112 protein-coding genes and 3 tRNA genes (2 of these 115 running past the window's edge) are annotated in these 115,343 nt (G+C 58.5%); 91 read left to right on the top strand and 24 right to left on the bottom strand.

All coding sequences use genetic code 11. From position 1 onward, the window contains the following. On the top strand, window positions 1–326 hold the end of the coding sequence (locus P0D52_RS07365; protein ID WP_394692024.1) for an anhydro-N-acetylmuramic acid kinase. It extends 781 nt beyond the left edge of the window; the window shows 326 of its 1,107 coding nt (coding positions 782–1,107); its start codon lies beyond the left edge, outside the window; its stop codon occupies window positions 324–326. Here P0D52_RS07365 and P0D52_RS07360 read toward each other — a convergent pair. Next, window positions 323–1,000 (bottom strand): alpha/beta hydrolase, encoded by a 678-nt coding sequence (locus P0D52_RS07360; RefSeq protein ID WP_394692023.1) that lies wholly within the window; start codon window positions 998–1,000, stop codon window positions 323–325. The two genes, P0D52_RS07365 and P0D52_RS07360, sit on opposite strands and share 4 nt — an antisense overlap. A gap of 212 nt (window positions 1,001–1,212) precedes the next feature. Between P0D52_RS07360 and P0D52_RS07355 the strand changes: the two genes are divergently transcribed. The 13 genes from P0D52_RS07355 (at window position 1,213) to P0D52_RS07295 (ending at window position 10,789) form a co-directional block, all read left to right on the top strand. Next, window positions 1,213–1,677, top strand: coding sequence for an Rrf2 family transcriptional regulator (locus P0D52_RS07355; RefSeq protein ID WP_394692022.1), 465 nt, complete (start codon window positions 1,213–1,215; stop codon window positions 1,675–1,677). A 20-nt stretch (window positions 1,678–1,697) separates the two neighbouring features. After that, window positions 1,698–2,840, top strand: coding sequence for a cysteine desulfurase family protein (locus P0D52_RS07350; protein WP_394692021.1), 1,143 nt, complete (start codon window positions 1,698–1,700; stop codon window positions 2,838–2,840). 13 nt (window positions 2,841–2,853) lie between these two features. Continuing rightward, a complete protein-coding gene (gene sufB, locus P0D52_RS07345; protein WP_394692020.1) occupies window positions 2,854–4,356 on the top strand; it encodes a Fe-S cluster assembly protein SufB in 1,503 nt (500 codons plus the stop codon). Beyond that, on the top strand, window positions 4,353–4,577 hold the full coding sequence (locus P0D52_RS07340) for a hypothetical protein (protein WP_394692019.1): 225 nt from the start codon (window positions 4,353–4,355) through the stop codon (window positions 4,575–4,577). Before sufB ends, P0D52_RS07340 begins: the two co-directional genes overlap by 4 nt. A gap of 169 nt (window positions 4,578–4,746) precedes the next feature. After that, window positions 4,747–5,427 (top strand): hypothetical protein, encoded by a 681-nt coding sequence (locus P0D52_RS07335; RefSeq protein WP_394692018.1) that lies wholly within the window; start codon window positions 4,747–4,749, stop codon window positions 5,425–5,427. Further along, window positions 5,424–5,879, top strand: coding sequence for a RidA family protein (locus P0D52_RS07330; RefSeq protein ID WP_394692017.1), 456 nt, complete (start codon window positions 5,424–5,426; stop codon window positions 5,877–5,879). Before P0D52_RS07335 ends, P0D52_RS07330 begins: the two co-directional genes overlap by 4 nt. After that, window positions 5,876–6,145, top strand: coding sequence for a cytoplasmic protein (locus P0D52_RS07325; protein WP_394692016.1), 270 nt, complete (start codon window positions 5,876–5,878; stop codon window positions 6,143–6,145). The genes P0D52_RS07330 and P0D52_RS07325 overlap by 4 nt, the downstream gene beginning before the upstream one ends. A 41-nt stretch (window positions 6,146–6,186) precedes the next feature. After that, entirely contained in the window at window positions 6,187–6,936 is a 750-nt protein-coding gene (gene sufC / locus P0D52_RS07320) for a Fe-S cluster assembly ATPase SufC (protein WP_394692015.1), read from the top strand. Beyond that, a complete protein-coding gene (locus P0D52_RS07315; RefSeq protein ID WP_394692014.1) occupies window positions 6,936–8,045 on the top strand; it encodes a SufB/SufD family protein in 1,110 nt (369 codons plus the stop codon). The genes sufC and P0D52_RS07315 overlap by 1 nt, the downstream gene beginning before the upstream one ends. Then, a complete protein-coding gene (locus tag P0D52_RS07310) occupies window positions 8,042–9,280 on the top strand; it encodes a cysteine desulfurase (protein WP_394692013.1) in 1,239 nt (412 codons plus the stop codon). The genes P0D52_RS07315 and P0D52_RS07310 overlap by 4 nt, the downstream gene beginning before the upstream one ends. Next, on the top strand, window positions 9,281–9,706 hold the full coding sequence (locus tag P0D52_RS07305) for an SUF system Fe-S cluster assembly protein (protein ID WP_394692012.1): 426 nt from the start codon (window positions 9,281–9,283) through the stop codon (window positions 9,704–9,706). 11 nt (window positions 9,707–9,717) lie between these two features. Beyond that, entirely contained in the window at window positions 9,718–10,071 is a 354-nt protein-coding gene (locus tag P0D52_RS07300; protein ID WP_394692011.1) for a HesB/IscA family protein, read from the top strand. 112 nt (window positions 10,072–10,183) lie between these two features. After that, window positions 10,184–10,789 (top strand): glutathione S-transferase N-terminal domain-containing protein, encoded by a 606-nt coding sequence (locus P0D52_RS07295; RefSeq protein WP_394692010.1) that lies wholly within the window; start codon window positions 10,184–10,186, stop codon window positions 10,787–10,789. Here the strand turns inward: P0D52_RS07295 and P0D52_RS07290 are convergent. The 10 genes from P0D52_RS07290 to P0D52_RS07245 all read right to left on the bottom strand — a co-directional run bounded on the left by P0D52_RS07290 (window position 10,759) and on the right by P0D52_RS07245 (window position 24,989). Next, the gene (locus P0D52_RS07290; RefSeq protein WP_394692009.1) at window positions 10,759–11,487 is read right to left on the bottom strand and encodes a TMEM175 family protein; all 729 of its coding nucleotides are present in this window, start codon (window positions 11,485–11,487) and stop codon (window positions 10,759–10,761) included. The genes P0D52_RS07295 and P0D52_RS07290 overlap by 31 nt on opposite strands. A gap of 56 nt (window positions 11,488–11,543) precedes the next feature. After that, window positions 11,544–12,593, bottom strand: coding sequence for a GGDEF domain-containing protein (locus tag P0D52_RS07285; protein ID WP_394694751.1), 1,050 nt, complete (start codon window positions 12,591–12,593; stop codon window positions 11,544–11,546). Between the two features lie 109 nt (window positions 12,594–12,702). Next, window positions 12,703–14,166, bottom strand: a complete 1,464-nt coding sequence (locus P0D52_RS07280) for a DEAD/DEAH box helicase (RefSeq protein ID WP_394694750.1) — start codon at window positions 14,164–14,166, stop codon at window positions 12,703–12,705. Window positions 14,167–14,285: 119 nt separating this feature from the next. Beyond that, window positions 14,286–15,554, bottom strand: a complete 1,269-nt coding sequence (locus tag P0D52_RS07275) for an amidohydrolase family protein (RefSeq protein ID WP_394694749.1) — start codon at window positions 15,552–15,554, stop codon at window positions 14,286–14,288. Further along, the gene (locus tag P0D52_RS07270; protein ID WP_394694748.1) at window positions 15,554–16,975 is read right to left on the bottom strand and encodes an amidohydrolase; all 1,422 of its coding nucleotides are present in this window, start codon (window positions 16,973–16,975) and stop codon (window positions 15,554–15,556) included. The genes P0D52_RS07275 and P0D52_RS07270 overlap by 1 nt, the downstream gene beginning before the upstream one ends. A gap of 69 nt (window positions 16,976–17,044) precedes the next feature. Further along, window positions 17,045–19,144: a DNA topoisomerase IV subunit B gene (gene parE / locus P0D52_RS07265; RefSeq protein WP_394694747.1), complete on the bottom strand. Its 2,100-nt coding sequence runs from the start codon at window positions 19,142–19,144 to the stop codon at window positions 17,045–17,047. 38 nt (window positions 19,145–19,182) lie between these two features. Continuing rightward, window positions 19,183–19,791, bottom strand: a complete 609-nt coding sequence (locus P0D52_RS07260; RefSeq protein ID WP_394694746.1) for a hypothetical protein — start codon at window positions 19,789–19,791, stop codon at window positions 19,183–19,185. Between the two features lie 39 nt (window positions 19,792–19,830). After that, window positions 19,831–23,034: an autotransporter domain-containing protein gene (locus P0D52_RS07255; RefSeq protein WP_394694745.1), complete on the bottom strand. Its 3,204-nt coding sequence runs from the start codon at window positions 23,032–23,034 to the stop codon at window positions 19,831–19,833. Window positions 23,035–23,193: 159 nt separating this feature from the next. Then, window positions 23,194–24,597, bottom strand: coding sequence for a type I glutamate--ammonia ligase (gene glnA / locus P0D52_RS07250; protein ID WP_394694744.1), 1,404 nt, complete (start codon window positions 24,595–24,597; stop codon window positions 23,194–23,196). A 53-nt stretch (window positions 24,598–24,650) separates the two neighbouring features. After that, the gene (locus tag P0D52_RS07245) at window positions 24,651–24,989 is read right to left on the bottom strand and encodes a P-II family nitrogen regulator (protein ID WP_187167262.1); all 339 of its coding nucleotides are present in this window, start codon (window positions 24,987–24,989) and stop codon (window positions 24,651–24,653) included. Window positions 24,990–25,115: 126 nt separating this feature from the next. Here P0D52_RS07245 and P0D52_RS07240 point away from each other — a divergent pair, with 126 nt between their 5' ends. From P0D52_RS07240 to P0D52_RS07230, 3 genes are all read left to right on the top strand, one after another. After that, window positions 25,116–26,618, top strand: a complete 1,503-nt coding sequence (locus P0D52_RS07240) for an NAD(P)H-hydrate dehydratase (protein ID WP_394694743.1) — start codon at window positions 25,116–25,118, stop codon at window positions 26,616–26,618. A gap of 29 nt (window positions 26,619–26,647) precedes the next feature. Next, window positions 26,648–28,927 (top strand): NADP-dependent malic enzyme, encoded by a 2,280-nt coding sequence (locus P0D52_RS07235; RefSeq protein WP_394694742.1) that lies wholly within the window; start codon window positions 26,648–26,650, stop codon window positions 28,925–28,927. 232 nt (window positions 28,928–29,159) lie between these two features. Beyond that, window positions 29,160–30,569, top strand: a complete 1,410-nt coding sequence (locus tag P0D52_RS07230) for an MATE family efflux transporter (protein ID WP_394694741.1) — start codon at window positions 29,160–29,162, stop codon at window positions 30,567–30,569. On the opposite strand, the gene P0D52_RS07225 is transcribed toward P0D52_RS07230, so the two are convergent. After that, window positions 30,550–31,155, bottom strand: coding sequence for a methyltransferase domain-containing protein (locus tag P0D52_RS07225; RefSeq protein WP_394694740.1), 606 nt, complete (start codon window positions 31,153–31,155; stop codon window positions 30,550–30,552). The two genes, P0D52_RS07230 and P0D52_RS07225, sit on opposite strands and share 20 nt — an antisense overlap. A gap of 124 nt (window positions 31,156–31,279) precedes the next feature. Here P0D52_RS07225 and P0D52_RS07220 point away from each other — a divergent pair, with 124 nt between their 5' ends. From P0D52_RS07220 to P0D52_RS07210, 3 genes are all read left to right on the top strand, one after another. Then, on the top strand, window positions 31,280–31,465 hold the full coding sequence (locus P0D52_RS07220; RefSeq protein WP_394694739.1) for a hypothetical protein: 186 nt from the start codon (window positions 31,280–31,282) through the stop codon (window positions 31,463–31,465). A gap of 47 nt (window positions 31,466–31,512) precedes the next feature. Next, a complete protein-coding gene (ppk2, locus tag P0D52_RS07215; protein ID WP_394694738.1) occupies window positions 31,513–32,268 on the top strand; it encodes a polyphosphate kinase 2 in 756 nt (251 codons plus the stop codon). 59 nt (window positions 32,269–32,327) lie between these two features. Continuing rightward, window positions 32,328–32,412 (top strand) — tRNA-Leu (locus tag P0D52_RS07210). Window positions 32,413–32,621: 209 nt separating this feature from the next. Here P0D52_RS07210 and P0D52_RS07205 read toward each other — a convergent pair. After that, window positions 32,622–32,975: a DUF2200 domain-containing protein gene (locus P0D52_RS07205; RefSeq protein WP_394694737.1), complete on the bottom strand. Its 354-nt coding sequence runs from the start codon at window positions 32,973–32,975 to the stop codon at window positions 32,622–32,624. Window positions 32,976–33,054: 79 nt separating this feature from the next. Here P0D52_RS07205 and P0D52_RS07200 point away from each other — a divergent pair, with 79 nt between their 5' ends. From P0D52_RS07200 to P0D52_RS07165, 8 genes are all read left to right on the top strand, one after another. Next, complete coding sequence (locus P0D52_RS07200; protein ID WP_394694736.1) at window positions 33,055–33,633, top strand: demethoxyubiquinone hydroxylase family protein; 579 nt, start codon at window positions 33,055–33,057, stop codon at window positions 33,631–33,633. A gap of 108 nt (window positions 33,634–33,741) precedes the next feature. Further along, window positions 33,742–35,283 carry a trigger factor gene (gene tig, locus P0D52_RS07195; protein ID WP_394694735.1) on the top strand — a complete coding sequence of 514 codons (1,542 nt, stop codon included), beginning with the start codon at window positions 33,742–33,744 and terminating at the stop codon, window positions 35,281–35,283. 137 nt (window positions 35,284–35,420) lie between these two features. Beyond that, window positions 35,421–36,050, top strand: a complete 630-nt coding sequence (locus tag P0D52_RS07190; RefSeq protein WP_394694734.1) for an ATP-dependent Clp protease proteolytic subunit — start codon at window positions 35,421–35,423, stop codon at window positions 36,048–36,050. A 159-nt stretch (window positions 36,051–36,209) separates the two neighbouring features. Then, window positions 36,210–37,496, top strand: coding sequence for an ATP-dependent Clp protease ATP-binding subunit ClpX (gene clpX / locus P0D52_RS07185; protein ID WP_394694733.1), 1,287 nt, complete (start codon window positions 36,210–36,212; stop codon window positions 37,494–37,496). 160 nt (window positions 37,497–37,656) lie between these two features. Further along, on the top strand, window positions 37,657–40,065 hold the full coding sequence (gene lon, locus P0D52_RS07180; RefSeq protein WP_394694732.1) for an endopeptidase La: 2,409 nt from the start codon (window positions 37,657–37,659) through the stop codon (window positions 40,063–40,065). 132 nt (window positions 40,066–40,197) lie between these two features. Then, entirely contained in the window at window positions 40,198–41,358 is a 1,161-nt protein-coding gene (locus P0D52_RS07175) for a prephenate dehydratase domain-containing protein (protein ID WP_394694731.1), read from the top strand. A gap of 22 nt (window positions 41,359–41,380) precedes the next feature. Continuing rightward, a tRNA-Val gene (locus tag P0D52_RS07170) sits at window positions 41,381–41,456 on the top strand. A gap of 319 nt (window positions 41,457–41,775) precedes the next feature. Next, a tRNA-Asp gene (locus P0D52_RS07165) sits at window positions 41,776–41,852 on the top strand. 63 nt (window positions 41,853–41,915) lie between these two features. On the opposite strand, the gene P0D52_RS07160 is transcribed toward P0D52_RS07165, so the two are convergent. Then, window positions 41,916–42,332, bottom strand: a complete 417-nt coding sequence (locus P0D52_RS07160; protein WP_394694730.1) for a hypothetical protein — start codon at window positions 42,330–42,332, stop codon at window positions 41,916–41,918. Here P0D52_RS07160 and P0D52_RS07155 point away from each other — a divergent pair. Continuing rightward, window positions 42,325–43,502, top strand: a protein-coding gene (locus P0D52_RS07155; protein ID WP_394692869.1) for an IS3 family transposase whose coding sequence is annotated in 2 segments (ribosomal slippage) — window positions 42,325–42,577 and window positions 42,577–43,502 — 1,179 coding nt in all. Because the reading frame shifts where the segments join, the coding sequence is not laid out codon by codon here. The two genes, P0D52_RS07160 and P0D52_RS07155, sit on opposite strands and share 8 nt — an antisense overlap. 345 nt (window positions 43,503–43,847) lie before the next feature. Then, the gene (locus P0D52_RS07150; protein WP_394694729.1) at window positions 43,848–44,264 is read left to right on the top strand and encodes a hypothetical protein; all 417 of its coding nucleotides are present in this window, start codon (window positions 43,848–43,850) and stop codon (window positions 44,262–44,264) included. A 67-nt stretch (window positions 44,265–44,331) separates the two neighbouring features. Here the strand turns inward: P0D52_RS07150 and P0D52_RS07145 are convergent, their stop codons facing one another. The 3 genes from P0D52_RS07145 to P0D52_RS07135 form a co-directional block, all read right to left on the bottom strand. After that, window positions 44,332–44,994 carry a hypothetical protein gene (locus P0D52_RS07145; protein WP_394694728.1) on the bottom strand — a complete coding sequence of 221 codons (663 nt, stop codon included), beginning with the start codon at window positions 44,992–44,994 and terminating at the stop codon, window positions 44,332–44,334. Window positions 44,995–45,132: 138 nt separating this feature from the next. After that, entirely contained in the window at window positions 45,133–45,903 is a 771-nt protein-coding gene (locus P0D52_RS07140; RefSeq protein WP_394694727.1) for a DUF6624 domain-containing protein, read from the bottom strand. Between the two features lie 33 nt (window positions 45,904–45,936). Beyond that, window positions 45,937–47,079: an alpha/beta hydrolase gene (locus P0D52_RS07135; protein WP_394694726.1), complete on the bottom strand. Its 1,143-nt coding sequence runs from the start codon at window positions 47,077–47,079 to the stop codon at window positions 45,937–45,939. A 201-nt stretch (window positions 47,080–47,280) separates the two neighbouring features. Between P0D52_RS07135 and P0D52_RS07130 the strand changes: the two genes are divergently transcribed. The 7 genes from P0D52_RS07130 (at window position 47,281) to P0D52_RS07100 (ending at window position 52,325) form a co-directional block, all read left to right on the top strand. Next, window positions 47,281–47,931, top strand: a complete 651-nt coding sequence (locus tag P0D52_RS07130; protein WP_394694725.1) for a DUF6624 domain-containing protein — start codon at window positions 47,281–47,283, stop codon at window positions 47,929–47,931. Between the two features lie 61 nt (window positions 47,932–47,992). Next, a complete protein-coding gene (locus tag P0D52_RS07125; protein WP_394694724.1) occupies window positions 47,993–48,424 on the top strand; it encodes a hypothetical protein in 432 nt (143 codons plus the stop codon). Between the two features lie 788 nt (window positions 48,425–49,212). After that, a complete protein-coding gene (locus P0D52_RS07120) occupies window positions 49,213–49,758 on the top strand; it encodes a recombinase family protein (RefSeq protein WP_394694774.1) in 546 nt (181 codons plus the stop codon). 193 nt (window positions 49,759–49,951) lie between these two features. Next, window positions 49,952–50,182, top strand: a complete 231-nt coding sequence (locus tag P0D52_RS07115) for a hypothetical protein (protein WP_394694723.1) — start codon at window positions 49,952–49,954, stop codon at window positions 50,180–50,182. A gap of 7 nt (window positions 50,183–50,189) precedes the next feature. Next, a complete protein-coding gene (locus tag P0D52_RS07110; RefSeq protein WP_394694722.1) occupies window positions 50,190–50,627 on the top strand; it encodes a hypothetical protein in 438 nt (145 codons plus the stop codon). Between the two features lie 226 nt (window positions 50,628–50,853). After that, on the top strand, window positions 50,854–51,810 hold the full coding sequence (locus P0D52_RS07105) for a DUF6624 domain-containing protein (protein ID WP_394694721.1): 957 nt from the start codon (window positions 50,854–50,856) through the stop codon (window positions 51,808–51,810). A gap of 44 nt (window positions 51,811–51,854) precedes the next feature. Next, window positions 51,855–52,325, top strand: coding sequence for a hypothetical protein (locus P0D52_RS07100; protein ID WP_394694720.1), 471 nt, complete (start codon window positions 51,855–51,857; stop codon window positions 52,323–52,325). Here the strand turns inward: P0D52_RS07100 and P0D52_RS07095 are convergent. After that, window positions 52,288–52,902, bottom strand: a complete 615-nt coding sequence (locus tag P0D52_RS07095; protein ID WP_394694773.1) for a recombinase family protein — start codon at window positions 52,900–52,902, stop codon at window positions 52,288–52,290. The genes P0D52_RS07100 and P0D52_RS07095 overlap by 38 nt on opposite strands. A gap of 89 nt (window positions 52,903–52,991) precedes the next feature. Beyond that, window positions 52,992–54,179, bottom strand: a complete 1,188-nt coding sequence (locus tag P0D52_RS07090; protein ID WP_394694719.1) for a DUF3644 domain-containing protein — start codon at window positions 54,177–54,179, stop codon at window positions 52,992–52,994. 315 nt (window positions 54,180–54,494) lie between these two features. On the opposite strand from P0D52_RS07090, the gene P0D52_RS07085 reads away from it, so the two are divergent. The 9 genes from P0D52_RS07085 to P0D52_RS07045 all read left to right on the top strand — a co-directional run bounded on the left by P0D52_RS07085 (window position 54,495) and on the right by P0D52_RS07045 (window position 64,309). Then, window positions 54,495–55,844, top strand: coding sequence for a hypothetical protein (locus P0D52_RS07085; RefSeq protein WP_394694718.1), 1,350 nt, complete (start codon window positions 54,495–54,497; stop codon window positions 55,842–55,844). Window positions 55,845–55,896: 52 nt separating this feature from the next. After that, entirely contained in the window at window positions 55,897–56,631 is a 735-nt protein-coding gene (locus P0D52_RS07080) for an endonuclease (protein WP_394694717.1), read from the top strand. A gap of 72 nt (window positions 56,632–56,703) precedes the next feature. Then, window positions 56,704–57,627 (top strand): hypothetical protein, encoded by a 924-nt coding sequence (locus tag P0D52_RS07075; RefSeq protein WP_394694716.1) that lies wholly within the window; start codon window positions 56,704–56,706, stop codon window positions 57,625–57,627. Between the two features lie 225 nt (window positions 57,628–57,852). After that, window positions 57,853–58,524 carry a hypothetical protein gene (locus P0D52_RS07070; protein ID WP_394694715.1) on the top strand — a complete coding sequence of 224 codons (672 nt, stop codon included), beginning with the start codon at window positions 57,853–57,855 and terminating at the stop codon, window positions 58,522–58,524. 28 nt (window positions 58,525–58,552) lie between these two features. Beyond that, window positions 58,553–59,062, top strand: a complete 510-nt coding sequence (locus tag P0D52_RS07065) for a hypothetical protein (protein ID WP_394694714.1) — start codon at window positions 58,553–58,555, stop codon at window positions 59,060–59,062. 317 nt (window positions 59,063–59,379) lie between these two features. After that, a complete protein-coding gene (locus tag P0D52_RS07060) occupies window positions 59,380–60,525 on the top strand; it encodes a N(5)-(carboxyethyl)ornithine synthase (protein ID WP_394694713.1) in 1,146 nt (381 codons plus the stop codon). 58 nt (window positions 60,526–60,583) lie between these two features. Beyond that, entirely contained in the window at window positions 60,584–61,801 is a 1,218-nt protein-coding gene (locus P0D52_RS07055) for a hypothetical protein (RefSeq protein WP_394694712.1), read from the top strand. Window positions 61,802–61,923: 122 nt separating this feature from the next. Continuing rightward, the gene (locus P0D52_RS07050) at window positions 61,924–63,429 is read left to right on the top strand and encodes a SulP family inorganic anion transporter (protein WP_394694711.1); all 1,506 of its coding nucleotides are present in this window, start codon (window positions 61,924–61,926) and stop codon (window positions 63,427–63,429) included. Between the two features lie 10 nt (window positions 63,430–63,439). Further along, on the top strand, window positions 63,440–64,309 hold the full coding sequence (locus P0D52_RS07045; RefSeq protein WP_394694710.1) for a universal stress protein: 870 nt from the start codon (window positions 63,440–63,442) through the stop codon (window positions 64,307–64,309). A 34-nt stretch (window positions 64,310–64,343) separates the two neighbouring features. Here P0D52_RS07045 and P0D52_RS07040 read toward each other — a convergent pair whose 3' ends face one another. Continuing rightward, window positions 64,344–65,237: a hypothetical protein gene (locus P0D52_RS07040; RefSeq protein ID WP_394694709.1), complete on the bottom strand. Its 894-nt coding sequence runs from the start codon at window positions 65,235–65,237 to the stop codon at window positions 64,344–64,346. Between the two features lie 132 nt (window positions 65,238–65,369). On the opposite strand from P0D52_RS07040, the gene yghU reads away from it, so the two are divergent. From yghU to P0D52_RS06925, 23 genes are all read left to right on the top strand, one after another. After that, the gene (yghU, locus tag P0D52_RS07035) at window positions 65,370–66,242 is read left to right on the top strand and encodes a glutathione-dependent disulfide-bond oxidoreductase (protein ID WP_394694708.1); all 873 of its coding nucleotides are present in this window, start codon (window positions 65,370–65,372) and stop codon (window positions 66,240–66,242) included. Between the two features lie 264 nt (window positions 66,243–66,506). Then, window positions 66,507–66,872 (top strand): NADH-quinone oxidoreductase subunit A, encoded by a 366-nt coding sequence (locus P0D52_RS07030; protein ID WP_394694707.1) that lies wholly within the window; start codon window positions 66,507–66,509, stop codon window positions 66,870–66,872. A 3-nt stretch (window positions 66,873–66,875) separates the two neighbouring features. After that, the gene (locus tag P0D52_RS07025) at window positions 66,876–67,442 is read left to right on the top strand and encodes a NuoB/complex I 20 kDa subunit family protein (RefSeq protein ID WP_394694706.1); all 567 of its coding nucleotides are present in this window, start codon (window positions 66,876–66,878) and stop codon (window positions 67,440–67,442) included. Further along, a complete protein-coding gene (locus P0D52_RS07020) occupies window positions 67,439–68,050 on the top strand; it encodes an NADH-quinone oxidoreductase subunit C (protein WP_394694705.1) in 612 nt (203 codons plus the stop codon). Before P0D52_RS07025 ends, P0D52_RS07020 begins: the two co-directional genes overlap by 4 nt. 26 nt (window positions 68,051–68,076) lie before the next feature. Continuing rightward, entirely contained in the window at window positions 68,077–69,267 is a 1,191-nt protein-coding gene (locus tag P0D52_RS07015; protein ID WP_394694772.1) for an NADH-quinone oxidoreductase subunit D, read from the top strand. Further along, window positions 69,267–69,713: a hypothetical protein gene (locus P0D52_RS07010; RefSeq protein WP_394694704.1), complete on the top strand. Its 447-nt coding sequence runs from the start codon at window positions 69,267–69,269 to the stop codon at window positions 69,711–69,713. Before P0D52_RS07015 ends, P0D52_RS07010 begins: the two co-directional genes overlap by 1 nt. Beyond that, entirely contained in the window at window positions 69,710–70,486 is a 777-nt protein-coding gene (nuoE, locus tag P0D52_RS07005; protein WP_394694703.1) for an NADH-quinone oxidoreductase subunit NuoE, read from the top strand. Before P0D52_RS07010 ends, nuoE begins: the two co-directional genes overlap by 4 nt. Next, a complete protein-coding gene (gene nuoF, locus P0D52_RS07000; protein WP_394694702.1) occupies window positions 70,483–71,793 on the top strand; it encodes an NADH-quinone oxidoreductase subunit NuoF in 1,311 nt (436 codons plus the stop codon). Before nuoE ends, nuoF begins: the two co-directional genes overlap by 4 nt. Before the next feature lie 8 nt (window positions 71,794–71,801). Beyond that, window positions 71,802–72,515 (top strand): hypothetical protein, encoded by a 714-nt coding sequence (locus P0D52_RS06995; protein ID WP_394694701.1) that lies wholly within the window; start codon window positions 71,802–71,804, stop codon window positions 72,513–72,515. Between the two features lie 56 nt (window positions 72,516–72,571). Next, entirely contained in the window at window positions 72,572–72,985 is a 414-nt protein-coding gene (locus P0D52_RS06990) for a hypothetical protein (protein ID WP_394694700.1), read from the top strand. Then, a complete protein-coding gene (gene nuoG, locus P0D52_RS06985) occupies window positions 72,982–75,072 on the top strand; it encodes an NADH-quinone oxidoreductase subunit NuoG (protein WP_394694699.1) in 2,091 nt (696 codons plus the stop codon). The genes P0D52_RS06990 and nuoG overlap by 4 nt, the downstream gene beginning before the upstream one ends. Before the next feature lie 14 nt (window positions 75,073–75,086). Continuing rightward, window positions 75,087–76,142: an NADH-quinone oxidoreductase subunit NuoH gene (gene nuoH, locus P0D52_RS06980; protein WP_394694771.1), complete on the top strand. Its 1,056-nt coding sequence runs from the start codon at window positions 75,087–75,089 to the stop codon at window positions 76,140–76,142. Further along, a complete protein-coding gene (gene nuoI / locus P0D52_RS06975; RefSeq protein WP_394694698.1) occupies window positions 76,139–76,627 on the top strand; it encodes an NADH-quinone oxidoreductase subunit NuoI in 489 nt (162 codons plus the stop codon). The genes nuoH and nuoI overlap by 4 nt, the downstream gene beginning before the upstream one ends. 28 nt (window positions 76,628–76,655) lie before the next feature. Beyond that, window positions 76,656–77,267 (top strand): NADH-quinone oxidoreductase subunit J, encoded by a 612-nt coding sequence (locus P0D52_RS06970; protein ID WP_394694697.1) that lies wholly within the window; start codon window positions 76,656–76,658, stop codon window positions 77,265–77,267. After that, window positions 77,264–77,575 (top strand): NADH-quinone oxidoreductase subunit NuoK, encoded by a 312-nt coding sequence (gene nuoK / locus P0D52_RS06965; RefSeq protein ID WP_187167295.1) that lies wholly within the window; start codon window positions 77,264–77,266, stop codon window positions 77,573–77,575. The genes P0D52_RS06970 and nuoK overlap by 4 nt, the downstream gene beginning before the upstream one ends. Before the next feature lie 4 nt (window positions 77,576–77,579). Further along, window positions 77,580–79,748: an NADH-quinone oxidoreductase subunit L gene (gene nuoL, locus P0D52_RS06960; RefSeq protein ID WP_394694696.1), complete on the top strand. Its 2,169-nt coding sequence runs from the start codon at window positions 77,580–77,582 to the stop codon at window positions 79,746–79,748. Continuing rightward, entirely contained in the window at window positions 79,749–81,242 is a 1,494-nt protein-coding gene (locus P0D52_RS06955) for an NADH-quinone oxidoreductase subunit M (RefSeq protein ID WP_394694695.1), read from the top strand. Between the two features lie 11 nt (window positions 81,243–81,253). Continuing rightward, entirely contained in the window at window positions 81,254–82,705 is a 1,452-nt protein-coding gene (gene nuoN / locus P0D52_RS06950; RefSeq protein WP_394694694.1) for an NADH-quinone oxidoreductase subunit NuoN, read from the top strand. Further along, window positions 82,706–83,449, top strand: a complete 744-nt coding sequence (locus tag P0D52_RS06945) for a biotin--[acetyl-CoA-carboxylase] ligase (protein ID WP_394694693.1) — start codon at window positions 82,706–82,708, stop codon at window positions 83,447–83,449. Between the two features lie 10 nt (window positions 83,450–83,459). Beyond that, window positions 83,460–84,239, top strand: coding sequence for a type III pantothenate kinase (locus P0D52_RS06940; protein ID WP_394694692.1), 780 nt, complete (start codon window positions 83,460–83,462; stop codon window positions 84,237–84,239). Beyond that, entirely contained in the window at window positions 84,239–85,909 is a 1,671-nt protein-coding gene (locus P0D52_RS06935) for a ribonuclease J (RefSeq protein ID WP_394694691.1), read from the top strand. Before P0D52_RS06940 ends, P0D52_RS06935 begins: the two co-directional genes overlap by 1 nt. Window positions 85,910–85,920: 11 nt before the next feature. Then, window positions 85,921–86,337 (top strand): methylmalonyl-CoA epimerase, encoded by a 417-nt coding sequence (gene mce / locus P0D52_RS06930; RefSeq protein WP_394694690.1) that lies wholly within the window; start codon window positions 85,921–85,923, stop codon window positions 86,335–86,337. Then, window positions 86,334–86,699, top strand: coding sequence for a DUF1467 family protein (locus P0D52_RS06925; protein ID WP_394694689.1), 366 nt, complete (start codon window positions 86,334–86,336; stop codon window positions 86,697–86,699). The genes mce and P0D52_RS06925 overlap by 4 nt, the downstream gene beginning before the upstream one ends. Here the strand turns inward: P0D52_RS06925 and P0D52_RS06920 are convergent. Beyond that, a complete protein-coding gene (locus tag P0D52_RS06920) occupies window positions 86,696–87,490 on the bottom strand; it encodes an enhanced serine sensitivity protein SseB C-terminal domain-containing protein (RefSeq protein ID WP_394694688.1) in 795 nt (264 codons plus the stop codon). The two genes, P0D52_RS06925 and P0D52_RS06920, sit on opposite strands and share 4 nt — an antisense overlap. 142 nt (window positions 87,491–87,632) lie before the next feature. On the opposite strand from P0D52_RS06920, the gene proS reads away from it, so the two are divergent. The 20 genes from proS (at window position 87,633) to P0D52_RS06820 (ending at window position 109,097) form a co-directional block, all read left to right on the top strand. Next, complete coding sequence (gene proS / locus P0D52_RS06915) at window positions 87,633–88,970, top strand: proline--tRNA ligase (protein ID WP_394694687.1); 1,338 nt, start codon at window positions 87,633–87,635, stop codon at window positions 88,968–88,970. After that, on the top strand, window positions 88,963–90,270 hold the full coding sequence (locus P0D52_RS06910) for a lipoprotein-releasing ABC transporter permease subunit (RefSeq protein ID WP_394694686.1): 1,308 nt from the start codon (window positions 88,963–88,965) through the stop codon (window positions 90,268–90,270). The genes proS and P0D52_RS06910 overlap by 8 nt, the downstream gene beginning before the upstream one ends. Next, complete coding sequence (locus P0D52_RS06905) at window positions 90,263–90,955, top strand: ABC transporter ATP-binding protein (protein ID WP_394694685.1); 693 nt, start codon at window positions 90,263–90,265, stop codon at window positions 90,953–90,955. Before P0D52_RS06910 ends, P0D52_RS06905 begins: the two co-directional genes overlap by 8 nt. A 236-nt stretch (window positions 90,956–91,191) precedes the next feature. Next, on the top strand, window positions 91,192–93,381 hold the full coding sequence (dnaE, locus tag P0D52_RS06900; RefSeq protein WP_394694684.1) for a DNA polymerase III subunit alpha: 2,190 nt from the start codon (window positions 91,192–91,194) through the stop codon (window positions 93,379–93,381). Next, complete coding sequence (locus P0D52_RS06895) at window positions 93,287–94,501, top strand: OB-fold nucleic acid binding domain-containing protein (RefSeq protein ID WP_394694683.1); 1,215 nt, start codon at window positions 93,287–93,289, stop codon at window positions 94,499–94,501. Before dnaE ends, P0D52_RS06895 begins: the two co-directional genes overlap by 95 nt. A gap of 179 nt (window positions 94,502–94,680) precedes the next feature. Further along, entirely contained in the window at window positions 94,681–95,553 is an 873-nt protein-coding gene (gene rpsB, locus P0D52_RS06890; RefSeq protein ID WP_394694682.1) for a 30S ribosomal protein S2, read from the top strand. Between the two features lie 40 nt (window positions 95,554–95,593). Then, complete coding sequence (gene tsf / locus P0D52_RS06885) at window positions 95,594–96,472, top strand: translation elongation factor Ts (RefSeq protein WP_394694681.1); 879 nt, start codon at window positions 95,594–95,596, stop codon at window positions 96,470–96,472. Window positions 96,473–96,531: 59 nt separating this feature from the next. Beyond that, window positions 96,532–97,308, top strand: coding sequence for a UMP kinase (gene pyrH / locus P0D52_RS06880; RefSeq protein WP_394694680.1), 777 nt, complete (start codon window positions 96,532–96,534; stop codon window positions 97,306–97,308). Window positions 97,309–97,312: 4 nt separating this feature from the next. Further along, on the top strand, window positions 97,313–97,873 hold the full coding sequence (gene frr / locus P0D52_RS06875; RefSeq protein WP_394694679.1) for a ribosome recycling factor: 561 nt from the start codon (window positions 97,313–97,315) through the stop codon (window positions 97,871–97,873). A gap of 24 nt (window positions 97,874–97,897) precedes the next feature. Next, a complete protein-coding gene (locus tag P0D52_RS06870) occupies window positions 97,898–98,626 on the top strand; it encodes an isoprenyl transferase (RefSeq protein ID WP_394694678.1) in 729 nt (242 codons plus the stop codon). Further along, window positions 98,616–99,434, top strand: coding sequence for a phosphatidate cytidylyltransferase (locus tag P0D52_RS06865; RefSeq protein WP_394694677.1), 819 nt, complete (start codon window positions 98,616–98,618; stop codon window positions 99,432–99,434). Before P0D52_RS06870 ends, P0D52_RS06865 begins: the two co-directional genes overlap by 11 nt. After that, the gene (gene dxr / locus P0D52_RS06860; RefSeq protein ID WP_394694676.1) at window positions 99,431–100,609 is read left to right on the top strand and encodes a 1-deoxy-D-xylulose-5-phosphate reductoisomerase; all 1,179 of its coding nucleotides are present in this window, start codon (window positions 99,431–99,433) and stop codon (window positions 100,607–100,609) included. The genes P0D52_RS06865 and dxr overlap by 4 nt, the downstream gene beginning before the upstream one ends. Before the next feature lie 18 nt (window positions 100,610–100,627). Next, on the top strand, window positions 100,628–101,803 hold the full coding sequence (locus tag P0D52_RS06855; protein WP_394694675.1) for a M50 family metallopeptidase: 1,176 nt from the start codon (window positions 100,628–100,630) through the stop codon (window positions 101,801–101,803). A gap of 25 nt (window positions 101,804–101,828) precedes the next feature. Continuing rightward, window positions 101,829–104,201 (top strand): outer membrane protein assembly factor BamA, encoded by a 2,373-nt coding sequence (gene bamA / locus P0D52_RS06850; protein WP_394694674.1) that lies wholly within the window; start codon window positions 101,829–101,831, stop codon window positions 104,199–104,201. A gap of 1 nt (window position 104,202) precedes the next feature. Then, complete coding sequence (locus tag P0D52_RS06845; RefSeq protein ID WP_394694673.1) at window positions 104,203–104,802, top strand: OmpH family outer membrane protein; 600 nt, start codon at window positions 104,203–104,205, stop codon at window positions 104,800–104,802. Between the two features lie 17 nt (window positions 104,803–104,819). Beyond that, window positions 104,820–105,827 (top strand): UDP-3-O-(3-hydroxymyristoyl)glucosamine N-acyltransferase, encoded by a 1,008-nt coding sequence (locus P0D52_RS06840; RefSeq protein ID WP_394694672.1) that lies wholly within the window; start codon window positions 104,820–104,822, stop codon window positions 105,825–105,827. A gap of 2 nt (window positions 105,828–105,829) precedes the next feature. After that, window positions 105,830–106,285: a 3-hydroxyacyl-ACP dehydratase FabZ gene (gene fabZ, locus P0D52_RS06835; protein WP_394694671.1), complete on the top strand. Its 456-nt coding sequence runs from the start codon at window positions 105,830–105,832 to the stop codon at window positions 106,283–106,285. Continuing rightward, window positions 106,282–107,073 carry an acyl-ACP--UDP-N-acetylglucosamine O-acyltransferase gene (gene lpxA / locus P0D52_RS06830; RefSeq protein WP_394694670.1) on the top strand — a complete coding sequence of 264 codons (792 nt, stop codon included), beginning with the start codon at window positions 106,282–106,284 and terminating at the stop codon, window positions 107,071–107,073. Before fabZ ends, lpxA begins: the two co-directional genes overlap by 4 nt. After that, a complete protein-coding gene (locus P0D52_RS06825) occupies window positions 107,066–107,929 on the top strand; it encodes an LpxI family protein (RefSeq protein ID WP_394694669.1) in 864 nt (287 codons plus the stop codon). Before lpxA ends, P0D52_RS06825 begins: the two co-directional genes overlap by 8 nt. Beyond that, window positions 107,922–109,097, top strand: coding sequence for a lipid-A-disaccharide synthase (locus P0D52_RS06820; RefSeq protein WP_394694668.1), 1,176 nt, complete (start codon window positions 107,922–107,924; stop codon window positions 109,095–109,097). Before P0D52_RS06825 ends, P0D52_RS06820 begins: the two co-directional genes overlap by 8 nt. Here P0D52_RS06820 and gltA read toward each other — a convergent pair. Both gltA and gltX read right to left on the bottom strand, forming a co-directional pair. Then, on the bottom strand, window positions 109,094–110,398 hold the full coding sequence (gene gltA, locus P0D52_RS06815) for a citrate synthase (protein WP_394694770.1): 1,305 nt from the start codon (window positions 110,396–110,398) through the stop codon (window positions 109,094–109,096). The genes P0D52_RS06820 and gltA overlap by 4 nt on opposite strands. Before the next feature lie 29 nt (window positions 110,399–110,427). Next, complete coding sequence (gltX, locus tag P0D52_RS06810) at window positions 110,428–111,861, bottom strand: glutamate--tRNA ligase (RefSeq protein ID WP_394694667.1); 1,434 nt, start codon at window positions 111,859–111,861, stop codon at window positions 110,428–110,430. Window positions 111,862–111,921: 60 nt separating this feature from the next. On the opposite strand from gltX, the gene P0D52_RS06805 reads away from it, so the two are divergent. Next, window positions 111,922–114,033, top strand: coding sequence for a ComEC/Rec2 family competence protein (locus P0D52_RS06805; RefSeq protein WP_394694666.1), 2,112 nt, complete (start codon window positions 111,922–111,924; stop codon window positions 114,031–114,033). Here P0D52_RS06805 and lexA read toward each other — a convergent pair. After that, entirely contained in the window at window positions 114,014–114,691 is a 678-nt protein-coding gene (gene lexA / locus P0D52_RS06800) for a transcriptional repressor LexA (protein WP_394694665.1), read from the bottom strand. The two genes, P0D52_RS06805 and lexA, sit on opposite strands and share 20 nt — an antisense overlap. Window positions 114,692–114,826: 135 nt before the next feature. On the opposite strand from lexA, the gene P0D52_RS06795 reads away from it, so the two are divergent. Next, a protein-coding gene (locus P0D52_RS06795) for an IS1595 family transposase (protein ID WP_394694664.1) crosses the window boundary here: on the top strand, window positions 114,827–115,343 show its 5' portion. The gene runs 350 nt beyond the window's last position; only the first 517 of its 867 coding nucleotides appear in the window; its start codon is at window positions 114,827–114,829; its stop codon lies beyond the right edge, outside the window.

The raw sequence follows: 115,343 nt of genomic DNA, 5'->3' as shown, positions 1-115,343 counted from the left end.
GCCTGTCGCCCGAAGACGGAGCCGCCACGCTGACGGCATTCACGGCGCAGACAGTGGCCGACGCGATTTCCCGCATGGGAGCGCCACAACGTATTCTGGCGTCCGGAGGGGGCCGCAAGAATCCGGTCATGGTGGCCGCGATTGCCGAGCGGTTGGGCCATGCGGTCGAGCCGGGCGAAGCGGTCAACTGGAATGGCGATCTGATGGAAGCGCAGGCCTTCGCTTGGCTGGCTGTCCGCTCGCTGAAGAAATTGCCACTCAGCCTGCCCTCGACGACGGGTGTCCCGCAGCCGATGACAGGCGGCCGTCTGGCAGAAGCGCCCTAGCGGCGCGGACGGACGGCTTTGCGTTCTTCAAAAACGATCGGCAGTCGGCGGTCGAGATAGGCTTCGATCCGCTGTTCCAGCTCTTCAAGATGGTTGGCGAACATGTGGCCGGCGCCCGGCACTTCCTCGCGTTCGATCACAATGCCCTTCTGGACCCGGACCTTGCTCATCATGCGTTCCATATCGTCATAGGGCACGATCTTGTCGTCCGAGCCGTGAATGATGATGCCGGAGGCGGGGCAGGGGGCCAGGAAGTTGAAATCATACATGTTGGTGGGCGGTGCCACCGAGATGAAACCGCCGACTTCCGGGCGGCGCATCAAGAGCTGCATGCCGACCCAGGCGCCGAAGGAATGACCGGCCACCCAGGAAAACGGTGCATTGCTGTTATAGGCCTGCACCCAGTCGAGCACGGTGGCGGCATCGGACAATTCGCCCAGACCCTGATCATAGCTGCCCTGGCTGCGTCCAACGCCCCGGAAATTGAACCGCAGCGTCGCAAAGCCGCGCTTGCGGAAGATGTCATACATCATCACCGAGGTATGGTTTTCCATATTGCCACCGCCCAGCGGGTGGGCATGGCAAATCAGGGCGATGGGCGCATTGCTTTCCTCACCCGGTGCATAGCGGCCTTCCAGGCGCCCTTCCGGGCCGGGGATGATGACGTCAGGCATGGCGATATCGCCTTTCTTTTTCAATTCCCATGTTGCCAATGCGGTTTATCAACTGCAATCGGCAAATAACTTCATGTTTGCGGGCGAAGAAAAGTTGACTAAAACACTCGGAGATCTACGTCCCACTGCGTTATGGTCCAGCCGCCCTGGCTAAGATGGCGCGTGATAACACAAGCCACCTTGTAAATGCGAGGGTTTTGGGGAGTGAAGACATGAAGTTAAGCACTAAAGGCCGTTATGCGGTCATGGCAATGGCAGATCTGGCCCGCAAATCCGTGCGGGGACCGGTGACGCTGGCCGACATCGCCTCGCGCCAATCCATCTCGCTATCCTACCTCGAACAATTGTTTGCCCGGCTGCGCAAAGCGGAGCTGGTCGAATCGGTTCGCGGACCCGGCGGTGGGTATTCCTTGTCCCGGCCTGCCGAAGAGATCCGCGTTTTCGATATCATGTCGGCCGTGGATGAAAGCGTGGACATCACGCGCTGCGAAGGTGAGGCCAAGGGCTGTATGGATGACGGCCGCCGCTGTATCACCCATGATCTGTGGGATGAGTTGAGTCGTCACATCTACCTGTTTCTCGGCTCCATTACGTTGGAAGACGTGATTGCCGGGCGGGTGATGGGCTCCGCTCGTGGCGCGAATGATCATGCGGCAGAGGCAATCGCCGCCGAATAAGCGAGGACAGAACGCGGAAAATGGCAGTCTATCTCGATCATAATGCGACAACGCCGGTGCGCCCCGAGGCGCGTCAGGCTCTGCTCGACGCTATGGATCGGGGAGGGAATGCATCCGCTGTCCACACCGCCGGACGCGGCGCGCGCGCCATTCTCGAGCACGCGCGCCTGTCGATTGCGAAATCGGTCTGCGCCCAGCCCAATGATATCATCTTCACCGCCGGCGGCACCGAAGCCGACAATCTGGCGATTGAAGGCGCGGTTCGCGGCGGTGGGGTGACCCGCATCATTCACACGGTGAGTGAGCACGAGGCCGTGGCCCGGTATTCGGAATCGACCGGCTTGCCGGTAGAGCTCATGCCGATCCGGCGCGATGGCATTGCCGACCTGGACTGGTTGAAGGCGCGCCTGGCAGAGCTGGGCGATAAGGAAACCGTTCTGGTCTGCCTGCATGCCGCGAATAACGAGACCGGTGTGATCCAGCCCTATGCCGAAGCCGGACAGATGATCCGCGAAGCGGGCGGCCTCTTTCACATTGATGCCGTTCAGGCGCTGGGCAAAATCCCGTTCGATTTTGCGGCTTCCGGTGCCCATTACGCCGCGGTGTCTGCCCACAAGGTCGGCGGACCGCAGGGGGTGGGGGCTTTAATCCTTGCCTGCGATGCCCCATTTGATGTTCCCAAGCGCGGTGGCGGTCAGGAAAAGGGCCGCCGTTCCGGCACGGAAAACGTGCCGGGGGCCTATGCCTTCGCCAAGGCGCTGGAAGCCTGTCTGGCCGATGCGGACAAATGGAAGCAGATCGAAATCTGGCGCGACCAGCTTGAATCAGAATTGCAGGAAATGGATCCAAATATCTGTTTTCTTGGCAAAAGCGCGCCACGTACGCCGAACACTTCGGCCATCTGTCTGCCGGGCTGGGAAGGCGGTATGCAGGTGATTGCGCTGGATCTGTCCGGCATCTGCGTCAGTTCCGGTTCGGCCTGTTCGTCGGGCAAGACGGGCGTGTCGAGAACCTGGGCCTCGATGATGTGCGAGAAGACGGCTGGCTGCACGATCCGGGTCAGCCTGGGCTGGAATTCGACCGAAGCTGATGTGGAGGCCTTTTTGAAGGTCTGGTCAGCGGAATTTGCGCGGGTCAAACCGCGTCTCAAGGAAATCGCTTAAGCGAAAGAAAATCATGGTAGCGGTCAAGGAAACCATCGCAGACGTCAAACGTCTGGAAGCGGACAAGTACAAGTACGGCTTCACCACAGAGGTGGAGCAGGAACGTGCGCCGAAAGGCCTGTCCGAAGAGACGATCCGCTATATCTCGGCCAAGAAGGACGAGCCGCAATGGATGCTCGACTGGCGGCTGGAGGCCTATAAGCGCTGGCTGGAAATGCGCGAGCCGGACTGGGCCAAGGTCAATTATCCGAAGATCGATTATCAGGACATCTATTACTACGCCGAGCCATCATCCGGCGCGAAATACGAATCCATCGACGATGTGCCGCCGGAGATTCTCGCGGACTTTGAACGTCTCGGTATTCCACTGCGCGAGCAGGAAGTCCTGCTCGGCGTTGCCGGCGCTGCTGAAACCGCCGCTGAAGCGCGTGAGAAGCCGCGCGTGGCCGTCGATGCCGTGTTTGACAGCGTCTCGGTGGCAACGACCTTCAAGGCCGAGCTCGCCAAGGCGGGCGTCATCTTCATGTCGATCTCCGAAGCCATTCGCGAGCATCCGGAACTGGTGAAGAAATACCTCGCCTCGGTCGTGCCGACATCGGACAATTATTTTGCGACGCTCAATTGCGCGGTCTTCTCCGACGGGACGTTTGTCTATGTGCCCAAGGGCGTACGCTGCCCGATGGAGCTCTCCACCTATTTCCGCATGAATGCGGAAGGCACCGGCCAGTTCGAACGCACGCTGATCATCGCGGAAGAGGGCTCTTACGTCTCCTATCTGGAAGGCTGCACTGCGCCGATGCGCGATGAAAACCAGCTGCACGCCGCCGTGGTCGAACTCGTCGCGATGGATGATGCTGAGATCAAATACTCAACCGTCCAGAACTGGTGGCCGGGCGATGAAAACGGCAAGGGCGGAGTCTATAACTTTGTCACCAAGCGCGCCGATTGCCGGGGGAAGAATTCCAAGGTGTCCTGGACACAGGTCGAGACCGGCTCCGCCATCACCTGGAAATACCCGTCCTGCATTCTGCGCGGGGACAATTCGGTCGGTGAGTTCTACTCGGTCGCTGTTACCAATGGCGCGCAGCAGGCTGATACTGGCACGAAGATGATCCATCTGGGCAAGAACACACGCTCACGCATCATCTCGAAAGGGATTTCGGCGGGGCGCTCGGACAATACCTATCGCGGCCTCGTTTCCATCCATGCGAAGGCCGAAGGCGCGCGCAATTTCACCCAGTGTGACAGTCTGCTGATCGGTGATCAGTGCGGCGCGCACACCGTGCCCTATATCGAATGCAAGACGCCCAAGGCGACGCTGGAGCATGAGGCGACCACCTCCAAGCTCGCCGAGGACCAGCTCTTCTATGCGCGCCAGCGCGGTCTGGACGAGGAAACCGCCACGGCGCTTCTGGTGAACGGCTTTGTACGAGAAGTGCTGCAGGAACTCCCGATGGAATTTGCCGTCGAAGCCCAGCAACTCCTGAAAGTCTCACTCGAAGGGAGTGTGGGGTGATCAAGGTGCTCACCAATTATTTTCTTGTAACGGCGGCTTCGTTGCTGGCTGCTGGTCTGGGCGTCTATTTGGCGGTTGGCAGAGAACAGTTTTGGACAGGAATGGTATGGTCGCTTCTATTTTTCCCCTTGCTTTGCTTGCTGATGTTTTCCGGTGATTTTTGGCGCGCCGTAAGAAATTCAAAGAATGTGCAGGACGACAAGAATCGGAGCGTGAGGTGATCGATTCCCTGAACATAAACAACCCGGGTCCTTCGGGCTCGCCTGCCCTCGACACCGATCGGGGGACCCGAGGGTCCATCATTCATGATCGATGGATGCCCGGCTTCCCCGATCAAGGTCGAGGACAGGCAAGCCCGGGCACCCCGGTTATTAGAGTGGGAGGCCCGTCATGATCGAACTCGTACTCGCCGCTGCGCTGATGGCGCAGGATAGTGTCATCGTCGCCACTCAACGCATTTCTCGCGATGAATTGGAAGCATTGCGGCCTGATTTCACGAACGGTTTGCCGCTTTGCGATCAGCTGGAAGCCGATCAGACTCACCAGGATTGCGCGCTGCTGACCGAGGGCTATGGGTTCATCCTCACCTTCGAATTCTCGCCGCTGGATGACCGCCGCGAGATGATTGATGCCACGGTCCGGCATGCCGATGGCCCGCTGGCGCAGACGATGAGCTATGCCACGGAAAGCTTTTTCTATCCCAGCCTGAACGATCTCAATGGCGACGGAATGGAAGAATTGCTTGTGCCGCTCGAAACCGGCAACATCAACACGACTTACAGCCTCGCCGTCGGAACCGAATACGGCTTCGAATGGACGTCGTATGAACTGAATGGCTACGGCATCGACCCGGTCGGCGATGGGGTGTTCATGGCTGCGGCCCGCGACAGCGCGATCTCGCGCTATATCGAATTCTACCGCCTCGACGGGCTCGAACTGGATAATATCGCGACCGTCTTTCTGACCTATGAGACCGTCGAGGATGTCGACGAAGGTCCGGATTGTTCCCTGGTCGATGGCGGTGAAGCCGAGGGCGAGGCCTATTATTGCGGCCTGGCATTGAACCCATGAAACAGCTGATCCTGTCCTCCCTCCTGGCCGTATCGGCCATGGCCTGTGCCCACGCACAGGACGGCATCGAGACCTACCGCGTTGAAGGTCTGCCGGATTGGGCGCCGTTCAGCTCGGCCGTGCGGGCAGGGGATACGCTGCATGTCTCTGGTCATCTCGGCCGCCTGCCGGGCACAACCACGATCATCGAGGGCGGAGCCGGGCCGGAAACTACGCAGACCATGGCCAATATCGAAACCTCGCTGGCGCTGGCCGGAGCGGACCTCTCCGATCTGGTCTCCTGCACGGTCTATCTGACCGATATGGCGGATTATCCGGCCATGAATGAAGCCTATGCGGCGGCCCTGAACGGCCACCAACCGGCCCGCGTGACGGCCGGCGTGAATGAATTGGCACTGGGGGCTCGGGTGGAAATCGCCTGTATCGCCTATCTGCCGGAGGCCGGCGAATGACTGAATCCAGCACAGACGTCGAACTCGCGCACAAACGCAGCATTTATCACCGCGCCGAAATTGAGCGCAGTCAACACTGTGGCTGCTTTTCTTGCCTGGCTGTATTCGAGCCCTCGGAGATAGCGGAATGGACAGACGAAGAAACAACAGCGCTATGTCCAAAATGCGGAATCGACGCGGTCATTGGAGACGCTTCGGGCTTTCCAGCCGTCGATAAAGTATTCCTGACAGGAATGAACAAGCGGTGGTTCGGCGGTAGTAAATGAAAAAATTCAGTCACGCCAATCGAATAGTTGGGTAATCAGTAATGCTTGAAATCAAGAACCTCCACGCCTCTGTGGGCGATGACAAACCGATCCTGAAAGGTCTGGACCTGTCCGTGCCGGCAGGAGAGGTACACGCCATTATGGGCCCGAACGGCTCGGGCAAGTCGACCCTGTCCTATGTGCTGACGGGCCGCGATGGCTATGAGGTCACGGACGGTACGATCATTTATGATGGCGAGGATGTCGCCGAGCTGGCGCCGGAAGAGCGCGCCGCCAGAGGCCTCTTCCTGTCCTTCCAGTATCCGGTGGAAATCCCCGGCGTGCCGACGCTGACCTTCATGAAGGAATCGCTGAATGCCCAGCGGCGCGCGCGTGGCGAAGATGAAATGTCCGCACCCGATTTCATGAAGCATGTCCGGGAAAAGGCAAAGCTTCTGAATATTTCCGGCGATATGTTAAAGCGTCCTGTGAATGTGGGGTTTTCCGGTGGTGAGAAAAAACGCCTCGAAATCCTGCAGGCGGCGGTTCTCGAGCCGCGTTTCCTGATTCTCGATGAAACCGACAGCGGGCTCGATATCGACGCGCTGAAAGTCGTTTCCGATGGCGTCAATGCGCTGCGCTCTCCGGAGCGCGGCATGCTGGTCATTACCCACTATCAGCGCCTGCTCGATCATATTGCGCCCGACAAGGTGCATGTGATGAGCGCGGGCAGGATCGTGGCCTCCGGTGGTCCGGAACTGGCAAAAGAACTCGAAGCCGAAGGCTATGACAAATATGTGAGGGCTGCCTGATGGCCGTACTGGAACCGACCAACACGCTCGATCAGGTCCTGGCCCCGTTCAAGGGCGCAACCGGCTGGCGCGGCGAATTTGCCGAGCGCCTGAAAAAGGACGGTTTGCCGACAAAGCGCGATGAAGACTGGAAATGGTCGGATGTCGCGCGCGCGACCAAGGGCATTACCGGCTATGGCAAGGTCCAGTTCCGCTCTTCGGTCAATCCGGAATGGACGGAAGTGCGCCGCTCGGCCAGCCAGGATTTCTTCGCCAGCCTGCTGGCGTTTGCCGGTACGATGAATGTGACCTATTTCGAGCCCCGGAATCTCACCGTGCTCGATCTTGATTTCCGCGCCACACGCGGGGTGTCGCAGGCCGCCGCCACGATTATCGGCGCGGCGGGCAATAACATCCGCGTGCATGAGCACTATTCTTCCGAAGAACAGGCGTTCAGCTCTATCGGCGTGGATTATGTGGTCGGGCCGGGCGCGCGCGTGGAGCGCGTCATCCTGATCGATGAAGCGCCTAAATCCGTCCTGCTTCTCTCCAGTGGCGTGACGCTGCACGAGACCGGGGAATTCATCCAGACCGTCATCACCCAGGGCGGCAAGCTGGTTCGTCACGAAACCCAGCTGCATTCTGCTGGCAAGGGAGCAAAGGCGACGCTGAACGGCGCATATCTGGTCGGAAAGGGCGCTCATGCCGACCTGACGACCCGCGTGAAGATGCATGGTCCGGGCGGAGAATTGTCGCAGCTCACCAAGGGCATTGCCTATGGCGGGGGCCATGGCGTCTTCCAGGGCAAGATCCATGTTGATCAGGCCGCCCAGAAGACGGACGCGAAAATGACCCACAAGGGCATGATCATCGACGAGAAATCCGAGATCGATGCCAAGCCGGAGCTGGAAATCTACGCCGATGATGTCGAGTGCGCGCATGGCAATGCCATTGGCACGCTGGATGAAATGGCGCTCTTCTACATGCAGCAGCGCGGACTGCCGGAAGCCGATGCGCGCCGCTTGCTGGTGGAAAGCTTCCTCGATGAAGCGCTGGCAGAGATTTCCCATGAGAAAACGGCCGGAACGATCCGCGGCCTGATGTCGAAACGCTTGAAGGACTTGGTATGACGGCTCACACGCCCATAAAGGCACTCGATATCGCGGCCATCCGGTCGGAATTTCCGATCCTGAAGCGCGAGATCAATGGCAAGCCGCTGGTCTATCTGGACAATGCCGCCTCGGCGCAAAAACCCGAGGCCGTGATCGAGGCTGTGGCGGATGTCTATCGCCATTCCTACGCCAATGTGCATCGCGGCCTGCATACGCTCGCCAATGAGGCCACAGAGGCGTTCGAGGGCGCGCGCGGCAAGATTGCCGCCTTCCTCGGTGCAGACCGGGCAGAACAGATTGTGCTGACCCGTGGGGCCACCGAAGCGATCAATCTGGTCGCCTATGCGTTCGGGCAGACGCTGAGCGAGGGTGACGAGATCGTCCTCAGCCAGATGGAGCACCACTCCAACATCATTCCCTGGCAGCTGGCGGCAGAGCGCTGCGGCGCGGTCGTGAAATGGTGTCCGGTCACCGAGACCGGTGAGCTTGATTATGACGCGCTGGCAGGGCTGATGAGCGCGAAGACGAAGCTCGTCGCCATAGTCCACATGTCCAACGTGCTCGGCACGGCGAATAATGCCGAGCGAATCGTGCAGCTCGCGCACGACAATGGCGCGGCTGTCCTGCTCGATGGTTCCCAGTCCGCCGTGCATATGCCGGTGAATGTCACCGAGCTGGGCTGTGATTTCTTTGTCTTTACCGGGCACAAGCTGTATGGCCCGTCCGGTACGGGCGCACTTTATGCCGCTGGCGACTGGCTGGACCGTCTGCCACCCTGGCAGGGCGGTGGTGAAATGATCGCCGACGTCTATGAGGACCGCTCGACCTGGGCGGATGTACCCCACAAATTCGAGGCCGGAACACCGGCCATCGCCGATGTGATCGGCCTGGGCGCGGCGATCGACTGGGTCAGCCGTTTTGATCGCATCGCTGTGATGGAGCATGAGCGCGCCTTGCTCGACCGCGCCACACGCGGCGTCGCCGATATGGACGGCGTGAAACTCATCGGCACAGCGCAGGACAAGGGCGCCATCCTGTCATTCGCCATGGAGGGCGCGCACGCCCATGATCTGGCGCAATTGCTCGACAAGTATGGCGTTGCCGTTCGCGCCGGGCATCATTGCGCCCAGCCACTGATGCGCCGTTTCGGCGTGGACTCCACCGTGCGCGCCAGTTTCGCCATCTACAACACATCCGACGAAGTCGATGTCTTCCTCGAGGCATTGAAAAAAGCGAAAAGCTTCCTCATCTAGATGACTGATATGACCGACAATGCCCGCGATATGATTGACCTGTCTGCCAAGCCGGACGCCGAACCGGTGACGGAAGCGCCGTCCGCGCCGTCCGCACCGTCCAGCATTCCGGCTGAAGAATTGGAGCAGATTACGTCCGATGTTGTCGCGGCCATGAAAACCGTCTTCGACCCGGAAATCCCGGTCGACATTTACGAGCTGGGCCTGATCTACAAGGTGGATCTGGATGATGACCGCACCATGCACATCACCATGACGCTGACCGCACCGGGCTGCCCGGTGGCCGGTGAAATGCCGATGTGGGTGCATGATGCTGCGGCCCAGGTCGAGGGCGTCAACAAGGTCAAGGTCGACCTCGTCTTCGAACCGCCCTGGACACCCGATCGTATGACCGATGAAGCGCGTCTCGCGCTGAACATGCTGTAGGCAGGATATCCATGACCCAGAAACAGGCTCTCACCATTTCCGAAACTGCCGCCGAGCGCGTCAAGGAGATCATGGCCTCACGCGGGGCAGGGTATCTGCGCGTCGGCGTCAAGAAGGGCGGCTGTGCCGGCATGGAATATGTGATGGATTACATCACCGAACCGGAGCCTCTGGACGAAATTGTCGAGGACAAGGGCGTCACGATAGTGATCGATGCCACCTCGCTCCTGTTTCTCCTCGGATCGGAAATCCATTGGGATGTCACGCCGATTTCCTCGAAATTCGTCTTCCGCAATCCGAACGAGACCGATGCCTGCGGCTGCGGGGAAAGTGTCACCCTCGTACCCGCTCAACAGGCCTCCTGAGCGGCCCCTGCTTGAAAGCTGCGAAAAGACATTCGCCGAAAGGGCCGTTTCGAATTAAGTAGAAGCCTGCGCGCAGGTTGTCTGGGCCTTGCGCCAATTCGAGGGCTGTCCATTGAAACTTCTGATGACCGAAACCTCGCCCTATGCGAGAAAGTGCCGGATGCTGATCCGCGAACAGGGCCTGACGGCGCGGATCGAGGAAGTGGAAGCCTTGCCGCTGGATGATCCGGATGATTTGCTGTCCATCAATCCGCTCGGCAAGGTTCCGGCGTTGATCCGCGATGGCGCGACGGCCCTGATCGACAGCCCCCTGATCTGCGAATACATCGACAGCCTCAATGAAGACCGCTGGATCCCGAAATCCGGGACGTCACGTTGGCGGGTCTTGCGCTTTCAGGCAATTGCTGACGGCATTCTCGACCTCGCCGTCGGACGCCGCGTGGAAATGACCCGCCCGGAAGACAAAAGGTTCGAGTTCTGGATCGAGCGTCAGGAAAACGGTATTCGCCGCTCGCTCGACCTGCTGGAATCCGAGGCCGACAAGTTTGCGGGTGCCTTCGATCTGGGCGGTATGGCGATCGCGGTTGCGCTGGGTTATCTCGATTTCCGCTATCCGGAGAGCGAATGGCGGACCGGCCGTGATCGCTTGAGCGCATTCCATGAAAAATGGGCCGAGCGCCCGTCCTATCAGTCGACAGAGCCGCCGGCTTCGGCCTGAGCCGTATCCGCGCGCTTGCGGGCGCGCTGCGTCAGTATGGCCACCACCGGGCCGATCAGGAAATACACGCTGCCGCCCATCGGCGAGAACCGATCCGGCAGGAGCAGGGCGGTCATGGCCGCGAGACCCGAAATGGCCATAGCGGCCAGACCCTGATCGACCTCCAGCCGTGTCATGATGCGTTCGGCTGGACTGAGCTCCAGGTCATCCGCTCGCTTCAGCGCATGCGCGTAGAGCAGGGCAAAAACGCCAAAGACGGCGGCATATCCCATGGCATAGATCACGATAAACCATTGGACCTGATCGAGTGACAATACCGCGGCGATCTCGGGCGCGGACGAATAGAATCCGGTGAAGAAATTCACCAGGAAGAGTGCCAGGAACTTCAGCGGGTAGGCGAAGATCATGATCAGAAACAGCACGACGGCATTCAGGAGCACTGTCGGTCCATCGTCCAGCCCATAGCGCCGATGAAAGGCGTGGTGCTTGGACCAGATCAACAGGACGAGTGCAAAACACATCGCCACCGCGATCGCCTCCCGCCACAGGCTGACCAGGTTGTCGAAAGTGGTCGGAACCGATGACGCGACAATCAGGGTCAGCGACAAGGCGAAGACAATGTCGGAGAAATTCTCGACCCGCGTCACATCGCGGCCGCGCCAGACAAAATGTTTTTCGGAGGACGTGTGTTGGGTCAAAGAAAAAGCCCCGGCTGGTTACCGGGGCTCAGACTAATGTGTAATGCCATAGGCCGCTAGGCGGCAGATTTCACACTATTGGACGTTTCCGTCGTGACGCGGTTACGGCCCGCCTTCTTTGACTTGTAGAGATTGGCGTCGGCGCGCTCGATCAGCTCCTCGATGGCCTCGCCATGCCGGTAGGTCGCAACGCCGAGCGAAATCGTTATATTTCCCAGGTCTTCACTGGTCGATTTGCGCAGCAGGCGCTTGCCTTCGACCGTCATGCGGATTTTCTCCGCGACGGCATTGGCTTCCATCAGGCTGGACTTCGGCATCACGACCGCAAATTCCTCACCGCCATAACGCGCCACGGTGTGCGTATCGCCGGCATTGCGGGTCATGCAGCCCGCCACGAAGCGGATAATCTGGTCACCCGTCTGATGGCCCCAAGTGTCGTTGAAGCGCTTGAAGTGATCAATGTCGCACAGGATGAGGCACATGGATTCATTATTTGAATCGGCAGACCGGCGGCCCTTGCGCAGCATTTCATCAAACCGTTTTCGGTTGGCGATGCCGGTGAGGGCATCCGTCATGGATTCTTCGCGGACCCGCTCGAGATTGGAGCGCAGCTTGACCACTTCGCTCGACGTCTCATGCAGGCGGCGCTCAAGCTCGCGCGAGCGTTCCTGCATCCGGTTGGTCGCGGCGACCAGGGATTGAACTACGCTACGAACCTGCGATGGATCGGCATTCTCGTCGAAGGCACCTTCAGCGCCGGCCAGCGTTTCGCCATATTCGGCGGTGTGCTGTTCGGCCGCTTTCAGGGTTTCGCGAACCTGGGCGAGTTCTTTGCCCATCGCGCCGGAGCTGGCCATGACCGCTTCCTGGATCTTCGCGATGGCAAAGTGTTCATCATACATGCGGTCGCAGAATGCCTGATTGAACGATTCACCCTTTTCGAGGCGCACCGTCATGGCATCACAGAGTTCCGGGATGGAGTCGGATGCGAAACTGGAGAACACCGCATAGTTTTCCGGTGTCGGCGCGACGTCATAACGCTCCATCATTTCGAGCGTTTCTTTCGCGAGTGTGCGACCTTCTGGTCCTTGCAATCGTCCGTTCACGGCCAACCCCTTGATATCCGGCTTCACGGTGAACCGCGACAAAAGCGCGATTCGAGTTGCGATGAAGATGGATCAGAAAGGGAAAGAACCGGTAAACAGCACGGTTAATTTAGCCCTCGATATTGAAAAAGGCGGGCACGTCATTGCCAAAGCCCTTGAACCGCTCGCCGTCCTGATGCCCGTTGCGCCCGGACCGCTCGCGCCGGGGCGCAGGCTTTTCCGATTTCGATGCGGGCTTGCCGGACTTCGGAGCCGGCTTCTGGGCTGAAGGGTTCTTGTCGTCTTTGGCGAGCGGCTCTGATTTCGCAGGCGCGTTTGCTTCAACACTGACGGATGGGTCCTTCTTGGGCCTGCGGCCCCGCCGGGAACGACTGGCGGGCTTATCCTCGGTCTCGTCAGTTTCAGACTCGGCTGGAGCGGCTTTGGCAGGCGATGACTTGCCTGATTTGCCAAAATCCGCGGCGTCAATTTTGCGGCCCAGCATTTTCTCGACGGCGGCCAGGTTTTTCTCGTCAGATGGCCCCACGATCGTCACCGCTTCGCCTTCAAGGCCCGCGCGGCCGGTCCGGCCAATACGGTGGACATAATCCTCGGCATTGTGCGGCACATCGAAGTTGAAAACGTGGCTGACGGCCGGAATATCGAGACCCCGGGCGGCCACATCGCTGGCCACCAGGAAGCGGAGCTTGTCGGTCTTGAAATCATCCAGCGTCTTGGTGCGGGTCGATTGGTCCAGATCGCCGTGAATCGGGGCCGCCGAGAAGCCGTGCTTGGTCAAAGAGCGGGCGACAATGTCGACATCGCGCTTTCGGTTGCAGAAAATGATGCCGTTCTTGACGCCCGGGCGATCAATCGCCTTGCGGAGCATGTCGCGCTTGGCAGCGGGCGTCTTGTCCTTCACCCGCGCCTGAAGCTGGGTAATCGTCGTGGCGGTCGAGGCCTGACGCGAGACTTCCACGCGCTCCGGCTCATGCATGAAGCGGTCGACCAGCGATTTGATTTCCGGCGGCATGGTGGCCGAGAAAAACAGGGTCTGGCGTTTGGCCGGCAGGGTTTTCAGAATGCGCTCGATATCCGGAATGAAACCCATGTCCAGCATACGGTCAGCTTCATCGATTACCAGGATCTGCACGCCATTCAGCAGGACTTTGCCGCGCTCGAACTGGTCGAGCAGGCGGCCGGGTGTCGCGATAACGACATCGGCGCCCTTGTTCAGGATTTCTTCCTGCGGACCAAAGGCCACGCCGCCAATCAGCAGGACTTTCGTCAGCTTGGTATTCTTGGCGTAATTATCGAAATTATCGGCGATCTGCGCGGCCAGTTCGCGCGTCGGAGATAGAATCAGCGAGCGCGGCATGCGCGCTTTGGCACGGCCTTTTGACAGGCGCTCGATCAGGGGAAGCGTGAAGGATGCCGTTTTGCCGGTACCGGTCTGGGCAATGCCGAGAACGTCCTTACCGGCCAATGCGTGTGGAATGGCGCCCGCCTGAATGGGGGTTGGCTCTTTATAGCCAACAGCATCTAGGGCATCGAGTAGTTTCTGGCCGAGGCCAAGGTCCGAAAAGGATGTCATGAATTGGGTATCTAGCCGTCCAAACAGGGTAACGGTCGCGCCTCCAACAGAAACGCGACCGTCCATTAAGTTGGCGGCACCATACGAATGGCGCCGGATGTGTCAATCAGTGTGACCCTTTAGTCGCGATATGCAAAGGGTGTTGTGTCTTCCATGTCAGCATAGCGATCCCGCAATCGGGTCTGGCGCGATGTCAGATCCGTATCCTCGCCATCGATGATGACATGGGTTGGAGCCGACATGACTTCCAGCGGATCACCGTCCCAGACGACGACATCGGCCATGTAGCCTGCCGCCAGCGCGCCATACCGGTCACCCACGCCATAGATTTCCGCCGGTGTCAGCGTGATGGCCCGAAAGGCCGCATCCCAGGAAACGCCGTTGGTCACCGCATTGCCGGCATGTTGCGGCAACAGGCGGGCATTGAAATAGCCATCGGCGGTTTGCGTCGTGTAGGCGACCGTGACGCCCGCCTCATCGAGCCGCGCTGCCGCTTCCAGCGTGGAGCCCAGTGCATCGAAGGACGAGGGCAGGTTACGCATGGGATCCATCAGGACCGGGATGCCCGACGCGGCCAGCTCCTCGGCGACCATCCAGGCTTCGGCACCGCCATAGATAACCAGACGCAAAGGCGCGTTCTCGGCGGCGAACCGGATGGCCCGGCGGATATCGGTGGCCCGGTCAACTTCAAGGATAAGCGGGATCCGTCCACGGACCACATCGACCAACGCCGCGGCATCATAGCGGTTGAGAGCGTCGCCATGGCCCGACGCATAGCGGCCCGGATAGGCGCGGGCATCGCCGAACGCCGCTTCCAGATAGGCCCAGGCCGCAGAGCGTGATCCGCCTGCGGTTCCGGCCCCGGACTGGCTGAGATCGGCAAAGACGAAGCTTTGCGTCTCGAACAGCGCGTCCATGCTGCCGCCTGTATTACCCAGAGCCCCCAAACCGGCGAACAGGTTGGAGCCTGTCGATGGAACGACAGCAAAGCGGGTGATGCCTTCCATCCGCGATGTGGCGAGATAGGTGCCATTCGGGTTGAAACTGTCGGCAACGTCGAGCGCCACGGAAAATTCACTGTCCGGGGCCGAGGCGTCATTGGTGGAATCTTCCAGCGCCACTTCGACGAGGCCGAGCTGAGTAAACGGCGCGAAGATACCCGGCGTAATCCAGCCGCCTTCGGCATCAATCGTCTCGATGCCATCGGGCACGTCGATATTGGCGCCGACAGAAACGATAACGCCATCGCGGATCAGGATGCCGCCCGACGCGATCTGCCCCTGATCGGTGTTGGTAACGATCCGGCCATTGAGAATGGCGATATCCTGTGCCGCTGCGGCGCTGGTCAGCGCTGCCGTGGCTGCGAGAAGTGTAACGAGCGTTCTCATCAGTCGTCTCCCTCACCAATCTGTCCGAGATCAAAGTCGCTGACCGGCTGCACACCATTGGCCCGGTCATACATCAATGCGCCGTCGATGAAGACTTCATCTGCCTGCGCGTAGGTGGAGAAGGGGTGGGCGGACCAGATCACCAGATCAGCGCGCTTGCCCACTTCCAGAGAGCCGGTCTCGTCCGCAATTCCCAAGGCCTGTGCGGGGTTCGAGGTGAACCATGACACCGCCTCGGCATCAGAAATGTCCAGCCCCATACGCCGGCCATCGGCCAGAGCCTTCGCGACTTCCTGATTGAGTCTTTGAATGCCCAGCGCATCATCCGAATGGATCATGGCGCAGGCCCCGTTGGCGTGGGTGAGGGCGAGGTTTTCACGGATGGTGTCATAGGCTTCCATCTTGAAGCCGCCCCAGTCCGCCCAGACAGCGGCGCAAATGCCGGCATCCGCCAGAAGGTCCGGGATCTGATAGGCTTCCACAGCGTGGTGGAAGGTTGTCACCTGATAGTCGAATTCCTGGCTGAGATCGATGATCTGCGCCATCTGGTCGGCGCGGTAGCAGTGCATCTGCACCAGAATTTCGCCCTCCAGCACGCCCATCATGGTCTCGAGTTCGAGATCACGGGTCGGCGGTGAATTGTTTTCCGGATCGTCCCAGTATTCGTGCCAGCTATCGCGATAGTCGGCGGCCCGGATCCAGTTGGCGCGGTATCCGGCCATATTGCCCATATCAGTGGCGGGCGAGGAGCCCCGGCTGCCATAGACGCGCGACGGGTTTTCGCCGCAGGCCATTTTCAGGGAGTAGGGCGCGCCCGGGAATTTCATGTCCTGCACAGTCCGGCCAGCAACATTGCGAAGCGTGACGCCGCGGCCGCCGAAGAGATTGCCGGAGCCCGGCAGGACGTGAAGCGTGGTAACGCCCCCCGCCAGTGCCCGGGCAAAACCGGGGTCTTGCGGCCATACGGAGTGCTCGGCCCAGACTTCGGCGGTATTCGGTTGCGTCAGTTCATTACCATCCGAATGGGCATCGACCTGCGGCGAAGGATAATCACCCAGGTGAGAGTGAATATCGATCACGCCCGGTGTGATATAGCGGCCTTCGGCATTGATCACTGTCGCGCCTTCGGGCGCTTCCAGACCCTGGCCTACAGCCGAAATCCGTCCGTTTTCCAGAAGGATGTCGCCATTATCGATCTGGTTCCCTGCGCCATCAAAAATGGTCGCGCCGGTGATCAGAGTGGTTTCACTGGGTTGAGGTGAATAGGTTGAGGGATACGGATCGAGATCAACGCGAACGATTTCCGTCGCGTCATCATTTCCCGCATTAGCGCTGCCAGCATCGCTATCCTGGCCGCCTGAGCAGGCTGCCAATAATCCCGTGGCCAGCACAGCTGTCCAACGCTTCCAGTCCAGTGACATGATGTTCCACCCCTTGTGAATTCGTAGTTTGAACACGCCTCGCCATTCAAACGGCTGCAGCCGTGTTGGTCAAACGTCCAGTTCGGTTTCGGCAAATTGCGGCGCGTGATCCTGAATATATTGGAAGCGCAACTCCGCCTTCTTGCCCATCAGGGTTTCAACCAGATCGGCAAAGGCCGGACGCCCGGACGCCTCGAAGGTAATGCGGGCCATCTGGCGCACGGCCGGATCCATCGTGGTTGATTTGAGCTGGGTCGGCGTCATTTCGCCCAGGCCCTTGAAGCGCCCGATATCAACCTTTGCTCCGGCCTTGAACTCGGTCTTCAGAAGCGTTTCGCGATGCGCTTCATCGCGCGCATAGACCGTCTTGGAACCTTGTGTCAGGCGGTAGAGCGGCGGCTGGGCCAGATAGAGGCGGCCCGCTTCGATCAGGCGCGGCATGGCGGTATAGAAGAAGGTAATGAGCAGCGCGGCGATATGCGCGCCGTCCACATCGGCGTCGGTCATGATGATGATGCGTTCATAGCGCAAATCGTCCGGATTGAATTTCGCGCCGGTTTGAACACCCAGTGCCAAAAGCAGATCGCTGATTTCCTGATTGGCCGCCATCTTGTCCGCCGTGGCCGACGCAACGTTCAGAATTTTACCGCGCAGGGGCAGAATGGCCTGGGTTTTCCGGTCGCGCGCCTGCTTGGCAGAGCCGCCAGCTGAATCGCCCTCGACCAGAAAGAGTTCGGTATTGTCGGACCCGGCTCTGGAGCAATCCGCGAGCTTGCCTGGCAGACGTAAACGCCGGGAGGCGGTCTGGCGTTTGACCTGCTTCTCCTTGCGGCGGCGCATCCGGTCTTCCGCGCGCTCGATCACCCAGGACAAAAGGATATCGGCTTCCTTGGGCGCACCGCCCAGCCAGTGATCGAAGCGGTCGCGCACGGAATTCTCGACGATACGCGTCGCTTCGGCCGTGGCGAGGCGATCCTTGGTCTGCCCCTGGAATTCCGGATCGTGAATGAAGACGGACACCAGCGCCCCGGCACCGCCCATCACATCTTCTGGCGTGATGAGATTGCCTTTCTTGACTCCGGCCAGCTCGGCATAGGCCCGCAAGCCCTTGGTCAGGGCATTGCGTAAGCCTTGCTCGTGCGAGCCGCCTTGCGGCGTCGGGACGGTGTTGCAGAAAGACTGAACAAAGCCGTCTGCGTCCCCGAAGCCAACGAGCGACCAGCTCACAGCCCATTCAACGGCACCGTGGCCGGCTTCCTTTTCAATGCGACCGGCAAACTGCGACTGGGTCACCTGGCTTTTCTTGCCGACGATTTCGGTCAACCGGTCTGACAATCCGCCCGGGAAGTTGAGCACGGCCTGGGCGGGTGTGTCGGTTCCCGCAACCAGTTCAGGGTCACAGGACCAGCGGATTTCAACGCCGCGGCGCAGGAAGGCTTTCGACCGCGCCATCGCAAACAGGCGCGCCGGTTTCAGCGTGGCCCGGCCGTGGAAAATATCGTTGTCGGGCTTGAACCGGACGCTCGTGCCGCGACGGTTCGGAGCCGCTCCGACCTTCTCCAGCTTGCCGACCGGGATGCCGCGTTCGAAGACCTGCCGCCACAGGGTTTTCTCGCGCGCGACTTCCACTTCCAGCCGCTCGGAAAGCGCATTAACGACGGCGGCACCCACGCCGTGAAGGCCACCCGCGGTTTTATAGGATTTATCGGAAAACTTGCCGCCGGCATGCAGCGTGGTGAAGACGACTTCCAGCGCGGATTTGTCCGTGAATTTCGGGTGCGGCCCTGTGGGGATGCCGCGGCCATTATCGGTGACGGTCACAAAACCGTCGGCGTCGAGGCGGACCTCGATCCGGTCCGCCCAGCTGGCCACAACCTCGTCCATGGAATTGTCGAGCACTTCGGCAAACAGATGGTGCAGGGCGCGCTCATCCGTACCGCCGATATACATGCCTGGCCGCCGCCGCACAGCTTCCAGCCCCTCGAGCACTTCAATGGAGTCGGCGTCGTACGAGGATCCGCCCGGATTCGGTGCCGGGCCGTCGGCGGGCTTCGCGGCGGGCGCAGGAGGCGGCGTTGCGGCCGGTTTGTCGTCAACGCTTTCCGCCGGCGTCTTGGCCGGAGGTTGCGGGGCGGAAAACAGATCGTCTTGTTCAGGTTTGGCGCTCATGCGCTGATATTGCCCGAGTCGCAAACGGAAGGGGAGATTTAGAACACTCCCAGGAAGCGCCGATTCAGTCGCCGGCGGCATTGCGATATCTGGCTGTCATATCGGGCGGCATCGGCCGCGACCTGATCCGCGGCCCGGTTCAGCCAGCTGATATTGCGGTAACTGCCATTATTATAACCGGTATGGCCCTGATGGTAGGCGAGATACTGGGCCCGGGCATCCGTCGCAGCGATGCCCGAGAGGCGTCCGCTCATATGTCCGTACCAGCCGATAAAATCGACGGCATCGCCAAAATCATCCCGGTCTGCGAAGCGTCGGCCTGTTTCTTCGCGATACCAGTCCCATGTCCCGTCCAGCGCTTGCGCATAGCCATAGGCGGATGAGGGGCGGCTTCCGGGAATAAATCCCAGCAAACGGCGCCGGGCCGGGCGCGCATTGGCGTCGAACGAGGATTCGCGCTTCAGGATCGCCAGCTGAATACCCGGGGAGATTCCCCAGCGGTCTTCGCTTTGCCGGAGATCGCGCCACCAGGCGCGATTATCTTCAAGGATCAGGCACGCATCATGAGTCTGCTCGGGCGGGGCATGACCGCACCCGGCGAGAAGGCCTGTGATCAGGCAAAAGAAAAGGGCACGCAGACTCTGCATGCCCTTTCTTTGACCGGAATACGGTTAACCGCTGGTTTCCTAGAAGACCAGACGCAAGACCAGGCGGGCCGTGTGGCGTACAAAGCCGTCCCGCAGATCGGCGTCATAATCAAACGAGAAGGTCGAATAGTCCGACCCCGCCTGAAGCGCCAGGCCGAAAATGAAACCGCTGCCCGGCAGGTCTTCGGACCGGAAGGAGAATTCATTGTTATAACCGGCAAAGCGGGCGTTGGTGACCATCGGGTCGCCGCTGAAATCATTGCGATAGCCGAGGCGCACTTGCGGCGACCACCAGCTGGACGGCGATCCGTAAAGCCCGCCGAGCGTAAAGCTGGCCGTCGAAGAGAAGGTCGAGCTTTCCCGGTCATCCACGATCAGATCAATACCGGCCCCGCCGCCGGTCTCGCTGTAGGCGCTCTCATAGAGACGCAGATAATCGATCGACAGGGACGGACGTGCATACCAGCGGCCCATCTCGAAATCACGGGCAAACCGGGCAGATGCGGCATAGTGATAGCCGGTCCAGTCCGCGATCGACGTCTGGTCGAAGACACCAATCAGCACCCGGCGTTCGGTTTCAAAGCTGTCGACACCGGCACCAGCGTAGAATTCGCCGGCAAACGCACTGCCGAAATCCACACCGCCATAGACGCCGATCTGACCGGTCAGAGCCGTCATGGGCTGATCAACGCCATTGGATTCTTCAATCTCGCTGGCCGCACCGACAAAGTTCACGCCCACCGCATAGAAGGGGCCCATCGGGCGATCGACGCCGCCTGCAATACCAACACCTTGCCCGCGATAACCCGGACCAAAGGAGGTTTGCTCCCGATCTGCGAAATAACCGAATTCCTGCAGCCAGATACCGCCGGTGCCGTCCGGGCTGCGCCGGGCCGCATCGAGGCGTCCGGACAGGGCGCCGATGGCACTGTCATTGCTGGCCACAGCAAACTGGATGGCGCTGGCTGCATATTCCGGCAGCAACTGGTCATAGGCTTCGAAGAAATCGGCTGAATTGCTCAGCGATGCGAAAGCCGCACCCAGGCGCTCATTCTCGGACCACGCGGCAAAGGCCGCACTATAGGCGGCGGCGCGATTGGCGTGCATGCCCAGCTCGTCCGAGGTCTTGCGCCGCAAGGTCAGAACCAGCTGGTTCGGATTATTGGCATCGCGCGCCAGCGTCGTGTTGTAGAGATACGGGGCGTTGGCGTCCTGAAGGCTGTCAATTGCGGAATTGATGACCAGATTGCTGGCTTCCAGAACGATATATTCTGCGCCTTCGCCAATCAAATTCGCCAAAGTGGCCGTCACGGTCGAACCTTCATTGAACGTGACCGTGTCAGACGCTGTAATGAAACGCGAATTTTCGTCCAGCGTGTCGACTTCGAAGACAAGCCGGGCCCCGTCATTGAAGGTGGCCTGACGGATATTCACGCTGGATGTGTTCTGAAGTTCCAGCTGTCCGTTCTCGACAAAAATTTCGAGGTCACCGTCAGAATCGTCGATCGCGCCCACAACCGCGGCATCGCCTGTAATGCTCAGCCGGTCTGCGCCATCGCCGAAATAGATATCGCCTTCGACAAGACCGCCCTGGATATCGGCAAAGTCATTGCCGGACCCGAAGCGGATGTCGCCGCGAACCTGGCCGGAACCTTCACGGGCAATGACATCTGGCAGAAGCTGACGGAACGTCACATCGATTGTCGAACGCGACACGTCGATTGCAGTCCGGTTGACGACAGAAATCGGTTCGCCGCTTGCGGTACCGTCCGGCTCGCTCTGAACCTCGGTCGACAGGGAGCCGAGAGTGGAAAAGATCAGACCGGTATTTTCGATCAAACCGACAGTGTTGGATTGATCGACGATGGCTGTTGCGCTTCCGACACCGAAATTCTCGACGAAGAAGTTGGACGCATTGCGAATGATCGGAACATTGGCTCCGGCGAGAATGATCAACCCGATACTGTTGGAATTCTGGCCAGTTGCAGTAGCCCGGATACCGCCGGAGTTCTCGAAGACCGGCAGGATCGCGCCATTGCCGATTTCCACCGAACGGGCTTCGGCTTCATGGGCGCGGGACGTAATCAGGTTTTCATTGAGAACACCGCCTTCAATCGTAGTTGTCCGCAAGACATTGCCGATCATCGAGCCGGATATTCTCAAAGCCGTCGAATTGAATCCACCAAAGCGGCCTTCTCCGGCAATCACGCCCCGGTTCACGAAACCATAGTTGAAGGTAATGTCCTCATCGCCTTCGACATCCGGGTCCGCCCCTATAAAGACATTGCCGATAACAATATCGTTGCCGTTCCCGAGTTCCGGCGCAATCCAGAAGGCCGGAGCTGTGCTTGCCGAAGCGATGCTGGCGTTCGTGCCATTGCCGGTATAATCCGTGCCCGCAAGAAAAATGCCGTTCGCGATATTGCCGCCGACCGTGATGGCGGAGTCCGACAGCAAGGTATCGTCTTCATCCACCAGATTCTGGAAATTGTCCGGGACATTGCCGGCATAGCGATAAGCCGTTGAATTCACCTGTCCGGCAACAACAAAGGCACCGCCGACATCACTCCGGATACGAATGCCGCCCGAGCCAGGCCCTGTGGTCGAAATTGTGCCATCGACAATAAAGTCACCGCTCAACCCACCCGCCAGATCAATGCCGTAGCTGTTTTCGCCTGTGATGGAAATTGTACCCAGGCTGGTCAGATTGCCGTCGACCATGGTCAACAAACGGATACCTGCGGAATCGTTACCGATGACGTCAATAACGCCGCTTTCTGTATTCAGAACGTCACCAATAAATGTGCCGGGTCCGACGATCAGGATGCCGGCGCGGTTGCTGGCGTTCGCGAAGGGACCATCATTGTCGCCGTCGCCATCTTCATCATTGGAGACAATCGCGCCCGTGATCGCGATGCGGCCATTATTGGTAATACCGCCCGTTGTACCGCCATTGACGAGCACGCCGGTCGCGCCGTCATCGCCAGTCGTATCTTCCAGGGTTCCGCTATTCAGGAAGGTGTTGTCACTGTCGACCGTCACCAGGGGCCCCGTGCCGCCATTGTCGGTAGTGATGGTGACGCGGCCATTGGCGCCGATAATCAGATTGTCCGGAGCGCCATCATTGATCGTCGACGTCCGGATGCCGTCATTACGTTCATCATCAACCGTGGTGTCGGCGAAGACCGGTGCCGAAACGAAGGCAGCGCAAAGCGCGGTTGAGATCAGAAAACGATTCCGCATGGACAACTCTCAATTCGTAACAATCAAAGGCGTTAAGATGCACTTGGCCGAAGGTTTAGCCGAGCAGAAGCCATCCGTCGACCACCCAGCGCTGTTTGCAAATAAAAACGGCTGGGGCCCTCCCGGACGCCAGCCGCTTTTGCGTCGATCCGGAAAGGATCAGACCTTGTAATACATGTCGAACTCGACCGGGTGAGGATGCATGTCGTAGCGGAGCACCTCTTCCATTTTCAGGTCGATGAAGGCATCGATCTGGTCGTCATCCATGACATTGCCCTTTTTCAGGAAGTCACGGTCCTCATTCAACGCATCCAGAGCTTCGCGCAGCGAGCGGGCGACCGTCGGGATATCCTTCAATTCCTCTGCCGGAAGGTCATAGAGATCCTTGTCCATGGCATCGCCCGGGTGAATCCGGTTTTCGATACCATCAAGCCCCGCCATCAGCAGTGCCGAGAAGGTGAGGTAAGGGTTGCCGGCCGGATCCGGGAAGCGGGTTTCGATCCGCTTGCCTTTCGGCGAGGTCGAATATGGAATGCGGATGGAGGCCGACCGGTTGCGCGCGGAATAGGCGAGCAGGACCGGCGCTTCAAAGCCCGGCACCAGGCGTTTGTAGGAATTGGTCGTGGAGTTCGCAAACGCGTTGATCGCGCGAGCGTGCTTGATGATGCCACCGATATAGAACAGACAGTTTTCCGAAAGGTCAGCATACTTGTCGCCGGCAAAAAGCGGGCTGCCATCTTTCCAGATCGACTGGTGCACATGCATGCCCGAGCCATTGTCGCCGACAACCGGTTTCGGCATGAAGGTCGCCGTGCGGCCATAGGCGTGAGCGACATTGTGTACGATGTATTTGTAGACCTGCATGTTGTCGGCCATGCGGGTCAGCGTGTTGAAGCGCATGCCCAGCTCGTGCTGCGACGGGGCGACCTCGTGGTGGTGTTTTTCCGGCTGCAGACCCAGCTCGGTCATGACCGCCAGCATTTCAGAGCGCATGTCCTGGGCGCTGTCGATCGGCGGAACCGGGAAATAACCACCCTTCGGTCCCGGACGGTGGCCCATATTGCCACCTTCCATCTGGCGGCCGGAATTGTACGGGCCTTCCTCTGAATCAAAGGCATAGCCGGTGTTTTGCTGGTCCGTTGACCAACGCACATCGTCAAACACGAAGAATTCGGCTTCCGGACCCACATAGATCGCATCGCCGATACCGGAGGACTTCAGATAGGCCTCTGCCTTCTTGGCGGTCGTGCGCGGGTCGCGGCTGTAGGCGTTGCCGGTACCCGGCTCCAGAATGTCGCAGAACATGTTCAGCGTCTTGTTCTGGAAGAAGGGATCAACGGTCGCGTTCAGGACGTCCGGCATCATCGTCATGTCGGAATCATTGATCGCTTTCCAGCCATCAATGGACGAGCCATCGAACATCACCCCGTCTTCGAAGAAATCATCATCGACCATGGAGGCGTCAAAGGTCACGTGATGAAGTTTTCCGCGCGGATCAGTGAAGCGCAGATCTACAAATTCGATTTCTTCGTCTTTGATTTGCTTTTGAATGTCATTTGACATTGGGGGTAGGCTCCCTTTTTGGGGCTGCTGGGATTGAGGGGTGAAGTCGGACCCTAGATGGCATTCTCATCGGCTTCGCCGGTCCGGATGCGGATCGCCTGATCAACGGGGGATACGAAAATCTTGCCATCGCCGATACGGCCGGTGCGGGCCGCAGTCTGGATAGCTTCGACAATGGCTTCGACGCGGGATTCGGGCGCAATGATTTCCAGCTTCACCTTGGGCAGAAAGTCGATGACATATTCTGCACCGCGATAAAGCTCGGAATGACCTTTCTGGCGGCCAAAACCCTTGGCCTCTGTGATGGTCATGCCCTGCACACCGATCTCCTGGAGCGCATCGCGCACATCATCCAGTTTAAACGGCTTGATGACGGCTTCGATTTTTTTCATGGCCCCCGCTCACGATTGTCGACGTATGTTGAAACGTGCGAGAATCAACCTCGCCACGTTTTACGCACTTGCAGCATAAACGGAACTTGATCGAAAATGCATCCCCTCGCAAATAAAATTCTTTCCGTGGACGGTCATCGCGCTGCAGATTCTTTTGCGAATGAAAACGGCATCACCGGAATAGCGCTCATGGAAAGGGCCGGGCAAGCGGTCGCGCGGGAAGTTGCCAGGCGTTGGGCACCGCGTCCTGTTCTGGTCCTGTGTGGGCCCGGCAATAATGGCGGCGACGGGTTTGTTGTGGCCCGCAGACTGGCGGAAGAGGGCTGGCCGGTGGACGTTGCCCTGTTCGCCGATGCCGCGGATTATGGCGGAGATGCTGCCGCCATGCTCTCGAAGTGGCAGGGCCGCACTCTGCCCATGTCTCAGGTCGACCTGGCTCAATATGAACTCATTATCGACGCTATCTTTGGCGCCGGCCTGTCGCGGCCGCTTTCCGGAATTGTCTTTCAACTGGCGCACAAGCTGGATGAAGCGGGCGGCCCCATTATCGCGATCGACATTCCCAGCGGAGTTGTCGGCGATACGGGCGAAAATGGCGGGTGCTGTTTCCGGGCCGACCTCACCATTACCTTCCACTGCCTCAAACCCGCGCATGTGCTCGAGCCGGGCCGTTCCCTGTGTGGAGACGTGGTTCTGGCCGATATCGGTATCCCGTCCGGATGGTCTGACGGCATCGCGGCCGAAGCCGAGCTGAATGCGCCATCGCTCTGGTCCCGCCTGCCGCATTCTGGCCCCGGGCACATCCACAAGCATCAGAAGGGACGGCTGTGCGTCGTCAGCGGAGCCTCTACAGCCACCGGCGCGGCGCGTCTGGCGGCGGAGGCCGGGCTGCGATCCGGGGCCGGGCTGGTCACGCTGTTGAGCCCGCCATCCGCCCTTCAGGTCAACGCCATGCATCTGACGGCCATCATGCTCGACCGGTTTGAGGATGCACAAAGCCTGATTGATGTGCTGGAGGCGCGCCGCGCCACGGCGACCATCATCGGACCGGGATGCGGCGTGGGGGAGACGACCCGCCAACTCGTCGTGGCCGCGGCCTCCCGGGAGGGCTCGCTATTGCTGGATGCCGACGCGCTAACGAGTTTCGAGGAGGATCCCGAAAGCCTGTTTTCGCATTTGCGCGCGCATGATGTTCTAACGCCGCATGAGGGCGAGTTCAGGCGGCTCTTTCCTGACCTGTTCTCGCATCAGCGCAGCAAGATCGAACGGACACGCATGGCCGCCGAGCAGGCGGGTTGCGTGGTTCTCTACAAGGGACCGGATACGGTGATCGCAGCGCCAGACGGGCAGGTTCGCGTCAATATCCATGCCAGTGTAAATCTGGCCACCGCCGGAGCGGGAGATGTTCTCGCCGGCATTATAGGCGGGCTTCTGGCGCGCGGGTTTTCATCTTTCGATGCGGCATCCATTGGCGCCTGGATTCACGGTGAAGCGGGAATTCGTCTGGGGGCAGGGCTCACGGCGGACGATCTCCCCGGTGTTTTGCCGGAAGTATTTGCAGATGTGGTGCGCCGCCGCCGGATTTTCGCCATGCGGGCGGCTTTAAACGCGCGCCACAACAACGCATAAAGAAACCGAACCTGACAGATTGAGTCGATATGCCTGACCATTCAAAACGCAACGACCTCTCCGCCTTTGATCGTGAAGCGCTGGATTTCCATAGCCGGCCGACGCCCGGCAAGCTGGCCCTGCAACCCACCAAGCCCATGGCGACCCAGCGGGATCTGTCGCTGGCCTATTCGCCGGGCGTTGCGGTGCCGGTAAAGGAAATCGCGGCCAATCCGGATACGGCCTACGATTACACCTCCAAGGGCAATATGGTCGCCGTGATCTCCAACGGCACCGCCATTTTGGGCCTCGGCGATCTGGGCGCCATGGCGTCCAAGCCGGTGATGGAGGGCAAGTCGGTGCTCTTCAAGCGCTTTGCCGATATCGACGCCTTTGATGTCGAGGTTGAGTACACAGATCCCGACAAGTTCGTCGATTGCGTCGCCGGGTTCGGCGACAGCTTTGGCGGCATCAACCTTGAAGACATCAAGAGCCCGGAATGCTTCGAGATCGAGCAGCGCCTGCGGGAACGGCTCGATATCCCGGTCTTTCATGATGACCAGCACGGCACGGCCATTATCGCAGCGGCGGGGCTTCTCAATGCCTGCGAACTGACCGGCAAGAAGCTGAAGGACCTGAACGTCGTTCTGGTCGGCGCCGGCGCGGCTGGCCTTTCCGTCATTGAATTGCTTCAGTCCATGGGGGTCGACAAGGACAAGACCATCGTCGTCGATATTGATGGTGTCGTCTATGAGGGCCGGGAAGGGCTTTATCCGCGACTGGCCACGCAGGCGGTCAAGACAAAGCTCCGGACGCTGGACGAAGTCGTCAAGGGCGCAGACTGCCTGATCGGTCTGTCGGCGGCCGGCGTGATCAAGCCCGACATGGTCAAGTCGATGGCGAAAAATCCGATCATTTTCGCCATGGCCAATCCGGAACCGGAAATCCGCCCCGAAGTGGTGAAGGAAGTCCGCCCCGATGCCATCATGGCGACGGGCCGGTCGGACTTTCCCAATCAGGTCAATAATGTTCTGGGCTTTCCCTATATCTTCCGCGGCGCGCTGGATGTACGGGCGCGCACCATCAATGAAGAGATGAAGATTGCCTGCGCGCAGGCCCTCGCCAAGCTGGCGCGAGAAGATGTGCCCGATGAGGTGGCCGCCGCTTATGGAAAGGGCCGGATGAAATTCGGTCCCGACTATATCATCCCGACCCCGTTCGATCCGCGGCTGATCTCGCATATCCCGCCCTGTGTGGCGCGAGCCGCCGTTGATTCCGGCGTGGCCCGCATCGAAGCGCGTGATGATGAAAACTATCGTCAGTCGCTGGCCCGCCGCGCCGACCCGACCGCTGCCCTGCAGCAGCGGGTCTCGGCCTCAATCCGTGCCGACCAGAAAACCATCGTATTTGCCGAGGGCGAGGCGCCCAGCGTCATCCGCGCCGCCCATGCCTTCCAGAATCAGGGTCTCGGCAAGGCCATCCTCGTCGCGCGCGAGAATATCGCAAAAGAGAATATGCGCGAACTGGGCCTGCCGGAGGACTCGCTTGAAATCTGGAATGCGCGCTTGTCCGATCACAATTATGACTATGCGCAATATCTCTACAAGCGTCTGCAAAGAAAAGGCTATCTGAAGCGGGACGTGCAACGGATGGTCAATACCAACCGGAACGTCTTCTCCGCCTGCATGGTCAAGATGGGGCAGGCTGATGGCATGGTGACGGGCGTCACGCGTCACACCAATGTGGTGATGGATGATATCCGCCTGGTGCTGGATCCTGTGCCCGGCGGACGCATTGTCGGCGTCAATGCCGCGATTTCGCGCGGCCGGACATTGCTGATTGGTGATGTTCTCGAGACCGAATTTCCGAAATCAGACGAGCTGGCCGATATTGCCATCGAGATGGCCGCCACGGCGCGCCGCTTCGGCCTGACGCCGCGCGTCGCCTTCCTGTCCTATTCCTCCTTTGGCAATCCGCCGGGCGAACGGACCGAGAAAATGTCGGGCGCCGTCCGCATTCTGGATGAACGCGGCGTGGATTTTGAATATGAAGGCGAGATGGCAGCCGATATCGCGCTCGATCCCGACCATCACGAGCTCTATCCATTCTCGCGCCTGTCGGAACCGGCGAACGTACTGGTCATGCCGGCCGTGCACTCGGCCTCTATCGCCACACGCCTCTTGAAGGCAGCCGGCGCGGCCACAGTGATCGGTCCCATTCTCGTGGGGCTGGAAAAATCGGTTCAGGTCGCTCGCCTCGGGGCCAAGGTCTCCGATATCGTCAATCTGGCCGGTCTGGCTGCCTATGATCCGTCCCGAGCGGCGTTGTAGATTTTACACCTCGTCCTTCGAGGCTCGCTTCCCCGCTTTCGCGGGGACAAGCCGCTCGCACCTTAGGATGAGGTTTCTTCAAGCTGTTCCCGACCGACCTCATGGTGAGGTGCCCGCTATAAGCGGGCCTCGAACCACGCAACCGGAACACTCTCACGCCTGCGTCATCACTTCGTGACGTGCAATTGAATTCGAACGCCCCTATATCGGCCTGACTGCTGAGGGGTATTTCATGGCTGGACGCGCAACGCGTGACATGACGACCGGTCCGGTCTTTGGTCACATTCTTCGAATGCTGGTGCCGATGAGTTTCGGTATTGTCGCCATGATGCTGACCGGCGTGATCGACACCTATTGGGTCGGCACGCTGGGCACGGCCGAGCAGGCCGCCGTACAGATGAGTTTCCCGGTCACCATGCTGGTGATGAGTGTCGCGATCGGCCTCGGGGCCGGGGCTGTCTCCGTCGTCTCCCGCGCTGCCGGTGAGAAGGATGACAGCGTCATCAAGCGCACGGCGACCGATGCCCTTTCGCTCTCGATCCTGGCAGTCGGGGCGGTCTCCATTCTCGGCATCCTCTTTATCGAGCCGATCTTCCGTACGCTGGGCGCTTCGGAAACCATGATGCCGCACGTGCTGGACTATATGTCGGTCTGGTTCGCCGGCATCGTCCTGATCGTTGGCCCGATGGTGGCGAGCAATATCCTGCGCGCCCTTGGAAATGCCGTTCTGCCCTCGATGATGATGATCGGCGCGGCCGTCGTGAACATGGTGCTCGATCCCTTCTTCATTCTCGACGAATTCATGGGCCTGCCGGGCCTCGGATGGGGCGTCTCCGGGGCGGCACTGGCGACGGTCGCGGCCAATGCGGTGACTTTCGTCCTCATCAGCCTCTATCTGGTCTTCCGGGAGAAGCTGATCGACTTTTCCTGGCACGGATTTGACGAACTCTTCCATAATTGGGGCGAGATTGCCCGCGTTGGTGCGCCGGCGGCGGCGTCCAACACCTTCAACCCCTTTGCCCTGACAGTGGTCATGTCCGCACTTGGCATGGCGCAATTCGGTGATGCCGCCGTGGCCGGCGTCGGCGTCGGCGCGCGCCTTGAGGCCTTCGCCATTGTGCCGCTCTTTGCCCTGTCAGCCTCCATCGGCCCAGTCACAGGCCAGAATGGCGGGGCGGGTATCTCATCGCGGGTCCGCGAGGCCTTCGCCAAGAGCTTTCTGTTCTGCATGGCCTGGTCGCTCTCACTGGGCGCGGTGATCCTTCTGACCCAGCAATGGCTGGCCCCGGCCTTCCTGCCCAGCGAAATGGGTCAGGAGGTCGCGCGCACCTATTGGTCCTTCGTCACGCTCACCATTGGCGGCTATGGCATTACCATGGCGGCCAGCGCCGGTTTCAACGGGCTGGGGCGGCCGTCCTTTGGCGTGATGATTACCTCCAGCCGCGCCGCCATGATGGCGGTCTTTGCAGTTTCAGGCGGTATGATTATGGACGCGCCCATCGGCGTGATCCTGGGGATCGCTCTGGCCAATATTCTGTCCGGTGTTGGCACCGCCGGTTTTGTGTTGTTTCGCGCGCCGATGGAGGCGCGAAAACGCAAGATTCGCAAAGCGCCCGAAGCCGCTAGCGTCGTACCAGAATAGCCGCCAGTTCCGGCTTACCGTTCAGAGAGGGATGCGGGTAGGGGACAAGCTCGCCGTCCGGCCACTCCCAACGCTCGTCCGGGAACAGTTCGCGCATCGCCGGGATAGCACAGCCATAGGGCGGCCCGCCCATTTCCTCTTTCTGCATGAAGAGCGCAAACAGCTCTCCGCCCGGTTTGAGCCATGCATGGACGACCTGCTCATATTCTTCGCGCAAGCGCGGCGGGATGGCGCACAGGAAGGTTTGCTCATAGACGCCATCCAGCGGCGTCTCCGGCTGCCAGAGCAGGATATCGGCCTCGATCAGCTCCGCGTCCAGCCCGGCCTTGTCCAGCTGCGCCTTTTGCCAGGCCAGCGCAGTCGCAGATAGATCGGCCCCAATGCTCTCTTTTCCAAGTGCAGCAAAGGCCAGAAGCTCGTGCGAGCGTCCGCATCCCGGCACAATCACGCGCTTTATGTTCTCGAATGCGCCACGATCCCGCCAATGCAGAAAGGCCGGATGCAGACCCTGCCTTTCCCAGGGCGTGGTCTCGTCGCGAAATCGCTGGTCCCAGTCCATGGGGGAGCGTTCATCAGGGTTCGTCATGGTGCAGGCTTTCCACAGAATATGTCCCTGATTATTTCCCTTCGACTTGAAAGAATCGAGCGCAGGCAACAGTTTGCGGGCCGGGTAGGAGGCTGGCAGGACGATCCGGGGAGGCTGACCTGACATGCGGGACGCCATTCGCACAGGCATCGCACTCATCTGTCTGACCATCGCAGCGTGTCTGGCGCTGGTCTTCTCGCTGGCCTATGCGCGCAATGAAGGATGGTTCGATAATCCGGGCGAGCGTTCTATCTTTATCCAGCCGGAGCTCGACGCGCCTGAGAGCGATGACGCGGCGCACTGGTCCTGACCCCGGTTTTGGCCCAGACTGCTCACCGGGAAAGCAGAGAGGCCGAAATGGACAAGGAGATATATCGCGCCGCATTGCGGCAGGCGCAGATCAATCTCGTCGACTTGCAGCGCCATGTCATCTCTCAGGGAAAACGTCTTCTGATCATCCTCGAGGGGCGGGATGCCTCCGGCAAGGATGGCACGATCAAGCGGATCACCGAACATCAGAGCCCGCGCGAAACCCGGGTCATCGCCTTGGGAAAACCCAGCGAGCGCGACCGCTCTTCCTGGTATTTCCAGCGCTGGACCTCCTATCTTCCGGCGGAAGGTGAAACCGTTCTGTTCAACCGGTCCTGGTATAACCGGGCCGGCGTCGAGAAAGTCATGGGGTATTGCACGGACGCCCAGTATGAAAGCTTCCTGTCCGATGTCGGGTCATTTGAAAAAATCCTGATCGATGACGGCTTGATGCTGCTCAAATACTATCTGGACGTCTCAAAACCGGAGCAGATAGAGCGCCTGGAGGATCGCCGGCAAAACCCGCTGAAAACTTGGAAGATCAGCCCGATTGACGCGGTCGCCGTGGAAAAATGGGCGGATTATTCAGCCGCCCGCAACCGCATGCTGATCGAGACCTGCCAGCCCCTGCCATGGCGTGTAGTGAAAGCCGATGACAAGCGCACCGCCCGGCTGACAGTGATCCACGATATCCTCCGCACGATTGATTGCGGCGGCTATACCCACCCGGTGCCGGAACACGACATCCATTACCTGCGATACTGGGGCCAGCCCGACAATAGCGGGTCATTCCTGGCGCCCTGAGCAAAAGCGGTTGCGCGGCGAGGCGGGTTCGCACTATGAACCCCGCCACCAGATATCGTGCGGATGTGGCGGAACTGGTAGACGCGCTGGATTTAGGTTCCAGTGCCGCAAGGCGTGAAGGTTCGATTCCTTTCATCCGCACCATTCGAAGTTGGCCTGCCGGAGGCAAAAAAATTGATCCAGTGGATCAATTTAAACGGAGAATGCCCCGGCAGGGGCCTTCGCTCTCTTCGAGAGCTTCGGCTGGGTAAACCATTCCAGCGCGAAGGCTGCCGCGCCGTAGCCTTGGCGGAGGCGGGCCGATGATTCAAATTCAGGCGCGGAATACCCCGGCAGGGGCTTTCGCTCACTGACTATACCGGCGTCCGCAAAATCTTCTCCATCGCCTTGCCGCGCGCAAGCTCGTCGATCAGCTTGTCGAGATAGCGGATCTCACGCATCAGGTCCTCTTCGACCTCCTCGACCCGTACACCGCACACCACGCCCTTTATGAGCGCGCGGTCCGGATTAAGGCGGGGCGCACTCGCGATGAAGGCTTCGATGTCGCGCTTGTCGTTCAGGGCTTCAGCCAGAACCTTGCCGTCATATCCGGTCAGCCAGAAAATGATCTCGTCCACTTCAGCTTTCGTCCGGCCCTTCCTCTCCGCCTTTGCGACGTAAAGGGGGTAAACGCTGGCAAAACTCATCCTGTAAACTCTGTGGGTCATGTTGCCACCTTTCAATTGTCCAGGGATTGCGCCTTTTTAATAACAATCAGGCAATAGCGCCGATCTGAAGGGTAGAATAGTGATCGCAATCAAGCCGGATATCTCACTGCCACTGGAACGAACCCGGGCGCGAATTCTCCGCGTGAATTATGCTGGCGAACGCGGCGCGATAGCAATTTACTCCGCGCAGCTCATGTTTAAAGGCATTCTGGCCAACGAGACGGCGGCTTTTCTGGAGCACGCCGTGGGTCATGAGCGCGAGCATGCAACAAAATTTCGCAAGGCCATGCTGGAAAGACGGGTAGCGGTCTGCCCGGCGACATTTATCTGGGTTTGCGGGGGCTTCTTGCTTGGTCTTGTCAGTTTGGCGGGAGGCAATCGCGGCGTGATGGCGTGCACGGCCGCCATTGAGGAGGCCGTCCATGGACACCTCAACGAACAAATTTCCTATCTGGAAGGCCGCGATGACGCGCTGGCAAATCTGATCCGCGAAATCCGTGTCGAGGAAATCGAACACAAGAAGGCCGGGCAGGCGGGCTATGATCCCGAATGCATGGCCGCGTCTAGTTATACCGGCGTCATTAAAGGAATAACCAATGCGCTGATCTGGCTGGCTACCTTTGGCGATTCAACCAGATTGAAGCGACTGATGCATTAGCTGCCGCATTGCCGTTGCATAGCAAAGGGCACCATGACATAACCCGCGCCTTCAACGCGGCGGAGTCGCATTGCCCCGCTGATCGCCAACCTTGCCAGGACCGTTTAAATGCAAGTTACAGAAAAAGCCGCCGAAGGCTTGAGCCGCACTTTCGAGATTGTGATCCCGTCCAAGGATCTGCAGGCTCGCCTCGACGCCAAAATCATGGAAATCCGCCCGCAAGTGCGCCTGAAGGGCTTCCGCCCGGGCAAGGTGCCGGCCGCGCACATCAAGAAGGTTTTTGGTGAGTCCATCCTCGGCGATCTTCTGAACGACGAATTGCTGCCGCAATCCATCGATTCCACGCTGAAAGAGCGTTCCATCGAGCCGGCCTCCCAGCCGAAGATCGAGATCAAGAGCGATCCGAAAGCGCTGATTTCCGGATCTGATTTCGAGTTCAAGATCGAGCTCGACATCATGCCGTCCTTCGAGGCGCCGGATCCGAAATCGCTGAAGATCACGCGCCCCGTGGCCGAGGTCGAGGATGCGCAGATCGATGAGGCGCTGGCCGAGCTGGCGAAAGAAAGCCGTGCCTTTGAAGAGAAAAAGGGCAAGGCGGCCAAGGCTGAAGACGGCGATGCGGTTCTGGTCGACTTTGTCGGCAAGATGGACGGTGAAGTCTTCGAAGGTGGCTCCGCGCAGGATGCCCGTGTCGTCATTGGCGATGGCGCTTTCATTCCGGGATTTGAAGAACAGCTCAAAGGCGCCAAGAAGGGCGACGAAATCGAGCTGAAAGTCACCTTCCCGAAAGAGTATCAGGCCCAGCATCTGGCCGGCAAAGAGGCTGTATTCGAAACCACCGTCAAGGCGGTCGAGGCCCCGGCTGAATCCAAGATCGACGATGAACTGGCCAAGCGCCTCGGTCTGGAATCGCTGGAATCCCTGAAGGACGCCCTGAAGCAGCGTTTCGAACGCGAACACGCCGCTCAGTCCCGCATGCGGGCCAAGCGTTCGCTGCTGGATTCTCTGGATACGGACAAGGAATTCGATCTGCCGGCATCGATGGTGGATGCCGAGTTTGAAAACATCTGGCGCGAAGTCAGCCATGCCATGGAGCAGGGCCAGCTGGATGATGAAGACAAGGACAAGTCCGAAGACGAGCTGAAAGCCGAATACCGCACGATCGCCGAGCGCCGCGTGCGTCTGGGTCTGGTTCTGGCGAAAATCGGTCAGAAATCCGGCGTGGAAGTCACGCAGGAAGAAATCGCCCGCGCCATCAACCAGGAAGCCCAGCGTTATCCGGGTCAGGAACAGCAGGTCGTCGAGTTCTACACCAAGAACCCGAACGCCGTCGCTCAGGTCCGCGCGCCGATCTACGAGGAAAAAGTCGTCGATTATGTGCTGGAACTGGCCAAGGTAACCGACACGCCGGTCAGCCGCGAAGCTCTGTTCTCGGACGAGGACGACATTCTGTCCGGTGCGAAGAGAGCGCCGGCCAAGAAGAAGGCGGCTGCCAAGAAAGCCCCGGCAAAGAAGGAACCGGCCAAGAAAGCCGCTGCAAAGGCTGAAGAAAAGCCGGCGGCCAAGAAGGCCCCTGCCAAGAAGGCTGCAGCCAAAAAGCCAGCCGCCAAGAAGGCACCGGCAAAGAAAACAGCGGCCAAGAAAAAGTAACGCTCGTTAACCTTTGCTGACATCGATAAGACGCCCCGCCTTGCGCGGGGCGTTTTGCGTCGCGATAGTTATCTCCAGTCTGAATAGCCGAATCGGACGGGCGTCCTGCCCGGACCGCAAGCCTGCTGGAGCGCGCGATGAAAGATCCTCAAGAAGTGATGATGAACCTTGTTCCCATGGTCGTGGAGCAATCCAGCCGCGGTGAACGCGCCTACGATATCTATTCGCGGCTGCTTAAGGAGCGCATCATTTTCGTGACGGGCCCGGTCGAAGATAACATGGCCAGCCTGATTGTCGCGCAATTGCTGTTCCTGGAATCGGAAAATCCGAAAAAGGAAATCGCCATGTACATCAACTCGCCGGGCGGCGTGGTGACTTCCGGCATGGCGATCTACGACACGATGCAATACATCCGCAGCCCCGTCGCGACCGCCTGCATGGGCATGGCCGCGTCCATGGGCTCGCTGCTGCTGTGCGGCGGACATCCCGACATGCGCTCGGCCACACCGAATTCGCGCATCATGGTGCACCAGCCATCGGGCGGCTTCCGCGGTCAGGCTTCGGATATCCAGCGCCATGCGGAAGATATCATCAAGACGAAGAAGCGGTTGAACGAAATTTACGTAAAACACACCGGTCAGACCTATGATGAGGTCGAGGCGAAACTGGATCGCGACACCTTCATGTCCTCGGAAGAGGCGCGGGATTGGGGGCTGATCGACCACGTTTATGCCACCCGCGAGGACGCGGCAGGCGGCGAAGGCTGAGGCCTTAGCCACTGATCTAAGTCTGTTCTCACGGGTTGGCAGTGGAGCGATTTGGGTGTGTGATTACGTTTCGCTAACGTTCGGCACCGATCTTGCGGGGGTCGAACGGAAAGCGCGAAGCGATTGTGCGACGTGTCGGAGTGACGAACAGGTGGGGAAATGAGCAAGTCATCAAATAACGGCGGCGAAGCCAAGAATACGCTTTACTGCTCGTTTTGCGGCAAAAGCCAACACGAGGTGCGCAAACTTATTGCGGGGCCGACCGTCTTCATATGCGACGAATGTGTCGAGCTTTGCATGGACATCATCCGCGAGGAAAACAAAACCTCGCTGGTCAAGGGCAAGGAAGGCGTTCCGACACCGACAGAGATTTACAAGGTCCTGAACGATTATGTCATCGGTCAGGACTGGGCCAAGCGCGTCCTCTCGGTCGCGGTCCATAACCATTACAAGCGTCTCAATCACGCCACGCAAAACCAGGATGTCGAGCTGTCCAAGTCGAACATCCTGCTGATCGGGCCGACCGGTTGCGGTAAAACGCTGCTGGCTCAAACGCTCGCGCGGATCATCGATGTGCCGTTCACAATGGCCGATGCCACGACGCTGACCGAAGCCGGTTATGTCGGTGAGGACGTCGAAAATATCGTTCTGAAGCTGCTTCAGTCAGCCGATTATAATGTGGAGCGCGCGCAGCGCGGCATCGTCTATATTGATGAGGTCGACAAGATCACCCGCAAGTCTGATAACCCTTCGATTACGCGAGACGTATCGGGCGAGGGCGTCCAACAGGCATTGCTGAAGATTATGGAAGGCACTGTTGCAAGTGTGCCGCCACAAGGTGGCCGCAAGCATCCACAGCAGGAATTCCTGCAAGTCGATACGACCAACATCCTGTTCATCGTGGGCGGCGCCTTCGCCGGCCTTGAGAAGGTGATTTCGCAACGCGGCAAAGGTTCTTCCATCGGCTTTGGGGCCGACGTGAAGGATGCCGATGACCGCCGCACGGGCGATATCCTGCGCGAATGCGAGCCGGATGATCTGCAGCGTTTCGGTCTGATCCCGGAATTTGTCGGCCGTCTGCCGGTGATCGCCACACTCGAAGACCTTGATGAAGACGCCCTGATCCAGATCCTGACCGAGCCGAAGAACGCCTTGGTCAAGCAGTATCAGCGCCTGTTCGAGATGGAAGGCGCAACGCTGACCTTCACCGACGATGCCTATGCCGCGATCGCCAAGAAGGCCATCACGCGCAAAACCGGCGCGCGCGGTCTGCGCTCGATCATGGAAGGCATTCTGCTGGAAACCATGTTTGACCTTCCGGGCCTGGAAGGCGTTGACGAAGTCGTCGTCAATGGGGATGTGGTCAATGGTGGTGCGAAGCCGCTCTTCATCTACGTTGAAAACGAAGCGTCAGAGAAAAAAGACAAGCGGCCGACCGCGTCCTGACGGTTTCGCGCAGGCAACCGGTTGAATTCGGGACCTGCGACAACCATTTGAGTTTCAAGCTGGGAAAGCTGTGCAAGCCGCGTCATCACCGCGCTTGCGAGGCTGCGAATCGCATCAGCATGGTGCGCCAGCGGCCTATTTGTCAGGAGTTTAGACGCATATGACCGAGACCAAAATCCTTCCGCTCTTGCCCCTGCGCGACATTGTTGTGTTTCCACACATGATCGTGCCGCTCTTCGTTGGCCGCGAGAAATCCGTCGCCGCGCTGGAAGAGGTGATGCGGGCCGACAAGCAGATTTTGCTCGCCACCCAGAAAAATGCCGGAGACGACGACCCGTCGCCCGCGAATATTCACACGACCGGCGTCATCGCGTCCGTCCTGCAATTGCTGAAGCTGCCCGATGGCACCGTCAAGGTGCTGGTCGAGGGCGGGGCCCGCATTGAAATCGAGCGCTATCTCGACAATGCCGCCTATTTCGAGGCCGAAGCGACCATTCTGAGCGAGGAAATCGGCGATGCCTCCGAGATGGAGGCGCTGATGCGCGCTGCGGCCGTGAAGTTTGATGACTATGTCAAGCTGAACAAGAAAGTGCCGCCGGACGCGCTTGCCACCATCAAGGAAGTTACGGATCCGGCAAAGCTGGCCGATGCGATTTCCGCGCACCTGGCCGTCAAGATTGCTGAAAAACAGAACCTTCTGGAACAGCGTGATGTTGCGCGTCGTCTGGAGCAGGTGATGGGCCTCATGGAAGGCGAGATTTCCGTCCTTCAGGTCGAAAAGAAAATCCGTAGCCGCGTCAAACGCCAGATGGAGAAGACGCAGCGCGAATATTATCTCAACGAGCAGATGAAGGCGATCCAGCGCGAGCTGGGTGAGCCTGATGATAGCCGTGAGGAGATGGCCGAGATCGAGGCCAAGATCGAGAAGACCAAGCTCTCGAAGGAAGCCCGCGAGAAGGCGGATGCAGAATTCCGCAAGCTCAAGCAGATGAGCCCGATGTCAGCCGAAGCGACGGTTGTGCGCAATTATCTCGACTGGATGACGTCACTGCCCTGGGGCAAGCGCAAGCGCCTCAAGCACGACCTGAAGAAGGCCGAGGACACGCTCAATGCGGATCATTATGGCCTCGACAAGGTCAAGGAACGCATCCTGGAGCATCTCGCTGTTCAGGCCCGCGCCAAGAAACTGAAAGGTCCGATCCTTTGTCTTGTGGGGCCTCCCGGCGTTGGCAAGACCTCGCTGGGCAAATCCATTGCCAAATCAACGGGCCGTGAGTTTGTTCGCATGTCTTTGGGTGGTGTGAGAGATGAAGCCGAGATTCGCGGTCACCGCCGCACCTATATCGGCTCCATGCCGGGGCGCATCATCCAGTCGCTGAAGAAGAAAAAGTCGACCAATCCGCTCTTCCTGCTGGACGAGATCGACAAGCTCGGCGCGGACTATCGCGGCGATCCGTCGGCGGCCCTGCTGGAAGTGCTTGATCCGGAACAGAATTCCACCTTCGCAGATCACTATCTGGAAGTGGACTATGATCTGTCGGACATCATGTTTGTGACGACGGCGAACTCGCTGAACATGCCGCAACCGCTTCTCGACCGGATGGAGATTATCCGGATCGCGGGTTACACCGAGGACGAGAAGGTCGAGATTGCGACCCGTCACCTGCTGCCCAAGCAGATCAAGAACCATGCCCTCAAACCGGAAGAGTTTTCGGTCGAGGAAAGCGCCATTCGCGATCTGATCCGCTATTACACGCGCGAAGCGGGTGTCCGCAGCCTGGAACGTGAACTCGCCAATCTGGCCCGGAAGTCCGTGCGCCGGATTGAAGGCGGTGAAACGAAGTCTGTCACCATCACGTCGGACAATCTCGGCGACTTTGCCGGTGTCCGCAAACATCGCTTTGGCGAAACCGAGGGCGAGGACAAGATCGGTGTGGTCACCGGTCTGGCCTGGACCGAGGTCGGTGGCGATCTCCTCACCATCGAGGCCGTCAAGATGGCGGGCCGGGGCAAGATGACCGTCACGGGCAATCTGCGCGATGTGATGAAGGAGTCGATTTCGGCGGCCAATTCCTTCGTGCAGGCGAGGGCGCCCAAGCTGGGCGTGAAGCCCACCGTCTTCCGGGCGACGGACATCCACGTCCATGTGCCGGAAGGCGCAACGCCGAAAGATGGCCCGTCCGCCGGTATCGGCATGATGACCGCCATTGTCTCGGTGCTCAATCAGATCCCGGTGCGCAAGGACGTCGCCATGACAGGCGAAATCACATTGCGCGGCCGAGTGCTGCCCATTGGCGGATTGAAGGAAAAGCTGCTCGCGGCGCTGCGTGGCGGCGTGAAGACGGTGCTGATCCCGTCCGAGAATGAAAAGGATCTCGCCGAGATTCCCGATAATGTGAAAGCCGGTCTGACGATCATCCCGGTCTCCACAATCGAGGAAGTGCTGGAGAATGCACTGGTGAGCCCGATCGTTCCGGCCGAATGGACGGAAGCCGATGACGCAGCCTTGGCGGCGCTGTCGACGTCACCATCCGGCGGCACGGCAGCCGGCAGCCCGATCGCGCACTGATCTGAATACAAATGCTGAGTAAGAAGCGCCGTCCCGTTATCGGGGCGGCGTTTTTCTTGTCCGCATGACTGCACGGGCTTTCCATTTTTGCTGCACCTGCTAACGATCACGCAGAAGCAGGATGGACCGGACATGCCGAAGAATACGCTGGAAAATTTGCGCGCCGAGATCGACGACACGGATCGCGATATTTTACGTCTGTGTGCAAAGCGGGCCTCGCTTGGCATTCAGGTCGCCCGCGCCAAGGCGCAGAGCGGTGCCGCGGTGCGAGACACGGCCCGGGAGCGGGACGTGCTCCGGGCGGCCATCGAGAATGGCGCCGCACTCGGGCTCGACCCGTCCGCCGTCGAGCGCCTTTACCAGACGCTGATCGAGCTTTCCCTCAGCGGTCAACGCGCCGAACTGGATGCCCGCGCGATGGAGGCAGAAGGCGAGGCGCGCGTGGCCTATCTCGGTGGTCCCGGCAGTTATTCGCATTTTGCTGCCCTGGCGCACTTTGCCGGTCGGCATTCGGCGATGGCGCCGGTCGTGCGCCGCGATTTTTCCTCCATCGTTCGGGCGGTCGAGGAGGGCGAGGCCGATTACGCCTTCCTGCCGATTGAAAACACCACGACCGGCAGCATCAACGAAGTTTATGACCTGCTGTTGGATACCCAGCTCGAGATCGCTGGAGAGCATCACTACCGCGTTCGCCATTGCGTCGTGGGGAGGGGCAAGTCGCTGAGCGGCATTTCCACGATTTACGGCCATCCGCAGGCCCTGGCCCAATGCCGGCGCTTCCTGTCGGGGCTGGACGGTATCACCCAGCGTTTCGCCAGTTCGTCGACGCGGGCATTGGAACATGCAATGGAGGAGGGCGGACAGACTGCGGCGATTGCCGGCGCGGATGCAGCCCGCCTGTTCGGCCTGAATGTGATTGATGATCAGGCCAGCGATGCCGGAGAGAATTACACACGCTTCGTCTCCCTCGCGAAATCGCCCAAGCCGCCGGCGCCCGGCCTGCCGTGCAAGACGACCATTGTGTTTGCCACCAAGCATACGCCCGGCGCGCTCGTCGATGGGCTGGCCGCCTTCCGGGACGGGGGAATCAATCTGGCGCGGCTGGAAAGCCGTCCGGTCCCCGGCGCGCCGTGGGAGGAGATGTTCTTCCTCGATATCGAGTCTAATATGAACGCACCGGAGTGCAAACGCGCACTGACGGAGCTGGAAAACTGCACCACCCGGCTGCGAATCCTCGGCTGTTACGGGGCAGATCGGCTCGCACCGTCATCGGTACTTCACGAACGCGAATAAAGAGTCTATCTAGCGATCAACCGGGCGGTTAGCTCAGCTGGGAGAGCATCTCGTTTACACCGAGAGGGTCGGGGGTTCGAACCCCTCACCGCCCACCATTCCAAGACGGTCTGCCGTGGCAGAAAATTTGATCCGGTGGATCAAATTTAGGCGCGGATGGCCCCGGCAGGGGCCTTCGCTCGCTGGCGCGAGCTTCGGCTTGGCAAGCCAGGAGCAAGAGCGAAAGCTTACCGGCAACACACTTTTTGACCGATTTTCAGGCTGTACCCGCACGGCCGGATTTGCGCGCGGCGGAGCGTGTCGCGGCGCGATGGGACAAACTGCACATTGGGCCTGCACTATGCCGCGAAACGCGCTTGACCACGGGCGCGGCCTTGCGTAGACAACGCGCCTTCCCGAAAGGGATGGAATGGCCACGCGGGTGTAGCTCAGTTGGTTAGAGCGCCGGCCTGTCACGCCGGAGGCCGCGGGTTCGAGTCCCGTCACTCGCGCCATTTCCTGCAATAAAATCAATAATATGCAGGAAGTGGCGCGCTCCATTCCGACTCGTTCCGACTCTATTTCTCATCATCGTTCCGACTCTTGGCTTTTTTTTCGGCCTCGAGCAGGGCGCGGCCGGCAGCCCGGTTGTCCCGAATCTTTTTTCCGCGGGCTACAGTGGCCGGTGTATAAGTGGCTTCAAGATACCCGCTCTTATGAAGGGTGTTAGCAAGAATCTCCGCTCGATCTTCCGCTGATGCATCGCCCAAGTCTGCCTCGAGATTGCCTGATCGGCGTATGTCCTTGAAGGTCCGAACGTCGGCTTTGAATGCAAGGTTTCGAACTTTTCGGAAGTCTTTCGCGAAAGTGTCTTTGTTTTTATATGGTGTACCAGATCGCATCCGGATGATGGGCTCATCAGCTGTTGACCCAGCCCCCTGAATTCCGGCCACGGGATGGTAGAGTCCATCGAGAAGAGGATGGACGATGCGCAAGAGCCGTTATTCGGAAGAACAGATTATCGGGATGCTCCGCGAGCACGAAGCGGGTGTCACGACGAAGGAGCTATGCCGCAAGTACGGCATCTCGGACGCGACCTTTTACAAGTACAAGGCCAAGTTCGGCGGCATGACGGTGTCGGATGCTCAGCGTCTACGGACGCTGGAAGCAGAGAATGCCAAGCTGAAGCGGTTACTGGCCGAGCAGATGCTGGACAATGCGGCGCTGAAGGATCTCGCCTCAAAAAACTTCTAACGCCCGATGTGAAGCGGCGGGTCGCGCGTCACCTGGTGGAGGCGCACGGGCTGAGCGAGCGTCGGGCGTGCCGGTTGGTCCGGCTGGACCGCTCGACCTTCCAGTATCGCAAGCGCGATGCGGGCGATGAGCGTCTACGTGAGCGGTTGCGCGACCTGGCTGGCGAACGTCGCCGCTTCGGCTATCGCCGTCTGGGCATTCTTCTGGCCCGGGAGGGGCTGAATGCGAACCACAAGAAGCTTTACCGTATCTACCGCGAGGAAGGTCTGGCGGTACGCCGACGCCGGGGCCGCAAGCGGGCCACGGGAACGCGCCGTCCCATGCTGCTGCCGAGCGGCGCCAACCAGCGCTGGAGCCTGGACTTCGTGGCGGATGCGCTTACCGACGGGCGTCGCTTCCGCACCCTGTGCGTGGTGGACGACTTCACCCGTGAAGCACTGGCGATCACGGTCGACACCTCGCTCTCGGGCGTGCGCGTGGGCCGGGAACTGGACCGGATCATCGCCCGGCGCGGCAAGCCGGCCATGATCGTCTCGGACAATGGCACGGAGCTGACAAGCCACGCCATCCTACGCTGGCAGAAAGAGCGCGGTGTCGAATGGCATTACATCGCCCCGGGAAAGCCCCAGCAGAATGGCTTCGTGGAGAGCTTCAATGGCCGCCTGCGGGACGAGTGCCTGAACGAGCACCTGTTCTCGTCACTCTCCGAAGCGCGAACCCTGATCGAGGCTTGGCGGATCGACTACAATACCTGCCGGCCCCACACCTCGCTGGGAGGGCTGGCCCCGGTCATCTACGCCCAGCAAACCCGCAAACACCGGCCCGGTTCGCCTGAGCTACGCATGGGCTCCGCTCACCGGGCCTTGAACCTTGAACCAAAACCAGAAAGAAAGGCGAACAGACTCTACTAACGATCAGCCCGGATCAGGGGGCTGGGTCACAAGGTCTGGAAACCCTCGGAGATAGAGGCATGGGCTGCGGGCATATTCGAAGAGAAGGCCGACAAGAAGCAAAAACTAGGTTCCAAGTTCTTTTCAGATTTTCTTTGATGGCTCCCATCAATATCTAGAGGGTCGGAATGAAAGTTCCGGCCCATTTTTTTGCACTTTGGCTCTACTAGCTTTGTACGATTTTCCGCATCGAGGCGTTCATACTTCCCCCGATTAACCGAGAGAATTGGCCACTCAGAGGCATTCTAGAGGCCTCGGGAACACTCAAATGGCGACCGGCCCTAAATAGAGGGAAGGAGAATTTTGGTGAAATTATTCAATATACGAGATCAACAAAAAATGCGGGTGCAGGACTGCTTTGAACTCACCCTTTTAAAGCAAAGCAATCTGCTGATTTTCCACGCCGGACACGTGAAATTACGCGGGGATCGATACCTCTACAACGACCAGCCCATTGTCGAGCTAAAGAAGAATGGCGAGTTCATTTCTATCAATTGCATCGAACCCGTATTTGCTGAGGAATTAGTGCTGCCAGATGAGGCCGCCTCAGATGGTGCCAATGTTACTTCGTCGACCTTGTTTAAAATTGGCACGAATTGTCGATCTGACTTTCAAGCGATCTTGGAGCACATCAAGTCGGTGAATGATCAGCATGTGTTTCGATCCCGGTTGAGGGACAATGCGTCAATCGTCGTGGCGTCGTCGGATGGGCTGTCGAATTGATAAAAGCGCCGCCTCGGCTGATGTTTTGATCAATGACCGGCAGAGTTAAATGTTCGCCTCGAGGGATTTATCTGACATTCGGCTGGAGGCTGATTTCCAACATCTCATCAGATGCGCCAAAGACTTCAAACCCGATGACAATTTCGGCTTGTGACCCATATTTTACTGTCAGCTCAGGTTCGATAGGTTCACCAACAAATTCTCCATCGGCGCCTATCAGACGAAGGATCGCATTATAAGTCACTTGATCATCGACAGATGCGGCCCTTGCGGTGAGATCGATACGGATACGTGAGCCCTCCATAGATTCTGGCGCATCAAAAAAACTGGCAATCGATAAAGGGCCGTCATCGTTCACATACATCGAAACGGTTTCCCCCAACTCCATATCCAATTGCGCCGACATTCGGCGGCGAGATAGAGTTCCGCTTTCATCGACGTAATGAAATTGTAAATCGACATCCGTATTAATTGGGGCTGCGCCCGCCTGATACGAGCCAAGCATTACCCATCCGAAGACTCCGATCAAAGCTGTTGTGATCATCGCTATCCCTTTTCGAGGAAGAAGGTTGGTTTGGCGCAGGACAAATGCCCGCATTGATTGACGAAGAACGTTGCTAGCTGTGAGGCCCAAATTTCGGCATGCTTGTAGAAAGGCAGCCTTTTCATGTGGTGCTACCCTGATCTCCAAGGACTCCGATTTCTTTTCCGGCTTTGGCTTTTCTTTCATTAGGTAACTCGCCAATCGAATCGAGGCTCGCCTGTTCTGAACATGGCGCCACTAAAACCATGTCAGGGCCAAGAAGAATCGTGTCCGGGCACTGGAATTTTGATCCATGCGAGAGCCATCAACGATGATTCTGGCTGCTCAGTATCGCTGATCAGTAGTGCAATTTTGGGCAATGTGAGAGATGTAGTTTTCTAGCGGTTGAAGACCGATAGCCTGTCGTCGTCCATCAACATCTTGCCTCGATCCTTCGTACTCGCGTGGCTCCCAACTATTGGGACCAGTACACCAACCTTGTGTCCCATAAAGTTGTCGCTCGCCGGTATTCACGGCCACGCGGTCCATCAAGTAGGAGAAGCCGATGACACTTGTCTCGCCTGACGCCGCCAGCGGCAATAGCAAATCGAGCATCTCTTGTTGGAATGCGATGTCACCGTCCGCGTGTTGAACGATCAGAAAAGCGGCTTGGTCAGCGTCTTCACCAAACCCGCTGATGGAAAACCAACCATGATTTTCGACTTGGCCACGCAGCCACTCCCGGTTTCGTTGATCTATCGCTGCCATCGTGCGTGAGGCGCTGATCATGTACTGGCGACGTTCGTCTTCTGGTGCCGCTTCCTGTCCAAGTCGCCCCAATTCCAATCGGATATACATGTCGTGCGAAACAAGGTTCAAAAGGCAACTGGCTCGCTCGTCCGCGGTTGTTTGGTCGGCCGATAGGAAATACTCCCACGCATTCGTCGGCTCTTCCGTTGGAGATTCAAGATGCCTTAGCCGTTCGACTAAGTCCTCATGATAGGCCTCTACCAAATCTTGATGGCTTTCATCGGTTTGAACAGCCGAGATGCTCGGTATTTCGAGAGGGCAATCAGACGAAGCGGTGAATGCCGCGATTAGAAACGAGATTATCATCAATGATTGCTCGAATGCGTTAAGGGGAGGACTTCATTCATCGGGCCCGCAACCAGCATCCTCGGCGGCAGGAAACTCACTCAAAAGCAAATCAGCGAAGGCTCGATACGCAACGAGTGGAGAATGGCCAGCAACCAATGTGCGGGATTCATGGTCAGCTCCGGTCTCGGCAAAGCCGGTCATAATATCGTCCAACGCAGTTTGTGCACGTTGGTCAAGGAGCCCGGTCGTGAAAATGTAGCGTGGGCCTTCGGTCGGGGGTGCTGCATTGATAGATCGCCGCCATACCGTTGATGCTGCTGCAATTGTGCCAAATGTTTCAGGATTTCTGAGGCCGGTGGATAATGCCCATGCCCCGCCACTTGAATTGCCAAACAGCGCCCTACGACTGGGCTCATCGCTGGCATTATACCGTCGTTCGACTAGCGGCATTACGTCGTTCAAGAAGAAAGCCTCGTATTGTTCGAAATGACCGCCATCGACACCCCAGAGATAGTCATGACTTCTTGGGTCAGAAGCATTTCCGGGATAATGTTCGCCTTCAACATTCCCATGCCAGAGGCCGACGAGAAGGACCGGTTCAATTCGGCAAGCCTCTATAAGGGACTGGGCAATTGCTGCAAAAACGCCTGTGCCTTGCCCATCAGCCAAAAAAACTACCGGATGATTTTCAGAACCAGCAAGTTCAGGCGGTTCGTAGATTGAAATTTGACGGATCGCGTTTAGAGATTCGCTATCTATCGCTTGGTCGGTGACGTGGATTTCTGTAACCGGATTTCGATCTACACGCGGGGGTGCATCAGGCCCCCAGTATTCTAATGGTTGGAATGGCTGGCGGCGCCCGGGCAAATCAAACGGTATTGGAAAAATATCAAGAATGGCTTCGCTGATCCGTGGCACTTCGACTGCTACATACCAATAATCGCTATCGCCGGCCCGCCGCATAGACGTTTGAACCGCACAGCAAAAAAATACACTTTCACTTTCCCGCCTAGCAGCCGCAAATAGTGTGTTGCCTTCTACCCAATAGGTTTCATCCAACCCTTGGAGTTGCTCCGCGAGGACTTCCGCCGGGATTTCGGTGTCGAGAATGCAATAGGACTCCGATTCCGGACATTCGACGGCGCCATCCAATGCCATCACGAAACCGATAGCGATCAACGCATTTTCAATCATTATTGCCCCTGCGGTTATGTGGATACGGCCGTTGTGTTCAAAATAGCTTGCAACTATTGCGAAGTTTTGGGAGCAACTCAACTATAAGGGTGGTGGTGTGAATTGCCTTCGTTCAACGCAAAAGGTCCGGTCTTGCGCCTGATGTAACCGGAAGCGCGTTAGGTCGGTTTTTAGTTTACGAGCAGATTGAAAGTATGGGACATGCCAAGCATTGTTTGGATTATCGTGTTGGCCAGCATGCAAGCGACCGTCGCTGAAACAGCTCTGGCGCCAGAAAAGGCTGATGAAGTTGAACGAGACCGGATAGTCCTTTGTGAAAATAGGTTCGAACAGGTGCTTGCTGCTGCCGAAGTTGACCAATTGCTTAGGCGAAATTGGTCACCCGGAATCGGAAATCCCCCGCTTGGAGAGAGGCTGACATTATATACCGATAACGCAGCTTATCACGTCAGCATGGCCCACGACGAACTGGTTCAACAGATTATTGAAAATTGCGGCGATTTGATTGCGCCCAACGCGGGTTACATTTCGAGTGATGTTGGCGTCGGCATTTGGCTGCTGATGCAACACCATCATAATCAGGTATGGCTCGCTCAGAATGGCATGGAGGTCATTGACGGGTTGTTTTCGGCCAACGTGTTATCGCCTCAACAGTATGCCCTTTTTGTTGACCGCGTGCATTGGCGGACACAAGGCGAACAACTCTATGGATCGCAAGGTCGTTGCGATGAAGGTGTTTTCGTCCCGTTTCCGATTGTCGACCGTGACAATGTAGACAATCGGAGGGCCGAAATTGGCCTCGGGTCGATAGGTCAATATACAACTAGAATCACAGAAAACCGATGTCGCTAAAATTACGGGTTCCCGGCAGTCTTGAATTCATGGCCTTGCCCGGCCGAGGGTTGAGCTGATCATGCACAATCAAGAGGACAAGGGTACTGTGCCCAAAGACGGCGTTGAATGGCAAAAACGAGCAAGCGCCGCATTATTCTTCGCGTTTGTCATAGCCTGCGTTCTAGGCTCGCTTATTAGTTTTTGTGTCATTGCATTTCTGCGCCTTTACATGGACCTGCCTTGGGTGACGGCATTGTTACTTCCGCTCCTGTTTGGGGGCGCTTTTTTCACTGATGGCGGACAAGTCCTGCTGATTGAACCGATAGAGAATTTGATCCGCGTCAGACTCATGGGCTTAGAGTCTACGTCGCGAACGGAAAGCAGACGGCAGCGTGAAGCCGAATATCAACGCACTCATGGTCACCCCACTGGACTAAGGCGACGTCTGATAGCGATGGGAGTACGTAAAGAGGGCGATCCTCCTGCTCGGTCAAAAGATCAAGGCGAATAGTCACTTGGTCAAAAACGACCGGTTTCTCTACAAGATTGGTTCGGAGGACTAGCCGCCGAGACCAGAAAAATTAGCGATCGGAATCGTTGCAGCGACGGCCATAGCCGGCACGGTCAGCATAGCTGCCTGAGTCGCTGTCCGAGCAGTTGCGCCCTGAGCCGGTACGATCCACAGAACTTCCCCGGCCATAGCCGGCACGGTCAGAATTGCCGCCGGTATCGCTGTCGGTAACGCCGGTTCTACCATAACCAGCGCGGTCGGCACTGTTGCCGGTGTCGGAATCGGTCCGTCCGGTTCTGTTCTGAGCGAGAGCAACACCTGTAATGCTAGCTGCGGCGCCTGCCGCTAGCGTCGTTCCAGCAACGCGAGTTAGAAAAGAACGACGGCTGAGTTTACCTTTTTTGGCCATGTGAGTGGGCCTCCCTGATTTTTTTGCCTGTCAGCCCGAAGGCCGAATACCTCGCAAGCGGATGTTAGGCCCGCAAAGACAGGAGCGTCAAACGAGAGCAGGGCGATTTTTCAAATAAATCGGCGAAAAACGGAAATACTTGAAAGAATGAGAAGCATTTTCACAAAATTGATGTGAATCAATATCAGTTGCGGCAAGTTCGAATGTGAAAATCCATTTGGACACAAAAAACCGGCGGCCCAAAAACGACCGTAACTGACACGACCATCTAGTGACCACCGGGGGATCGGATATCAATCCATTCGCTGTGTCAAAAACCCTCTTGAAATTCCAAACTGTGTCACCATTTGCAGAAGCCGTTTTTGGCACAGGAGAATTCATGAAGGTCGGTTACGCCCGGGTAAGCACCGAAGATCAATCAAACGAGATGCAGATTGCCGCTTTGAAAGAAGCAGGCTGTCAGATGATCTTCGAAGAATCTGCATCAGGTGCCCAGCGTGATCGGCCGAAGCTTCTAGAAGCCCTGAAATACCTCCGTGAAGGTGATGTGCTGGTGGTCTGGAAAATGGACCGGCTTGCGCGCTCCCTCCGACAACTGATTGAAACCGTGGATCATCTGGGTGATCAGAATGTCGGTTTCATTTCACTCACAGAAGATATCAACACGACTACTGCTGGGGGAAGGTTGGTGTTCCATGTATTTGGGGCGCTGGCTGAATATGAGCGGGCACTAATCGGTGAACGCACTCGTTCCGGTCTGGCAAATGCGAAGGCAAAAGGAATACGGTTGGGGCGTCCCGTTGCATTGACCGACAATCAGATTCAGATGGCCAAGAAGTTGAAATCTTCTGGTGGTCACTCGATGCAGTCGATTGCGGATCAGTTGGGGGTGTCCCGGTCGACGTTATATCGAGCGATTAGCTAATTGGAATTTGGCTTCCCGAATTCGACCTTGTCCGAATTGTAAATATCAACTCCCACCATCGAGCAGAGGGGGTAAAAGGAAATTGCCTAGGCGCAGCTATCATGACCACACCACTGCTTGCAGGGTGGGGCGCTTCAAACTTAAGCTGTCACTCGTGTAGGTCGGTGCCACATACGACAGCATTGGAGTATGCATGAGGGCTATCATAAAAATGATCGGTGGATTGCGTTTTTCTGCCATTATCTTTTGGATGCTTGCATTGGCTTTTTTGACTATGACCGCATTCAGTTGGCTTGCTACAGGGGAGATTGTTGCAGGCTGGGCCGCTGCTGCGTTTTCAATGCTGGTTGTGGCATTAGTTATTACTGCCATGACAATCTGGCAGGCCGCCGAAAGCACAACGAAGATGGATCGCAATGCCTAGGATGCAGATGCTGAAACTCGCGGTTTGTTTGAGCATTGCTTCTGCTGCCAGCGCACAGGAGCCGAGCGACAGATCATCCGCACTTGAGTGGCTTGCCCAGTTTGAACAGGTTTTCGAGCAATGTAGCGCTGAGTTGCTAGATGAAATTACGTCAGAAGAGTGGGCTGGCTTTGGAGTTCATGGCCAACTAAGCGCTGACAAAGCCGGAGCAATCAATCAGTTTCGTTCGTTCTGCGAGAACGGCACGACATTCAATTTCGAAGTCACAATCAACCGTCATTGGGCGTTTAACCAAGTTCACACGATTGCGGCTGTTTTCTTAGGCGACATGATCTCCACAGAAGGTCAACTCACACCAAACAATTTGCGCGTAACGTTGATCATTGCGCCAGATGATACCGGAACAATGCTCATCCAGCACAGCCATCTCTCTGCGCTTAGATAGAGAGTCAAAAACACCGCAGCTTCACTGGTCAGATTCGCAATATATACGAGGCCACTATGGGCGCAGGTCAGCGCGCCGAACGTATCGACCTTTCATGCAAAACAACGTGGCTGAAACCACCTGCACGTTGCAACCCGCATCGGAACCAACTCAATTAAATTTCGAGTTGAATTATGGGGGCGGCGGGTTTTGAATACGCGCAGAGCCAATATCTCAGGGGCACGCGATGCGTATTTTGATCATCTGGATTCTTTTTATTTCTGGCACTGCTTGGGCCGACAATGTTGAAGATGCTTTGGCACTATTGAACGGGATTGAATCCAGACAGATCGATCCCGTCTTGGCAGATTGGTCCCCATACATTCTAGCCATGCAAAACCCAGAGGTTGTTTCATCGAGTGCTGAACTTTGGGCCAGTTTTCGAGCGCCGGCGAGAGAGGCGGGATATCAACCCGGAGACCCCATCCCGTCAGGTGTGTTGCCGTGTATCGCAAGAGGCTTTTCGGCGGGTGGAATACTGGCGACACGTAATCAGGAACTAGCTGACTATCGACCGCTGTTGGAACAGGGCAGAGGTTGGATGATGGAGCAAGACCTTCGCTTGTTACAGGCACAAGAAGAAGCCGTTGCGGATATTGCCGAGAGTAATATTTATCGGGAATTGGTTATGCGGTTGGAGTCTGATCAATGGTGGCGGCGAGTTCGACGCCAAGATCAGCCTCAATTCGTCGAAGAGAACCCGGAGTTGTTTCAATACATTTGGCAAGCGGTAGCGTTTCGATGGTGTGAGGCAGACGAATCCAATGGCGTGTATTTGGACGCGTTTGTTGAAGAACACGGTTGGCCGGCTTTGGATGAGGCTCCGAATGCAGCAATTGATGCGGCATGGCTAATTCTTCAACATGGAAGTCTAGAACGACAAGAAGCATTTCTTCCCATGTTGGAGAATGAAGTCGCAGAAGGACGGGCCCAGCCGAGATTGTTGGCACGATTGGTTGACCGGATTTTGCTCAACAATGATCAGCCTCAGCGCTATGGAACACATTGGCGATGCCAAGACGGCGAGATCAATATCCTCGAATACGAAGACCCTGATCACATTGATGATCGGCGAATTAGTGTAGGACTTGCCACAATCGCCGAAGCCTACACAGGGCCTGATGCGCCCCAATGTCCGAATTAAGCTCCGCATTGATGTTAAGGCTTAGTTTGCCAACGATATTGGTCATGCTGGGCAATGCCGTTGTCTCGGCTCCTGTTTTTTCTCAATCACTCCCAGACCCGGATAGTCAGACCGCCGCATTCATCGAATCGAATATTCCCGGAGCCTTGGGTCTCCTGAACACGTATCAACTGGCACTGAACGAATGTGATGCGGTGTTGTTTGAACAGGTGGTCAACAATGACGCATGGATCGTTGGCTTTCCGACGGACAGTGCAAGGCAGCTAGGCGGAAACACAGCTTGGTTCGAAAGCTTGTGCGAAGGCGGCGGGAGGTATGACGTCCAATTCAGCCCACCATCGGCTCTCTATCTTGAAGGCGGATATATTCTGGTCATACAGATTGGCGGCAGCCGGTTATCGCCTGCGGGAGATGAAGACGTATTTCGACTTGTTGTGTCGCTGTATGTGAGAGAAATCGAAGCGGATCGCCGAATGATCATTTATTCCCATAGTTCGCGACTCCCGGAAGAGTGAGGCCACCGCCGCGGTCATCTTCACGGCCGTTTTCTATATCATTGCGGACGATCCGCTGAACGCTGGACCGAGATATCCCCAATTCGACTGCAACATCCGCCTGCTTCCAACCCTTTCCAATCAAACCCAAAACCTGTTCAGCCTTATGTCGGGCGGTTGGGGCACGACCTTTGTATTTTCCGGCGGCCTTGGCTTTTGAAATGCCTTCACGCTGACGTTCCAGCATGATCTCTCTTTCGAATTCAGCCACTGATCCAAGGATCGAGATCATCAGCTTCCCGGTGGCAGATTCAGTATCCAAATTCATGGCAAGAATACGCAATGATGCGTTTCGGTTTTTGATACGTTCGATGACCCTCATAAGGTCAGAAACAGACCGGGCAAGACGATCAAGTTTGGTGACCATAAGCACGTCGTCATCACGAAGATAATCAAGGGCCGCTTCCAGTTCGTCCCGCTTGGTGACGCTGGAAACCTGTTCCTGAAAGATGCGATCGGCGCCAGCTTTGGTCAGTTCTGTGATCTGGGCTTCGAGGCCTGCGGTTTGGTCAGATGTCGATGTTCGTGCGTATCCGATGATTATGGTGGGGCTCCATCATGCTGGGAAATTGCAGATGGGGCGCCCAATGAATTTCTGCAACTAAATGCGGTGCAGGATATCCGTTTTCATCGATATTGCTCGGCGTTTTCTTCACAATGGGCACGAACCCGCTCAACCCAATTCTCGTACCAAACCCAAGAGCCTTTGTAGTCACCTTGTGTTCCAAATGCTTTTGCCGGGTTTCTTGCATCAAGCGACTGCCAAAGTTCGGTGTGGTCATGCATTTTGAATTTCGAATAACCTTCGTCTTGCATCAGTTTCACAACAGCTGACGGTAAATATCTCTTCTTGTCGGTTTCTTTCAAGAAGACAGCATTTGCATCGATTGCCTCTTGCGAGTCCGCTTTAACGAATTCAACGGCAACATCGGCTTTGCTTTTGCTGTTGGCGATTTTGGGTACGAAAATCACTCTGTAGGCATAGTCAAGATCAGCAAATTGTTCCTGCGTCAGCTTGTTCCGAAAGGTTTCCAACATTGACGATATATTGGCTGGTAGATCAGCCGATATCAGTTCAGCACGCTGTCGGTTATCAAAAGTCACGAACTGGAGCGCGATGGGAAGTCGCTTTTCCAAGCCGAATTGTCTGCCAAACTCTTCACGGATGAAGTTATTGAAATTGATGCAGCAAGCCTGCAATTGGGCTCCAACGCTGTCGTCGATGGCCGAGGTTGAACGGTGTTCGATTTCATGTCGAAGTTCCAACAGAAACCGGAGATTTATCTTGCCGCCCTCGGAAATAGGTAGGTCACCATGTTTCAAACACTGGCTTAGCTCCCAGTACTTTTCGGCGCCTTCCGCGGTCTTAACGACGTTTCCTTTGGTATCGCGATGGCGATAATCAATACCGTGCTTATTGAACCAAGAATGGCAGAGGTAGGTCCATGCAATCACTGCGGTCACGATGAACAGTTCTGAGCGGAACGTGAGCCCAGCACCGTTGAATATATGGACAGCCGCTATCATCGCCTCACGAGCTTTGATCAACAGTTCATCGCCGCTATTACTTAATCCGGTTTCTGGATCAACGTCCGGCCATCGATCAAGAAACTGATCCAACTGTGACTCTGACGCAGCTTTGATATTGGCATACTTCGTATTACTGCGAATTTCACCGATAACGCGATGATTGATGGAGCGAGTTGGTCGGGTGAAAAACGCAAGAATTTGCTGATCATTATACTTCTTGGTTTTCACCATCGCCTTCACGATAGCAATTTCTGCTCGTTCAAGGGTCGCGCGTGGCTTTGCCATTTTAATCCCATTCGCCTATCAACTTCGGCGATAGTAAGGATTCTAGAATTTTACGCCAGCGAGTAGGCCTCAATAGGGTCAGGACATTGTGCGGCACAGGCTTCAATAGGGATGATGCAATTCTAGTGACGCCAGATTAAGACCGCCTGCAAAGCCTCAATAGGGCTTGGTCTATTTGGGCGCCTTATTTTTGCCATCGGCGACTCTAACATCCCCACCACCTTTGGTCGCAGTTAATTTGGCTGTAGTTGTTTACTAGCTGACGATTTCACCTCCGCAGAGAATCGAGGCTGGACGGAATGGGGAGAGGGTTCCATGCATCAATTGTTTTCAATGAAGCATATTTTTGTCGCTGTGCTCACCGTCTTTGGTGGCGGATTGACGTCAGCACAAGATGAAGGAGAGGCCGTTGCTCGTCCTTGGACGAGCTATGCTGCACAAGGTGAATACGCAGCTGCAATTCAGTCAGAAGTATTGCCCGACGGATTGCCGGACGATTTCGCAGAGCAATTTCTCAGAGATGGCGAAGCGCAGCTTTTGAATTTCACTGGCCGGTATGACGAGGCGTATTTCATCATCGCCCCAGAAATGTTTTCGGAAAACCGGGAGATTTCAGCCGACGACGAAGTATGGGTCACCCCAGAGGCGCTTGAAGGCTATCGTGCAGCAAACGCCATCGAATACATTCAGGAAGCCGTTCGAGGCAGGCAGGTCGTGATCGTCAATGAATCCCACCAAATGGGGCGTCATCGAGCATTTATGGCAGAATTGCTGCCGATCCTTAGAGCCGAGGGCTTCACGCATTTTGGCATGGAAGCACTCTCGCAAATTTCCGAAACGGCATGGAATCAAAACGGCGTGCCTGTTCGGGAAATGGGATTCTATTTTGGCGACCCCATGATGGCCCATTTGCTCGAAACCGCAGTGGCCGAACAATTTGTGTGGTTTCCATATGAGGTGCGCAGCGATCAAAGACTCGACTGTTCGACTCAATCTTGCTCTCGCGAGGCTCGGATAAATCATCGCGAAACCGTCCAAGCCCAAAATATCTTTGAACGTGTCTTTGCTCAAAATCCGGATGCGCGTGTTGTCTTGTATGTAGGACTTGCGCACCTCGACGAAACGCCCGGTCGATCTGCGGATGGTTATCAGAATGGCTGGATGGCGGCAGCGCTTTCGGAATTAACTGGATATGACCCTTTAACGATAGATCAAGTTAGCGGCGCCGGGATCGGGACCACCAGTATTGCACAGTCCGCCAGACTAATTTCAGATCGCTTCGAGTTCAGCGAGCCAAGCGTGCTGATAGACCAAAATGACCAAGCATTGGCGCCGCCGCCTGACCGTTGGCAGGCAGACCTTGTAGTGTTTACCCCGACCGAGGGTGCTAGAGAAAATGATCGCCGACCCCGATGGTTGTGGGAGTTGCCAGATCGGCGATCGGCTTGGGTTGATGTTTCAGATGTTTCGGATCGGCCGGCAGTGGTTCAAGCGTTTCGTTTGCCTATGGTGGTAAACGCAATCGCGACCGACCAGTATGCGTTACAAGAAGGCGAAGCAGCGGATCAGGTTCAGCTTCTTCTTCCGCCGGGCCGGTATCGCGTCGACATTCAGCTTCCCGATCGGCTCATTCGTCGTCCTGATATACTGATGTCTGCGGAGTGAAGGTTTCAATGACACTGCCATATTCCCCAATCGGCACGGTTATCACGAGCTCATGATCCGGTCCCTAGCTCTGTTTCTTCTGCTGCTTCCATTCAGCGCGTTTGCTCAAGACTGGGCTGACACGAAGAACGAAGCCGACGATGTCATCTACACGGCCGAACATCGTTCGACGTTCTATTGCGGATGCTCATATACATCCCACGAAGACAATGATGGATCAGGTTCCATCGATGATCTTGATGCCTGCGGATACGATAGTGGAAACAATGCTTCATCTCGTGCTCAACGAGTTGAATGGGAGCACATTGTCCCAGCTTCACTGATGCCGGCGAGGCAATGGGCGTGCTGGGCCGGACCGGATGGAAGTCGCGGTCGTTGTGAACAAGAGAATGCCAACGCTCAGGCCATGATCTTCGACCTTCATAATCTTGCTCCGTCTATCGGTCAGGTGAACCAACACCGCAGCAATGATCGTTACGCTGACCTTCCAGACGAAACGAGCGATTACGGTTCCTGCCAGATTGAAGACGACCGAGGCAGGTTTGAACCGCCGCCGTGCCATCGAGGCGATGTCGCACGCGTTTGGTTCTACATGCACGACACCCACGGCGTTCGCATTCCAGACGATGAGTGGGACATGTTTGTAGAATGGTCTGCAAACGATCCGGTCTCACCATGGGAAGCTGAACGGGAAGAACGCATCTTTGCGGCGACCGGAAGAAGGAACCAGTTTGTCCACGGTGGCGGTGTTGATGATGCGGGCTCGTGTGATTGGGAAAGGCCATAATTATATGCGCTTCATGTCCCAAGGGGTAGCAATAGAGACTTTCCGCGCTTTGTTTGGCAAGCGGAGGATGCTTTGAATTTTGCACTGGCATTACTTGCTTTAGCCGCACCGCCGGACTTCGAATCTCAATCGCAACAGATCGCCGCAATCATTGAAACATGCGCAGACCGTGTCGCATTATTGCGCGAAGACGAAGTCGACTTTGTAGATTCTGAGCTAAACCTGTCGTTCAGCAACGGCGCCGAACTAATTTACATTGGTGCGGCACATACGAATGATCCTGACGACCCGCAATTGATCGCCATACAATCCGCTATTGAAGACGACCAGCCAGATATCGTTTTGCACGAAGGCTATTCATGGCCGAACACCGCGAACTTGAGAGAAGCCGTGCAGCGGTATTTTGAGCCGGGTTATACTCAATCATTGGCAAGTTCGCTCGGCATTCCGACGGGAACATTGGAACCAAGCGAGCCCGATCTTTGGGCGGAGGTATTGAACAAGATTTCAGCCCTTGATTATCAGATGTATTTGATCACGCGACGGGTGCGCGGTTGGGTTCGACAAAGAATTAATGGAACACAGCTGACCGAACGGTCAGATCGGTATATTTCAAGCCTGCAAAGTCGTGGCGAGGCGTGGGGTTGGCCTATGCCCATTGCGGCATTCGACGAATATCAAGAACACTTCCAAGATGTTTGGCCGGGCCTTGAATTCAGTCAGATTCCGGGGGATTGGTTCAATCCGATGCTGGACGGCAGCCAAACTGGCGGGCGCCTAATAAATGAAGCGAACCGCGTTGAGTCCAATATCCGCAATGTCGCCATGTTCCGGCGAATATCTTCTTTGATTGCCGACGGCGAGACCATTGTCGCCGTCGTTGGAAGAAACCACGTTTTTCAGCAGGCACCCGCATTCCAGTGTCTACAAGATGCTATAGCGAATGCCGCGATAGACAATGTCTCGTCAAGAATGCCGATCAAATCGGTCAACTAGCACGATCATCCATTCAACAATCTCGCGTCAGCTGTCCGCATGGCTTCCTTGAGCTTGTCCTCGAATTATTCACGGAAGTCATGAGACTGAGGCTTAGCTGGCGGCACGGCTAAAGGCCGCATTTAGTTCAGACCTGTAATGTCGGGACACGGTTTTCCTTGCATGAGGTCGATATCTTCCACGAGTTTTCAATCAGTCACTGATTTTGATTCCTTAGGGGCGGCCATGAGCGAAGACGATAAGAAGACAGAAGGCGTTGAAATACGCATCTCGCCCAGCAAGAAATCGGAATTGGCGCGGGCAGCAACGCGCGAAGGAAAGTCCACCAGTGCGGTCGTTCGAGAACTGATTGATGGATATCTTTCTCCCAGCATTAACGCACGTCAGCGTTCTCGTGCCCCATTCTACGGTTTAGGCATGATAGTCGGGATTGCCCTTCTGTTCATGGCGTTCGGCTCAAACTCAACACAACAGGCTTCCGCCACCCAATTGGAAACTGATATCAGTGTGATGGTCGCCGCGGTCTCTGATACACAAAACCGCGCCATGATGGATGCTCGTATTCGCCATGATTTCGGTGAGCAGAATGGCATCCGCTTCACTCGGTTTCGTCCAGCGTTAGAAGCCGTTTTCGGAACGGGGCTTGTTGATGCTTCATATACGGAAGATGCCGCTCTTTGGGTAACAGTGTCGGCCATTGAAGCCCCCGAAGGAGAGCATCTCGTCTACACAGTTCAATTCATCTTGGTTGACGAAGAGAGCAGCGAACGGCGTGTGATTTTCGATCAGGTGATGCGGGCAAGAATTGGGTCATTGTCGAGGTTGGACACTGGCAGCGAAGACGCGGGATTAATCTCTATTAGTTTAAGGCCCGCGCTGGTTGCGGCCGAGGAATAAGCGGACGGATGCAGAATGGAGCGTCGCAATGGGTTTGGTTTTAAAGGTCGGTTGGTTCCTTGTTGCCAGCATGGTGGTCGTATTTCCGTCACAGGCAGCAGCTGATGACGAGCGATGGCTCGATATCATTCGGCAAGAAGGGATCAATACAGCTGCCGAGTATGAGCCGGATATCGTCTATTTAAGCAGCGAAGGCTCGAACTGTTTTGCACCAAGTATTTATGGCGTCCAACAATGGGCAGGGCACGGAACTGATATCATCATGCAGGCGCGTCTTTCAGCCTGCACATTGCTGGAAACGATGATGCAGTCTGGCGTCGATCAAGGTGAATTTGTCGATGCACGGATCGTTGCATTGAACGAGGCCGAGGCGATTCAAGTTCTCAGTGTTTTCGCCGCACAAGCGGGCTTGGAGAATACCAATTGGGTCATTGAATTGTCGGATGAGATCGAATCCACAAATCCGGGCATCCGATATCGGTTAGAAGTTGCGGCCATTTCACCGGGAAGCGACGAGCGGCTTTCTTGGCAACAATAGATTGGACGATGCCGTTCAAACGTTTTTCCGTGTTCCGACTCAAGCCTGTCTGAAACTGCAAAGAGCCCCGATTTCCGACCATTTTGTCGGAACGCTGTATTGAAATCTTTGACGTTTCACCGGCCTGTCACGCCGGAGGCCGCGGGTTCGAGTCCCGTCACTCGCGCCATTTCCTTCAAGAAAGCCGCCCCGACCGGGCGGCTTTTTTCTTGCTCATTTCCGGCGTGCCATTGCTATTGGCCTGAAAAAGGCGCACCGACCGGGCTGGAGCAGCCCCCTGAATACGATCGGCGCGCTGGATCCTCAAAGGACATTCAATGAGTCAACTCACTTTAGGGGTCATCGGGACCTCTAAAAAGACCGACGAGCAACGCCTTCCCATTCATCCGGAACATCTGCGACGACTCCCCGAAGTCTATCGCAAGCAACTGATCTTCGAAGAAGGCTATGGCGCACCATTCGATGTCCCGGATGCCGAAATTGAGAGACAGGTTGGCGGCATGGCGTCCCGTCAGGAGCTTCTGGCAACACTCGGCAATGTCATTATCGCCAAACCCGTTCTGTCGGATTTGGAAGAGCTCCGCGAAGGCGGCATTCTATGGGGCTATCCGCACTGCGCCCAGCAACGCGCCATCACCCAGGTTGCAATAGACCGCAGGCAGACCCTGATTGCATTCGAAGACATGTTTGTCTGGGGCAAAACCGGTCAAATGGGTCGACACACCTTTTACAAGAATAACGAAATGGCGGGCTATTGCGCCGTGCTCCACGCGCTTCGCCTGAAAGGCATAGACGGGCATTACGGCAATCAGCGCAAAGTCATTATCTTCAGCTTTGGCGCGGTGAGTCGCGGCGCAATTTATGCGCTAAAGGCGCACGGTTTCCGCGACATCACGATTTGCATCCAGCGCCCGGATCACGAAGTGCGCGAGGAGGTGCTCGATTGTCATTATGTCCGCATCCATGAGGGCGGCGAAGGGCAGGCACGCATGCAGGTGATCGAGCATGACGGCGGCACCAGTGACCTCTGTGATCTGATCCGGCAGTCCGACATTATCGTGAACGGCACATTTCAGGACCCCGACCATCCGATTGATTTCGTCACCGAAGCAGAAAAGGACTGCCTGAAGCCCGGTTGCCTGATCATTGATGTCAGTTGTGATGAAGGCATGGGATTCTATTTTGCCGTACCGACAACCTTCAGGGAGCCCATGATCCGCGTTGGCAAGGTCGACTACTATGCCGTTGATCACACGCCCAGCTATCTCTGGGAAAGCGCAACGCGGTCAATCTCGGCCGCGCTGGTTCAGCACTTGCCCTCCGTTGTCGATGGGCATGACGCTTGGCAAGCCAATGAAACCATCCGCCGCGCCATCAATATCGAGAACGGCATTGTCGTGAAGCCGGGAATTCTGACCTTCCAGAACCGGCAGGCGGACTATCCTCACGCTGCTATCCAGTAGCCATCGCCTTCCGGGCCCGTTACTTCCCGGCGCGATTCACCTATGAGGGGGTATGGCCATGAATATCCTTCTCGTCATTGTCCTGATTGCGGCATCGGGTGCATTGCTGCTGCCGGCTGTAACGGGCAACAAAAGCTGGCGAGCCACCGTTACTCCGCTGGCCTCGATTATCGGGTCCGGCTTTCTCGTTGCGGCACCGATACTTGCGCACGCGGTTGGCGACTTTGCTGCTTTCGGTATCGCCGCGCTTTGTGCGGCGGGCTGGCTGTTCGGATCGGCCATCCGCCATAATATCGCGAACGTCGAAGGCGTGCTGGAAAATCGCAAACAGGTTGTCTTTCGACGTCTTGATCAGGCATCAGCGCTTGTGCTGGCTTTCGCCTACTGGGTATCCGTCGCGTATTACCTCAATCTCTTCGCCGCTTTTGCGCTCCGCGGTTTTGGAATCATGGACCAGTTCTGGATCGACGCCCTGACCACGGCAGTGCTGGCCGGGTTGGCGATACTGGGCGTCATACGCGGATTAAAATGGCTGGAGCATGTGGAAGTCGCCGCCGTCGGGCTGAAGCTGGGCGTTATCGCGGCCCTTATCATCGGTCTTGCCATGTCGCTGGTCTTTGGATGGGGCGGCGCGCCACCGGAAGTAGCCTCGCATGAATTGCCATCCACTGGCGATCAGGTGCGCATCCTTCTCGGACTTGTCATTCTGGTACAGGGCTTCGAAACCTCGCGCTATCTCGGCAGCGCCTACAAGGCGGATATGCGCATCAATACAATGCGCTATGCGCAAATCATTGCGACCGTCATCTATGTGGCCTTCATTGGTCTCGCCACGCCGTGGTTTGCGGGGCCGCTGCCGCCGGTCGGAGGCGAAACCGCGGTGATCGACCTTTTGCGACCGATGGCCTTTGTTGTGGCGCCCATGTTGATCATTGTCGCTCTGGCTTCGCAGCTCTCTGCGGCGGTGGCCGACATGAACGGATCAAGCGGCCTCGTGGAGGATATTTCCGGCAAACGCATTCAGATGCGTTATGACTATGCAATCACGGCCATCGCGGCCATAGCACTGACCTGGGGCGCAAATATCTACCAGATCATCGTCTATGCCTCCAAAGCCTTCGCCGCCTATTATTTACTGCAATGCGTCACTGCGGTGATCAGCGCGCTGAGAGCGGACAAGCCACAATATGCCCGCGCGGCCCTTTTTGCGAGCGGAGCGGTGTTGGCCTTCGCGGTGATCCTTCTGGGCATGCCCGCTGAAAGCGGCGAAGCCTAGCATCCTGAATACGCATAGCCGCCGCCCACGATCGCCGGTTTCCAATGGCGTCGAGCTCTGTTAGACGCGCCGCTCTTTTGCGACGCGGCGATGATCGCCCCGCTTATTCCGGACCGGACGTTATGCATTTTCTTCGACTCGACGCTTTTGACTGGACACGGACCCGGCTGGAATGGTTCGGCAATATCCGCGGGGATTTGCTGGCCGGGCTTGTGGTGGCCCTGGCGCTGATCCCCGAAGCGATTGCCTTTTCCATCATTGCCGGCGTGGACCCCAAGATCGGGCTTTACGCGTCGTTTTCGATTGCCGTGCTGATTGCCTTCGTCGGCGGGCGTCCGGGCATGATCTCGGCGGCGACCGCGGCGACCGCCGTTCTGATGGTGACGCTGGTCCGCGATCACGGCCTGCAATACCTGCTGGCCGCGACAGTGCTGGCCGGCGTGCTGCAGATCGGAGCCGGTGCGCTGAAGCTGGGCAATCTGATGCGCTTTGTCTCGCGCTCCGTTCTCACGGGTTTTGTCAATGCGCTGGCCATCCTCATCTTCATGGCGCAATTGCCCGAGCTGATCGGCGTGACCTGGCTCACCTATGTGCTGGTCGCGGCCGGTCTGGCCATCATCTACATCCTGCCGCGCTTTACCAAGGCCGTGCCGTCTCCGCTGGTCTGCATTCTCGTCCTGACAGGCCTGACCATGTATTTCGGTTGGGATGTCCGCACTGTCGGCGATATGGGCGAATTGCCCGATACGTTGCCGGTCTTCCTGATCCCGGACATTCCGTTCAACTTCGAGACCCTGATGATCATCCTGCCATATTCAGCGGCTGTGGCGGCCGTGGGCTTGCTGGAATCACTCCTGACCCAGCAGATCGTCGATGATCTGACCGACACACCATCCGACCGGAACCGCGAATGCGTGGGGCAGGGCACGGCCAATATCGTCACCGGTTTTCTCGGCGGCATGGCCGGGTGTGCGATGATCGGTCAGTCCATGATCAATGTGAAATCGGGCGGACGAGGGCGCTTGTCGACCTTCTCGGCGGGCGTCTTCCTGCTCTTCATGATCCTTGTGCTGGGCGACTGGATTGCGGCCATCCCGATGCCGGCGCTGGTCGCCATCATGATCATGGTCTCCATCGGGACCTTCTCATGGTCATCGGTGAAATCGTTGCGCTCGCACCCGCTTTCATCCAGCGTTGTCATGCTGGCGACGGTCGCCGGCGTGATCCTGACGCACAATCTGGCGATTGGCGTGATGGTCGGGGTCTTCCTGTCGGGCATTTTCTTTGCCTGGAAGATTTCGCGGATCTTCAGGATCTCCTCGACCCTGTCGGATGATGGACGGTCGCGGACCTATGCCGTTGAGGGTCAGCTTTTCTTCGCGTCCACGGAAGCCTTCACCAACGCCTTCGACTTCAAGGAAGCGCTCGACGAGGTGACGCTTGATCTCAGCGCCGCGCATATCTGGGATATTTCCAGCGTGCAGGCGATTGATCTCATCGTCTTGAAATTCCGCCGCGAAGGTATGACGGTCCATCTGGTTGGCATGAATGAAGCCAGTGAAACCATCGTTGACCGCCTCGGTGAGCACGACAAGCCGGGTGCGATTGACCGCGCCGCAGGCCATTAGGAGCCGCAACATGAATCGTATCATCACCCTGATAGACGGCTCGGCCTATACCGACAGCGCGTGCGATCATGCGGCCTGGGTGTCTGAAAAGACCGGATTTGGCATTGATCTGCTGCATGTCATTGATCACCGTCCGGGCCGCTCCGGTCCTGTCAATCTCTCCGGAAACCTGACGCTCGGGGCCCGCTCCGAGCTTCTGGAAAAGCTGACGAAACATGATGAAGAGGGCGCGCGTCTGGCCCGCGAACGCGGCCGGCTGATCGTCGATGCGGCCAAGGCCCATCTGGAATCCCTGGGCTGCAAGGACGTGCAGACCAGGCTGCGCAATGGCGACTTGCTGGAAGCGGTACAGGATGTCGAGGACGAGGCCCGCGTCCTCATCATCGGCAAACGCGGTGAACATGCCGATTTCGCCAAGCGTCATCTGGGCTCCAATCTGGAGCGCGTGGTTCGCGTCGCGCACCGCCCGGTTCTGGTCACATCGCGCGCCTTCAAGACGCCAAAGCGCGCGACCATTGCCTTTGATACCGGCCCCAGCGTCGCCAAGGCCGTTGATCACATCGCCAAGGGGCAATTGTTCAAAGGCATGGCCATCCATCTGCTTCACGTCGGCGATTCGAGCGAGGCGCTCGTGAAAGCCATGGAAGCCGCGACCGCAAAATTGCGCGAGGCGGGGTATGAGGCGGCCTTTGAAATCGTGTCGGGGGAAGCGGACGCCGTATTCACCGAAAAATCAAAGGCCGGCGAGATCGAATTTCTGGTCATGGGCGCCTATGGACATTCGCGCCTGCGAAATCTGATCATTGGCAGCACAACCACCCAGATGATCCGCGATTGCCCGGTGCCGGTTCTGCTCTTCCGCCCCGATATGAACGCCTGAAAGGTTTCAAAGAGCCTTTCTGAATGCCAATTGGCTAATCAGTTCCGCTAGCCAATGGTTGGCGTGTAACAACTTGACTGCGCCACTGATTTTCATTGGCTCCGTCTGGCAGTCTGATTTCGGTTTCGCTCAGCCTCTCGATTCGGAGGATATCGCCTAGTGTGTCCGTTTCGATAGTCAGAGATAATTGCCCGGAGATTTGCTCGTCTCTCCGCTCTTCCATTGAATCCTCGATATCTAGCGGGGGGCGACCATAGATCTCGGCAATGATCACATCAGCCATTGCGCGTTCGCGGCGAATGACATCGGGATCGATATCGAACTGTGCAGTATAGCTAAGACCGCCTGAATCCCGTTGGCGGCTATCAAGATGAGCTGGCTCAAGTGTTCCATGCTCAGCCACCAGACTGCCATCAAACAACTGGTATTGGTGAACGATCAAAGGCTGAACATATCCCACGGCAGATTCGGGATCGCAATCGATCTGGAAAGCGGTCCAGGTGAAAAGCCATCGGCCGCACATCGATCGGTCAAAATCCCAGTGTTCGAGCCAAGGATCTACCCGGCTTTCAAGCTCCGAAAGATTTTGAATTGAGACCGTTCCTGCGGAATCGATAAAAACATGCACCGGCAATTGCCAAACGCGCGCCCGCTCCTCGTCTGTCGCATCGGAATGGAAATCGTATTCGACGAGGATGCCGTCTTGGCTTCGCTCGATAATACGCTCGGTCAAAGTCTGCCGCGAGGAAGAACTCGATCTCGACCCGTCAGCCGTTCCGCGTGTTTCTGTCTCCATCACGACGAGAAATTGTGATCCAATCTCGGGCCGAACTGCTGATTGCAGGGCTCCAACAGGTATCGCTGGCCAAAACGAAAATAAGACGAAAAGGGCAATTGGAATACGTAATTCTCTCATGTCATGCAGCATGCTTGCGATTAACGACATTGTCCATCGATGCCGATAATTCCAGCGAATTACGTTCGGGTTTTCCGGTGAGTGGTTTATTTATCGTCGCATCTCCCCATATGCTCGAAACCAACCAAACGCCGAGGATCGATCATGGCCGATACGCATTCATGGACACCGCCGAAAGTCTGGACCTGGGAAAAGGGCAATGGCGGTCGCTTTGCCAATATCAACCGGCCGACGGCGGGCAAGACGCACGATAAGGATCTGCCCGTCGGCAAACACCCGCTTCAGCTTTATTCGTTGGCAACGCCGAACGGTGTGAAGGCCACGATATTGCTGGAAGAATTGCTGGCGAAGGGCCATGAGGGCGCGGAATACGACGCCTGGCTGATCAATATCAATGAGGGCGATCAATTCTCTTCCGGCTTCGTCGAGGCCAATCCGAATTCCAAAATCCCCGTGCTGGTCGACCATTCCGCCCAAACACCACAACGCGTCTTCGAATCCGGTTCCATCCTGGTTTATCTGGCGGAGAAGTTTGGTGAATTCCTGCCCACCGACCCGAGCAAACGCGCCGAGACCTTCAACTGGCTGTTCTGGCAGATGGGCTCCGCGCCGATGCTGGGTGGCGGTTTCGGGCATTTCTACGCCTATGCGCCGGAGAAATGGCAATACCCGATTGACCGCTATGCCATGGAAGTCAAACGCCAGATGGATGTGCTCGACCGTAATCTGGCCGACCGCGAATACGTAATCGGCGATGAATACACGATCGCGGACATGGCAATCTTCCCCTGGTATGGCGCGATGGCCAAGGGCCTGCTCTATGATGCCGGCGAGTTCCTGTCGGTCCACGAATACAAAAATGTCATCCGTTGGGCCGACCAACTATATGCCCGCGACGCGGTCAAACGCGGCCGCATGGTCAACCGCGCCTGGGGCGAGCCCTCAAGCCAGTTGCTGGAACGCCATGAGGCTTCGGATTTCGAGACAAAGACGCAGGACAAGGTCGCGACGTCCTGATCCGGCCCGGAATCGATTGAAAGAGCCGCTCCTCCGGGGGCGGCTTTTTTGATTCCGCGGGGACAAACTTGCAAACCATTCTCACCTGACGGTATTTCAAGCACTTGCGCGTGGATTTCGCACAGAAAAAGCCGCCTTTTCGCCTTGCGAGTGATGTCGGCTCGCTCTAGCTTCCGGCCCGACCGTGTGGGGGCTATTGGTCAGGCCTGACTCGCTATTCTGCGTAGGCCGGCCCCTCACATTAGCTACTCGGGGCGATCCGTCATGAATGCGCTTCTGCTCGAATACTTGCCGATTATCATTTTTCTGGGAATCGCGTCTGCGATGGGCATTGGCTTCATGCTGGCCGCCTGGGTATTGGCGCCGTCCAAGCCGGATCCGGAAAAAGTCTCGACATATGAGTGCGGATTTGAAGCCTTCGACGATGCCCGGATGAAATTCGATGTCCGTTTTTATCTCGTCGCGATTCTGTTCATTATCTTCGATCTGGAAGTGGCCTTCCTCTTCCCGTGGGCAGTGACGCTCGGCGAGACCGGTCTTTTCGCTTTCTGGTCGATGATGGTGTTCCTTGGTGTGCTCACCGTGGGCTTCATCTACGAGTGGAAAAAAGGCGCGCTGGAGTGGGAGTAAATCATGGCTGAGAACACCATCATTCCTGCGGGTTCTGCCGGTCGCGCCGCCACCCCGCATTATGACCCGAAAAAGCACGATCCGTTTTTTGACGGTGTTTCAGATGCGCTGGCCGACAAGGGTTTTGTCGTCGCCGCCGCCGATGACCTCATCACCTGGGCGCGCACCGGCTCGCTGATGTGGATGACATTCGGTCTGGCCTGCTGCGCGGTCGAGATGATGCAGGCGGCCATGCCGCGTTATGACGTCGAGCGATTCGGTTTTGCGCCGCGCGCTTCTCCGCGTCAGTCGGATGTGATGATTGTGGCTGGCACGCTGACCAACAAAATGGCACCGGCGTTGCGCAAGGTTTACGATCAGATGCCCGAGCCGAGATATGTGATTTCTATGGGCTCCTGTGCCAATGGCGGTGGCTATTACCATTACAGCTATGCCGTGGTGCGCGGCTGCGACCGGATCGTGCCGGTCGACATCTATGTGCCGGGCTGCCCGCCGACCGCTGAGGCTCTTGTGTACGGCATCTTGCAGCTTCAGAAGAAAATTCGCCGCGAAGGCTCGATCGAACGATGAGCGAACGATTGAAGGAACTTGGCGAACACATCTCGGCGCAGCTGGATTCGGCAATCCGCGACTGGTCGGTGGATGTCGGTGAGCTGAACATCACCATTCACAGCGACCGCGTCGTGGAAGTGATCAAATTCTTGCGCGATGACCGCGCCTGCCGCTTTACGACGCTGATCGATATTTGCGGCGTCGACTATCCGCAGCGCTCCGAACGCTTCGAGGTGGTGTATCACCTGCTGTCCATGCCGTTGAACCATCGCATCCGGATCAAGACCTCGACCGACGAGGAAACGCCGGTGGCCTCGCTGTCGGACATTTTCCCGGTTGCCAACTGGTTCGAACGCGAAGCCTTTGATATGTATGGCATTGTCTTCTCCGGCCATCCCGATCTGCGCCGTATCCTCACCGATTACGGCTTTAACGGACATCCGCTGCGCAAGGATTTCCCACTCTCCGGCCATGTCGAAGTGCGGTGGGATGAGGAAGAAAAGCGCGTTGTCTACGAACCGGTCGAGCTGATTCAGGAATATCGCGACTTCGATTTCCTCTCGCCCTGGGAAGGCGCGAAATACGTCATTCCGGGTGACGAGAAAGCCAAGGGGGAGGGCGCATAATGTCCGATCTGATCAACCCCGAAGACATGGAACAGCTCGACGACCGCAAGTTCACGATCAATTTCGGCCCGCAGCACCCGGCGGCACACGGCGTGTTGCGCCTCGTGCTGGAGCTCGATGGCGAGATCGTCGACCGCGTGGATCCGCATATCGGCCTTCTGCACCGCGGCACGGAAAAGCTGCTGGAGCACAAGACCTACCTTCAGGGCATCGGCTATTTCGACCGCCTCGACTATGTGGCGCCGATGAACCAGGAGCACGCCTTCTGCCTGGCGATCGAGAAGCTCGCCGGCATTCCCGTCCCGCGCCGGGGTGAGTATATCCGCGTTCTCTATTGCGAGATCGGCCGTATCCTGTCGCACATCCTGAATGTCACGACACAAGCGCTGGACGTCGGCGCTCTGACCCCGCCGGTCTGGGGCTTTGAAGAGCGCGAAAAGCTGATGGTGTTCTATGAGCGTGCCTCCGGCTCGCGCATGCACGCGCACTATTTCCGTCCCGGTGGCGTTCACCAGGACCTGCCACTGAAGCTGATCGAGGATATCGGTGAGTGGTGCGAGCAATTCCCGGCCAAGCTCAAGGACATTGATAACCTGCTGACCGAAAACCGGATTTTCAAACAGCGCAATGTCGATATCGGCGTGGTGTCCAAGCAGGATGCACTCGAATGGGGCTTCTCCGGCGTCATGGTGCGCGGTTCGGGCATGGCCTGGGATCTGCGCCGCTCGCAGCCCTATGAGGTCTATGACGAGCTGGAATTCCAGATTCCGCTGGGCAAGAACGGCGATTGCTGGGACCGCTATCTGATCCGCATCGAGGAGATGCTGGAATCGGTCAAGATCATGAAACAATGCGTCGAATGGCTGTCGCGGGCGGAAAATGCCGGCGAAGTCCTGCCGACGAATTCCAAATTTGCACCGCCGCGCCGCGCCGAGATGAAGCAGTCGATGGAAGCGCTGATCCATCACTTCAAGCTGTACACTGAAGGCGTCCATGTCCCGGCAGGCGAAGCCTATGTCGCCGTCGAGGCGCCGAAGGGCGAGTTTGGCGTCTACCTCGTCGCCGATGGCACCAACAAGCCGTATCGCGTGAAAATCCGCGCGCCGGGCTTTGCCCACCTTGCGGCCATGGATCATATCAATCGCGGTCACCAGCTGGCAGACGTGTCGGCCATTCTGGGCTCGCTGGATATCGTGTTCGGAGAGATCGACCGATAATGCTGCGGATTGCTGTCATACCGGCTTTGCTGATAACTGTCGCCGCGTGCTCGCCACGTGATGACAGCGCGCTGCATGCGCAGATCGCGGAATCGATCGGCAATGAGCCACCCTATTCGGCAGTCGGCATCATTCGCTGTCTGGGTAATGACGCCGAGGCGGAATGCATGGGCTGTGTGCTGACGGCTTATGATCCCGGCGATCTGGATAATCGGGTTTTTGCTGAAATCCAGCAATACAATTTCCGGACCGATGGCGAAGCGGGGATGGACCTTGTCTCCTTTGGCGGGGCGCATGGGATTGAACGCATTCAACATGATGGCACGCCGGCAGGCGTCGCCGAAGCCCTGCGGGCCGGCCGGGAATGGTGTGACGGGCAGGGTGTTACGGACTGGTATGTCGAGAATGACACCGTCGCCGAGACGTATGAAGGAGGCGCGCGATGAGCGCTCGCAAAATTGCTCTGGACCAGCCCGAAAGCTTCTCGTTTTCAAAGGAATCCGAGAAAGAAATAAAGTTCTGGTTGAACAAGTATCCGGAGGCCAAGAAAGCCTCCGCCGTCATTCCCATGCTGTGGATTGCACAAAAGCAGGATGGCTGGGTGTCCGAACCGGCCATGCGCGAGATCGCGGATCGTCTGGGCATGCCGAAAATCCGGGTGATGGAGGTGGCCACCTTTTACACCATGTTCAATCTGGCCCCGGCGGGCGAGCACCTGATCCAGCTGTGCGGCACGACGCCTTGCTGGCTGCGCGGTGCGGATGATCTGAAGAAGGTCTGCGCCGACAAGATCGGTCCCAAGGGACAGGTTTCGGCCGATGGCAAGCTGTCCTGGATGGAAGTGGAATGCCTCGGCGCGTGCGCCAATGCGCCAATGGTGCAAATCTCCAATACGGCCGGCGATCATTATTATGAAGACCTGACGGGCGAAACCCTGGGCCAGATCATTGATGATCTGGTGGCCGGCAAAACGCCTAAAGCCGGATCGCAGATCGGGCGGTCCTGTTCGGAAGCCGAAGGTGGCTCGACCGCGCTGACCGACGGGTCACTCTATGACGGCTCGCTGGCCAAGAAGATCAAATTGCCCAACGCCGCGAATGATACCGGCGAAAAACCGGCAAAGCCCAAGGAAAAGGCCAAGCCCAAGGACACCAACACGACACCGCCAAAGGATACCCCCAAGGCCGTGCGCAAAAAGGGCAAGGGGAGTGAGCTATGACAAAGCTCCTGGACGATAAGGATCGCATCTTCCTGAACCTGTTTGGCCGGGAAGATCCGGGTCTGGACGCGGCAAAGAAGCGTGGCGCATGGAATGCCACCAAGGACATGATCGATATGGGTCCGGAATGGATAGTCGATCAGGTCAAGGCGTCCGGTCTGCGCGGCCGCGGCGGAGCAGGGTTTCCGACCGGTCTCAAATGGTCCTTCATGCCCAAGGAAGTCGGCGCACGCCCGCATTATCTGGTCGTCAATGCGGACGAATCCGAGCCGGGCACCTGCAAGGACCGCGAGATCATGCGCAATGATCCGCATCTCCTGATCGAGGGCTGCCTGATCGCCTCTTTCGCCATGCGCGCCAAGGCCTGCTACATCTATATCCGCGGTGAATATGTCGATGAGCGGATCGCGCTCGAAAAGGCCATCAAGGAGGCGTATGACGCCAAGCTGATCGGCAAGGACAATGTCCATGGCTGGGATTTCGATCTCTATATCCACCACGGCGCCGGCGCGTATATCTGCGGCGAGGAAACCGCGCTGCTCGAAAGCCTGGAAGGCAAGAAGGGCCAGCCGCGCCTGAAGCCGCCTTTCCCGGCGAACGCCGGCCTGTATGGCGCGCCGACGACTGTGAACAACGTGGAATCCATCGCCGTCGCGCCGACCATTCTGCGCCGCGGCGCGGACTGGTTTGCAGGCTTTGGCCGCGAGGGCAACGCCGGCACCAAGGTGTTCTCGATCTCGGGCCATGTGAACGCGCCGTGTAATGTCGAAGAGGTCATGTCGATCCCCTTGAAAACGCTGATCGAAACCCATGCAGGTGGCGTTCGCGGTGGCTGGGATAATCTCAAAGCGGTCATTCCGGGCGGCTCGTCCGTTCCGTGTATTCCGGCCGATACCTGTACCGATATCCTGATGGATTTCGATGCGCTGAAGGATGTGAAATCCGGCCTCGGCACGGCGGCGGTGATTGTCATGGACAAGTCCACGGACATCGTGAAGGCGATTGCCCGGATATCCTATTTCTACAAGCATGAAAGCTGCGGCCAGTGCACGCCGTGCCGCGAAGGTACGGGCTGGATGTGGCGCGTGCTGGAACGCATGGCGCGCGGCGAAAGCTCGACCGACGAGATCGACAAGCTGCTCGATGTCGCCAGCCAGGTGGAAGGCCACACGATCTGCGCGCTCGGGGATGCCGCGGCCTGGCCGGTACAGGGCCTGATCCGCCATTTCCGCCACGAGATTGAAGACCGCATCAACGCCTACCGCGCGGGTAAGCCCGTCGCGGTGTCACAGATGGCCGCGGAGTAGATGACGCAGTGAGAACCTTCCTCACATACGTTCTGGCGGCTGGCGCTTTGGCTCTGGGCTGGTTTGCGACGCAGAATGCTGCGGTCGCGATCATTGCTCGAAGCTATAGATTCGATCCTGCGACTGCAGACTTGGTGGAACGCCTCCTATTTCCGAATCTGTTTTCATGGGCGTCATCCTCTCTCGTAGGTATGACTGCGATATTTGTTGGCTTGGCCTTGGCGGGCTTCGCCTGGTTTGTCTCGCGAAGATCCTCGCAAGGGTCAGCAGAGCAGGGCGACATGCTGAAAACAATCTGCCTTGCTGCAACTGTTGCCTCCATACCGCTTGCGGTAACATTGGGATTAAAGCTGTATTCTCAGACCAGAATGTTCGAGTTCACGCCCAATATTCTGGCTGGCGGCCTATTCGAACTGACGATAGCCTCATTCGGCAATCTTGCGCTGATTGCGGTATCGTACGGGTTAGTCGCGTGGTTCGGTAATGCCGTGCTTCGAAAAAAGTATCCGCGCCGCCCGACTGAAAGCCACATTGCCGCCGGAATTGCCACAGCCGTTTCAGCCAGAGCAATTCTGATGATTGCTTTCCTATTGACGAGCCTCATTGATGTATCAAGGGCCGCAGGGTTTCTGCTCCTCAGCATCATTGAAGGGTCAATCTGGGGCACGGTCTTCTGGCTCCGCCAGCCAAAGCGGGCTGATACGAAGGAGGTGTTCGCATGACAACTTTCCTTACATACGTTCTGGCGGCGCTGGCCACAGCGGCCGTGACGGTCGGCATGCTGACCGGGCTGAGTCCCGAAGCGTGGCAGATTGAACGTCTGCCCGGCCTTGCGCTGCTCTGGTTTGGAACTTGGGCTGTCGCCGGTTCATTGATCTGGTTCGTTGTTGCCTCGGGCGCTCGCTATTTCCTCAACTGGGGACATCGCACCTGGTGGACGATTGTCAGGTCCAGTGCTGTTTTTGCTGGTTTTTCCCTGTTGCTTACCGTTCCGCTTTTCGGGCCAGAATATGCCGCGCACGTTCAAACGATGCGGCCCGCTGAGCATCGAACTGAAATTCAATTCGGGCTCTTCGCCCTTATCCCCGGGTTGATGTTGCTGCCCCTGGCTGCGATCCCCGGCGCGATCTGGGGCACCATCTTCTGGCTCCGTGAGCCTAAAGCTACTCAAACAATGGAAGCTGCGGCATGAGTGATAATCTCCGCACCATCATCATCGACGGCGAGGAAATCGACGTCCCGAACCACTACACGCTGCTGCAGGCAGCCGAGGCGGCGGGCAAGGAAATCCCGCGTTTCTGCTATCATGAGCGCCTGTCCGTGGCCGGCAATTGCCGCATGTGTCTGGTCGAGCTGGTCGGCGCGCCGAAACCGGCCGCGTCCTGCGCCATGAATGTGTCGGACATGCGCGGCGGGCCGAATGGCGAACCGCCTGCGATGAATACCGCTTCGCCGATGGTGAAGAAGGCGCGCGAAGGCGTGATGGAATTCCTGCTGATCAACCACCCGCTCGATTGCCCGATCTGCGATCAGGGCGGCGAGTGCGATTTGCAGGACCAGGCCATGGCCTATGGCCGTTCCGGCACGCGCTACACCGAGAACAAGCGCGCCGTCGAAGACAAGAATATGGGCCCGCTGGTCAAGACGATCATGACCCGCTGCATCCAGTGTACGCGCTGTGTGCGCTTCGTGACCGAAGTCGCCGGCTCGCCGGAAATCGGCATGCTGAACCGTGGCGAAGATGCTGAAATCACGACCTATCTGGAAAGCAATATCCAGTCGGAACTGTCCGGCAATGTGATCGATCTCTGCCCCGTTGGCGCGCTCACCTCCAAGCCGTATGCCTATAATGCGCGGCCCTGGGAGCTGAAGAAGACCGAGACCATCGACGTGATGGACGCAATGGGCTCCTGGATCCGCGTCGACAGCCGCGGGCCGGGCGTTCTGCGCATCATGCCGCGCGTCAATGACGAGATTAATGAGGAATGGATTTCGGATAAAACCCGCTTCATCTGGGACGGCCTGCAGCGTCAGCGCCTCGACAAGCCCTATGCTCGTGTCGAAGGCAAGCTGGCACCGGTCAGCTGGGATATTGCGCTCGGCATGGCCGCCGACAAGCTGTCCGGCGATGCCTCGAAAATTGGCGTCATTTCCGGCGATCTCAATTCGATTGAAGAGCTGAAAGCGGCAAAAGACCTGTTCGACGCGCTTGGCGTCACCTCCATGGATGGCCGTCAGGCCGGCGAAAAATTGGGTGAGGGGCCGCGCGAAAGCTGGCTCTTCAACTCCACCATTGCCGGGATTGACGAGGCCGACGCGATTTTGCTGGTTGGCACCGATCCGCGCCTTGAAGCGCCGGTGCTCAATGCCCGCATTCGCCGCGCCTGGCTGGAGCGGGACGTGAAAGTCGGCGTCATCGGCGCGACCGGTGATCTGACCTATCCGTTCGAGCAAGTGGGCGATGGCCCCAAAGACCTCAAGGGCTTTGGCGGCAAACGCTCGGGCTTTACCAAAGTCCTGAAAGACGCCGAAAAACCGATGATCATCGTTGGCGCGTCCGCCCTGGCCCGCGAAGACGGCGCTCAGGTGCTGCGCGCAGCCGGCGAGGTCGCGGCGAAGGTCGGGGCCGTCAAGGATGGCTGGAACGGCTTCAACGTGCTGCACACCGCTGCTTCGCGCGTTGGTGCTCTGGATCTCGGCTTTGTGCCGGGCAAGGGCGGTAAGTCGGTCGCCGAAATGCAGGCCGGTGGCATGGACACCATCGTCCTGATGGGCGCAGACGAGATCGAGGCCGATTTCGGCGATGCCTTCGTCATCTATGTCGGCCACCACGGCGATCGCGGTGCGCATCGCGCGGACCTGATCCTGCCCGGCGCGGCCTATACCGAGAAAAAGGGCATGTGGGCCAATATGGAAGGCCGCGTGCAATTCAATGCGCGGGCCGTCTTCCCGAAGGGCGACGCGAAAGAGGACTGGGCGATTTTCCGGGCCCTGTCAGAGCGCCTCAACAAGACGTTGCCATACAATTCGCTGGAAGAATTGCGTGAGAAGCTGATTGCCGATCATCCGGTCTTCGGCGGCATTGATCACGCGCCGGGCCATGCCTCGGCTGCTGAATTTGATGTGGCATCGATTGGCGAAGCGGGCGATATGGGCGCCGAGCCTTTCCGGTCGGCAATCGCTGACTTCTACCTCACGAACGCAATCGCACGGGCCTCGAAAACCATGGCGGAATGTTCGGCACTCAAATCAGCGCCTCACGCGCAAGCGGCGGAGTAGGGGAGATGGAGACGATGGACCCGATCTCTTTCTGGAACTTGCCGGTCTCCGTCGAGTGGACGCTTGTTGCGGTCGGTCAGATTCTGGCCTTCATGATCGTACTTCTGATCTCGCTTGCCTTCCTGCTGCTTCTGGACCGCAAGGTCTGGGCCTCCGTCCAGATGCGCAAGGGCCCCAACGTGGTCGGCGCTTTTGGTTTGCTGCAGTCCTTTGCCGACTTCCTGAAATTCGTGTTCAAGGAAATCGTCGTGCCCGCGGGCGCGGACCGTACGCTCTTCCTGATCGCACCCCTGATTACCTTCATCCTCGCCTTCATCGGCTGGGCCGTTGTGCCGGTCGCACCGGGCTGGGTGATTGCCGATCTCAATGTCGGCATCATGTATCTGTTCGCGATTTCATCGCTCGGCGTTTACGGCATCATCATTGGCGGCTGGGCCTCCAACTCGAAATATCCCTTCCTCGGCGCGCTGCGGTCTGCGGCGCAAATGGTGTCCTATGAAGTCTCCATCGGCTTCATCATTGTCACCGTCCTGCTGTTTGCGGGATCCATGAACCTGTCGGTCATTGTCGACCAACAGGCCGGCGGCTTCTGGAACTGGAATCTTCTGGCGCTGCACACCCTGCCAGTGCCGATGTTCCTGGTGATGATCCCGATGACGGGCATTTTCTTCATCTCGGCGCTGGCGGAAACCAACCGTCCGCCGTTTGACCTTCCCGAAGCGGAATCCGAACTGGTGGCCGGTTATCAGGTGGAATACTCCTCCACCCCGTATCTGCTGTTCATGATCGGCGAATATCTCAACATCGTTCTGATGTGCGCCATGACGACCATTCTCTTCTTCGGCGGATGGCATGCACCGTTCGAATTCCTGTCCTTCCTGCCGCCTTTCTTCTGGTTCGCCGCGAAAGTGGTCTTCTTCTTCTTCATGTTCGCCATGGTGAAGGCGCTGGTGCCACGCTATCGCTATGACCAGCTGATGCGTCTGGGCTGGAAAATCTTCCTGCCGACCTCACTCGGTGCTGTCGTACTGGTTGGCGCTTACGTTGCCTATTCGGGAGCTGCCTCATGAGCCGTATCGCCCAAACCATTCGCGGCGCCTTGCTGATGGATTTCTGGGGCGCGTTCGTCATGGGCCTCCGCTACATGGCGCAGCCGAAAGCGACCATCAATTATCCCTTCGAGAAAGGGCCGATCAGCCCGCGCTTCCGCGGTCAGCACGCTTTGCGCCGCTACGCCAATGGCGAAGAGCGCTGCATCGCCTGCAAGCTGTGTGAAGCGGTTTGCCCGGCGCAGGCGATCACCATTGAAGCCGAACCGCGCGAGGACGGCTCACGCCGCACCACGCGCTATGACATCGACATGGTGAAGTGCATCTATTGCGGCTTCTGCGAGGAAGCCTGTCCGGTAGACGCCATCGTCGAAGGGCCGAATTTCGAGTTCGCCGCGGAAACCCGCGAAGAGCTCTACTACGACAAGGAAAAACTGCTTGCGAATGGCGATCGGTGGGAACGCGAGATCGCGCGCAATCTGGAATTGGACGCGCCTTACCGCTAGGGCGGGCGCAAACGGAACGGGGCGGCTGATGCTGCAGGTAATAGCATTCTGGATATTGGCGAGCGTGACAGTCCTGTCCGCTTTCTTCGTCGTGGCCGCGCGAAACCCGGTGAGGTCCGTTCTGTGGCTGATCCTCGCCTTCTTCTCGGCGGCGGGCCTGTTCGTCCTCCTGGGCGCGGAATTCCTCGCCATGCTTCTGATCGTGGTCTATGTCGGCGCGGTCGCGGTGCTCTTCCTCTTCGTCGTGATGATGCTCGATGTTGATTTCACCGAGCTTAAGCAGGGCTTCCTCAGCTATCTGCCGTTCGGCGCGCTGGTCGCGATCGTGCTGGTCGCGGAATTGATCATTGTCGGTCAGTCCTGGACGCAGGCGAATGTCGTGGCCCCCGCAGGTGCCAGCACGACGCCGGAAGGCGTCTCCAATGTCGAGGCGCTCGGCATGCTGCTCTATGACGATTATGCCTATTTCTTCCAGGCCGCAGGTCTGGTCCTGCTGGTCGCCATGATTGGCGCGATCGTCCTGACCCTGCGCCACAAGCCGCATGTGAAACGTCAGAATATTGCCGAACAGGTGGGCCGCGATCGCAAGACGGCGGTCACCATGCAGGATGTGAAATCCGGAGAGGGATTGGGCGAATGACCGAGATCGGACTGTCACACTATCTCGCGGTTGCCGCGATCCTGTTCACCATCGGGGTGTTCGGCATTTTCGTGAATCGCAAGAATGTCATCATCCTTCTGATGTCGGTCGAGCTCTTGCTGCTCGCGGTCAACATCAATCTCGTGGCGTTTTCCTCCTTCCTCGGCGATCTCGCCGGACAGGTCTTCGCCATGTTCGTTCTCACCGTCGCGGCGGCTGAAGCCGCGGTGGGTCTTGCAATCCTTGTCGTCTACTTCCGGAATCGTGGAAACATTTCGGTCGAAGACGTGAACCTGATGAAGGGCTAGAGGCATGGCACCGATCCTCATCGTCTTCGGCCCGCTGGTCGGCGCTCTGGTCTCCGGACTCTTCCAGCGCTTCATCGGCGATCGCGCCGCTCAGGTAATCACCACCGGCCTGCTGATCCTTTCCGCCGTCCTGTCGGCCTGGGTCTTCTACGACGTCATCTTCGCCGAAAACGTCCGCACCATCCCGCTCGCTACCTGGATGAGCATTGGCGACTTCCAGGCGACCTGGTCGCTGCGCCTCGATACGCTCTCGGCGGTCATGCTGGTCGTGGTGACGAGCGTTTCTTCGCTCGTCCACGTCTATTCCTGGGGCTATATGAGCGACGACCCGCATCGGGCACGTTTCTTCAGCTATCTCTCCCTCTTCACCTTCGCCATGCTGATGCTGGTGACGGCCGACGATTTCCTCCAGCTCTTCTTCGGCTGGGAAGGCGTGGGGCTGGCCTCCTATTTGCTGATCGGCTTCTGGTACAAGAAGAAATCCGCCAACAATGCCGCCATCAAGGCGTTCGTGACCAACCGCGTGGGCGATTTCGGCCTCGCGCTCGGCATCATGGCGGTGTTTGCGATCTTCGGATCCATCAGCTTCGACAGCGTCTTCAGCGATGTGGAGGGCATGTCTGCGCTGACATGGAGCTTCCTGGGCATGGAATACAATGCGATCGAACTGGTCGCCTTCCTGCTCTTCATCGGTGCGATGGGCAAATCCGCGCAATTCTTCCTGCATGTCTGGCTGCCGGACGCGATGGAGGGCCCGACGCCGGTCTCCGCACTCATCCACGCTGCCACCATGGTGACGGCTGGCGTCTTTCTTGTCTGCCGCTGTTACCCGCTGTTTGAAGCCGCGCCCATGGCCTCGGCCTTCATGACGGTGATCGGCGCGACAACGGCGCTCTATGCGGCCACCGTCGGCCTCGTGCAGAACGACATCAAGCGCATCATCGCCTATTCGACCTGTTCACAGCTCGGCTACATGTTCTTTGCGGCAGGCCTCGGGCTCTACTCCGCGGCGATGTTCCATCTGTTCACGCACGCCTTCTTCAAGGCCCTGCTTTTCCTCGGCGCCGGATCGGTCATTCATGGCCTGCATCACGAGCAGGACATGCGGAAAATGGGCGGCACGTTCAAGGTGCTGCCCGCAACCTATCTCCTGATGATCATCGGCACGCTGGCGCTGACCGGTGTCGGTATTCCGGGCACGCCGATCGGCTTCGCCGGGTTCTACTCCAAGGACATGATCATCGAAGAAGCCTTCATGATGGGCCAGGACGGCGTCGCCTTCGGCATGTTCGCCTTCTGGATCGGCGTCATCGCGGCAGGCCTGACCAGCTTCTATTCCTGGCGTCTGATCTTCATGACCTTCCACGGCAAGTTCCGTGGTGAGAAAGAAGTCATTGATCACGCGCATGAAAGCCCGCCTGTGATGATGATCCCGCTGGTCCTGCTCGCCGTTGGCGCACTGTTTGCCGGCGTTGCCTTCAAGAACCAGTTTGTGGGCCAGAATGCGTTCACTTTCTGGGAAGATTCCCTGCCGGCCGGCCCATATGCCGAAGGCAATTACGGTGATGAATACCGCGCCTCGCTCGCCGACGAAGTCATGGCCGGCCATTCCGAACTGGAAGCAGATTCGCTGGATGCGGCAGTGGGTGAGGGCGATGCCCATGCGCCGTCGCAATCGGCAGCCGATCATGGCGCCGACGCAGCCCACGGTAACGACGCGGCTCACGCCGGAGAAGGCGATCACGGTGAAGAGGGCGAGCACCATGGCGGCCACCATCCGCCGACCTGGGTGCTCTGGACGCCGCTCTTTGTGACGGCTTTCGGCTTTGTGCTGGCCGGGTTCCTCTATGTGCGCCATGCCGGTTTCGGAGCGCAGCTGGCCGCGCGGAAAGGTCCGCTGCACAGCTTCCTCCTGAACAAGTGGTATTTCGACGAGCTTTACAATTTCGTCTTTGTTCGCGGGGCCGCCGCGCTTGGCGATTTGTTCTGGAAAGTGGGCGATCGCCGCATCATTGACGGTTTTGGTCCCAATGGCTTTGCCGCTTCGGCCATGGCCGCCGCCCGGCGCCTGTCGAAAGCCCAGTCCGGATTCCTTTATCACTACGCATTTGTCATGCTGATCGGGGTGGTGGCACTCACCATCTGGGCCATGACCGGCGCGGGAGGCGAATAGATGCTCTCTGCCGTAACCTTTGCGCCCCTGGCTGGCGCCCTCGTTATCACGCTGTTCAAGATGTTCTCGCGTGCCGAGGACTCCGCCTTCATCGAGAAGAATGCGCGCGGCGTGGCCTTGCTGACGACGCTCGTCACCTTCGCCTTGTCGATTGTGATGATGTTCCAGTTCGATCCGGAGGTCGCCGGCTTCCAGTTGGTCGAATACGTGCCATGGTTCACCGAACTCGGCATGGGCTATCGCATGGGCGTGGACGGCCTGTCCGTCCTGTTTGTCCTGCTGACCGCCTTCCTGATGCCGATCGCCATTCTGGCAAGCTGGAAGATCGAGAAGCGCGTCGCCGACTACATGATCGCTTTCCTCATCCTGGAAACGCTCATGATCGGCGTGTTCTGCGCGCTGGATCTGGTGCTGTTCTACATCTTCTTCGAAGCCGGCCTTATCCCGATGTTCCTGATCATCGGCGTATGGGGTGGCGCTCGCAGGGTCTATGCGTCGTTCAAATTCTTCCTCTACACTTTGCTTGGCTCAGTGCTGATGCTGATCGCCATGGTCTATATGTATCTGCAGGCCGGAACGACGAATATCGAGGTCTTGCTGACCACGCCGTTCGCCGCGGAAGTGCAGACCTGGTTGTGGCTGGCCTTCTTCGCCAGTTTCGCTGTGAAAATGCCCATGTGGCCTGTTCACACCTGGCTGCCGGACGCTCACGTGGAAGCGCCGACGGCGGGATCGGTCATTCTGGCCGGTGTCCTTTTGAAAATGGGCGGATATGGATTCCTGCGTTTCTCCATCCCGATGTTCCCGGATGCGACGGCCTATTTCACACCGCTTGTTTTCGTTCTGTCGGTTATTGCGATCATCTACACGTCGCTGGTGGCCTTCCGGCAGACCGATATCAAGAAGCTGATCGCCTATTCCTCTGTCGCTCACATGGGGCTGGTGACGATGGGCCTGTTCGCCATGACCGAACTGGGCGTGCAGGGGGCAATCTTCCAGATGCTATCGCACGGGGTCATCTCCGGCGCGCTCTTCCTTGCGGTCGGCGTGATCTATGACCGGATGCATACGCGCGAAATCGCCTTCTATGGCGGCCTCGTACATCGTATGCCGGTCTATGCGGCCGTGCTGGCGCTGTTCACCATGGCCAATGTCGGCCTGCCGGGCACATCCGGATTCGTTGGCGAAATCATGGCCATGATCGGTACATTCCAGGTTTCGACCTGGGCAGCCGCAGGCGCCGCGGTCGGCGTGATCCTGTCAGCGGTCTACATGCTGACGGCCTATCGCAATCTGGTGCTCGGTGACCTGACCAATCCGAAGCTGGCCGAGATCAATGACATGAATGTCCGCGAATGGGCGATCTTCATGCCGCTCATCATCGCGACTATCGTCCTCGGCTTCTTCTCGACCCTGATCACGGATGTTACCGCGGCCTCGGTAGAGCAGCTGATTTCCAATTATCAGGCGGCCCTTGCCGCCGGCGCACAGTAGGGACCGAAGCGATGAACCTTTCAACGCTCACCGCTGAATACTCACTCTTCGCTCCGGAGCTGGTTCTGGCCATCGGGGCGATGGCGCTTCTGATGCTTGGCGTTTTCGTCAAGGATCACGACAAGGCGGCCGGTTTTGTCGCGCCGTTGACGGCCGGCCTGCTGGTCGTTGCCGGACTGGTTGCTGCCTTCTTTGTGCCGTCTGAAGGCGGACAGGCCTTTGCAGGCGCCTTTGTGTTCGATCCTCTGGCCCTGTTCTCAAAGGTCGCGATCTTCGGATCGGCTGCGGTCGCATTGCTGTTTGCGGTGCCGTATCTGAAGGCCGAGCGGCTTGCCAAGTTTGAATATTTCGTCCTGATCGCGCTGGCCGCACTGGGCATGTCGATGATGGTGTCGGCGAACGATCTGATCTCCATGTATATGGGGGTCGAGCTGCAGTCGCTGGCGCTCTATGTGCTGGCCGCCTTCAACCGCGACAGCCTCCGGGCCTCGGAAGCGGGTCTCAAATATTTCGTGCTGGGCGCGCTTTCTTCCGGATTGCTCCTTTATGGCGCCTCGCTGGTTTACGGGTTTACCGGCGCGACCGGCTTCAACGAAATTGCGGTCGCTGCCGCCTCTGGCGAGGTCTCCATCGGCCTCCTCTTCGGACTGGTGTTCATCATTTGCGGTCTGGCCTTCAAGGTTTCAGCCGCGCCCTTCCACATGTGGACGCCCGACGTTTACGAGGGCTCGCCCACGCCGGTGACGGCCTTCTTTGCGACGGCCCCCAAATTTGCTGCCATCATCCTGCTGGCCCGCATCCTGATGGAACCGTTTGGCGCGATGACGGAACAATGGCAGCAGGTCATTACCGCGATTGCGATCCTGTCCATGGCCGTGGGGGCATTCGGCGCGCTCACCCAGAACAATATCAAACGCCTGATGGGCTACTCCTCCATCGGCAATATGGGCTATGCGCTTGTCGCCATTGCCGCCGGCACACAGATTGGTTTGTGGGCGCTTCTCGCTTTCATGATCCTCTATGTGATCGGCCTGATCGCGGCGTTCGGCGTGATCCTGTCCATGCGCACGAGTGAAGGCATGGTCGAGCAGGTCGAGGACCTCGCAGGCCTGGCCCAATCCCATCCGGGGCTCGCCTGGACCATGACCGGCGCCATGTTCTCCATCGGCGGTTTGCCATTCCTCGTCGGCTTCTTCGGAAAGCTGTTCATTCTCTATGCCGCGCTGCAGGCCGGTCTGGTTCTTCTGCCGATTGCTCTGGTGCTCTTTTCGGTCGTAGCGGCCTATTACTATCTGCGCATTGTGCGGGTGATGTGGTTCTCCGATCCGATCGTGAAATTCGTCGGGTCGCCCGCGACAACCGCCTGGATCACCAATATCGCCGGTATCGCAACCCTGGTGCTGATCGTCATTGTGCCTCTGCTATACCAACTCGCGCAGGGTGCCGGTTTCGGACTGCTCTAGATGACAGCATCGGGCGTCCGGATCGAATGGCTGGACGAAATTGACTCCACAAACGAGGAATCCCGCCGCCGGTTCAGGGCTGGTGAGATCGGGCCCCTCTGGATCGCCGCGCGTCGGCAAACCGCCGGTCGTGGGCGCCGCGGCCGTGCATGGGCGGACCTCAGCCGGAATCTCTATTGCTCGGGACTGTATTCGCTCAAGTGCATGCCGGGGGAGGCGGCGCAATTGTCCTTCGCCGCCGCATTGGCTGCGGCCGAAGTCTGTCAGTCGGCGCTTGCAGATCATACCCCAAAGGTGAAATGGCCGAATGATGTCCTGATCGACGGTCAAAAGGTCTGCGGCATTCTTTTGGAATCCGCCGATGCGCCCGGTCAGGTCGTGCAGCTGGTTGTCGGGATCGGCATCAATATCATGGCGGCGCCGGACATTCCCGAGCGCCCTGCGGTGAGCCTTGCCAGCCTGGGAGCATCTATCAATCCGGCCACCGCGCTTGAATTTCTGGTCGAGCGGTTTGAACACTGGCGGTCCGTTTGGGCGAGGGAAGGCTTCACGCCGATACGGGAGGCATGGCTGGCGCGCGCGCATGGTGTCGGGCAGCGTTGTCTTGTGCGTCTGGAAAACGAGACGCTGGAAGGCGTGTTCACGGACCTTGCGGCGGATGGATCGCTGAAGCTCGAGCTCGCCGGCGGCCAGTCGCGCCTTATTTCAGCGGGAGACGTATTTTTCCCTGGGGCTTTGGGCTAGACCACTCCTCATGTTTCTTGCAATCGATTGCGGCAACACCAACACGCTGTTCGCCGTGCATGACGGCGACGATTGGCGGGCGCAATGGCGCACCGCGACCCATTCCACGCGCACGGCGGATGAGTACGCTGTCTGGCTCAGCCAGATCATGGAAATGAATGGCCTGACCTTTGCCGATATCGGTGCCTGTGTCATTTCAACCGTCGTGCCGCAAGCCCTGTTCAATCTGCGTAATCTCTCGCGCCGTTATCTCGGGGCGGAGCCCCTGATCATCGGCGAGCCCAATGTCGAACTCGGCGTTCAGGTGCGCTTGCCCAAGCCGCAGGAAGCCGGCGCGGACCGCCTCGTGAACGCGCTCGGTGCCCGGTCAAAATATGAGGGTGCGCTGCTGCTCATCGATTCCGGCACGGCGACCACATTTGATGTTGTGTCCAGCGACGGTGCGTTCGAGGGCGGCATTATTGCGCCGGGCGTGAACCTGTCGATGAAAGCCCTTCACGAGGCCGCAGCGCGCCTGCCACGCATCGAAATCCGTCAACCGGAACACATCATTGGTAAGGATACGGTATCCGCCATGCAATCGGGTGTCTTCTGGGGCTATGTGGAGCTGATTGACGGCCTCGTGCGCCGCACGCGCGAGGAATATCCTGAGGAATTGACGGTCATCGCGACCGGCGGGGTTGCCTCGCTCTTTGAAGGCGCGGCCCGGTCAATTGATCATTTTGATTCCGATATGACCATTCGCGGCCTGCTCGAGGTCTGGCGTCTGAATGGCGGTGGGGCCCGATAATGGCAAACGATAACGGGCTTTACTTCCTGCCGCTCGGCGGGTCTGGCGAAATTGGCATGAACCTCAATCTCTACGGCTATGGGCCGGAAGAGAACCGCAAATGGATTATGGTCGATTGCGGCGTCACCTTCGGGGACCTGACCACGCCGGGCGTCGATATCATCATGCCGGATCCCGATTTCATCGAGGAACGCGCGCACGATCTGCTGGCCATCATTCTAACACATGCACACGAAGACCATATGGGTGCCGTCGCCCATCTGTGGGAACGCTTCCGCTGCCCGATCTACGCCACGCCGTTTACCGCATGGCTGATGGTCGACCGGTTGAAGGAAAAGGGCCTGCACAAGGAAGCCATCGTCAATGTCGTGCCGATGGGCGGACACATCAATCTGGATCCCTTCGATATCAGCTTTGTCACGCTGACCCATTCCATTCCGGAACCCAATGGCCTCGCCATCCGGACACCGGAAGGCCTGATCCTGCATACGGGTGACTGGAAGATTGATCCCGAACCCCAGATCGGGGAAGCCACCGACATCAATGCGCTGACCGCTCTTGCCGAAGAGGGCGTGCTGGCGATGGTCTGCGACAGTACAAACGTCTTCACCGAAGGGGAATCCGGGTCCGAAGCCGGTGTTCGCAAAAATCTGATCGAACTGGTTGGCGAGCTGAAAGGCCGCGTCGCGATTGCCTCCTTTGCTTCCAATGTCGCGCGCATGGAATCGGCGATCGTAGCCGCTGAAGCCAATGACCGCCGGGTCTGTCTGGCAGGCCGGTCCATGCATCGCATGGCAGCAGCGGCCAAGGCCGTCGGCATGTTGAAGAATGCCAAACCTTTCGTGGATGAGGATGACGCGGCCCACTTTCCGGCCGAGAAGATTCTCTATCTCTGTACCGGCAGCCAGGGCGAGCCCCGCGCCGCCTTGTCCCGCGTGGCTCGCGGCGATCACCGCTCCATCAATTTGACGACGGGCGATACCGTGATTTTCTCCTCGCGGGTCATTCCGGGCAATGAGGCCGGCATTTTCGAGCTGCAGAACCAGCTGGCCGAACGCGGCGTCGACATAATCACAGAGCGCGACCGGCATGTTCATGTCTCCGGCCATCCGTGCCGCGACGAGCTGCGCCAGATGTATGCCTGGGTGAAGCCGCGTATTGCCATTCCGGTCCATGGCGAGCGGCGGCATCTGGTGGAACATGCCGAATTCGCGAAATCCCTGCAGGTGCCGCACGCCCTGCCGGGCCGTAATGGTGACATGATCCGCATTACAAAGGACGGCGCCTCTGTGGTGGACGAGGTCAAATCCGGCCGCCTGTATGTCGACGGGAATCTGCTGACCGAGGCTGAAAACCCGGCCATTCGCGAGCGCCGTTCCATGGCTTATGCCGGGCATATTACCGTTGCCATGGTGATTGACGGGCAGGGCGGCTTGATCTCCGGTCCCGATGTGCGTGCTATGGGCCTTCCGGAAACCCGTGAGCGATCCGAAGAACAATGGCTGGATCTGATTGGCGAAACAGCAGAAGCCGCTTTTGACCGCATGAAGCGGCGTGATCGCTGTGATGAAGCGGAAGTCGAGGAAATGGTGCGCCGGGGTGTCCGCCGCGAACTCAACTATCTTTGGGGTAAAAAGCCCCAGGTCGATATTATGGTACTCACCGCCTGAGGAGAGATGAAATGAAAGTCGGACGTCTCAATCACATCGGAATCGCGACACCGGACATTACCGCGACACGCGACACCTATGGCGCGCTCTACGGGCTGGACAATGTGACCGACATCAAGGATTTCCCGCAATTGGGAGTGAAGGTCTGCTTTGTGAATACCGGCAATACCGAGCTTGAATTGCTGGAGCCGCTTGGTCCGGAAAGCCCGGTCAACAAATTCCTCGAAAAGAATCCGAAGGGCGGCCAGCATCACCTTTGTTTTGAAGTGGCGGACATCGTCGCGGCCCGCGATGCCATGCAGGCCAGCGGCGCGACTATTCTGGGCACCGGAGAGCCCTATATCGGCGCTCATGGTGTGCCAGTGGTGTTTGTTCACCCCAGGGATACGCATGGTGTACTGGTTGAGTTGATGCAGGAGCCCCGATGAAACCGTTGAAAATGGCCCAGATTGCGGTCGTCGCCATTGCGGCTCTGGCCTGGCTGTTTCAGTTGATCCGTCCGGGCGAGGGAATGGATTTTGTGACTGGTCTGGTCGTCTATCTCATTGTCTGGTGGATCGCGCTGTTTGCCGTCTTGCCATTCGGTATCACCGGACAGGCCGAGAGTGGCGAGATCATTGACGGCACCGAGGCCGGCGCGCCGGTTGCGGCCAATTTCAAAAGCAAGGCGTGGATCACGACCGTCACGGCCGCCATCATATGGCTGGTGCTGTTTGTGGTTCTGGAATTCCAGCTGATCTCGCTGAACGACATCCCCTTCATTCCCGACGAACACGCCTGGGACGCCTAACCGCGTACGAAAAAACCTCGCAGGCGCTGGCCCCAGCTGCGTTCATAGAAGGGCGCAATCTCGGCTGACCGGAAGTATTCATCCACCAGGCTGTCGGCTTGCCCCATCAGAACAACGTCGACCGGCAGGCCCTCCGGCGCGGTATCGGGGATCACCATCTGCATTTCGCGGATCAGCCGGTCCATATTGCCGTCGGCATCCAGAGCCACGACAAGGCTGAGCGGCTTGTCCTGGGTCTCGACCAGCATTTGCGCATAAAAGGCGCGCTTGACGGCTCCATGGCGCGCAAAAAGCCGTGTCAGTGCATCAATCAACTCAACGGGCTCATCCGCCGGCTGGCCGATCTGGACTTCGGTATCATCGTCCAGCCGGTATTCACCCGTTCCGGAAATGGGCGTGCCATCAAGAAGATGGGTAATCTCCTCTGGCGTGAATTCCTTGGCGATATCCTGACCGGGATTGAGCACCAGAAAATTGCCGCGCGTGGAGTCGAGCAATTCGCGCGTGCCAATCGACAGATAGGGCGTCTCGCCGGACACGGCTTCATTCAGCGCATCAAGCGACGTGAAGAAGGGGATGTAGGGCTGGCCATCCTCGAATTCGAAATTGGCGAGCGATATCGTATCGCCTTCGGATATCCGGAATTCGCCTTCGGGAAGGTCCGTGCTCACATCCCCGATGACGTAGATTTTGGCTTGCAACAGCGCCGCATAGAAATCAGGCCGGGCAACAGGGTCATCTGCCGCCTGCAGCATCGCCGTTTCAAGATCATTGCGCGGAAATTCGGACATTTCTTCCCCTCTGGCATGGCATGCCAGAATTTGCGCTCAAGCAACACCCGGCTACCTGCAATGACGCGCAACCGCCTTGCTCCGTCCGCCAAGCCCGGTTAAGCGTCAGAGTCGAAATTCAGACCTTTGCGGAACTCCACCCATGCGCCTTTCCCGTTATTTCATCCCCGTTCTGAAGGAAACGCCTTCGGACGCCCAGATTGTTTCCCACCGGCTGATGCTGCGCGCGGGCCTGATCCGTCAGGAGGCTGCCGGCATTTATGCCTGGCTGCCGCTGGGTCATCGCGTTTTGCGCAAGATCGAGCAGATTGTCCGCGAGGAGCAGGACCGGGCAGGGGCGGCCGAGATGCTGATGCCGACCTTGCAGCCCGCTGATTTGTGGCGCGAGAGCGGCCGCTATGACGATTATGGCCAGGAAATGTTGCGCATTGTCGACCGCCATGAGCGCGATCTGCTTTACGGTCCGACCAATGAGGAAATGATCACCGAGATCTTCCGCGCCTATTGCCGCTCCTACAAGGACGTGCCGAAGCTGCTCTATCATATCCAGTGGAAGTTCCGCGACGAGATCCGCCCGCGTTTCGGCGTGATGCGCGGCCGCGAATTCCTGATGAAGGATGCCTATTCCTTCGATCTGGACGAAGACAGCGCCCGCAAGGCCTATAACCGCATGTTCGTGGCCTATCTCAACACCTTCTCCCGTCTGGGATTGAAGGCCGTGCCGATGCGCGCCGATACCGGCCCCATTGGCGGTGATCTCTCCCATGAATTCATCATTCTGGCCGAAACCGGCGAGAGCGAGGTTTTCTGTCACGCCGACCTCGTCGAGATGGGTGCGCCGGGCCTGGACGTGGATTTCGACGGCGACCTCCAGCCGCTGGTCGATCAGCGCACCGCGCTTTATGCCGCGACCGAGGAAATGCATGACGCGGCGCGCTTCGAGGCCGACGTGCCGGCAGACAAGCGCCTCTCGGCACGCGGGATCGAAGTGGGGCATATCTTCAATTTCGGCACCAAGTATTCCGAGCCGATGAAAGCCGTGGTGGCACATCCCGATGGCAAGGAACGCCCGGTGCATATGGGCAGCTATGGCGTGGGGGTGTCGCGTCTGATGGGCGGCATTATCGAGGCCAGCCATGACGATGACGGCATTATCTGGCCGGACAGCGTGGCACCCTATGGCGTCGGCATTATCAATATGCGGGCCGATGATGACGACATCAACGCCGCGTGTGAGACGGCCTATGCCGCGCTGACCAAAGCCGGCCGGGAACCGCTGCTGGACGATACGGCGGACCGGGCAGGGACCAAGTTTGCGCGCATGGATCTGATCGGCCTGCCTTACCAATTGGTCATTGGCCCCCGGGGGCTGAAAGAGGGCAAGATAGAAGTGAAGGTGCGTCGGACCGGAGAAAAGCACGAGCTCTCTCTGGACGATGCCATCAACCGGCTTGCGGAAGGATCATTCACGAATGGCTGAGACCCGGCTGGGTGGCGCGCGGCCCTTTGCGCCGTTCGAATTTGTCATCGCCATGCGCTATCTGCGCGCCCGGCGCAAGGAGGGCGGAATCGCCCTGATCGCGATCATCTCCTTCCTCGGCATCATGCTGGGCGTGGCGGCGTTGATCATCGTGCTCTCCATCATGAATGGCTTTCGCTACGAGCTCTTGAGCCAGCTCCTGGGGGCCCAGAGCCATGTCTATGTTGATGTGCGCGGATTGACCGAGCCGGAAATTGACGAAATCCAGCGCGATCTGGAGCGCATTCCCGGTATTTTGAATGTCGGGCCGCGCTATGAAGGGCAGGCGCTGTTTACCGCCAATGGTGAAACCGTAGGCGCACAAGTCGTTGGCGTTGAACCGTCCGACATCGCCAATATCCCCCGGATTTCTTCCCCGCCCAGCGGAGAGCAACGCTATGGCCTGATTGACGGGCGTTTCGATACGTTCGGCGTGGGCAATAATGGCGGCGACAATATCCTGATCGGACGGGCACTGGCCTCGCGCATGGGCGTCGTTCCGGGTGACGAGATTACGCTGCTGGCACCGAATGGGTCATCGGGACCGTTCGGAACCGTGCCCCGGCGCAAAGCCTACACGGTGGCGGGTGTCTTCACCGTCGGCGTTCATCAATTCGATCAGGTCGTGACCTTCATGCCGCTGGAGCAGGCCCTTTTGTTCTTTGCCCAGGACGGCCCGCTGACCATCGAGGCGAGGGTGGAAGACCCGGTCGAGATCAATGACACCATGGTGCGCGTGCGTCAGGCGGTCGGCAATGGCGTATCGATCTTTGACTGGCGCGATCAAAGCCTGGCCTTCTATCAGGCGCTTCAGGTTGAACGTTTTGCCATGCGCCTGATCCTGTCGGTCGTCATCCTGATCGCGGCGCTGAATATTATCACCGGACTGATCATGCTGGTGAAGAATAAGGGACGGGACATTGCGATCCTGCGCACCATGGGCGCAACGCGCGGCTCCGTGATGCGCGTATTTCTGATCATCGGACTGATGATCGGTGCCGTCGGCGCTTTATCCGGCGCCGCGATGGGATTCCTGTTCGTTTTGAATATCGAGCATATCCAGAACTTCATTCAGCTCGTCACCGGTGTCGATCCATTCAACCCGGAAGTCTACTTCCTGACGCGCCTGCCGGCTCGGATTGATCCGGGTGAGGTGAGCTTTGCGGTCCTGTTCGGTCTGCTTTCGGCTTTGCTGGCGGCCTTCCCGCCGGCCTGGCGCGCCGCGCGTCTCGATCCGGTGGAGGCATTGCGCTATGAGTGATGCCGTGCTCTCCCTGCGCAATGTCGAGCGCACCTATCAGTCGGGCGGCGAGGATCTGAAGGTCCTGCGCGGGGTCAATCTTGATCTCAAGCCGGGCGAGATTGTCGGCCTGATCGGACCGTCAGGCTCGGGCAAATCCACTCTGCTTCACATTGCGGGTCTGCTGGAGCCACCGGATGCGGGCAGTGTCACCCTGTCCGGCGTGGATGCCGTCAATGCCAATGATGATGTCCGCACGGGTCTGCGCCGCAATTATGTGGGCTTCGTTTATCAATTCCATCATCTGCTGCCGGAATTCGATGCGCTCGAGAACGTCGCCTTGCCGCGGCTGATCCATGGCGAATTACGGCATAAGGCCATGCCGGAAGCCCGGCGCCTTTTGACCGCGCTAGGCCTCGGCGAACGGCTGACGCACCGGCCGGCAGAACTCTCCGGTGGCGAACAACAGCGTGTCGCGATTGCGCGGGCTTTCGCCAATAATCCCAAGCTGATCCTGGCCGACGAGCCCACCGGCAATCTCGATCCGAAAACCTCGGATGCCGTGTTCGAGAGCTTCCGGTCGGCGGCGCGGGACGAGGGCGTAGCGGCGCTGGTGGCCACCCACAATATCGGCCTTTCAGAACGCATGGACCGCGTGCTGACCCTCGAAAACGGCAAGCTCGTTTCCTTTCAGGTGCCTGTTTAGTCACGGCTTTTCGACGTTAACTAAAAACTTCTTGGCAATGAGAACAAAACATGAAAGAACATAACCAGAACGAACGAAACGGAGCTGGTTATGAGACGACTTCTTGCTGACGCAACTTCTGCTGCTGCCATTCTGGGCTTTGGCTGGATGATTTTGATGTGGACATCCATTCTCCTCGCCTGACCTTTTCGGGCAGGCTCTGCTAGGAGTGAGTCGGGACCGAAGGAGCAATGAGCATGAGCGACGTATCAGGAGACACCGGGCAGGGCTTTGTCCATCTCCGCAATCGCTCACCCTATTCGGTGCTTGAAGGCGCCATCCCGATCAAGAAAATGGTGGCGCTGGCCGGGGCGGGCAACATGCCCGCCATCGGTCTCACCGATACCAACAATCTTTTTGGCGCCCTCGAGTTTTCAGAAGTGCTCTCTGGGGCGGGCATTCAGCCCATTACCGGTTGCACGCTTTCGATCCGCCTCGGTGAGCCGCGTCCCGGAGATGCCGCGCGGCCGGATGGCACGATTGCGCTGCTCGTGGCGAATGAGGCCGGGTATCGCAACCTCCTCAAACTGACGAGCGCGGCCTTCCTTGAAGTTGGTCCCACCGAACCGGCGCATATCACCGCAGAAAAACTGTTTACCCATACAGAGGGCCTGATCGCGCTGACCGGCGGGCCGGACAGCGTGCTCAATCGGCTGGTCGTGGACGATCACAGGGACGAAGCCGGCAAATGGCTATTGCGATTGCAGGAGGCTTATGGCGACCGCCTCTATGTCGAGCTTCAGCGGCATGGCCGCCGCGAGGAGCTGATTGCGGAAAACTGGCTGGTGGAGCAGGCCTATGACCGCGATTTGCCACTCGTGGCGACCAATGAGTGCTTCTTCCCGGACCGGGACATGCATTCCGCGCACGATGCATTGCTATGCATTGCCGAAAGCCAGTATCTCACCGTCGAGGATCGCCGCCGGGTGACGCCGGACCATTTCTTTGCCTCCGGCGAGGAAATGCGGGCCCGGTTTTCGGATCTGCCCGAAGCCATTGCCAACACGATCGAGATTGCGCGGCGCTGTTCCTACCGGCCGCGCACCCATGATCCCATTCTGCCGAGCTTCCCGACCGAAGCCGGGCGCGATGAGCTGGAGGAATTGCGGGCGCAGGCAGAGGCCGGCCTGAAGGCGCGTCTGGACGTTGTCGATCCGGCGGCTCCGGTTGAGGACTATGAGGCGCGGCTCAAGCTGGAGCTTGAAATCATCGGCTCCATGGGGTTTCCCGGCTACTTCCTGATCGTGTCCGATTTCATCAAATGGGCCAAGAACCATGATATTCCGGTAGGGCCGGGCCGGGGGTCGGGGGCCGGCTCGCTCGTGGCCTGGGCGCTGACCATTACCGACCTTGATCCCTTGCGCTTTGGTCTGCTGTTCGAGCGGTTTCTGAACCCCGAACGCGTCTCCATGCCCGATTTCGACGTCGATTTCTGTCAGGAGCGGCGCGGCGAAGTCATCCGCTATGTGCAGGAGCATTATGGCGCCGATCACGTCGCCCAGATCATCACCTTCGGAACGCTTCAGGCCCGCGCGGTCGTGCGCGATGTCGGGCGGGTGCTGCAATTGCCGCTCGGCCTGGTCGACAAGATTGCCAAACTGGTTCCGGCCAATCCCGCAAATCCGGTAACCCTGGCCGAAGCCATCGAGATCGAACCGCGCCTGCGCGCCTTTGGCGAGGAAGAGCCGGGTGTGGATCGCCTGCTGGAAATCGCGCTGAAGCTCGAAGGGCTTTACCGCAATGCCTCCACCCACGCCGCTGGTGTCGTGATCGGCGATCGTCCCCTGGATGAGCTGGTGCCGCTCTATCGCGATCCGCGGTCCGACATTCCGGCGACCCAGTTCAACATGAAATGGGTAGAGCCGGCGGGCCTTGTGAAATTCGACTTTCTCGGCCTGAAAACCCTGACCGTGATTGCGCGCGCGCTTGGTTATATCGAAAAGGCGGGCGGCGAGATTCCCGATCTGGAAAATGCCTCCTTCGATGATCCGAAAGTCTATGAGCTTTTGTCGACGGGGGCAGGGATCGGCGTCTTCCAGATGGAATCCTCCGGCATGCGCGACACGCTCGCCAAGATGAAGCCGGACAAGATCGAGGATCTGATCGCCCTGATCTCGCTTTATCGTCCGGGGCCGATGAAGAATATCGATGTCTATGTCGACCGGAAGTTCGGCCGGGCCGAAGTCGATTATCTTCACCCGGATTTGAAGACCGTTCTGGATGAGACCTATGGCGTCATCATCTATCAGGAACAGGTGATGCAGATTGCGCAGGAATTGTCTGGTTATTCCCTTGGCGAAGCGGATCTGTTGCGCCGGGCCATGGGTCGCGGCCTATGCCGCCATCGCCTACCGGACCGGCTATCTGAAGGCCAATCACCCGGTTGAATTCCTCGCAGCTTTGATGAGCCTCGATCGCAGCAATGTCGAGAAACTGGCCGTCTTCTTTCAGGAAGCGCGCCGGATGGATACGCCCATTCTGCCGCCGGACATCAACCTGTCCGAGGCCGATTTCTCGGTGAAAGATGGCGCGGTCGTCTATGCGCTCGGCGCGGTCCGCAATGTCAGCCTGTCTGCGATGGAGGCCCTCGCAGAGGAACGCAAGGCCAACGGCCCGTTCAAGGATTTGTTTGATTTTGCCGAACGCGTGGATCCCAAGCTCCTGAACAAGCGGACGTTGGAAAATCTGGCCCGCGCCGGCGCGTTCGACAGTATCGAACCGGATCGTGCCCGCGCCTTTGCAGCGGCGGAAACCCTGTGCGCCATGGCCAACAAGGCGCAGGAGGAACGTGATACCGCTCAGGTCAGCCTCTTTGGCGGGGCCGATCCGGATGCGGGTGGGCTGGCCCGCCCGAAATTGCCGGATGTGCCGCCCTGGACGGCGACGCAGCGGCTCGACGAGGAATTGGCGGCAATTGGCTATTATCTGTCCGGTCACCCGCTGGATGATCAGGCCGACATGCTCGCCCGCCGCGGCGTGGTCTTCGTGGCCGATGCGCCCGACAGTGTTGCCGATGGCGCGTCTGCGATTCGCATGGCCGGCGTGGTCCGCCGGCGTCAGGAGCGGGTCTCGCAACGCACCGGCAAACGCTTTGCCTGGCTGACGCTTTCCGATCCGTCGGGCGAATTCGAGGTTCTGGTCAATCCGGACATGTTGCAATCATCGCGCGACGCGCTGGAAGTCGGTGCATCCGTCATGATCAGTGCCAGTATTGACGACAAGGAAGAGCAATTGCGCTTTTTTGCCGACAGTATCGAAGCGCTTGAGGATGCGCCCGCTGCCGCAGGCTTGAAGGTCCGCCTCAATGTCGACGCGCTGGAAAGCGTGAAAGCCCGCCTGGATCGCGCGGCTGACAGCGCCAAGGGCGAGGGGGTGATCCACCTTATTCTCTCGGTTTCCGATGGCAGTGAGGCGGAATTGCGCTTGCCGGGCCGGGTGCCGACCACGCCTCCGGTTCAGGCCGCGCTGCGCGGGGTCAAGGGCGTGGAAAGCGTCGAGCTGATCTAGCACGCATCATCTGCCCTGCCGGGCTTGCGCCACGCGCCTTTCCCGCCTATATGCGCGCCTGATCACGCACACGGGACTTCGGCTGAACCGAGTTGGGGACGTCGCTCCGGTGTTGCGATTGGCAAGGTGCTGATCGTGACTCCGTTCCGTGGAGGCCAACCGGAAAAGGAAAATGATCAATGGCACTGCCTGAATTCTCCATGCGTCAATTGCTTGAAGCTGGCGCACACTTTGGACACCAGACCCACCGCTGGAACCCGAAGATGAAAGATTACATCTTCGGCGAACGCGCCAACATCCACATCATCGACCTGTCGCAGACCGTTCCGCTGCTGCACCAGGCGCTGGTTCAGGTCCGCGACGTTGCGGCCAAAGGCGGCCGGATCCTGTTTGTCGGTACCAAGCGTCAGGCGTCTGAAATCATTGCGCAGAACGCTCAGCGTTGCGCGCAATACTACATGAATAATCGCTGGCTTGGCGGCACGCTGACCAACTGGGCAACGATTTCCAATTCAATCGCACGTCTCCGCGAACTGGAAGGTCTTCTGGATGATGAGCAGGCATCGGCCGGCTTTACCAAGAAAGAGCTTCTGAATCTGACGCGCGAGCGCGACAAGCTGGAATTGTCGCTCGGCGGCATCAAGGAAATGGGTGGCACGCCGGACCTGATGTTCGTGGTCGACACGAACAAGGAAGCGATCGCCATTCTGGAAGCCAAGAAACTCGGCATTCCGGTGATCGGTATCGTCGACAGCAATTGCGACCCGGACCCGATCGATTTCCCGATCCCGGCCAATGATGACGCGGCCCGTGCCATCACGCTCTATTGCGAGCTGATTGCCGATGCAGCGCTCGATGGCATGACGCAGGGTCAGTCCAATCTGGGTGTGGACCTTGGCGCAGCGGAAAATCCGATTGTCGAACCGGTTCTGACGGAAACGGCGGACGAAGCCGCGGCTCCGGAAGCCGAGGCCACTCCGGCAGCTGAAACTGTCGCGGAAACGTCAGACGAATCCGCTACCGAAGCAAAAGAAGAAAAGACCGAAGGCTGATCCCGGCTTTCACGTCGAACGAAAATCAGGAGCATTATCGATGGCTATTACAGCAGCCCTCGTCAAGGAACTGCGCGACATGACGGGCGCAGGCATGATGGATGCCAAGAAGGCATTGACGGAAAATGACGGCGACATGGACGCCGCAGTCGACTGGCTGCGCACCAAGGGCCTGTCCAAAGCCGCCAAGAAAGCCGATCGTGTTGCGGCCGAAGGTCTGGTCAGCATCGCGGTGGTCGGTGGCAAGGGCGTCGCCGTGGAAGTCAATTCCGAAACCGACTTCGTGGCCAAGAATGCCGACTTCCAGGCCATGGTGAAGGATATCACCTCCGTCGCCATGGATGCAGCCGACGTCGAGGCGCTGAAAGCGGCTTCGGTCAATGGCAAGCCGGTTGCGGACATGATCACCGACCGCGTTGCCAAGATTGGCGAGAATATGTCGGTGCGCCGCATGGCCAAAATCGAAGGCGAAAGCGTTGCAGCCTATGTGCACAACGCGGCTGCGGACGGTATGGGCAAGATCGGTGTTCTGGTTGCTCTGAAGGGCTCGAACGACGAGTTCGGCCGTCAGGTTGCCATGCACATTGCCGCCATCAATCCGGCATCGCTGTCGGAAGCCGATCTGGATCAGGCCCTGGTCGAGAAGGAACGCAGTGTTCTGACCGAACAGGCTCGTGAAAGCGGCAAGCCGGAAAACGTCATCGAGAAGATGATTGACGGCCGCATGAAGAAATACTTCTCCGAAGTGACGCTGCTTAACCAGTCCTTCGTCATCAACCCGGACCTGACGGTCGGAGCGGCGGCCAAAGAGGCCGGCGTCGAAATCCTCGGCTTCATCCGTATGGAAGTCGGCGAGGGGGTCGAAAAGAAGACCGAAGACTTCGCCGCAGAAGTCGCTGCCACTGCCAAGGGCGGCTAGTATGAACAAACAGCGCCGGAGCCTTACCGCTCCGGCGCTTTTCTTTTAGGCTGCACACCATGACTGATTCTGCCGGAGATCCCGCCCCACAGGGCACTCACACGCTCTATAAACGCGTGCTGCTGAAGATTTCCGGTGAGGCCCTGATGGGCGAGCAGCAATACGGCATAGATCTCAACGTCGCTGAACGCGTTGCCCGCGAAGTGTCGGACGCCGTCAATAGCGGCGTGCAAGTCTGCCTGGTGATTGGCGGTGGAAACATTTTCCGCGGATTGTCTGTCGCTGCAAAGGGCATGGACCGCGCTGCTGCGGACTATATGGGCATGCTGGCAACTGTGATGAATGCGCTGGCGATGCAGAATTCGCTCGAACGCGTCGGCGTGCCGACCCGCGTCCAGTCCGCTATCCCGATGACCTCGATTGCCGAGCCCTATATCCGCCGCCGCGCGATCCGGCATATGGAAAAGGGCCGGGTGGTCATTTTTGCTGCGGGCACGGGCAATCCGTTCTTTACAACCGACACCGCTGCCGCCTTGCGCGCTGCCGAGATGGGCTGCGAAGCGCTGTTCAAGGGCACGCAGGTGGATGGTGTCTATTCCGATGATCCGCGCAAGAATCCGGACGCCAAACGCTATGACAGCCTTGATTATCTCGAAGTGCTGTCACGCGATCTGAAAGTCATGGACGCCGCAGCCGTCACATTGATGCGCGAGAATGCCGTGCCGATCGTGGTATTCAACATTCACAAGCCGGGCGAGTTTGCGCGTGTGCTGCGGGGCGAGGGCACCTGCACCACGATTGGCGAACCGCGCACGGCCCGATCACAACAGGGGTAGTGCCATGAGTTCCAGCATTGATATGAAAGACTTGGGCCGCCGGATGGACGGGGCGATTGACGCCCTGCACAAGGAGTTTGGCAGCCTGCGTACCGGGCGCGCCTCGGCCAGCCTTCTGGATACGGTGAAAGTTGAGGCCTATGGCTCACCCACGCCGATCAATCAGGTCGCGACCGTCTCCGTTCCGGAGCCGCGCATGATCTCCGTACAGGTCTGGGACAAGTCCATGGTGTCGGCTGTCGACAAGGCGATCCGCAATGCGCCGCTGGGCGTCAATCCGGTCGTCGAGGGCACGCTTCTGCGGATCCCGATTCCTCCGCTCAATGAGGAACGCCGCGCCGAACTGGCCAAGGCCGCCAGCAATTATGCCGAGCATGCCCGTGTGGCCATCCGCAATGTCCGCCGGGACGGCATGGATACGCTCAAGAAGATGGAAAAAGACAACGAGATCAGCGAGGACGAACTGAAAAGCCAGTCTGACAACGTCCAGAAACTGACAGATGATTATGTCGCCAAGGTGGACTCGGAGCTGAAATCCAAGCAGGACGAGATCATGCAGGTTTAGGCCTGTCCGTCTTGGGAGGTGTCCATGAGCAGTAGCGAGGAGAGGTGCCGCGAGGTTCGGCATGTCGCTATCATCATGGACGGCAACGGGCGATGGGCGCAGCAGCGCAACCGTCCCCGGGCTTTTGGACACAACAAGGGCGTGGAGGCGGTCCGCGAGGCGGTTCGCGCAGCCGGAAATCTTGGCGTCAAATATCTGACATTATTTGGCTTCTCGACCGAGAACTGGCGCCGTCCAAGCGACGAAGTCGATGCCCTGTTCGAATTGATGAAGCGTTTCGTCGACGCCGACCTGGAAAAGCTTCACAAGGAAGGCGTGAATATCCGGATCGCAGGGCGCCGCGAGGGGCTGGCGGAGGATTTGCTGGCCATCATTGATCGCGCGGAAGCCCGAACCGCCGACAACGACCGCTGCTTTCTGACGATTGCCTTCAATTATGGCGGCCGGGATGAGATTGTTCGCGCCGCCCGCCGGCTGGCCCGCGACGTGAAGAGCGGTGCCATCAATCCGGATGCGGTCGATGAAAATGCGTTTGCGGCCTTTCTCGACACGGCGGGCATGCCGGACCCGGACCTGCTGATCCGCACAAGCGGCGAACATCGCACCAGCAATTTTCTGATCTGGCAGGCCGCTTATGCCGAACTCGTCTTTCTGGATGTGCTCTGGCCCGACTTTTCCGCGGAACATTTCAAGGCGGCTCTGGATGAATATGCCTCGCGCCAGAGGCGGTTCGGAGGCGTGAATGCCGCCTGACATCAAAGCGGTGCGCCAGCGCGACCCGGCGCTGGTCACACGCATTGTTTCCGCCCTGATCCTGATTCCGGTCTCTCTATTCCTGTTGTGGAATGGCGGTCTGGCCTTCACGGCCTATTGCGCGGCTTTTGCCGCGGCCATGGCCTGGGAATGGATGCGCATGGCGGACCGGGAAGCGCCGACGCGCAGCTTTGCCATCGCGTCGGCGGCGGCATCTGGTGCGGTTCTGTTTGCAGCCGATGGCGAGTTCTTCTGGATGCTGGCCTGGCCTCTCGCGGGTGCGATCGGCATCAGTTTCACCGGCGATATGCCGTTATCCCGCCGCTGGCGCGGTGGATTTGGTGTGCTCTATGTCGCGCTCGCCGTTTCCGCTCTGGCATCCTTGCGGTCGCTGAATGGCTTTAATGCCGCCGCCTTCATCCTGCTCATTGTCTGGGCGGCCGACAGCACCGCCTATTTCGCGGGAACATGGCTGCGGGGCCCCAAGCTGTGGCCGCGTGCCAGCCCGAACAAGACCTGGGCCGGATTTATCGCGGGCATTGCAGGCGGCACTGCGGCCTCCTGGGGATTTGCCGTGTGGCAGACCGAGCCTCTGACCGATACGCTGATTGCCGGCATCCTGTTATCATTCGCTGCCGTTGCCGGCGATCTTGCCATGTCATTGTTCAAGCGCCTGTTCGGCGTGAAGGATACAGGGGAGATTATTCCCGGGCATGGCGGCGTCCTCGACCGCGTTGATGCCTTGATGGCGGCCTGCATTGCCGCGCTTGCCATTGCCTCGCTGAATGTGTTGGAAGGCCCGTTATGAGCCGCCGAATTTCCATTCTGGGCGCCACGGGATCGGTGGGTACTGCCACGCTGGACCTGGTCTCGCGAGCCGAGCCCGGCACTTTCCAGCTTGTCGCGTTGACGGCGCATTCCAACGTCGCGGCATTGGCCGAGCTGGCTCGGACCTATCTGCCCGAAATTGCCGTCATCGGCGATGCCGGGCTTGCAAATGCGCTGGAAGACGCTCTGGCAGGAACCGGCATTGCAACCGCTGCGGGGCCCGAAGCGCTGGTCGATGCCGCGGCCCGTCCGGTCGACTATACCATGGCCGCCATTGTCGGATCAGCGGGTTTGCGGCCGGCTGCAGCCGCGCTTCAGAACGGGTCGATCCTCGCTTTAGCCAACAAGGAATGCCTGGTCTGCGCCGGCGATTATTTCATGGACCTAGCACAGCAGCGCGGCGCGCGCATCCTGCCGGTCGACAGCGAGCACAATGCCATCTTTCAGGCGATCTATCCGGGGCATGACAAACATATCCGCCGCATCATTCTGACCGCATCCGGCGGACCCTTCCGCGACTGGCCGGTCGAGAGGATGAAGGGCGTTTCGCGAGCCGATGCGCTGGCCCATCCGGTCTGGAGCATGGGCGACAAGATTTCCATTGATTCCGCGACGCTGATGAATAAGGGGCTGGAAGTCATCGAAGCCTGCCGTCTGTTCGGCTTGCCGTCTGAACAGGTCGATATCGTGGTCCACCGTCAGTCGGTGATCCACGGGCTGGTCGAATACATCGACGGCAGCGTGCTGGCGCAATTGGGCAGTCCTGACATGCGCATCCCTATCGCCTCGACGCTGGCCTGGCCCGAGCGGATGGAAACTCCGGCCGAACCGCTGGATCTTGCGGCTCTGTCGCAGCTGGATTTTGAAGCGCCGGATGATACGCGTTTTCCGGCGCTGCGGATTGCGCGTGACGCGCTACTGGCGGGAGAGGGCGCGACCTCTGGCCTGAACGCTGCGAACGAAGTCGCGGTGGGTGCGTTCCTGGCGGATCAGATCGGCTTTCTTGACATCCCTGACCTTGTTGCAGACTGTCTGGAAGAAATGGACCGGAATGCAATGCTTCCCAAACGGTTTTCTGGCATAGAAGATGCTTTGGAGGTGGACCGTCTGGCGCGGGACATCGTCGCCCGCCGGATGACCGGCATTCCTGCCTGATTTTTCACGAGGCTTCATTTGCTCGATATTCTCACATACGGCCTGCTCACCTTCTTTACATTCGTAACGGTGATTTCGATCGTCGTGGTGATACACGAGCTCGGCCATTATTATGCGGGCCGCATGTGCGGGGTGCATGCCGAGGTCTTTTCCTTCGGGTTTGGACCGACGCTCTTCGCCGTCAAGGACCGGCGAGGCACCATCTGGCGGATCGCGGGGCTGCCACTGGGTGGCTATGTCCGCTTCATGGGTGATGCGGGTGCGGCCAGTGAGCCCGACAGTGCCAAACTGGCTGAAATGGGCGCAAAGCTTGGGCCCGATGCCGACCGTTGCTTTCATTTCAAACCGGTCTGGCAACGCGCCTTTATCGTGGTCGCGGGCCCGTTGGCGAACTTCATCCTCGCAATCGCGATTTTCACTGTCATAGCGGCGGCCATTGGCGAGCGGGGGTATCAGCCCATTGTCGGCAATGTGGCCGAAGAGTCGCCAGCGGCGGAAGCCGGATTTCAAACTGGTGACCGGGTCCTCGCCATTGCCGGGCAGGATATCGAAAGGTTTTCTGATATTCGCATGGCCCTGATGTGGCGTCCCGGCGAAGTCGTGACCTTTGATATTGACCGCAGTGGACGGCAGATTCAGCTCACCGCAGCGCCGGAATTGCGCAGGCTGCCGGATGGTTTTGGCGGGTATCGGGAAGTCGCGGTCGTGGGCTTCACCCCGTCCGGCGAAATCTATCAGCGCGCTTACAATCCGGTGGAGGCCGTCGGAGCCGGGATCCGCCGCGTTGCCGGGGTTGTTTCAACGACAGGGCAGTATGTCTGGCGCATTGTGACCGGCCGCGCACCGGCCAACATGCTGAATGGACCGTTGGGAATCGTCACCGTTTCCGGGCAGATCGCAAACGGAACCGTCGATAATGCGCCCGATGCCGGCACCGCAGTCGGCGGACTTGCATTAAATCTCATTCAGCTTGCGGGTTTTTTCAGTATTGGACTGGGTTTAGTCAACTTGCTGCCGATTCCCATACTCGACGGCGGGCATCTTGTGTATTACGCCTACGAGGCGGTTGCGGGACGTCCGCTCAGCGAGAAGGCTCAAGCTATCGGCTTCAGGGTCGGGCTTTTCCTTGTGCTGGGTATGATGTTAGTGGCAACCTGGAACGATTTGGTTTATCTGGGCGGATTAGGTTCCTGATCCGCAAACAAGAACGGCGGCCCGTATGTCGAGTATTCAGCGCGTCCTGACCGCGGCAATCTATTGCACCCTTTCCCTGGCATTGCCGCTGGGCGTTTCTGCATCCGCACGAGCGCAGGAAACCACCCCCCAAGCGACCCAGCCCGTTCAGCAGGCTGCGCCGCTGCGTCAGGTCCTCGTGGAGGGCAATCAGCGCGTCGAGGCGGACACGGTTCTGTCCTACCTGCTGCTGCAGCCCGGCGTTCCGGCCGACCCGCAATCCATCAACCTGTCCATCCAGACCCTGTTTGCCACGGGTCTGTTCTCTGACGTACGGATCGAAAATCGCGGCGAAGTCGTCGTGGTCTATGTGCAGGAAAACCCCATCATCAACCGTGTGCTGCTGGAAGGTAACCGCGCCACGGATGACGACACCATCACCGAGGAAATTCAGGCCCAGCCGCGCGCGATCTTCACGCGCGCCCGTGTGCAGGCGGATGTACAACGCATCATCGAAGTTTATCGCCGGACGGGCCGTTTCGCGGCTCAAGTAACCCCCCGCATCGTCGAATTGCCGCAAAACCGTGTCGATCTGATTTTTGAAATTTCCGAAGGTCCGGTCACTGGCGTCCGCCGCGTGAACTTCATCGGCAATGACAGCTTTTCCGATCGCGAGCTGCGCGGCGAACTGGTCACCGTGGAATCACATTGGTGGCGCTTCTTCTCGACCAATGACAATTACGACCCGGACCGCCTCGAATATGACCGTGAACTGATCCGTCAATTCTATCAGAACCGCGGCTATGCCGACTTCCGCGTTGTCTCCGCCGTGGCCGAGCTGACCCCGGATCAGGAAGACTTCTACATCACCTTCACTCTGGATGAGGGCGATGTTTATAATTTCGGCGAGATCACGGTGGATAGCGAATTGCCGGATGTGGATCCGGAAGTGCTTGAAAGTTTCCTGCCGATCCAGACCGGACAGCTCTTCCAGGGCGAACAGATTGAAAATGCGGTCGACACGCTGAACTTTGCGGTTGGTGCGTCAGGCTATGCCTTCGTCAACATCATTCCGAATATCTCGCGTAACCGCGACGAACGCACGGTCGATGTGACGTTTGAAATCGAGGAAGGTCCGCGCGTTTATATCGAGCGGATCGATGTTGTGGGGAATACGCGGACGCTGGATTATGTGATCCGCCGTGAAATGGAGCTGGTGGAAGGCGATGCCTTCAACCGGTCGCTGATCGACCGGTCTCAGGCCCGCGTGCGCCGCCTCGGCTTCTTCGAAGAAGTTGAGATCACCGAAACGCAGGGATCCACGCCTGACCGCGCTCGCCTTCGTGTTGCCGTCACGGAGCAGGCTACCGGCGAGCTGGCCTTTGGTGCCGGTTTCTCGTCTACAGACTCCTTCCTGGTTGATCTGTCGATCTCGGAACGAAACCTGCGGGGACGTGGTCAATTCCTTCGCTTCCGGATCGCCGCGAGCTCGCGCCGTGAGCAGATCGATGTGCGCTTTACCGAGCCGCGCTTCCTTGATCGCAATCTTGCGGCCGGTATCGACCTTTTCTCCGTTCGGTCCGACTTCATCACAGAAGCCAGCTTTGAGACCCAGTCGACCGGTTTCAGCTTGCGCGCCGGTTTCCCGACGACCCGCTCCACCAATCTGGGTCTCCAATACACGCTCCGGAATGATGACGTGGTTGTCTTCGCGGGTGCAAACCAGGCTCTGCGCAATCAGGCCGGATCCCGCATCACATCGGTTCTGAACTACTCCCTGCGCTGGGATCGCGTGGACAATCCGCAGGCGCCAAGCCGCGGCTTCCGCGCCGAACTCACCCAGTCCTTCGCCGGGATTGGCGGCGATGTCCGCTTTGTCTCGACCGAGGTGACCGCAGCGGTCTATCGTCCGCTCTTCTGGAACGTGGTCGGCAGTTTGAGCGTCAATTCCGGCTTCATCATGGGCTGGGGCGGCGACAACATCCGGATTAACGACCGCTTCTTCCGCGGCGGAAACTCCTTCCGTGGCTTTGAAGTGGCCGGCGTTGGCCCGCGCGTGGTTGTACGCGATGCCGCATCAGGTCGTCTGCTCGGCGGTGATGCGCTCGGTGGACGCGTCTACGCCATCGGGACGGCCGAAATGTCATTCCCGCTGCCGCTGCCGGAGCAATACGGCATCCGTGGCAGCCTCTTCACCGATTTTGGTACGGTCGGCCTTCTGGATGATAATGACATTATCGCCGAGGTCGCCGGCCAATCCTTCACCACAGATGATCTGTCGCTTCGCGTTTCCGCCGGCCTCAGCATCTTCTGGGATTCACCTTTCGGTCCGGTCCGCTTTGACCTGGCCGAGGCGCTGGTCAACGAATCGTATGACCGCACCGAATTCTTCCGCTTCAGCACACGAACAGGATTCTAAAATGAAACCTTCCTCCCTTAACCCGATTGCGATTTTCGCAGCCGCTGTCACGCTTATGGCGATCAGCGCACCGGCGATGGCGCAACAAACCATTCTCGTCATCAATGAAGACCAGATTCTGCGTGAAAGCGCCGTCGGTCAGCATATTGCTTCACGTCTTCAGGCGATCTCGACCGAGCTGGACAATGAGCTTCGCGCACTGCGGACTCCGATCGATGAAGAGGCCGAGCGCCTTAACGCCGAGACCGCCGGTATCACCCAGGAAGCCATTCAGCAGCGCCCGGACTTGCTTCAGCGCATCCAGACCGTAAGCCAGCAGGCTCAGGAATTTGAAGCCCGCCGCCAGCAATACTCCAACGAGCTGGTTGCTACCGAACGCGCCGCCATGCGCCCGGTCCTCGAAGCACTTCAGGCCGTCCTGCAGGAAGTCGTTGAAGCCCGCAATGCGGACATCGTTATTGATCGTGGCGCACTCGTCTATGCCAGCTCGAGCGTCGATGCGAGCGCCGATGTGATCGAGCGTCTCAACGCCCGGCTGCCAACAGTACCGGTGAACCGTGTCCGTCTGCCGGAAGGCGACGCACAGCAGCCGCAACAATAATCTGAAAGGGTAGCGCCGTGGCCGATCCGCGTTTTTACGAGTCGGCGCGTCCGTTATCCATTCAGGAGCTTGAAACACTGTCGGGCGCGAGCTTTGAAGGGCTTGCGCCCGATGGCGTTTCTGCGGGTGGCGTTGCCCCGCTTGAGGCCATGCAAGCCGGACATCTCAGCTATGCCGAGCGCAAGGTCGAGACACCGGTCGCGGGCGCCATCGTCTTTACCAGATCCGAGTTTGCCGATGATCTGCGGGCATCCGGATGCATTGTCGGCGTAACGGGCAATCCGCGCGCCGCCTTTGCGCGGTCCGCCGGCGAGATTTACCGGCTGAAAGAACTCGAGGCCGGAGAGGCCCAAATCGATCCGGGCGCACGCATTTTTCCTGGGGCATTCATCAGCGCCGGAGCGAAAATCGGCCGGGATGCCATCATAGAACCCAATGCGGTAATCGGGCCGGGCGTTGAGATCGGCGAGGGCGCAATCATCCGCGCCAATGCCGTTATTTCCTGCGCCACTATTGGTCCGCGCACCGAGATCGGGTCCTGCACCGTGATCGGGAAGTCAGGCTTTGCTGTCGTCCTCGGCGCTGAACAACGTATCAAGGTCCCACATTTCGGGCGGGCTCTGATTGGTGCAGACGTGTCCATTGGCGCATCCTGTTCGATTGATCGCGGGCTCTTCGGCGACACGCGTATCGATGACAATTGCCAGATCGATAATTTCTGCCAGATCGCTCATAATGTGCAGATCGGCAGTGGCACCGTCATGGCAGCCTTTGCCGGCATTTCGGGCAGCACCTGTATCGGACGAAACTGTCTTTTTGCTGGCCGGTGCGCGACCACCGATAACATCACCATTGGCAATGATGTGGTGCTGCTGGCCGATGCGGCGGCCATGTATGACATTCCCGATGGCGAACGCTGGGGCGGTAGCCCGGCCATGCCTGCCCGCAATTTCCTGCGGCAATTGACGCAGCTGCGGAAGCTGTCAGGGATCAAGGGCGCTCAGGGCAAGAAGGCGCGGAGATAGACATGACAGACGCGAATACAACGATTGAAATCCAGGAAATCCTGGACCGGCTGCCGCATCGCTACCCGTTTTTGCTGATCGACCGCGCGGAAGACTACCGCGAAGGCGAGTCAATCGTCGGCTTCAAGAATGTCACCGCCAATGAGCCTTTCTTTCCGGGCCATTTTCCCGGCAATCCCGTCATGCCGGGGGTCCTGATCGTCGAGGCTGTGGCGCAGGCCGGGGCGTTGTTGATGTCCAAAACCCTGGATGCTGATGTGTCCAAAACCGCCATCTATTTCATGGGCGTCGACAAGGTGCGCTTCCGCCGTCCGGTCAAGCCGGGCGATGTCTTGCGCATGCCGGTGCGCGTTACCCATATCCGCGGCGATCTGTTCAAGTTCAGCGGGCAGGCCTTTGTCGGGGATCAGCGCGTCACCGAATTCGACTTCTCGGCCAAAGGGGTTGGCGTCGTATGAGTGCGAACATTCATCCCACCGCCATTGTCTCGGAATCGGCAAAGCTTGGGGACGCCGTGGAAATCGGACCATTCTGCATTGTTGATGGCGATGTGGAGCTGGGCGATCGGGTTCGCCTGATCTCACATGTCACCATCTCCGGCTATACGACGATCGGCGCGGATACCGTGATCTATCCGCATGCCTCGCTGGGCCATCCGCCGCAGGACTTCAAATACAAGGGCGAGGAAACCTGGTTGAAAATCGGGGCCCGCAACACAATCCGCGAATATGTCACCATGCATCCCGGCACCGGTGTCGGCCGCAAGGAAACCGTTATCGGCGATGATGGATTCTTCATGGTCGGAACCCATGTTGCGCATGACTGCATCGTCGGGAACAAGGTAGTGCTTTCCAACCACGCCGTGCTTGGCGGTTATACCGTGGTCGAGGATCAGGTCATCCTCGGAGGCTATACGGGCGTGGTGCAATTCTGCCGGATTGGCCGCCAGGCCTTCGTCAACGCCATGTCGCTCCTGACCAAGGATGTGATCCCCTATGGCGCGGCGGGCGGCAATCACGCCCATCTGGAGGGGCTAAATCTGGTCGGCCTTCGCCGGCGCGGTCATTCTCGGGAAGCGATCAAGGAATTACGCACGGCCTATCGTCTACTGTTCGCAGAGGAAGGCTCTTTCAACGAAAGGCTGGAAGATGTGGCCGGTCTTTACGCTGAAAACCCGGCCGTGAAGGAAATCATCCAGTTCATTCGCGCCGAGCCCAAACGCTCGATCTGCATGCCGCATGACTGAAGCAGCGCACACCGGCTGGCAGAGACTCGCCATCATTGCGGGTGGCGGGGAAGTGCCCTTGCTCATTGCGCAAGGCGAAAAAGGCGCGGGACGCTCGCCATTTATTGTTGAAGTGACGGGCTTTGCCGATCAGGACTACAGCGCTTACGACCGGTCGGCGTTTCCGGTCACAAAGATCGGCGGTATGCAAAAGGCCATGCGCGAGGCTGGCTGTGATGCCGTCTGCTTTATCGGCCGTATCACCCGGCCGGATTTCAAGTCCCTGATGGGACTGGATACAGCCGCGATGACGCTGCTCCCCAAAATCACGCAAGCAGCGCGCTATGGCGATGATGCCCTGATGCGGGTGATTATCGATTCGTTTGAAAACAAGGGCTTGCGGGCGATCGGGGCAGATCAGGCACTGTCCAGCCTTGTGCCCGAGGCCGGCACGCTGGGCGCGATTCAACCTGATGCGGCGGCCATGGCGGATATTGAAAAAGCGCTGAGCATCGCGCGCGCCATTGGCGCTCACGATATCGGGCAGGGGGCCGTTGTCGCCAATGGCCTGGTACTCGCCGTCGAAGCCCAGGAAGGCACCGACAGGATGCTGGCACGTGTGGCGGAGCTGCCTGACGACATTCGCGGAAGGGCCGAGGGCCGTCTCGGTGTCCTCGCAAAAACACCCAAACCCCAACAGGAACGCCGGATCGATTTGCCAACCATCGGCCTGCATACCATTGATGGCGTCAGCCGGGCCGGATTGGCGGGGATTGCCATTCATGCCGGTAACGCCTTGATTCCACGTATGGACGAAACCATCGCCGCCGCAGATGCGGCAGGCATTTTCATCTATGCCGCCAGGGCCGATGAATAATCCCAAACGCATATTTCTTGTCGCGGTCGAGCCATCAGGCGACGCCCTTGGCGCTGACCTGATCGACGCTTTGCAGTCCGCCTATGGCGACGGTGTCGAGATCGCCGGTGTGGGTGGAAAGAAGATGGAAGCGCGGGGTTTGACCAGCGCGATCGATATTTCGGAATTGGCTATTCTGGGCTTGCTGGACGGCTTGAAATCCTACGGCACCATTCTGAAACGGGTGAACGAGACGGTCGATGCCGCCATGGATTTTGGCGCGGATGCCGTCGTGCTCATTGATTCCTGGGGCTTCATGATCCGGGTCGCGCAGCGCCTGCAGAAACGGGAAAATCCGCCACTTCTGGTGAAATATGTCGGGCCGCAAATCTGGGCTGCCCGGCCCAAGCGCGCCCATGTGCTGGCCCATTCCGTCGACCATCTTCTGACCATCCATGCCTTTGATGCCCCGATGTTCGAAGCGGCGGGTCTGTCCACGACATTTGTGGGCAATCCCGCTCTGGAACGCCCGGTCACCGGCGACGGTGCGGCGTTCAGGGCGCGTCATGGCATAGCGCCTGATGCGCCGGTGATTGGCGTATTATTCGGCAGCCGCCAGAGTGAGCGCCGGAGGATTGGGCCGGTCCTGAGGGATGCCATTGCGCTGCTGGCCAGCCGCTATCCGGACGCGGTTTTTATCTCGCCCATGGCACCAGCAATTGCCGATGACGTGGCCTCCGACCTTCAGGCCGACAGACGCATGCCAACGATCATTCAGGTTGATGAAGGCGAAAAGCGCGATGCCACATCCGCGATGACAGTGGCGCTGGCGGTTTCCGGCACGGCGACTACCGAGCTGGCGCTGGCAGGCGTGCCCACCGTAGCGACCTACAAGCTCGGCTGGCTCAGCTGGTTCATCTATCGCTTCATCCTGTTCAAGGCGAAGTATTTCAGCCTCGTCAATATCGCCGCCGACCAGGAATTGATCGTCGAACACGCGCAAACCGGCGCCAATGGCGAAACGCTGACCGCGTCTGTCGGCGCGCTCTTGTCGGAAATCGAAAGCGGCGCATCACGCGGGCCGGCACTACAGGCTGCGGCCATGGCGATGAAGGGCGACGGGCAATCCAGCGCCCGGGCGGCAAAGGCCGTGATCGATCTGACCACGGCCCGCCATAATCAAGACTAACGCTTGGAAATCGGGACGTATTTGCGTTCCGTCGCACCGGCAAAGAGCTGGCGCGGCCGGCCGATTTTCTGGACCGGATCTTCCAGCATTTCAGTCCACTGGGCGATCCAGCCGACGGTCCGGGCCAGAGCAAACAGAACCGTGAACATCGAGGTCGGGAAGCCCATCGCGCGCAGCGTGATACCCGAATAGAAGTCGATATTCGGATAGAGCTTCTTCTCGACGAAATACGGATCTTCCAGCGCAATCTTCTCGAGTTCCATCGCAACCTGCAGCAAGGGCTCGTCACGTACGCCCATGACGTCCAGCACTTCATGGCAGGTTTCACGCATCACCTTGGCGCGCGGATCGAAGTTTTTGTAGACCCTGTGCCCGAAGCCCATGAGGCGGAAAGGGTCATTCTTGTCCTTGGCGCGCGCGATGTATTCCGGGATTTTGTCGACCGTGCCGATTTCCTCGAGCATGTTGAGCGCGGCTTCATTGGCACCCCCATGCGCCGGACCCCAGAGGCTGGCAATGCCGGAAGCAATACAGGCAAACGGGTTGGCGCCCGACGACCCGGCCAGACGCACCGTCGAGGTGGAGGCATTCTGCTCGTGATCGGCATGCAGGATGAAAATCTTGTCCATGGCCTTGGCGAGCGTCTTGTTGAGCTCGAAATCCTCGGCAGGCACGGCAAAGCACATGCGCAGGAAATTCCCGGCGAAGTCCAGATCATTGCGCGGGCTGATGAAAGGCTGGCCGATGGAGTATTTGTAGGCCCGTGCCGCAATCGTTGGCATTTTGGCAATCATGCGATGGCTGGCGATGATGCGCGCTTGCGGATCGTTGATGTCGGTCGAGTCATGGTAGAAAGCAGACAGCGCGCCAACCGTGCCGACCATCACCGCCATCGGGTGTGCATCCCGGCGGAAGCCGCGGAAGAACTGGTCAAACTGATCGTGCAACATGGTGTGCCGACGAATGGTCAGATCGAAATCTTCCAGCTCCTGCGCGGTCGGCAATTCACCGTGCAGCAGCAAATAGCAAACCTCTATAAAGCTCGAATTTTCAGCAAGCTCGTCAATGGGATAGCCGCGATAGAGCAGGGTGCCTTCATCGCCATCAATATAGGTGATGTGGCTTTCGCACGACCCCGTGGATGTGAAACCCGGATCATAGGTGAAAACCCCGGCCTTGCTGTAAAGGCTGCGAATATCGATCACATCGGGACCGATAGACCCCTTCAGGACGGGAAATTCATAGCTTTGACCATCGATCGTCAGCGTGGCCGTGCCATTGGGTTTCGCCTTGGTTTCCATCATGGTCTTCCTTCTCGTCTTCCTCGGGTCTATCCGCCCGTTTTGATTTGATCCGCTATCCGGCGCAAGACTTCATCGCGACCCAGCCATTCCATGACCAGAGACAGGTCTGGCGCAGGGGCACCGCCTGTGAGAGCCGCCCGCAATGGTGCCCCGATTTTTCTAAACCCGATTTCCTCGCTTTCAACGAAGGCTTCGAGCTCGGCATGCAAACGTTTTGACGTCCACGCCGGTAAGGCCTCGAGGCGAGGACGGAACCGGGCCAACAGGTCCGGCGCATCGCCTTTGAGCGGCTTTGCTGCCTTTCCCTCCAGCACGATTGGTGTCGGCCGGAAGAGGAAATAGGTCTGATCGGCCAGTTCGGCGAGGGTAGAGGCCCGTGTCTTCAGCACCTCCATTGCCGCCAAGACGCGCTGGCGGAAATGATCTTCTGAAGTGTCAAGGCCTTCAACCAGCTTTGCACACCAGGGCGAGACCAGCTCGAGCAACCGGGCATCATCTGCCAGCTTCATGTGATGCGCGTTGACACTGGCCATCTTGTCGAAATCGAGCCGGCCCGGAGCTTTGTTCAGGCCGGACAGGCTGAATGCCGCCTGAGCCTCCGCATCGGTGAAGTATTCCTGGTCGCCATGGGCCCAGCCAAGGCGAAGCAGATAATTGCGCAGGCCTTCCGGCAAATAACCCATATCCCGATAGGCTTCGACGCCCAGAGCGCCGTGACGCTTGGAAAGCTTCTTGCCATCCGGGCCATGGATCAGCGGCACATGCGCGAAAATCGGGCGTTTCCACCCCAGCGCATCATAGATCTGCGCCTGCCGGCCGGCATTCACCAGATGATCGTCTCCGCGCACAATGTGGGTGACGCCCATATCGTGATCATCCACCACGACCGCGAAATTGTAGGTGGGCGAGCCATCGCTGCGCAGAAGAACGAGATCGTCGAATTCCTTGCCCTTCCAGCGCACATCACCCTGAACAGCATCCTTCACCACGACGTCATCATCGCTCGCGCGAAACCGCACGACAAAGGGGGCGCCGTCCGGTGCGTCCGATGCGGGGCGGTCCCGCCATGTGCTGCGCAACGCCCGGCCTTCGGCAAAGGCGATCTCGCGCGCCGCAGCAGCCTCTTCGTCTGACATATAGCAGCGGAAGGCCCGGCCCTTGGCCAGCAATTCATCGACGACCGCAACATGGCGCGGCGCATTGGCGTTCTGGGAGACCGGTTCGCCATCCCAGTCCAGACCCAGCCAGGTCAAACCTTCGAGAATGGCGCGTGTGGCATCTTCAGTTGAGCGTTCGCGGTCTGTATCTTCAATACGTAAGAGGAATTTGCCGCCTGCACCGCGTGCCAGCAGCCAGTTGAAGAGCGCTGTGCGCGCACCGCCAATATGGAGATAGCCTGTCGGTGAGGGCGCAAAGCGTGTAACGATGGGTTGTGTCGTGTTTTGCACTCGCGAAACCATGTTGCACTGCGGAAAGATGATCGCGTGGTAGCATGGCAGGCAGGGGGATGGAACAGTCGATTGCGCCTGAATGAAGCCTCTCTTCTGAAATCCGCAAGGGTTCGGCTCGCTGGCACACGTGAGCAATGGTTGGGATCCATGGATCTGAACCGTCCTGTGCGCATGGCGATCTGGGCGCCCGTGGCACTCGGGGCAGGGGCCCTGGCCTATTTTGCGTTGCCGGCGGAGCCACCCGCGATTCTGATTTCAGCGCTGGCAATCATCGCTGTTCTGGGGGCGATAATCGGCTGGAAATATGCGGCGGCGAAGCCTGTTTTATGGTCCGTTCTGATGCTGGCAGCCTTCGCCGCTTTCGGCTTTTCGCGCGCGCAGCATCACACGCTGGGTCAGGAAACGGTTTTCGTCACAGACTCGTATCGCGCCTTGCAAGTCGAGGGCTGGATCGAGGCTGTTCAGAACAGCAATGGCCGCGAGCGGATTATCGTGAGGGTCAGCTCGCTTGAAGGGATGGCACGCCCGCCGGCTCGGGTGCGATTTTACGCGCGCCGGGGAGAACTCGGTCCCGGAGACGGCATTACAGCGCGGGTTGTCCTGACACCGCCAAGGCGTCCGGCGGTGCCGGGCGGTTATGATCCCGCTTTTGCAGCCTGGTTTTCGGGGCTGGGCGGGACCGGATATGCGATTGCGCCGCCGGAAGTGGCACATGTCGACGGAGGATCGGTGCTGCGGCAACTCGCCCGCTGGCGGTGGCGGATGGCCGAACATATTCGCGAGGGCGCGGATCCGGAGACAGCCGGCATTGCGGCGGCCCTGCTGACAGGCGATCGCTCCGGCATCCCGCCGGATCAGGCCGAGGCCCTGCGGGCCACCGGTCTGGGGCATATCCTCGCCATATCCGGCCTGCATATGAGCCTGTTTGCCGGAGGCCTCTTCTTTGTGGTCCGGGCTTTCGGCGCTTCTATTCCGGCTTTTGCCCGGCGATATGACCCGCGCGTTCCGGCGGCCATTATCGCGCTGATCGGCGCGACGCTTTACCTTGCCCTTTCAGGCGCATCCGTATCGACCCAGCGGGCCTTCGTGATGGTCTCCGTGGTCTTGTTGGGCATATTGCTCAAGCGCCGGGCGATTTCCATGCAATCCATCGCACTGGCCGCCGCGATCATCCTGGTGCTGCAGCCGCAGAGCGTATTGTCGCCCGGATTCCAGATGTCCTTTGCCGCCGCTTCGGCACTGGTGGCCGCGTTCGATCTCTGGCGACGGCGCGACTCGCATGAACGGCAGAAAGGCGCGATCGGCGGCTTTCTCGGATTCTGGGGTACGCTGTCCTTTTCATCTCTCGTGGCTGGCAGTGCGACCGCCGCCTTCGCGGCCTTCCACTTTAACCGCATTGCGGTTTACGGCCTTGCCGCCAACCTTGCCGCCATGCCGGTGTTCTCGCTGGTCGTCATGCCGGCAGGCGCTCTGGCGCTCGCGCTGGCACCCTTTGGCCTCGATGGGCCGGCGCTATCCGTGATGAGTTGGGGCCTGATCTGGGTCGTCCGCATCGCCGAATGGGTGGCATCTTGGCCCGGCTCGCTCGCCCCCATGGCATCGGCCCCGGGTACGGTTCTGGTGATCTATGCTCTGGGGTTTGTGTTGCTGGTCGCAGCCTCCGGCCTTGCCCGGCGGATCGGCTTGCTCTTCATGCTCGTCGCTTATACGGGGTGGGGGCTCAGTCGGCCACCCGATGTCTTCATCAGCGAGGAGGGCGTCATTCTGGCCCGGTTCGACAGCGAAAATGGAAGTGAATGGGCCAGCACAGATCGTCGCCGCGCGCGCTTTGCAACATCGGTATTTCTGGAACAGGCCGGCGAATCCGTGCGCCCCGGCCGCGATGGCGTCGTGTGTGATCCGCGCGGCTGCGCCGGCAGAACGCACGACGTCCTCATTGTGGTTTCCGAAAGCGACGAGACGCTGGCGGAAGACTGCGCCGTGGCGGACCTGGTGGTCCTGAAAACCTATGCCTCACCGATTCAGCGAGCGAACTGCGGCGCGCGCCTCATTGAACTGGGCGAACTGGAGGCTGGCGGCGCCAGGGCGCTTTATCTGCAATCGGGTCAAATCCAGCGCGAAACAGATGTCGAAACCCGCCGCGGCCGCCGCATCTGGACGTCTAGTGATAGCGGCGGATGAGACCGACCAGCTTGCCCTGCACGCGCACGCGATCCGGTCCGAATATCCGGGTTTCATAGGCCGGGTTTGCCGCTTCAAGGGCCACAGAGCCGCCTTTCCTGCGCAGGCGTTTCAGCGTCGCTTCCTCTTCATCGACCAGCGCCACCACGATTTCGCCATTTGTGGCGGTATCACAGCGCTCGATGATGACGATATCCCCATCGAGAATGCCGGCTTCAATCATGGAATCGCCTTCAACCTCGAGGGCGTAATGCTCGCCGCGTCCACCGGCGAGGTCAGGGGGAAGCATGATGCGCGATTGCTCATGCTGGATGGCCTCGATCGGCACACCAGCGGCAATCTTGCCCAGCACGGCAACCTCGACACCGGCTCCGTGATCCGGCTCGGCGCCGAAATTGGGCCGGACAACATTCTCAGCATCGCTTGATACCGCTGGCGCGCCGGTCTCCGGCATTTTCAAAACTTCCAGTGCCCGGGCGCGATGCGCAAGACGGCGGATGAAGCCGCGCTCTTCCAGAGCGGTGATGAGGCGGTGAACCCCTGACTTGGACGCCAGATCCAATGCATCCTTCATTTCTTCAAAGGAGGGCGAGACGCCATCTTCGCTCAAACGCTTGTTGATGAAGAGCAAAAGCTGTTGTTGTTTGCGCGTCAGCATGGGCTCACTCCATAGGAACAAATCAGAAACTTCTCTGGATGTTCTATGAGTGTTCCGGGTAGACGTCAAGCCCATATATCCCCTTGACGTATGTAGCCAGTTATCCTATATTCCTAGGCATAGGAGATAGGACAAATGACTAAGACCAAGGCGATGACAATTCAGGACTTTTTCGGGCAATTCCCCGATGATGATGCCTGTCTGGATCACCTGTTTCGGACCCGTTTCGGCGATGAGCCGGTCTGCCCTAAGTGTGGACAGGTCGGCAAGTTCGGTCGGCTGGCGAATATGCCTGCCTACACATGTAATTGCGGCCATCACCTGCATCCAATGGTCGATACGCCGTTTGAACGCTCGCGGACGCCGCTTCAAAAATGGTTCTACGCAATGTTCCTGTTCACCACGACGCGCAACGGTGTTGCCGCAAAGGAATTGCAGCGCCAGCTTGGCGTTACGTACAAGACGGCATGGCGTATGGCGAAGCTGATCCGCGAATACATGGGCTATGTGGACGGTGAAGGCACCCTAGGGGGCCGTGGTCAGGCTGTAGAGGTCGATGAGACATTCATCGGCGGTAAGGATAAGCGCGGCCATGAGGACAAGACCGTTGTACTCGGCATGATCGAACGTCGCGGCGAAGTCGTGACCCGCG

The organism is Hyphobacterium sp., from assembly GCF_043584775.1.
Taxonomy (GTDB): Bacteria; Pseudomonadota; Alphaproteobacteria; order Caulobacterales; family Maricaulaceae; genus Hyphobacterium.
Note: the sequence above shows the minus strand (reverse complement) of the source record. Positions and strands in the feature narration are given on the sequence as shown.

Coding starts and splice junctions, on each gene's coding strand:
- P0D52_RS07275 (WP_394694749.1), bottom strand. CDS start 15,554: ATGAGAACGCTCGTTACACTTCTCGCAGCCACGGCAGCGCTGACCAGC.
- sufC (WP_394692015.1), top strand. CDS start 6,187: ATGCTTGAAATCAAGAACCTCCACGCCTCTGTGGGCGATGACAAACCG.
- P0D52_RS07110 (WP_394694722.1), top strand. CDS start 50,190: ATGCTGAAACTCGCGGTTTGTTTGAGCATTGCTTCTGCTGCCAGCGCA.
- dxr (WP_394694676.1), top strand. CDS start 99,431: ATGAGCCGCCGAATTTCCATTCTGGGCGCCACGGGATCGGTGGGTACT.
- P0D52_RS07280 (WP_394694750.1), bottom strand. CDS start 14,166: ATGACATCCTTTTCGGACCTTGGCCTCGGCCAGAAACTACTCGATGCC.
- P0D52_RS07100 (WP_394694720.1), top strand. CDS start 51,855: ATGCTGGGCAATGCCGTTGTCTCGGCTCCTGTTTTTTCTCAATCACTC.
- nuoI (WP_394694698.1), top strand. CDS start 76,139: ATGAGCCGTATCGCCCAAACCATTCGCGGCGCCTTGCTGATGGATTTC.
- nuoG (WP_394694699.1), top strand. CDS start 72,982: ATGAGTGATAATCTCCGCACCATCATCATCGACGGCGAGGAAATCGAC.
- P0D52_RS07120 (WP_394694774.1), top strand. CDS start 49,213: ATGAAGGTCGGTTACGCCCGGGTAAGCACCGAAGATCAATCAAACGAG.
- lon (WP_394694732.1), top strand. CDS start 37,657: ATGACCGAGACCAAAATCCTTCCGCTCTTGCCCCTGCGCGACATTGTT.
- P0D52_RS07305 (WP_394692012.1), top strand. CDS start 9,281: ATGACTGATATGACCGACAATGCCCGCGATATGATTGACCTGTCTGCC.
- P0D52_RS07230 (WP_394694741.1), top strand. CDS start 29,160: ATGGCTGGACGCGCAACGCGTGACATGACGACCGGTCCGGTCTTTGGT.
- P0D52_RS07060 (WP_394694713.1), top strand. CDS start 59,380: ATGAGTCAACTCACTTTAGGGGTCATCGGGACCTCTAAAAAGACCGAC.
- P0D52_RS07300 (WP_394692011.1), top strand. CDS start 9,718: ATGACCCAGAAACAGGCTCTCACCATTTCCGAAACTGCCGCCGAGCGC.
- P0D52_RS07360 (WP_394692023.1), bottom strand. CDS start 1,000: ATGCCTGACGTCATCATCCCCGGCCCGGAAGGGCGCCTGGAAGGCCGC.
- bamA (WP_394694674.1), top strand. CDS start 101,829: ATGTCGAGTATTCAGCGCGTCCTGACCGCGGCAATCTATTGCACCCTT.
- P0D52_RS06920 (WP_394694688.1), bottom strand. CDS start 87,490: ATGTCCGAATTTCCGCGCAATGATCTTGAAACGGCGATGCTGCAGGCG.
- fabZ (WP_394694671.1), top strand. CDS start 105,830: ATGACAGACGCGAATACAACGATTGAAATCCAGGAAATCCTGGACCGG.
- P0D52_RS06865 (WP_394694677.1), top strand. CDS start 98,616: ATGCCGCCTGACATCAAAGCGGTGCGCCAGCGCGACCCGGCGCTGGTC.
- P0D52_RS06870 (WP_394694678.1), top strand. CDS start 97,898: ATGAGCAGTAGCGAGGAGAGGTGCCGCGAGGTTCGGCATGTCGCTATC.
- gltX (WP_394694667.1), bottom strand. CDS start 111,861: ATGGTTTCGCGAGTGCAAAACACGACACAACCCATCGTTACACGCTTT.
- mce (WP_394694690.1), top strand. CDS start 85,921: ATGAAAGTCGGACGTCTCAATCACATCGGAATCGCGACACCGGACATT.
- P0D52_RS06905 (WP_394694685.1), top strand. CDS start 90,263: ATGAGTGATGCCGTGCTCTCCCTGCGCAATGTCGAGCGCACCTATCAG.
- rpsB (WP_394694682.1), top strand. CDS start 94,681: ATGGCACTGCCTGAATTCTCCATGCGTCAATTGCTTGAAGCTGGCGCA.
- tig (WP_394694735.1), top strand. CDS start 33,742: ATGCAAGTTACAGAAAAAGCCGCCGAAGGCTTGAGCCGCACTTTCGAG.
- P0D52_RS07315 (WP_394692014.1), top strand. CDS start 6,936: ATGGCCGTACTGGAACCGACCAACACGCTCGATCAGGTCCTGGCCCCG.
- P0D52_RS07015 (WP_394694772.1), top strand. CDS start 68,077: ATGGAACAGCTCGACGACCGCAAGTTCACGATCAATTTCGGCCCGCAG.
- P0D52_RS06955 (WP_394694695.1), top strand. CDS start 79,749: ATGCTCTCTGCCGTAACCTTTGCGCCCCTGGCTGGCGCCCTCGTTATC.
- sufB (WP_394692020.1), top strand. CDS start 2,854: ATGGTAGCGGTCAAGGAAACCATCGCAGACGTCAAACGTCTGGAAGCG.
- P0D52_RS07050 (WP_394694711.1), top strand. CDS start 61,924: ATGCATTTTCTTCGACTCGACGCTTTTGACTGGACACGGACCCGGCTG.
- parE (WP_394694747.1), bottom strand. CDS start 19,144: ATGAGCGCCAAACCTGAACAAGACGATCTGTTTTCCGCCCCGCAACCT.
- P0D52_RS07235 (WP_394694742.1), top strand. CDS start 26,648: ATGCCTGACCATTCAAAACGCAACGACCTCTCCGCCTTTGATCGTGAA.
- P0D52_RS07175 (WP_394694731.1), top strand. CDS start 40,198: ATGCCGAAGAATACGCTGGAAAATTTGCGCGCCGAGATCGACGACACG.
- yghU (WP_394694708.1), top strand. CDS start 65,370: ATGGCCGATACGCATTCATGGACACCGCCGAAAGTCTGGACCTGGGAA.
- P0D52_RS07055 (WP_394694712.1), top strand. CDS start 60,584: ATGAATATCCTTCTCGTCATTGTCCTGATTGCGGCATCGGGTGCATTG.
- P0D52_RS06910 (WP_394694686.1), top strand. CDS start 88,963: ATGGCTGAGACCCGGCTGGGTGGCGCGCGGCCCTTTGCGCCGTTCGAA.
- nuoK (WP_187167295.1), top strand. CDS start 77,264: ATGACCGAGATCGGACTGTCACACTATCTCGCGGTTGCCGCGATCCTG.
- P0D52_RS07255 (WP_394694745.1), bottom strand. CDS start 23,034: ATGCGGAATCGTTTTCTGATCTCAACCGCGCTTTGCGCTGCCTTCGTT.
- P0D52_RS07355 (WP_394692022.1), top strand. CDS start 1,213: ATGAAGTTAAGCACTAAAGGCCGTTATGCGGTCATGGCAATGGCAGAT.
- P0D52_RS07140 (WP_394694727.1), bottom strand. CDS start 45,903: ATGATAATCTCGTTTCTAATCGCGGCATTCACCGCTTCGTCTGATTGC.
- P0D52_RS07045 (WP_394694710.1), top strand. CDS start 63,440: ATGAATCGTATCATCACCCTGATAGACGGCTCGGCCTATACCGACAGC.
- P0D52_RS07335 (WP_394692018.1), top strand. CDS start 4,747: ATGATCGAACTCGTACTCGCCGCTGCGCTGATGGCGCAGGATAGTGTC.
- P0D52_RS07130 (WP_394694725.1), top strand. CDS start 47,281: ATGCCAAGCATTGTTTGGATTATCGTGTTGGCCAGCATGCAAGCGACC.
- proS (WP_394694687.1), top strand. CDS start 87,633: ATGCGCCTTTCCCGTTATTTCATCCCCGTTCTGAAGGAAACGCCTTCG.
- lpxA (WP_394694670.1), top strand. CDS start 106,282: ATGAGTGCGAACATTCATCCCACCGCCATTGTCTCGGAATCGGCAAAG.
- P0D52_RS06940 (WP_394694692.1), top strand. CDS start 83,460: ATGTTTCTTGCAATCGATTGCGGCAACACCAACACGCTGTTCGCCGTG.
- P0D52_RS07065 (WP_394694714.1), top strand. CDS start 58,553: ATGGGTTTGGTTTTAAAGGTCGGTTGGTTCCTTGTTGCCAGCATGGTG.
- nuoL (WP_394694696.1), top strand. CDS start 77,580: ATGGCACCGATCCTCATCGTCTTCGGCCCGCTGGTCGGCGCTCTGGTC.
- P0D52_RS07020 (WP_394694705.1), top strand. CDS start 67,439: ATGAGCGAACGATTGAAGGAACTTGGCGAACACATCTCGGCGCAGCTG.
- P0D52_RS06970 (WP_394694697.1), top strand. CDS start 76,656: ATGCTGCAGGTAATAGCATTCTGGATATTGGCGAGCGTGACAGTCCTG.
- P0D52_RS07270 (WP_394694748.1), bottom strand. CDS start 16,975: ATGTCACTGGACTGGAAGCGTTGGACAGCTGTGCTGGCCACGGGATTA.
- P0D52_RS07310 (WP_394692013.1), top strand. CDS start 8,042: ATGACGGCTCACACGCCCATAAAGGCACTCGATATCGCGGCCATCCGG.
- P0D52_RS07245 (WP_187167262.1), bottom strand. CDS start 24,989: ATGAAAAAAATCGAAGCCGTCATCAAGCCGTTTAAACTGGATGATGTG.
- P0D52_RS06825 (WP_394694669.1), top strand. CDS start 107,066: ATGACTGAAGCAGCGCACACCGGCTGGCAGAGACTCGCCATCATTGCG.
- clpX (WP_394694733.1), top strand. CDS start 36,210: ATGAGCAAGTCATCAAATAACGGCGGCGAAGCCAAGAATACGCTTTAC.
- P0D52_RS07105 (WP_394694721.1), top strand. CDS start 50,854: ATGCGTATTTTGATCATCTGGATTCTTTTTATTTCTGGCACTGCTTGG.
- tsf (WP_394694681.1), top strand. CDS start 95,594: ATGGCTATTACAGCAGCCCTCGTCAAGGAACTGCGCGACATGACGGGC.
- P0D52_RS07080 (WP_394694717.1), top strand. CDS start 55,897: ATGATCCGGTCCCTAGCTCTGTTTCTTCTGCTGCTTCCATTCAGCGCG.
- P0D52_RS07030 (WP_394694707.1), top strand. CDS start 66,507: ATGAATGCGCTTCTGCTCGAATACTTGCCGATTATCATTTTTCTGGGA.
- P0D52_RS07330 (WP_394692017.1), top strand. CDS start 5,424: ATGAAACAGCTGATCCTGTCCTCCCTCCTGGCCGTATCGGCCATGGCC.
- nuoF (WP_394694702.1), top strand. CDS start 70,483: ATGACAAAGCTCCTGGACGATAAGGATCGCATCTTCCTGAACCTGTTT.
- P0D52_RS07225 (WP_394694740.1), bottom strand. CDS start 31,155: ATGACGAACCCTGATGAACGCTCCCCCATGGACTGGGACCAGCGATTT.
- P0D52_RS07070 (WP_394694715.1), top strand. CDS start 57,853: ATGAGCGAAGACGATAAGAAGACAGAAGGCGTTGAAATACGCATCTCG.
- frr (WP_394694679.1), top strand. CDS start 97,313: ATGAGTTCCAGCATTGATATGAAAGACTTGGGCCGCCGGATGGACGGG.
- P0D52_RS06925 (WP_394694689.1), top strand. CDS start 86,334: ATGAAACCGTTGAAAATGGCCCAGATTGCGGTCGTCGCCATTGCGGCT.
- P0D52_RS07085 (WP_394694718.1), top strand. CDS start 54,495: ATGCATCAATTGTTTTCAATGAAGCATATTTTTGTCGCTGTGCTCACC.
- P0D52_RS07010 (WP_394694704.1), top strand. CDS start 69,267: ATGCTGCGGATTGCTGTCATACCGGCTTTGCTGATAACTGTCGCCGCG.
- gltA (WP_394694770.1), bottom strand. CDS start 110,398: ATGGAAACCAAGGCGAAACCCAATGGCACGGCCACGCTGACGATCGAT.
- P0D52_RS07125 (WP_394694724.1), top strand. CDS start 47,993: ATGCACAATCAAGAGGACAAGGGTACTGTGCCCAAAGACGGCGTTGAA.
- P0D52_RS07115 (WP_394694723.1), top strand. CDS start 49,952: ATGAGGGCTATCATAAAAATGATCGGTGGATTGCGTTTTTCTGCCATT.
- glnA (WP_394694744.1), bottom strand. CDS start 24,597: ATGTCAAATGACATTCAAAAGCAAATCAAAGACGAAGAAATCGAATTT.
- P0D52_RS07260 (WP_394694746.1), bottom strand. CDS start 19,791: ATGCAGAGTCTGCGTGCCCTTTTCTTTTGCCTGATCACAGGCCTTCTC.
- P0D52_RS07205 (WP_394694737.1), bottom strand. CDS start 32,975: ATGACCCACAGAGTTTACAGGATGAGTTTTGCCAGCGTTTACCCCCTT.
- P0D52_RS07145 (WP_394694728.1), bottom strand. CDS start 44,994: ATGAAAGAAAAGCCAAAGCCGGAAAAGAAATCGGAGTCCTTGGAGATC.
- P0D52_RS06945 (WP_394694693.1), top strand. CDS start 82,706: ATGACAGCATCGGGCGTCCGGATCGAATGGCTGGACGAAATTGACTCC.
- P0D52_RS07220 (WP_394694739.1), top strand. CDS start 31,280: ATGCGGGACGCCATTCGCACAGGCATCGCACTCATCTGTCTGACCATC.
- P0D52_RS07025 (WP_394694706.1), top strand. CDS start 66,876: ATGGCTGAGAACACCATCATTCCTGCGGGTTCTGCCGGTCGCGCCGCC.
- P0D52_RS06845 (WP_394694673.1), top strand. CDS start 104,203: ATGAAACCTTCCTCCCTTAACCCGATTGCGATTTTCGCAGCCGCTGTC.
- P0D52_RS07090 (WP_394694719.1), bottom strand. CDS start 54,179: ATGGCAAAGCCACGCGCGACCCTTGAACGAGCAGAAATTGCTATCGTG.
- pyrH (WP_394694680.1), top strand. CDS start 96,532: ATGACTGATTCTGCCGGAGATCCCGCCCCACAGGGCACTCACACGCTC.
- P0D52_RS07190 (WP_394694734.1), top strand. CDS start 35,421: ATGAAAGATCCTCAAGAAGTGATGATGAACCTTGTTCCCATGGTCGTG.
- dnaE (WP_394694684.1), top strand. CDS start 91,192: ATGAGCGACGTATCAGGAGACACCGGGCAGGGCTTTGTCCATCTCCGC.
- P0D52_RS07325 (WP_394692016.1), top strand. CDS start 5,876: ATGACTGAATCCAGCACAGACGTCGAACTCGCGCACAAACGCAGCATT.
- P0D52_RS07135 (WP_394694726.1), bottom strand. CDS start 47,079: ATGATTGAAAATGCGTTGATCGCTATCGGTTTCGTGATGGCATTGGAT.
- P0D52_RS06935 (WP_394694691.1), top strand. CDS start 84,239: ATGGCAAACGATAACGGGCTTTACTTCCTGCCGCTCGGCGGGTCTGGC.
- nuoH (WP_394694771.1), top strand. CDS start 75,087: ATGGACCCGATCTCTTTCTGGAACTTGCCGGTCTCCGTCGAGTGGACG.
- nuoE (WP_394694703.1), top strand. CDS start 69,710: ATGAGCGCTCGCAAAATTGCTCTGGACCAGCCCGAAAGCTTCTCGTTT.
- P0D52_RS07040 (WP_394694709.1), bottom strand. CDS start 65,237: ATGCTGCATGACATGAGAGAATTACGTATTCCAATTGCCCTTTTCGTC.
- P0D52_RS07350 (WP_394692021.1), top strand. CDS start 1,698: ATGGCAGTCTATCTCGATCATAATGCGACAACGCCGGTGCGCCCCGAG.
- P0D52_RS06990 (WP_394694700.1), top strand. CDS start 72,572: ATGCTGACCGGGCTGAGTCCCGAAGCGTGGCAGATTGAACGTCTGCCC.
- lexA (WP_394694665.1), bottom strand. CDS start 114,691: ATGCTGACGCGCAAACAACAACAGCTTTTGCTCTTCATCAACAAGCGT.
- P0D52_RS06820 (WP_394694668.1), top strand. CDS start 107,922: ATGAATAATCCCAAACGCATATTTCTTGTCGCGGTCGAGCCATCAGGC.
- ppk2 (WP_394694738.1), top strand. CDS start 31,513: ATGGACAAGGAGATATATCGCGCCGCATTGCGGCAGGCGCAGATCAAT.
- nuoN (WP_394694694.1), top strand. CDS start 81,254: ATGAACCTTTCAACGCTCACCGCTGAATACTCACTCTTCGCTCCGGAG.